Source organism: Mesorhizobium sp. WSM4828 (assembly GCF_055811175.1).
Map to the genome: position 1 here is coordinate 1 of NZ_JBVVQK010000011.1, position 112,894 is coordinate 112,894.

Consider the following 112,894-nt stretch of genomic DNA (forward strand, 5'->3'; position numbering starts at 1 on the left):
CGGACATATGGATGCAAGCGATCCGATCAGACCTGAGCCACACCTTGCAAGCAGGGGGCCGTCCACATATGGATCCTGGGGTCTGCGCGTCGCTTCGCTCCTTGCTTCGCCCCAGGATGACGACGGCGTATTGAGATCGGCAGCGTCAGACCACTAGTCCTCGATCGGTTCGGGCGGGTGCGCATCGCGGCCCTTGCCGAAGGTATAGCCAGTTTCCACCGCCCTGCGGCCGAACTTGCCGCGCAGCGTGTCGATAGCGCCTTCGGCCATGGCGCGCTTGCGTGACTGGACGTCGACCAGGTCGGGCGGGTCCGCCCTGTCATCGTCGGAGAGATCGCTGACGCCAATGCCGAGCAGCCGGTATTTCGTGCCATCCGCTTCCTTGTGCAGTAGCTCGAGCCCGGTCGAGAAAATGCGGTCGGCCAGCCGGGTCGGATCGCCGAGCTGGCGATTGCGCGTGCGGATCTTGAAATCCTGGGTCTTCAGCTTGAGGACGACGGTGCGTCCGGCAATGCCGGATTTTTTCAGCCGGGCCGAGACCTTTTCCGACAGCGCCCTCAGCACCGAAACCAGTTCGTCGACGGAGGCGATGTCGGTGTCGAAAGTGGTCTCCGCCGAGACGCTTTTCGCGTCCTGGTCGGGAACGACGCGACGGTCGTCCTCACCGCGCGAAAGCCGGTAGAGCCGGTCGCCCATCACGCCATAGCGGCGCATCAGGTCGCCGCGTTCCATGCGCTGCAGCTGGCCGATGGTGCGGATGCCGTCGCGCTCGAGCGTGGCGGCAAAGGCCTTGCCGACGCCCCAGATCAGCGTCACCGGCTGCTCGGCCAGGAAGCCGATCGCCTCGGCCTCGCCGATCACCGAAAATCCGCGCGGCTTGCGGAAGTCCGACGCCACCTTGGCCAGGAACTTGCAGTAGGACAGGCCTGCCGAAACGGTGATGCCGATTTCTTTTTCGACGCTGAGAGCGAAGCGCGCCAGCACCACCGCGGGCGGCAGGCCATGCAGGCGCTCGGTGCCGGCGAGGTCGAGAAAAGCCTCGTCGATCGAGAGCGGCTCGACCAGCGGCGTCAGTGCCTGCATCATGGCGCGCACCTCGCGGCCGACGCGGACGTATTTTTCCATGTCCGGCGGGATGACCACCGCTTCCGGGCAGGCTTCGAGCGCCTTGAACATTGGCATCGCCGAGCGCACGCCGTGGATGCGGGCGATGTAGCAGGCCGTGGAGACGACGCCACGCTTGCCGCCGCCGATGATCAACGGCCGATCCTTCAACGCCGGGTTGTCGCGCTTTTCGACCGCCGCGTAGAAGGCGTCGCAATCGACATGGGCAAGATGCAGCCGGTAGAGCTCCGGATGGCGGGCAAGCCGTGGACTGCCGCAGCGCTCGCAACGGCGTGCCTCGCTGCGCTGAAAACTCAGGCAGTCGCGGCAAAAACCGTGTTCGGGATTGTTGACAGGAGCCGCCATCGCTGCGAACATAAAGAGAACAAATGCAATGGTACGTCAGGACGGACGCCACGACAAGGCGGTGGGCCGGGAGAGAGCTCATGAATACGACCATAGCGCCGCTAGTGCCCGAGCTTTGGGCGGATTTCGAAGATCTTTTCGGTAAGCAAGGCGCCTGCTACGGCTGCTGGTGCACACATTTCCGGCTGTCGCCGGCAGCGCGCCGCGCGAGCAACCGGGAGCGGAACAAGGACCACATCAAAGCCCGGATCGAGGCCGGACCACCACCTGGCCTGCTGGCCTTCGAGGGCGGCCAGGCGGTCGGCTGGATGCAGATCGGCCCGCGCGCCGACGTGCCCGAGTGGAATAACCAGGGCAGGGGGTCGGCGCCGCTCGACCCCGCCGATGCCAGCGATCCAGGCGTCTGGGCGATCTCCTGCTTTTTTATCCGCGCCAAGGCACGCGGCAGGGGACTGTCGCACCGCCTGGTCGAAGGCGGCATCGACTTTGCACGGGAAAATGGCGCCCGGCTGATCGAGGCCTGCCCGATCGACCTGTCGAAGGATTCGCGCTCGATCGGGCTGTTCGTCGGCTCGTCGCGGGTCTTCGAAAAAGCCGGGTTCCAGCGATTGGTCGAGCGCAAGCCGGGCCGGCCGCTGGTGCGGCTGGTACTTTAGCAAGACAATTGCCTGGCGTACTGTCTTCGTCTTGCGGTTGTGATGGTATTTCCCTACCAGAAGCATGAAGCAATTTCGCCTTCCGAGATCAACGGAGAACAAACGTGAAGCGTGTTTTGGCACTTGTTTTCGCTCTCGCGCTCAGCGCGCCCGCCTTCGCCCAGACCGTTGACAATCAAGGCGCAAAACGGCTTTCCGACGATCTGGCGCACTATTTCGGCAAGAAGCCGTTCGACATTGGGTTCGTGAAAGTTTCAGTCGAGGGCAATGCCTACAAGATCGCTTTCGACTTCAAGCCGGTCACGGATTTGCTGGCAAAGCAGCAATCCTTCAAGTTGGACTCCACGCCTTACTTCGTTCTGGCGAAGCCGCGCAAAGATGGTCAGTGGGACGTTTCGGTGGACGTGTCTCCGAAGGGATCTGTTGATTTCGTCGGTCCGGAGGGGGCGCAGCACATCGACTTCTCCGTGTCGGACAACAAGTTCGCCGGTATCTATGACCCTGATCTAGCGGCCTTTGTGAACGCCTCGGGTTCCACTTCGGGCGTCACGATGAGTGTAAAAAGCCCGCTGCAGAATGTGGAAGTGTCTGCGGAAGGCGGCGCTGGCAGCATGAGCGCGACGAAATCAGCGAATGGCGGCATAGATTTTGCGTATTCACAGACAATGACCGCCTTTGCCGAAACCGTCAGACTGGACGATCCCAAGAGCGGTCTGAAATTCTCATACAATGTCAAGTCGCCGCACGCGGCGGTGGATGCGACGGGCAAGGGCATGCGGACAAAGCCGCTGCTCGATTTACTTGCCTTCGCCGTGGCCAACGAGGATGAGGCCAAGCTCAAGGCGAACCAAGCGGAGTTCAAGTCGCGTCTGCTCGCCGTATTACCGCTGTGGGAAAGAATAGACGGCACCTACAGCTTCAAGGATTTCGTGGTGGAGACCCAGCTCGGCAATTTCGGTGCGACACAGTTGAGCACGGCGGTCGGGATGGACGGTATCTTGCAGAACGGTCAGATAACCTATGCGATCAAGGCCGCCGGCCTGACGCTGCCGCAGCAGATGCTGCCCAGCTGGAGCGTCGCGTTGTTGCCGACGGATATCGACCTCAGTTTCGGCGGCGCCAACATCGATCTCGACAGCATAGCGAAAAAAGCCATCGAAACGCTTGATCTTAATAAAAATCCGCCGTTGCCGGGCGATTTCGGCGACCAGATTTCCGCTGATTTCCTGGCCAAGACCCCCAAGCTGGTCCTGGGGCACAGCACCGTGAAGAACGGCAATGTCGAAGTCGCGATGGAAGGTGAAATGACGTTCCCCGGCAAGAAGCCCGAGGCGAGCATAACCATCGATGTCGCGGGCTATGACAAGATCGTGGAGGCCCTGCAGACGGCGGCCAAGACCGAACCGGAAGCGGCACAGTATTTTCCGTTCGCACTCGCCGTCAAAGGGTTCGGCAAGGCACTGCCGGATGGTCGACTGGAATGGGTCGTCAACGCTAAGGCAGACGGTTCGGTCACGGTCAACGGCGCCATGCTGAAGCCGGCCGACCCCGTTGGGACGGACGACAGTGGGGATGAGGCAACGCCATAAAGCATCAGCACTGGCCCGTTGTCGGCGGCAAGTTCTTCGATCTGTCCGCTGTCTCGGGATCGCCGCTTATGTTGAATGCTCATGATTGTCGTCGCCGAGCGGCAGAGCGCGCAACGCCTTGCCCACTGCGGCGGGTGGCGTTCCGGTCTCCTCGGAAAAACGCATCAGCGTCGGCTCGTGGGCAAGGATGAACTGCAGCACGCCGGCCAGGAATCCCGGCTCGCCCGCCGCCTGGCGGATGGAATGGGCTTCGATGCCGGTGATCGCCAGGAAGCGGGGCAGAAGTTCCGGATCGGCGGCGACGAAGCCCAACGCCTTTACGGCAATGGTTTCCGCTTCCTCGCGCATTGACGCTGCGTTTGCCATCGCTACCTTCCTTCATGGGCGGAATCGTTCTGTTTTCGCAGTAGTGGCAAGTGTCGCCGGCAGCAAGCTCGCCGACCTGGAATCCGAACGCTTTTCGGGCAGCCGGTTTCCGTTTCGTCAATCATATTGCCGTATAGTGGGAACAGGTTTGGTGCGTGCCGACAAGGGGCGCATGACGGCACCCTTCGAGTGGAAGGCCAGCCGGGACGGGAAATCGATGCCTAAGAAGGTTATGATCGTCGAGGACAACGAGCTCAACATGAAGCTCTTTCGCGACCTCATCGAAGCGAGCGGCTACGAGACGGTGCGCACACGCAACGGCCTGGAAGCGCTGGATCTGGCGCGGAAGCACAGGCCGGACCTCATCCTGATGGACATCCAGCTGCCGGAGGTGTCGGGCCTCGAGGTCACCAAATGGCTGAAGGAGGACGACGATCTCCACGTCATCCCGGTCATCGCCGTCACCGCCTTCGCGATGAAGGGTGACGAGGAGCGCATCCGCCAGGGCGGCTGCGAGGCGTACATCTCCAAGCCGATCTCGGTGCCGCGTTTCATCGAGACCATCAAATCCTACCTGGGCGATGCCTGATGTATCTTTCCAGCCGAGCCGGAGCTTTGTGAAATGACCGCGCGGATCCTCGTCGTCGACGATATCCCAGCAAATGTCAGGCTGCTGGAGGTTCGGCTGCTCGCCGAATATTTCGAGGTTCTGACCGCCACCAACGGGCCGGATGCGATCGAGATCTGCGAGAACGGCAAGGTCGACGTCGTGCTGCTCGACGTGATGATGCCCGACATGGACGGGTTCGAGGTCTGCCGGCGGCTGAAGGGCGACCCGGCGACATCGCACATCCCGGTCGTGATGATCACCGCGCTCGACCAGGTTTCGGACCGGGTGCGCGGCCTCGAGGCCGGCGCCGACGATTTTTTGACCAAGCCGGTCAACGATCTGCAGTTGATGACGCGCGTCAAGAGTCTGGTCAGGCTGAAATCGCTCACCGACGAGCTGCGGCTGCGCGCCTCGACGACACGCAATATCGGCATCGAGGAGCTTTTGAGCCGCAACTTCGCCACCGATGATGCCGTGCCGAAGGTGCTGCTGGTCGACGAGCGCAAATCCTCGTTCGAGCGCATCCAGAAGATGCTGCGCGGCAGTGCCGATCTCGACGTCGCCAACGATCCGCACGCCGGCTTCTTCCAGGCCGCCGAGCTGCCCTATGAATGCGTGATGATCTCGACGGCCTTCGCCGATTTCGACCCGCTGAGGCTCTGCTCGCAATTGCGCTCGCTCGATCGCACCCGTTTCCTGCCGATCATCCTTCTGGCGGACGAGGGCGAGGAGGGGCGCATCATCCGCGGCCTCGAACTCGGCATCAACGACTATCTGATGCGGCCGATCGACCAGCAGGAGCTGACCGCGCGGCTGCGCACGCAGGTGCGCCGCAAGCGCTACAACGACCAGCTTCGCGCCAGCGTCACCCAGACCATCGAGATGGCGGTGACCGATGCCCTGACCGGCCTGCACAACCGCCGCTATCTCGACAGCCATCTGCAGACTCTGTTCGATCGCGCCGTGGCACGGCGCCGGCCGCTGTCGGTGATGATCACCGATCTGGACCGCTTCAAGAGCATCAACGATACGCATGGCCATGACGGCGGCGACGACGTGCTGCGCGAATTCGCGCGGCGTCTGCGCAAGAATGTTCGCGGCATCGATCTAGCCTGCCGCTTCGGTGGCGAGGAGTTCGTCGTGGTGATGCCGGACACGGACGGCGCGGTAGCCGAAAAGGTCGCCGAGCGCATTCGCGCCGAAATCGCCCAGCTGCCGTTTGCCGTCGGCACCGAAGGCAAGGCCGTCGAAGTCACCGTCAGCGTCGGCGTGTCGTCGGTGTTGAAAGGGGTGGACACGGTCGCGGCGCTGATGAAACGCGCCGACCTCGCGCTCTACGAGGCCAAGAGCGGCGGCCGCAATCGCGTCGTCGCCAAGGCGGCGTAGCACCACAGACGAATTAGCCAGTCAACCCGACAAGGTTACGAATTTACCTTAATCCAAGCGAGTTGGGAGGCTTGGTTAAGAAACTGTTGATTTTCATAAGTTGTTGCGCAAATGTGCAGCCCTTAGACGTAACCGGCACGAGGCTAGATCGCCGGTTCGACCCAAAGAATACCCCATGATGCTCAGGTCCGCCGCATCTCCTGGGTCCGTGGGGTCGGCCGGCCGGCGCTGGCACATAGTGGCCTCCTCGTACCGCTGCCAAACGCCGGCCGGCCCCCAATTTTCAAAACACATCAGGACTCTGCGTCAGCATCCAGAAAATGCTGGCTTTTTGTCGTGGCAGCTAGGCCATGCCTTGATCAGCACGCTGGGGGCGGTACGCATATGCCCGCAGCCGATTGACAGGGCCCAGTCTTCTATGCAGAAATTGGTTGGACCATTGAGCCATTTGGGACCCTTGGCATGACCGAATTCGGCCTTTCCCCCATACAGGCAACTGCTCGCGACGACGCGGTGCTCAAGGCGCTGGCCGGCTTTGTAATGCGGGAAGCTCTCGGACCCGGCCAGAGACTGCCGACCGAACGCATCCTTGCCGAGCGCCTCAAGGTGAGCCGCAACACCGTGCGCGAGGCGCTGACGCGCTGGGAAGGGCTCGGCCTGGTCGAACGGCGGCAAGGCAGCGGCACCTATCTCAAGGGAGTGGTCTCGCTGGACATGCTGCACATGCCGCTGACGCTGGCTGGCGGCAATGATTTCACCAGCCTGATGCAGACACTGGAAATCCGCCGGGCACTGGAAGCGGAGGCCGCCGCCCTTTGCGCCATCCGCGCGGACCAGGCCGAGATCGCCGAGATCGCGCGCAAGCTTGACATTATGGAGCAGGCCTTTCACACGCGCGCCGGCATGTCGGCGGAGGAAGACTGGGAATTCCATCAGTCGATCTATCGCACGTCCGGCAATCCGCTGTTCGAGCAGATCATAGCCGCCATGCACGAGCTGTTCCACCGTTTCTGGGAACATCCGCTCGGCGTGCGCGACTTCGGCCACGCCAGCTTTCCTTACCACCGCACCATCTACGAACGCATCGCCGCGCACGATCCTGAGGGGGCTCGGGCCGAGGCGCTCAAGCTGATCGCCACCGTCGAGGACGATCTGAAGCGCGGCGCGGCCAAACTCGAACTTTCAGGCCAGAAATGAGCGACCATTCCGCCGATTTCGAAAACGAGTATCTCGCCGAGGCGGCGACGCTTCTCGCCCATGACGCGCCTTTCCCCGGCGGCGCGGTGGTCCCGCCGATCTACCAGACTTCGCTCTTCACCTTCGCGAATTATGCCGAGATGGCCGACACATTCGCCGGCAGGCGACGCCAGCCGATCTATTCGCGCGGCGACAACCCGACGGTCATGGAGTTCGAGGCGCGTGTCGCCGCTCTCGAAGGGGCGGAGGCCGCGCGCGGCTTTTCCAGCGGCATGGCGGCGATTAGCGCCACGGTGCTTGCTTTCGTCGGTGCCGGCGAGCGGATGGTCGTCGTGCGCAATTGCTACGGCGACGCCTACCGGCTGTTCGAGCGGCTTCTGCCTCGGCTCAATATCAAGGTCGACTATGTTGACGGGTCCGATCCGGACGCGGTCGCCGCAGCACTTCCCGGCGCCAAACTGCTCTACCTGGAAAGCCCGACGTCGATGATGTTCGAGCTCCAGGACGTAACGCATCTGGCACGGCTGGCCAAAGAGCAGGGCATTATCACCTCGATCGACAATTCCTGGGCGACCCCGGTGTTCCAGAAGCCGATTTCGCACGGTGTCGACCTGGTGCTGCATTCGGCCTCGAAATATCTCGGCGGCCACAGCGATACCGTCGCCGGTGTGGTGGCCGGTTCGGCTGCCCATATCCGACACATCAACGAGCAGACCTATTCCTATCTCGGCGGCAAACTTTCGCCTTTCGAGGCTTGGCTGCTGCTGCGTGGCCTGCGCACATTGCCGCTGCGGTTGCCGCATCACATGAAGAGCGGGCTGACCATTGCCGAACGGCTGAAGGCGCATGGCCATGTCGAGCGGGTCAACCACCCGGCCTATTCCAACCATCCAGGCAAGGCGACGCTTGCCGGCTATGCCGGGCTGTTCTCGTTCGAAGTGACGGAAGACGTCGACATCCCGGCTTTCGTCGATGCGCTGAAACTCTTTCGAATCGGCGTCAGCTGGGGCGGCCATGAGAGCCTGGTCGTTCCGGCAAAGGCCTCGCTCGAGCAGACGCCGGGCCTGAATTCGATGGCGCGCTTCGGCGTCAGCCCGCGAACAATCCGCTTCAGTGTCGGATTGGAAAGTGTCGAAGACCTGTGGGCGGATGTTGCCCAGGCCTTCGACAGAGCAAAAAGATAAAGGAGCCGTTCAAAATGGGAGTGCTGAACATGAAAAAACTGAGCATCCTTCTTGGTGCCGTCGCGGGTCTGGCGATTTCCGCCGGCAGCGTGCTGGCCGATTCCACGGTCAAGATGGTCGAGGTCATTACCAGTCCGCCGCGTACCGAATTCCTCAAGAAGCAGATCGCCGAATTCGAGGCGGCCAATCCGGGTGTCAAGGTCGAGCTGGTATCGCTGCCCTGGGGACAGGCGTTCGAGAAGTTCCTCACCATGGTGCAGGCCGGCGACACGCCCGATATCGTCGAGATGCCGGAGCGCTGGATGGGTCTCTATGCGACCAACGGCCAGCTCGAGGATCTCGGGCCATACATGGCAAAATGGGACGATGCCAAAACGCTAGGCGAGCGTGCCAAGCAGTTCGGCTCGACGGTCGATAACAAGCAGTACATGATCCCTTACGGCTATTACCTGAACGCGCTGTTCTGGAACAAGAAGCTGTTCAAGGAGGCCGGCCTGGACGGCCCGCCGGCGACGCTCGATGAATTCGTCGAGGACTCCAAGAAGATCTCGGCGATACCGGGCAAATACGGCTACTGCCTGCGCGGCGGCCCGGGCGCCTTCAACGGCATGCATATGTTCATGAACATCGCCGCCGGCAAGGGGGGCTATTTCAACGAGGACGGCACCTCGACGATCAACGAGGAAGGCTCGGTCAAGGGCCTGCAGATGCTCGCCGACATGTACAAGAACGGCCTGGCGCCGAAAGATGCGGTGAGCTGGGGCTTTAACGAGACCGTCACCGGCTTCTATTCCGGCACCTGCGCCATGCTGAACCAGGATCCCGACGCGCTGCTCGGCATCGCCGACAAGATGAGCGCCGACGACTTCGCCGTGGCGCCGATGCCGGTCGGGCCGAGCGGCAAATCCTATCCGACGCTCGGTTATGCCGGCTGGGCGATGTTCGCCAATTCCCAGCACAAGGACGATGCCTGGAAGCTGATGGCGACGCTGTTGTCGCCCAAGGACAATCTGGAGTGGGCAAAGGAAGTCGGCGTCATTCCGATCCATAACGGCGCCGACCAGGACGCTCACTTCAGGACCGAGCAGTTCAAAGGCTGGTTCGAGGAACTGAACAACGGCGACAAATACGAGATGGTGACGCCGCCGACGCATCTGGAAAATCTCGGCAATTTCGTCGACCAGGTGGCGATCAAGAATTTTCAGGAAGTGCTGCTTGGCCAGAAGGCGGCCAAGGACGTGGCCGACGAATGGGCCAAGTTCCTGACCAAGGAACAGCAGGACTGGCTGGCCAAGAACAAGAAATAGCTTTTGTTCCTTTCCTTCTCCCCGCTTGCGGGGAGAAGGTGGCCCGATAGGGTCGGATGAGGGGCAGCGCTACGTTCTGCCGGGCTGGCTCCGCCCCTCATCTGCCTGCCGGCATCTTCTCCCCGTGAACGGGGAGAAGGGCGCTGTCGCCGTCGCTGCACCCGCCTGTCACCGTAGAGCCGCCTGCAACAGAGCTGTCCGTATGACCTATGCCGTGTCCGAAATACGATCCGCCGGCAGGCCGCGAAAGAAGCGGCTGTCCCATGCCGCGATCGAGCCCTGGCTCTATCTCAGCCCGGCGATCGTGCTGCTGGTCGTCGTGCTGCTGGTGCCGCTGGTCATCGGCATCGGCTACTCGTTCCGCAAATTCTCCGCTTTCAAATCCGAATATGTCGGGCTTGGGCAGTATCAGGCGATGCTGTCGGATACCGTGCTCGGGCAGGCGCTCGTCAACACGCTGTGGTGGACGGCAGCCAGCCTGTTCTTCCAATTTTTCCTTGGACTTGGCCTGGCGCTGCTGCTCGACACACCGTTCCGGGGCAGAAAGATCGTGCAGGCGGTGGTGTTCCTGCCCTGGGCGGTACCATCCTTCCTCTCGGGCCTGACCTGGGCCTGGCTGTTCAATCCGATCATCGGGCCGCTGCCGCATTGGCTCTATGCATTTGGACTGAAAGCCGAGCCAACCAACGTTCTCTCCGATCCCTCAACAGGCATGTGGGGACCGATCGTCGCCAATGTCTGGTTCGGCATTCCCTTTTTTGCCATTACGCTTTTGGCGGCGTTGAAGTCGATCCCGTCGGAACTGCATGAGGCGGCGGCGATCGACGGCGCCTCGCCGTGGCAGCGCTTCACCAAGGTGACGCTGCCGTTCCTGGCGCCGACCATCGTCATTACCGTCATGCTGCGCACCATATGGATCGCGACCTTCGCCGACCTGATCTTCGTCATGACCGAAGGCGGGCCTGCCGGTTCGACCGCAACGGTGCCGGTCTATATCTATGTCAGCGCGTTCAAGTCACTGGATAAGGGCTATGCCTCGGCGGTGGCGGTGCTGCTGCTTGTGCTGCTCATCGTCTATGCGATTGCGCTGATAGGCATCCGCCGCTCGCTGGTGAGGCACGTCTGATGATTGCCGGACGCTCCGTCTCCTCGCGCGTTGTCGGCGGCATCGGCCTTTACGGCGCCATCGGTGCCTATATGGCCTTCGCGCTGTTCCCGATCTTCTGGACGTTGAAGATCTCGGTCACGCCCGAGCGGCTGCTCTATTCCGAAGGCATCACTTTCTGGCCGTCGCAAACGACGCTGCAGAACTTCGTCACCGTGCTCGAAGCCACTGATTTTCCGCGCTACTTCCTGAACAGCGTTATCGTTTCGGTGTCGACGGCAGCCTTCGTAACGGTCATTGCCGCGCTGGCCGGCTATGCCATGTCGCGATTTTCCTTCCGCGGCAAGGCCACCCTGGCCATCCTGCTTCTGCTCACCCAGACTTTTCCGCTGGTGATGGTTATTCCGCCGATCTACCGCATCATGGGGCAGATCGGTCTCATCAACAGCCTGACCGGCCTCGTCATCATCTACACCGCCTTCAATACGGCCTTTGCGACCTTCCTGATGCAGTCCTTCTTCGACGGCATTCCGCGAGATCTGGAAGAGGCAGCCATGATCGACGGCTGCACGCGCCTGCAGGCGATGCGCAAGGTGATCGTGCCGCTGACGCTGCCCGGCATGGGGGCGACGCTCGGTTTCGTCTTTACCGCCGCGTGGAGCGAGTTGTTGTTTGCGCTGATGCTGATTTCCAGCGACGACCAGAAGACTTTCGCGGTCGGCCTGCTCACCTATATCGGCAAATTCGCGGTCGACTGGGGACAGATGATGGCTGCTTCCATCCTGGCGCTGATCCCGGTCTGCGTCTTCTTTGCCTTCCTGCAACGCTACCTCGTCACCGGCCTTACCGCCGGCGCCGTCAAGGGATAGATCGATGGCCTCCGTTACACTCGACAAAGTCCGCAAAGACTATGGAGCCGTGCGCGTTCTGCACGCTGTCGATCTCGAAATCGCCGACGGCGAGTTCGTCGTTCTGGTCGGCCCGTCCGGCTGTGGGAAATCGACCCTGCTGCGCATGATCGCCGGGTTGGAGGAGGTCTCCGACGGCGAAATCCATATTGGCGAGCGCCTGGTCAACGACATCGCGCCAAAGGATCGCGATATTGCCATGGTATTCCAGTCCTACGCGCTCTATCCGCACATGGATGTGTCGAAGAACATGGGTTTCAGCCTGATGCTGAGGAAGGCCGGCAAGCCGGCGATCGATGCAAGGGTGGACGGTGCCGCCAGGCGGCTCGGGCTCGATGCGCTTCTGCAGCGCCTGCCGCGGCAATTGTCCGGCGGCCAGCGTCAGCGCGTCGCCATGGGCCGTGCCATCGTGCGCGACCCGAAGGTCTTTCTCTTCGACGAGCCGCTTTCGAACCTCGACGCCAAGCTGCGCGTCCACATGCGTGCCGAGATCAAGGCGCTGCACCAGCAATTGAAGACCACTTCGGTCTATGTCACCCACGACCAGACCGAAGCCATGACAATGGCCGACCGCATCGTCGTCATGCATGACGGCCTCGTCCAGCAGGTCGGTGCGCCGCTCGATCTGTACGACCGGCCGGTCAACATGTTCGTCGCCGGGTTCATCGGCTCGCCCGGCATGAATTTTCTGCCTGCCGTGGTTGAAAAGGGCGCCAAGCCGGATGCCATCCTGGCCGACGGCCAGAAGCTGAGGCTGCCGGACGGCATGCCGCTAAGGGATGGCGATGCGATCACCGTCGGCTTGCGGCCCGAGCATATCCGGCTCGCCGACAATGGCGCGCTGAAAGGCGAGGTGGGCGTGGTGGAGCCGCTCGGCCTGTCGACCCAGTTCTATGCCAGGCTTGCCGGCCAGCAGGTCTGCGTCTTCGCCATGGGCCGCGCGAGCGTGAAGCCGGGTGAGGCCGTGCGCCTGTCGGCTGATCCGGCATCGCTGCATCTGTTCGATCCGGCAAGCGGCGGTCGCATCGGCTAGTCCTGCATCCCCGAAACGAAAAACGCCGCCCGGAAGGCGGCGTTTCGGTACTGCGAGAGAAAACCCGATTACTTGATCTTGGTTTCCTTGAACTCGACGTGCTTCTTGGCGACCGGATCGTATTTGCGGAACGACAGCTTGTCCGTCTTGGTGCGGCTGTTCTTGCTGGTCACGTAGAAGAAACCGGTGTCGGCGGTCGACAGAAGCTTGATCTTGATGTTTGCGGCTTTGGCCATGATGTTCGTCCGTTAATGTTCGTGGAGTTTTGGCCGCTGGAGCACGGGGAAACACCCGGACGCGGGAAACTTGCCGCGACACATAAAGAACGCGCCCGGAAAGTCAACCCCAGCTACGACAGCCTGTTTAGGCGCCGTCGGCGAAGCCGCCAATCTCCCTCCTTGTGGGGGAGATGCCCGGCAGGGAAGAGGGGGGCGACGTAGAGTGCCGACCTCTATAGTCTTCGAGCTTGGGAGTTTCTCAACATTCCGGGAGAAGTGACGATGCCGCACACGCCATTGCCTCCGCAACACCGCGCAAACGCCAAGCGGCCACAGGTGACGAAGTAAGGACGAAGCGTCTGCAACAGGATGGCTGGATTATCCTGCGCTTCTGGAACGACGATATCATTCGCGATATTGGCAATGTCTGCCAGCACATCGTCATCGAGGCTGGTCTGGCTGGCGCATCGTAAATCCTTTACCGACCTGCGCCACGCATAGGCCGGACATCACGGCAAGGCTGGCGGGACAGCGCCCCCCTCTGTCCTGCCGGACATCTCCCCCACTTGGGGGGAGATTGGCCGTCGCCTCGGATTTCGCCAATCACCAGCGTCGCGAGGGAGCGTTGTCGACGGGGCTGCCGATTTCCCTGGAAAAACGGGGAGAAAGGAGCTGACCGCAACGCTCATGCGTCCGCTGTGGCCAGCTCAACCTTGTTCCAGTCCCCCGTCGTGTTCCACCAGCGGTTCGGATTGGCGCGGTCGTCGAGGCCCTTGGAGCGGCTGGCAAGCAGTGGCTGAATGCGGATCACCGACTCCTGATAGCTGTGAAGCTGGTAAATCGCTTCGACGACGCGAGCGGCGAGCTTCTGGTCGTCAGGCAGTTCGAACGACACTTCGACAGTCCCTGGTCGCCTGCGCAATTCCGCCTCGGCGCCGGCGGCGGCACCTTCAAGTGGCCGGTAGCGTTCGATGCCGTCCGCCGACTGAAAGGCATTGCTGTCATATTTGCCCATTCTGAGCGGCGCGATCGCGACCACCGCCTCCATGATGCGGTCGATGTCGGCTGCCGGTGCCTGAAAGGTCACCAGCAGCAGCAATTCCATCCGCAGCGATTTCGTTTCAAAGCCACTATCGATCATCCGAGGTCTCCCTGCTTATGCACTTTGGGGGAGCATATACTCGAGCCCTCCTGACATGGTTGTGTCAGGAGTTGGTCAGCAGTGGGAGCGATGTCGGCAGCTGGGCCGACTCAGAGGATTTTGCGGAGCAGCCTGGTGCCGACCAGCACGATATAGCAGGCGAAGAACAGGCCGAGCGCCCAACCGAAGCCCGACGGCCCGAAAGCGTCCATGCCGATGCCGATTGCCTGCGGGCCAAGCACCATGCCGACGCCGTAGCAAAGCACGAAGGCGGCGTTGGCGGAGGCCAGTTCATGGCCGGAAAGCTGCGAGCCAAGATGCGCCAGACCGATTGTGTACATGGCAGCGACCACACCGCCCCAGACGAACAGAAGCGCTGCCATCAAATGCCAGTTCTGCGCGAAGAACGGCATGAAGACCGTGCCGGCAAGTCCGACGGTGGCACAGGCCATCAGCAGATAGCGGCGGTCGCTGACGCGATCGCTGATCATGCCGATAGGGATCTGCAACAGCACGTTGCCAAGCCCGATCATGGTGAGCAAAAGGGCGGCGTCCGCCTCTGAGTAGCCGATGCGGTTACCGTAGACCGGGAACAGGGCAAAGCCGCCGGTCTCGACCGCGCCGAACACCAACACGGCCGCGGTGGCCGTCGGCACCAGCCAGATATAACGTAGAAAATTGCTGGTTTCGCCGTCCGAGACGATCGTCGGGCTCTCGTTGCGTGCCGCCAAGACCGGTATGGCAGCGAGCGTAACCAAGGCGATGGTAACGCCGAAGGGGAGGAAGCCACTGCTGCCGAGATGGGCGAACAGCCAAGGCCCGGCGGCAAAGCCGAGAGATAGCACGGTGGCATAGATGCCGAGGACCAGTCCGCGCCGGTGTGGCGGCGCCGAGGTGCTGATCCAGAATTCCGACAGGATGAACAGCACCGTCAGCGCGATATGCAGCAGCACGCGCAACGGAAACCACATCCAGAAGGCTGGTGCGAAATGGAAACCGACAAAGGCCAGTGCCCCGGCGGCGATCATGGCAAGCATCGTCCAGGCGACCCCGAACCGCATGGCGAGCGGGGTGGCGAGCGGCGCGCCGGCGATCGAGGCGAGGCCCGCGACCGCGGTGTTGAGACCGATCATCGACGCGGAATGGCCACGCGTCTCCAGGATCACGCTGAGCAGTGGCATGCCAAGTCCGATGGCGATACCGACGACGCTGATCGACGAGATCGCTGCGACCATCGGCAGCCAGTGTACGCGTTCCTCGACCTCTCGCTGGGTATCCACTGTCATGAAATGCCTGGCTGCTCTAGAGAATTTCGCGGACGAAGCGATTGCGGACAAGCCGGTAGAACGGCACCGGACCGCCGGGGCTCAGCAGCGGATCCCGGGCGAGCCGCTTTTCCAGCTCCTCCAGGACCGTGCGCGTGATGTCTGGAATATCGGCTTGCCTGGCCTTGGCCAATGGCAACCAAACGACGTCTTCCAGCTCATCGGTCGGACCGCCATCCGGCAGTTGCACCGCGACATCGTCGCGCCATGCCGCGAGAAAGCGCGTATCGAAGCGGCGCACCCGGTTGGGCGGGGTGATGGCGCGTGCGACGAAGCGCAGCGCTTGCAGTGATGGGATGACGCCGTGCTCGACAAAGCCCTGCCAGTCGCTCTTGGCGGTCGCGAAGGTGCCTTTTTGGCCGATCAGCAAGCCGGCCTCCTCATAGGTTTCCCGGATTGCCGACAGGGCAATGGCGCGGGCACGGGCCGGGCTGGTGCGGCCGATGCCAGCGGTCAATCTCGCTTCTTCCTCTGGATGAAGTGCGGTGGCTGTCGGGATGCGGCTGTCGGCTGGGTCTGTGCGGCCGCCGGGAAACACGAATTTTCCCGGCATGAAGGCATGACCGGCGTGGCGCCGGCCCATCAGCACCAGGAACTCGTCGCTCTTGCGGTCGAGCAGGATCAGCGTCGCGGCGTCACGCGGGCGTATAGGCTTGGCATCGAGCGCGATCCGCTCAACCTTGTCGACTTCCGCCTTGGTCATAACGTCCATGCGCTCGACCTAGCGGAATCTTCTCCGATGCGAAAGTGGCGTCCAGCCATGCCGATTTGCGCCAGCCTCGGTTTCAAGCCTCGGGATGCGACTCGATCAGATCTTCTTCACCGCCAAAGCCGTGCATATAAAACGCCCATTGCAGGCCGATGACAGCGCCCTTGACCGGCTGCAGCAGGACGACGGCGAGAATGATGGTCAATGGCACCCAGATGGCGATGTGCTGCCAGGTAGACAGCGTCGAGGTCGCCTCGACACCCATGAAAGCACCGAGCACGATGTGGCCGACAATGACAACCACGAGATAGGCCGGCAGGTCGTCGGCGCGATGGTGGTGGAGCTCCTCGCCGCAACGATCGCATTTGTCGACGGTCTTGACGAAGGCGCGAAACAGCTTGCCCTCGCCGCAATGCGGGCAGCGGCCGAGCATGCCGCGCTTCATTGCCGTCCATAGCGGCCGGGCGGTCCGACCCGAGTGATGTTCGCCGCCAAAAACCCGTTCTTCCACCTGCAGTTCTGTTGGCATTACCGTCTCCTGCCGCGCGTGCCTGGGCGCGATTGCGACGCCCGGGCGCGGCCTTTGGCCTTGTGGAACGACCGTTTGGAGCCGGGCAGCGGCTTTGGCTCGGTCAGCATCTCGAAACGCATCGCGCCGGCCATCGGCGCCACCTCGATCAGGCGAACTTCGACGCGATCAGCAAGCTGATAGCCCTTGCCTGTGCGTTCTCCGAAAAGCGATCGAGCAGTTTCGTCGTATATATAGTAGTCGCCGCCCAGGGTTGAAACCGGAATGAAGCCATCCGCGCCATACTGCGGCAATTGGACAAACAGGCCCGATTTGGTCACGCCCGAAATGCGGGCGTCGAAACGGTCGTCGATGCGCTCGGCGAGATAGGCGGCGATCAGCCGGTCGACCGTGTCGCGCTCGGCGGCCATCGCGCGCCGCTCGGTCGCGGAAATCAGTGCCGAGACCTCTTCCAGCCGCTCCGCCTCGTCCTGCGTCAGGCCCCCCGGACCAAGGCCGAGTGCGGCAATCAGCCCGCGATGCACGATCAGGTCGGCATATCTGCGGATCGGCGAGGTGAAATGCGCATAGCGCTTAAGATTGAGGCCGAAATGGCCGATATTGGCGGGCGAATATTCGGCCTGGCTCTGCGAGCGCAGCACCACTTCGTTGACCAGCCCCTCATTGTCGGCGCCGCGCACGCGAGCGAGGATGCCGTTGAACTGGTTCGGCCGCATCTGCGCGCCGCGCGCCAGCGACAGGCCGAGCGTCTGCAGGAATTCACGCAGCGATTCCTGCTTGGCGAGAGAGGGCGCATCGTGGATGCGGTAGACCAGCGCCTGACGCTTCGCCTCGAGTGTCTCGGCGGCGGCGACGTTGGCCTGGATCATGAACTCTTCGATCAGCTTGTGCGCGTCGAGCCGCTTCGGCACGACGACCTTGTCGACGGTGCCGTCCTGCTTGAGCAGGATCTTGCGCTCCGGCAGATCGAGCTCGAGCGGCTGGCGCGTGTCGCGGCCGCGCTTCAGGATCGCGTAGGCGTCCCATAGCGGCTTCAGCACCGCATCGAGGATCGGGCCAGTCGTGTCGTCCGGTGCACCGTCGATCGCCGCTTGCGCCTGCTGATAGGCGAGTTTCGCCGCAGACTTCATCATGACGCGATGGAACGAGTGTCTGAGTTTGTGGCCATCGGCCGAGAAAGTCATACGCACCGCTATCGCCGGACGATCCTGGCCCTCGCGCAGTGAACAGAGGTCGTTCGAGATGCGCTCCGGCAGCATCGGCACGACGCGGTCGGGGAAATAGACCGAATTGCCGCGCTTTAGCGCTTCGCGATCGAGCGCCGTGCCGTAACGCACGTATGCAGCGACATCAGCAATGGCGACGGTGACAACCACGCCACCGGCGTTCTTCTCGTCGGTGTCGGGAATGGCGAACACCGCGTCGTCATGATCCTTGGCGTCGGCCGGATCGATGGTGAGCAGCGGCAGCTCGCGCCAATCCTCGCGGCCGGCAAGCGTCGCCGGCTTGACCGCCTCCGCCTCGGCGATGACGTCGGCCGGGAAAATATGCGGAATGTCGTGTGCATGGATGGCGATCATCGAGACCGCCTTTTCGCTGGTCAGCGACCCCAACACCGCCAGAACCTTGGCTCGCGGCAGCCCGTAGCGCGAGGCCCGCGCCGGCTCGACCTCGACCAGGTCGCCGTTCTTGGCGCCGTTCTGGAATTCCTTGTCGACGACCAGCTCCGGCTGGCGCCTTTCAACCGGCTCGATGCGGAACGTGCCGTCCTTCAGCACACGGAAAACGCCGAGAACCGCATCGGTGCGCTTCTCGAATATCTTCATCACCCGGCCGGTATAGGCCGGGCCTGCCGGATCGTCGGTCGGAAAGGTCTTGGCCAGCACCCGGTCGCCGATGCCCGGCGTCGGGCCATTGCCGCCGCGCGACACGCGGATCGCTATGACCGGAGGTTCGCCATTGCCGATCGCTTCGGTCGGGTGCGCCAGCAGCACACCGTCGGCGTCACGACCGAAGATGTCGAGCACCGCGACGTGGGGCAGGGCGCCGACACGGGCAAGCCGCTTGCGCTCCTTGGTCAGCAGGCCTTCATCCTGCAGGTCGCGCAAGACGTCCTTCAGCCAGATACGGTCTTCGCCGCGCAGCGCAAACGCCTTGGCGATGTCGCGTTTTCCGGCGCGGTCCGGATTTTCGGCGATGTAACGCAGTATCTCGTCACGCGAAGGCCGGTAATTATCCCTGACCTTGGCGCGGGTATCGGCGGTGCGCAGATCGCCGTGGCTTCTTCCGGAGATTTTGCGCGCCAACCCGTCCTATCCCTTTTTCCTGGCCGCCGGTTTCTTGGCCACAGCCGGTTTCTTGGCAGGCGCGGCCGCTTTGCGGAAGGGCTTCCTGGCGCCATTGCCGCCCTTGGCTTCCTTTTCCGCAATGAGCGCAACCGCATCCTCGATCGTCACCGATTGCGGATCCTTGCCCTTCGGCAGTGTCGCATTGACCTTGCCGAAATTCACATAAGGCCCGTATTTGCCGTCGCGCACGACGATCTTGCCGCCGCCGGCAGGATGCTCGCCAAGTTCCTTGAGCGCAGCGGCGGTGCCGCCATTGCGGCCGCCTTTGCCCTTCAATTGCTTCTCGGCGATCACCGAGACGGCGCGATTGAGGCCGATCGAGAACACGTCCTCGATGCTGTCGAGATTGGCGTAGGTGCCGTCATGCAGCACGAACGGCCCGTAGCGCCCCAGCCCGGCCGAAATCATCTTGCCGGATTCCGGATGCTTGCCGACGTCGCGCGGCAGCGACAACAGGGCGAGCGCCTTTTCATGATCGATCGAATCGACAGTCCAGCCCTTGGGCAGGCTGGAGCGCTTGGCATCCTTGCCGTCGCCGCGCTGGATATAGGGGCCGAACCGGCCATTGCGCAGCGTGATCTCCTCGGCGGTATAGGGGTCCTTGCCGAGCACTTTGGTGCCGTCTTCGCCATTGCCGTTCTCGCCATTGGGATTGGCGGCGTCGCCGAGCTGGCGGGTGAAGGAGCATTCGGGATAGTTCGAGCAGCCAACGAAGGCGCCGAACTTGCCGAGCTTCAGCGACAGGTTGCCGGTGCCGCATTTCGGACAGATGCGCGGGTTCGAACCGTCTTCGCGCGCCGGAAACACCAGCGGCGCCAGTTCCTCGTTCAATGCATCGAGGACGTCGGTGACCCGCAGCTCCTTGATGTCGGCGACGGCGCCGGAAAAATCCTTCCAGAAATCGCGTAGCACGTCCTTCCAGGCGAGCTTGCCGTCGGAGATTTCGTCGAGTTTCTCCTCGAGCGAAGCGGTGAAGTCGTACTCGACATAACGCTCGAAGAAGCTTTCGAGGAAGGCTGACAATAGCCGGCCCTTGGCCTGTGGCACCAGCTTGCGCTTGTCGATGGTGACGTAATCGCGATCCTCGAGCGTCTTCAGGATCGCCGTATAGGTCGACGGCCGGCCGATGCCCAGCTCTTCCAGCTTCTTGATCAGCGAAGCTTCCGAATAACGCGGCGGCGGCTCGGTGGTGTGCTGGGTAGCGTTGATCGCCTCGCGTGTGAGCTGCTCGCCGGCACGGACCTCGGGCAGGCGGCGGCTTTCCTCGTCTTCCGAATCTTCTTCCTTCTGCTCGATGTAGGCGGCAAGGAAGCCGTCGAAGCGAACAACCGAGCCGACAGCACGAAGCTCGGCGGTGCGCGGGCCGTTGATGGCCTCGATCTCGACCGTGGTGCGCTCGATCTCGGCCGGCTGCATCTGGCTGGCGATGGCGCGTTTCCAGATCATCTCGTAAAGCCGCGCCTGGTCGGCGTCGAGATACTGCCTGACGGAAGCCGGCGTGCGCATGAAATCGGTCGGACGGATCGCTTCGTGCGCCTCCTGGGCGTTCTTGGCCTTGGCGGAATAGTAGCGCGGCTTTTCAGGCAGGTATTTGGCACCGAATTCCTTGGCGATCGCATCGCGTGCGGCAGAGATCGCCTCCGGTGCCATCTGCACGCCATCGGTTCGCATATAGGTGATCAGGCCGGTGGTCTCGCCGCCGATCTCCATGCCCTCATAGAGCCGCTGCGCCACCTGCATGGTGCGGTTGGCCGAAAAGCCGAGACCCGATGAGGCTGCCTGCTGCAGCGTCGAGGTGGTGAAGGGCGGCCCGGGATTGCGCTTGGTCGGCTTGGCTTCGACCGACGCCGCCTTGAAGCTGGCGCCTTCCAGCATCGCCTTGATGTCGTCGGCCTGCGCCTTGTTGGAAATGTCGAGCTTTTGCAGCTTCTTGCGCTCGAAGGCGGTCAGCCGCGCCTCGAAATTTTCCTTGCGCGGCGTACCGAGAATGGCAGCGACCTGCCAGTATTCCTCGCGGATGAAGCGCTCGATCTCGGATTCGCGGTCGCAGACCAGACGCAGCGCCACCGACTGGACGCGGCCGGCGGAGCGGGCGCCGGGCAGCTTGCGCCACAGCACGGGCGACAGCGTGAAGCCGACCAGATAGTCGAGCGCGCGGCGGGCGAGATAGGCATCGACCAGCGGCGCATCGATCTGGCGCGGATTGGCCATCGCCTCCAGCACGGACGCCTTGGTGATGGCGTTGAAGACGACGCGGCTGACCGGCTTGTCCTTCAACGCGCGCTTTTGCTTCAACACTTCCAGGACATGCCAGGAGATCGCTTCGCCCTCGCGGTCCGGATCGGTGGCGAGGATCAGCCCGTCGGCGTCCTTGACCGCCTTGGCGATATCGGCGAGACGCTTTCCAGACGCGGTGTCGACGGCCCAGGACATGGCAAAGTCTTCATCCGGACGCACCGAGCCATCCTTGGCCGGCAGATCGCGGACATGGCCAAACGAGGCCAGAACCTTGTAGTTCTTGCCGAGGTATTTGTTGATTGTCTTCGCCTTGGCCGGCGATTCGACGACGACGACGTCCATACGGTCTCATATCAGTTGTGATGCGGCAGAAGAATTCCGCTGCGCGCGACGAAATCTCGTTCAATGTGTCGCTCACATGGCCGCGCTTTTGCATCCGGTCAAGGCCAAGCAGTCAAAATGCGGCCCTGTACCGAATGCGCAACCCAACGGCGCGCCATGCGATTTCCGCAATCCTGGACAAGGGAAATGGGCAGCCTATCGCTGGACAAACCCGGCAATTGATCCTGGAGAACGGGACAAACTCTCCCGCGGATATAAGAGAAACATCGAGCACGCGCCAGCCCTGCTTGAACAGATGCTGTGAAGGGCGTGATCGGTAGCCCGGCATTTTGCTCGGACAGTCGCAAGGAATTGCCGTGCCGAAAAGCTGGCCGCCGGGGCGGTTGGGTCGAGTTCCCAGCGACCAGCCGTGTTACCGCCTGTTACAGCGGATCAGAAGCTCAAGGCTTAGTCGGCCTTGGCGATATGCCAGACGCCGCCGACACCCTCGCCGGTGACGTCCCCGGCCTTCTTGTCCTTGATGAACGTGTAGAGCGGCTTACCTTCGTAGGCCCACATCCTGGTGCCGTCGGTGCGGTCGACGATCGTCCACTCGCCCTCGGCCTTGGCGTTGGCGTCAGCCTTCAGCGGCGGCCAATTGGCGGCGCATTTGTCGTAGCAGTTCGACTTGCCCGCCTCGTCCTTGTCGTAGGTGTAGAGCGTCATGCCGCTGGCGTCGGTGTAGATCTTGGTGCCGCCGACTTCTGCTTCCTTCCACGCCTCGGCGGCCAAGGACGCCGTGGTGCCGAGCAAAAGCGCGATCATGCCAATTGCGATCGTTTTCATGGACTTCTCCCTGGATCATTCGAAAAGCGCGCGGAACAACGCAGCTTCGTTTGATCAACGCTGCCTGGCCGCCCTTTCTTCCCGAGTTGTTTTCCATCGATCCAGGCGAGGGGCGACGACTTGCTATCCAATGTGATGGGGCCACGCGATGGTGATTGGCGGACGGCCGTTGTCGTAGCTATATGGCTGCGCAGTCATCGGGAGACGGAAATGGCATTGGACGTCGGCTATGTCAGCGCGATCGGGGCGGGAGCAATTTCGTTCCTGTCACCCTGCGTGCTGCCGCTGGTGCCGCCTTACCTGTGCTATATGGCCGGCGTGTCGGTCGACGATTTCCGCGGCGAGGCCGGCATTACGGCAAAGGCCGGTGCACGCGGCGCGCTGGTTAATTCCTCCATCGCCTTCGTGCTCGGCTTTTCGACCGTCTTCGTCGCGCTCGGCGCCGGCGCCTCGACCATCGGCCATCTGCTGCGAGTCTGGCAGGAGCCGCTGGCAATGGCGGCTGGCGTGCTGATCATCCTGATGGGGCTGAATTTCCTCGGCGTACTGCGCATCCCGCTGCTTTCACGCGAGGCGCGCTTCCAGTCACAAGGCAAGCCGGCCAGCCTGATCGCCGCTTATGTCATGGGCTTGGCCTTCGCCTTTGGCTGGACGCCCTGTATCGGCCCGGTGCTGGGGCCGATCCTGACGCTTGCCGGCGGCCGCGAGACGGTGGGCGAGGGCGCGCTGCTGCTTGCCGCCTATTCGCTCGGCCTCGGTATTCCCTTCCTCGTTGCGGCGCTGTTTTCAGGCGCCTTCATGCGCTTTCTCGGGAAATTCCGCGTCCATCTCGGCCGCGTCGAAAAAGCCATCGGTGCGCTGTTGGTGGTCGCCGGCGTGTTTTTCCTGACCGGCGGCGTGCAGACCGTGTCATACTGGCTGCTCGAGAATTTTCCGGTGCTGGGGCAATTGGGATAGGTTGCCGCCCGGCCGAAGCGCGAGGCCGTAGCTGCGGCGCGAGGCACAGTAGCTACGTGGTCCGTTCAACCTTCGAAATAGTCCGGCTGGTCGATATCGGCGATGAGCCCGGGTCCGCTCGGCGCCCACCCCAGCAACGCGCGAGTCCGTTCGCTCGAGGTCGGGACATCCATCGCCGCGAACATCGCGAACCAGCCAAAATGATCGGCGGCTTCTTCCCCGGACTTGGCGATGACCGGCACGTTCAGGCGACGGCCGATCACGCCGGCGATGTCCTTGAACGGCACGCCTTCTTCGGCGATCGCGTGATATCGCCCGCCACCGGCTCCATGCTCGAGCGCAAGCCGGTAGACGCGGGCGGCATCGAACCGATGCACGGCAGGCCAGCGATTGAGCCCTCCGCCGACATAGGCCGACACCCCCTTCATCCGAGCAAGGTCGATGAGAATAGGAACAAAGGCGTGATCGCCCTGGCCATGGACCGACGGAGGAAGGCGAACAACCGACGCGCGCACCCCGTGTGCCGCCAGCGCGGCGGCTGTCGCTTCGGAGGCGCGGGGATACGAGGCGGAAGCGGGAACAGGCGCATCTTCTTCGGTCGCGATACGGCCCCGGGCCTGGAGCGCGGTTCCGGAGGTGACGAGCAGGGGCCGCTCGGAGCCTTTGAGTGCTCCGCCCATCGCCTCGATGGCGCGCCGGTCCATTTCGCAGTTTTGCGCGAATTTCGAGAAGTCATGGTTGAAGCCGGTATGGATTACCGCGTCGGCGGCTGCCGCGCCCCTGCGCAGGCTTTCGAGGTCTTCGAGGTCACCTCGATGCACCTCGGCTCCGGTGGCTGCAAGCGACTTGGCCGACGCCTGAGAGCGGGCGAGGCCGAGCACACGATGGCCGGCGCCGATGAGTTCTTGAACGACGGCAGAACCGACGAATCCGGTCGCGCCGGTAACGAAAACACGCATCACGACTTCTCCCTGTTCATTTCTGACCGCGACCATGCTCGCGGCCCAGTTGTGTCGTGATAGGCGCTTGAGAAAATACGATCTATGCGGTAAAGTCCGTATTATCTTCGCAATCGTCCGGAATGACCCGTGGATCCCCTTTCAGATGTGCTCTCGCTGCTGAACCCGCGAAACTATATGTCGGCCGGTTTCGATGCTGGTGGTGAATGGTCGATCCAGTTCCCCGACCAGCAGCAAAGCATCAAGACCGGAGCGGTGGTCTCCGGCCGGTGCTGGCTATCTGTGGAGGGCGTTGCCGACGCAGTGCGCCTTGAGACGGGAGACTGCTTCCTGCTGCCGAGTGGACGGCCTTTCCGCCTTGCAAGCGACATGAGCTTGACGCCTGTTGAAGCCGTCAAGATTTTTCCGCCTGCGCGAGCCGGCGGTGTCGTGACCCACAATGGCGGTGGTGATTTCTTTCTGGTCAGCAGCCGCTTCGCGCTTGGCGGTAATCATGCCGGCATCCTGTTGCGGATGCTGCCAGCTATTGTGCATATCCGCAAAGAGTCGGACCAGTCGGCGCTGCGCTGGTCGGTGGAGCGGATGATGCAGGAGCTGCGCGAGCCGCAGCCGGGCGGCTTTCTGGTGATCCAGCACCTCGCCCACATGATGCTGGTTCAGGCGCTGCGGCTGCATCTTTCGGAAGGATTGAAAGGTGGCGTCGGCTGGCTCTTTGCCCTCGCGGACAAACAGATCGGCACGGCGATCAGCGCCATGCATGACAATCCGGCGCATGGCTGGACGTTACAGGAACTGGCGGAACGGACCGGCATGTCGCGATCGACCTTTGCGCTCAGATTCAAGGAGACGGTCGGCGCGTCGCCGATGGACTATTTGACGCGCTGGCGAATGCTGCTGGCCGGCGACCGGCTGACGAATTCCAGCGATCCCGTCGCCGTCATCGCGCTGTCGCTCGGCTACGAATCCGAAAGCGCCTTCAGCACAGCCTTCAAGCGGGTCATGAACTGTTCGCCACGGCAATACGGCCGTGGCCGAGCCCCCAGCTTCGCATCACGCAACGAGGCGGAAGCCGCCTGAGCCGATCGGCTTGAGCGTGTCGCGGGTTGGAGGTTCTACCGTCTCACCGGAATTTAACCGCATTGGTGCAGCATGCCGCCGGTGCTACTAACGCTTCGATTCCAGACCCCTTTCAACGGTTGCTGTCCCCATGAGCCAGAGATCCTGCCTGTCCATCATCCTCGCCGCTGGCGAAGGCACGCGCATGAAGAGTGCAGTGCCGAAAGTACTGCACACAATCGCCGGCCTGCCAATGGTTGCCCATGTCGTCAAGGCGGCCGAAGCCGCCGGCAGCGGCGATCTGGCGCTGGTGATCGGCCATGGCGCCGATGAGATGCGCAAGGCCGCACTCAAGTTTGCGCCCAAGGTCGACGTTTTCGTCCAGGAAAAACGTCTCGGCACCGCGCACGCCGTGCTTGCCGCACGCGCAGCAATATCAAAGGGTTATGACGACATCTTGGTGATGTTTGGCGACACGCCGTTGATCGATCCGGAAGCGCTCGCGGCGGCGCGGCTGAAGCTGGCCGAAGGTGCGGCCGTCGTCGTGGTCGGCTTCCGTACAGAGAATCCTTCGGGCTACGGCCGGCTTATCGAAAAGGCCGGCAAGCTCGTGGCCATCCGCGAGGAGAAGGACTGCTCGGACGAGGAGAAGAAAATCACCTTCTGCAATGGCGGGCTGATGGCGGTCGCTGGCAGGCACGCCCTGAAGCTGCTCGATCAAGTAGACAGCAAGAACGCCAAGGGCGAGTATTATCTCACCGACATCGTCGAGATCGCCGCTGCGCAGGGACTTGATGTCGTAGCCACCGAAGCCAGTTTCGAGAACGCGCTCGGCATCAACAACCGTGCCGAGCTTGCCCAGGCGGAAGGTATCTGGCAGACGCGCCGGCGGCGCGAGGCGATGCTTTCTGGCGTTACGCTGATTGCGCCCGAAACCGTGTTCTTCTCGCACGATACCGAGATCGGCGCCGACACGATTGTCGAACCCAATGTCTGGTTCGGGCCGGGCGTAAAAATCGCCACGGGCGCCAAGATCCATGCCTTCAGCCATATCGAAGGCGCCACCATTGCGTCGAACTGCGATGTCGGCCCGTTCGCGCGGCTGCGGCCCGGGGCCGATCTGAGAACCAAGGCCAAGGTCGGCAATTTTTGCGAGGTAAAGCAGGCGATCGTCGAGGAGGGCGCCAAGGTCAACCATCTGACGTATATCGGCGATGCTCGCATCGGCGCCGGTGCCAATATCGGCGCCGGCACCATCACCTGCAACTATGACGGCTATTCGAAATTCTTCACCGATATCGGCGAAGGCGCCTTCATCGGCTCAAACTCCTCGCTGGTGGCGCCGGTGTCGATCGGCAAGGGCGGCTACATCGCCTCGGGCAGCGTCATCACCGAGAGCGTACCCGACGATGCGCTGGCCTTCGGCCGTGCCCGCCAGCGGACGCTGCCCGGCAAGGGCAAGGCGTTGCGCGAGCGTTTTTCTTCGGCCGCGGCGGCCCGCAAAAAAGGGTAGACTAACGAAACTCGGCGACAAGCTGGATTTCGCCAACGATTGCATCGTTGAAGGCCGACAAGTCTTCGGCCGGGATCCAGTATTCCAGATGCGCCCGGCTACCGGCATGCTGGACGCTGTAACGGTCCAGAAAGCTGCGACGCACCTCGAAACGCGTCACGTAACCTGATCCGCTCGCGGGCACATTCCAGTCTCGGGCGATCTGGGTGGCATAGGCCTCGCTGGTGACTGGATAGAAGATCGGCTGATCGGCAAGTCGAGGAGGAAAGGCGCGCATCCCTGTCTTCTGGATCAACTCCAGTTCGCGGGGCCCAACCGGGCGCCAAAGCGTCACCGTGTCAATTCGTTCGTTCATAGCCGCATCATGTCTTTGACTGATTTCTTGAGCCGTTGAGCCGAGGTAGGATACATAAGCGGAGAAACTGAGCAATTGCAGTAACCGGATTGCAAGTGCGCCCTGTCATGGTGCATCTGTGCAGGATAGTCCGGCTGATACCGGACGAAATGGAATGTGATTTTTCGCGACAGCCCGGCAGTCTCTAAATAGCGCCGGGTTTGAGGTCGGAATCGGGGGCAAGCGCCATGTGCGGTATCGTTGGAATTATCGGTAACTCGCCGGTCGCGCCGCTTATCGTCGATGCGCTGAAAAGGCTCGAATATCGCGGCTATGACTCGGCCGGCGTCGCCACGATCAAGCACGGCAGGCTTGACCGCCGCCGCGCCGAGGGCAAGCTGGTCAATCTCGAGCGCCGGCTGAAGGACGAACCACTCGACGGCATGATCGGCATCGGCCACACGCGCTGGGCCACGCATGGCGTTCCGAACGAGAGCAATGCGCATCCGCATTTTTCTGACGGCGTCGCCATCGTCCATAACGGCATCATCGAGAATTTCGCCGAATTGCGCGACGAGCTGATGCGCGACGGCTACAGCTTCACGTCGCAGACCGATACCGAAGTCGTCGCTCATCTGGTGGCGCGCGAACTGGCCAAGGGGCTGAAGCCGGTTGAGGCGGCGCACAAGGCGCTGAAGCGGCTGGAAGGCGCCTTTGCGCTCGCCATCATGTTCAAGGGCGACGAGGATCTGATCGTCGGCGCCCGCAACGGCCCACCGCTCGCGGTCGGTCATGGCGATGGCCAGATGTTCCTTGGCTCCGACGCCATTGCGCTTGCCCCTTTCACCAATTCGATCACCTATCTGGAAGACGGCGACTGGGCGGTGGTGCGCCGCAACGAGGTCGATATCTTCGACATGGGCGGCAACAAGGTCGACCGCAAACGCCAACAGTCGCTCAGCACGAGCTTCATGGTCGACAAAGGCAACCGCCGCCATTTCATGGAAAAGGAAATCCATGAGCAGCCGGAAGTGATCTCGCACACGCTGGCGCATTATGTTGATTTCGTCGGCGGCGTCTCGAAGCCGCTCGACCTGCCGTTCGATTTCGCCAAGATCGACCGGCTGGCGATCTCGGCCTGCGGCACCGCTTATCTCGCCGGGCTGATCAGCAAATACTGGTTCGAGCGCTATGCGCGGCTGCCGGTCGACATCGATGTCGCTTCGGAGTTCCGCTACCGCGAGATGCCGCTGTCGAAGAACGATGCCGCTTTCTTCATCTCGCAATCGGGTGAGACCGCCGACACGCTGGCGTCGCTGCGCTACTGCCGCAAGGCTGGCATGAAGATCGGCGCGGTCGTCAATGTGCGCGAATCGACCATGGCGCGCGAATCCGACGTCATCCTGCCGACATTGGCCGGCCCGGAGATCGGCGTCGCCTCGACCAAGGCGTTCACCTGCCAGCTTTCCGTGCTAGCCTCACTGGCGGTGCGGGCCGGCGTGGCGCGCGGAACGATTTCGCATGAGCAGGAGAAAACGCTGATACGCGAGCTGTCGGAAGCGCCGCGTTATGCGAACCAGGTGCTAAAGCTCGACGGTCAGATCGAAAAGATCGCGCGCGACCTCTCGCACTACAAAAACGTGCTTTATCTCGGCCGTGACACCAATTTTCCGCTGGCCATGGAAGGCGCGCTGAAGCTCAAGGAAATTTCCTATATCCACGCCGAAGGCTATGCCGCCGGCGAGTTGAAGCACGGCCCGATCGCGCTGATCGACGAGAACATGCCTGTCATCGTCATCGCCCCGCATGACCGCATCTTCGAAAAGACCGTGTCGAACATGCAGGAGGTGGCGGCACGCGGCGGCAAGATCATCCTGATCACCGACAGCAAGGGCGCCGCACACGCTACGGTGAAGACGATGGAGACGATCGTTTTGCCGGACGTGCCGGAAATCATCTCGCCGATCATCTACGCGCTGCCGATCCAGATGCTCGCCTACTTCACCGCCGTGTTCATGGGCACGGATGTCGACCAGCCTCGCAACCTGGCGAAATCGGTAACGGTGGAATAGGTCTCGTTTAAAAACTTCGCCATTCCAAAGCGCCTTCGGGTTCAGTAGTGTCGCGCTGCAAACACACGCTGCGGTGAACCATGTCGGATGCTCTCAAGACCTCAGGCATGACCCGGCTGAGAAACTATTTCCTGACCGGCTTCGTCGTTTGCGCGCCGCTCGCGATCACCGCCTACATTGCCTGGTCGCTGATCGGCTGGGTCGATTCCTGGGTGAAACCCTACATTCCAGTGCGCTACAATCCCGACACCTACTTGCCGTTTCCAGTGCCGGGTTTTGGGCTGATCGTTGCCCTGATCCTCATCACCTTCATCGGCTTTATGACCGCCAATATCGTTGGCCGCGCCATCGTCAATTTCGGCGAGCGCCTGCTTGGCCGCATGCCGCTGGTGCGCGGCATCTACCGTTCGCTGAAGCAGATTTTCGAGACCGTGCTGTCGAACAAGGGCGACATGTTCCGCCAGGTCGGGTTGGTCGAATATCCGCGCAAGGGGGTCTGGTCGCTGGTTTTCGTCGCCAGCGAGAAGGAAACCGAGATCAACCAGAAGCTCGACCGGGAAGGCGATCCGCTGATTGCCGTGTTCATGCCCTGTACGCCCAACCCGACGACGGGCTTTCTGATGTATGTGCCGAAATCCGACATTGTGCTGCTCGACATGACAATCGAGGACGGAGCCAAGCTGATCGTGTCGGCCGGCCTGGTGGCGCCGGCCGTCAAAATGGTGACGGTGAACGGCGAGCAGATCCACGGCGCGCTTGCCAATCCTCCGCTTGGCACGATGCCTCAGCCGGCACGGAGCAGCCGCACGGCCTCGTCACGGCCGAACAGATAGAGCAACAGGCGCAGCGCCGTGCCGCGTTCGGACTGCAGTTCCGGATCGCGCGACAGGATCAGCCGCGCATCGTCGCGAGCGGCCTCGAGCAGGTCGGCATGCGCCTCGATGCGCGCCACCTGGAAGCCCGGCGTGCCGGACTGGCGGGTGCCGAGCAACTCGCCTTCGCCGCGCAGCTTCAGATCCTCTTCGGCGATACGGAAGCCGTCCTCGGTCTCGCGCATCACCGACAGACGGCGTTTTGCCGTCTCGCCGAGCGGATCCTTGTAGAGCAGCACGCAGGATGAAGGCTTGTCGCCGCGCCCGACCCGGCCGCGCAATTGATGCAGTTGGGCGAGGCCAAAACGTTCGGCATGCTCGATGACCATGATCGTCGCATCCGGCACATCGACGCCGACCTCGATGACGGTGGTGGCGATCAGGATACGGGTGTCGCCCTGCTTGAAGGCGCGCATCGCCGCGTCTTTGTCGGCGCCTTTCATGCGGCCGTGCACCAGGCCGATGCGGTCGCCGAACAGCGGCTTCAGCGAGGCAAAACGGTCCTCGGCCGACATCAGGTTGATCTCCTCGGATTCCTCGACCAGCGGACAGATCCAGTAGATTTTCTGGCCATCGGCGACGGCGTCGAGCATGCGGCCGATCAGTTCGTCGAGCCGTTCAAGCGGCAAGGTGACGGTGCGGATCGGCTGGCGGCCGGCCGGCTTTTCCGTCAGCTTCGACACATCCATGTCGCCGAATGCAGTTAGCACCAGCGTCCGCGGTATCGGCGTTGCCGTCATCACCAGCATGTCGGGCGCATCGCCCTTGGCCGTGATCGCAAGGCGCTGGTGGACGCCGAAACGGTGCTGCTCGTCGACGACGGCGAGCACGAGGTCATGGAACGTCACCGTTTCCTGGAACAGCGCATGGGTGCCGACGATGATGTCGATGTCACCATTGGCCAGCCCGGTCAGCGTGTCGGCGCGCTCGCGGCCCTTTTCGCGGCCGGTGAGGACGGCGACGCGCAAGCCGGACCGTTCCGCCAATGGCGCAATCGTTGCGAGATGCTGGCGTGCCAGGATTTCGGTCGGCGCCATCAATGCCGCCTGGCCGCCGGCCTCGACGGCACGCGCCATGGCAAGCAGCGCGACCACCGTCTTGCCGGAGCCGACATCGCCCTGCAAAAGGCGCAGCATGCGTTCGGGGTCACCGAGATCGGCGTTGATTTCGGCAAGCGCCATTTCCTGCGACATGGTCAGCGAATAGGGGAGTGCCACGCGCAGTTGTTCGACTATGCGGCCGTCGCCGACGAGTGGCCGGCCAGATAATCGGCGGACCTTGGCCCGCACCAGCGCCAGCGATACCTGGCCGGCCAAGAACTCGTCATAGGCAAGGCGTCGCCACGCTGCGCCGTCGACAGAGACGTCGATCGGGTCGGCAGGATTGTGGATGCGGTTGAGCGCATCGCCGAAAGCAGGAAAGGCGTGGCGGCGCCGGAACTCGCCGTCCTGCCATTCGGGCAGGACCGGCAGGCGGGCCAGCGCCTGGCCGACGGCCCGGCGCAGCACCTTGCCCGAGAGCCCGGCGGTCAGCGGATAGACCGGCTCCACCAGCGGCAAGTTTTCCGCGTCGCTAGCAAGGGCGATATGGTCGGGGTGAACCATGGTCGGGCGGCCGTTGAACCATTCCATGCGGCCTGAGACGACGACATGCTCGCCTACGGGCATTGCTTTTTCGAGATAGGCAGCATGGGCATGGAAGAAGGTGAGCGCGATCTCGCCGGTGTCGTCATGGGCGTAGACCCGGTACGGGACCGACCTGTTGCCGCGTGGCGGCGGCTGGTGGCGGTCAATGCGTACGTCGAGCGTAACGATGGCGCCCTCGGCCGAACCGGCGATGCCCGGGCGGTTGCGGCGGTCGATGACAGTATGCGGCAGCACGAACAAGAGGTCGCCGGCGCGCGCGGCCCGGTCGCCGAGGTCGGCTGCTACGACTTTTTCGATCAGGGCGCCAACTTTTGGCCCGACGCCGACAAGCGAGGTGATCGGGACAAACAGCGGATCGAGGAGGGAGGGACGCATGATGTCAGCTTATGTTGCGGCGACTGTAGCGCAAGGCTGACACCGCCTTCTATCCACGCTATATGCGCCGCCTGGGCAAGGATGTTGGAAGATGACCGGAACGAAACGATCAAGCGAGGGCCTCGATGCCCGCCGCCGCAAGCTTCTGTTTCGTTCGTGGCACCGCGGCATGCGCGAGATGGACCTTATACTCGGCAGCTTCGCCGACGCCGAGATCGGTGCCTTGACCGGCGACGAAATCGGCCAATATGAGAGGCTCCTCGACATTCCCGACACCGAATTCCTGCCTCTCGTCACCGGCGAACGCCCGGTTCCGGCGGATGTCGACTGTGCCGTCCTGCAAAAAATCCTGGCTTCGCGCCGGGAGATGACCTTCTGAACAACGTGTAGCCATGAGCCTTATCCCTACGATCGGTCTGCCGAAAGGCCGCGCCGGCCAGTTCATCGTCGATGGCGTCGCCGACGGCTACGAAGCCTTTGCGCTGGTGCAGGCTGCGCATGAGATCGCCCCTGACAAGCCGGTGCTGTTCGTGGCCCGCGACGGCCAGCGTTTGCCGGCGATCGTCGAGGCGCTTGCCTTTGCCGCGCCGGGCCTGCCTGTGCTGGAATTGCCGGCCTGGGACTGCCTGCCTTACGACCGCGTCTCGCCCGGCGCCGACGCCGCCGCAAAGCGGCTCGACTCGCTGGCAGCGATGATCGCGCTGGCGAAGAAGCCTCACCGCGCCGTCATTCTCACCACCGCGAATGCCTTGCTTCAACGCATTCCGCCGGCGGAACTCGTCGAGGCGCAGACCTTTCACGCCAAGCCCGGCAACCAGATCGACATGAACGCGCTGGTGTCACGGCTTGAGACTTCCGGCTTCGAGCGAGTGCCGACGGTGCGCGGCATCGGCGAATTTGCGGTGCGCGGTGGTATTCTCGATCTGTTCGCGCCCGGCTGGGCGGAGGCGCTGCGCCTCGATTTCTTCGGCGATACGCTGGAATCGATCCGTGTCTTCGATACCGCAACACAGCGCACGACCGGCCAGCGCAAGTCGATGGCGCTACAGGCAATGAGCGAGGTGGCGCTGACGCCGGAAACCATCAGCCGCTTCCGCCGCGCCTACATCGAAGCCTTTGGCGCGCCCTCGCGCGACGATGGGCTCTATGGGGCAGTCAGCGAGGGCAGGCGGTTTGCCGGCATGGAGCACTGGCTGCCGTTCTTCTATGAGCGGCTGGAAACCGTGTTCGACTATCTGCCTGATGCGCCCGTGGTGTTCGACCATCTGGCACATGAGGCACTGGCCGAGCGCCATGCGCTGATCCTCGATCATTACGAGGCGCGCAAAAAGCAGGCCGACGGCGCCTTGAAGGATGCCGTGCCCTACAAGCCGGTGCCGCCGGATTTGCTTTATCTGTCGCCCGAGAACCTGATTGCCTCGCTTGGCCCGCGCGAAGCGATAGACTTCACCTCCTTCGACGCGCCCGATGCCGGTGCGAAAAAGGTGTTCCATGCCGGCTCGCGCCATGGTCGCAGCTTCGTCGAGGAACGCGCCGACCCTAACGCCAACGTCTTCGACGTCGTCGTAAAACACATTTCCGACGAGCGCGCTGCAGGCCGCCGTGTCATCGTCGCCGGCTGGACTGAAGGTTCGCTCGACCGGCTCGGCCAGATCCTGGCCGAGCATCACCTTGGCAACCTGAAACCGGTGGCGACGCTTGCCGAAGCCGGAAAGCTTGAGCCAGGGCAGGCGGGACTGGCCGTGCTGCCGCTCGAATCCGGCTTCGAGACGGAGAAACTGGTCGTCGTCGCCGAGCAGGACATTCTCGGCGACCGGCTGATCCGGCGCTCGAAGCGCAAGAAGCGTGCGTCCGACTTCATCGCCGAGGCTTCGGCATTGTCCTCAGGCGATATCGTCGTCCATGCCGACCATGGCATTGGCCGCTTCATCGGGCTGCGCACCATCGAGGCGGTCGGTGCGCCGCACGATTGCCTCGAAATCCACTATGCCGGCGACGATCGGCTGTTCTTGCCGGTGGAAAACATCGAGCTGCTGTCGCGCTATGGCTCGGATTCAGCCGAGGCGACGCTCGACAAGCTTGGCGGCGGCGCCTGGCAATCGCGCAAGGCACGGCTGAAGAAACGCCTGCTCGACATGGCCGGGCAGCTGATTCGCATCGCCGCTGAGCGGCAAATGCGGGCTGCACCGGCGCTGGTGCCGGCGGACGGCCTCTATGGCGAGTTTGCAGCGCGTTTCCCCTATGAGGAAACCGATGACCAGCAAACGGCGATTGATTCGGTCATGGATGATCTGGGCGCCGGAAAGCCGATGGACCGGCTGATCTGCGGCGATGTCGGCTTCGGCAAGACCGAAGTCGCGCTTCGTGCCGCCTTCATCGCGGCGATGGAAGGCTTTCAAGTCGCGGTGGTGGTGCCGACGACATTGTTGTCGCGCCAGCATTTCAAGACCTTCTCGCAGCGCTTCTCCGGCCTGCCGATCCGCGTCGCCCAGGCCTCGCGGCTGGTCGGCGCCAAGGAACTGGCCGAGACCAAGAAGGGCGTCGCCGAAGGCCAAGTCGACATCGTCATCGGCACGCACGCACTGCTCGGCTCCGCGATCTCGTTCAAGAATCTCGGCCTGCTGATCATCGACGAGGAGCAGCATTTCGGCGTCAAGCACAAGGAGCGGCTGAAGGATCTCAAGACCGACGTCCACGTTCTGACGCTGTCGGCGACGCCGATCCCGCGAACGCTGCAGCTTGCCTTGACCGGGGTGCGTGAGCTGTCGCTGATCGCCACGCCGCCGGTCGATCGCATGGCGGTGCGTACCTTCATCTCCCCCTTCGATCCGCTGGTCATCCGCGAGACGCTGCTGCGCGAGCGCTACCGTGGCGGCCATTCCTTCTATGTCGTACCGCGCATCAGCGATCTCGCGGAAATCCATGATTTCCTGCGCGAATCCGTGCCTGAGCTGAAGGTGGCGGTGGCCCATGGCCAGATGCCGCCCGGCGAACTCGACGACATCATGAACGCCTTCTATGACGGCCAGTACGATGTGCTTTTGTCGACCACAATCGTCGAATCCGGCCTCGATATACCGACCGCCAATACGCTGATCGTGCACCGCGCCGATATGTTCGGACTGTCGCAGCTTTACCAGCTGCGCGGGCGCGTCGGCCGTTCGAAGGTGCGCGCCTATGCGCTGTTCACGCTGCCGGCCAACCGCAAGCTCACCGATACGGCCGAGCGTCGACTGAAAGTGCTGCAATCGCTCGATACGCTCGGCGCCGGTTTCCAGCTGGCCAGCCACGACCTCGATATCCGCGGCGCCGGCAATCTGCTTGGCGAAGAGCAGTCGGGCCACATCAAGGAGGTCGGCTTCGAACTTTACCAGCAGATGCTGGAGGAGGCAGTGGCCGAGGTGAAGGATTCCGGCGAGGTGCAGGACGGCGGCTGGTCGCCGCAGATCGCCGTCGGCACGGCGGTGATGATCCCGGAAAGCTATGTCCCGGACCTGCAGCTCAGGTTGGCGCTCTATCGCCGCCTTGGCGATCTCGAAAATACGGAAGAGATTGATGCTTTTGGCGCCGAGCTGATCGACCGGTTTGGGCCGCTTCCGGAAGAGGTAAAGCATCTGTTGAAGATCGTCTTCATCAAGGCGCTTTGCCGTAAGGCCAACGTTGAGAAGCTCGATGCCGGGCCGAAAGGCGTCGTCATCCATTTCCGCAAGCGGGAATTCCCCAATCCGGTCGGGCTGGTCAAGCTCATCGGCGAACAGGGCTCGCTGGCCAAGATCCGACCCGACCAGAGCGTCGTCTTCAGCCGTGACTGGGCGACGCCCGAAAAGCGGCTGGCAGGCTCAGCGGTTGTCATGACGCAGCTGGCGCGGCTGGTGGAGAAGGCGGCGTAGCCGGGTGTCGCTGGTGCTCTGGACAACAACCGCGCTGGCACTTTCGCCGCCGGCCGTCATTCGCCAGCGCTGAGATTCCGGTCTAGAATAGGAAATCGGCTTCGTGTATGGAGCCGCGACCCCACATGGGGCGGATTGGCGGGCGATGGCGTCCGCCTGAAAGAGCGTTGGGTGCTTCGATGACGAAATGGTCGCCGAATTCGTGGAGAGCTAAGCCGATCCAGCAGGTTCCTGCCTATCCGGACCTTGTCGCGCTGAGGAACACGGAAACCCAGCTCGCTACCTTTCCGCCGTTGGTTTTTGCAGGTGAGGCACGCAAGCTGAAGAAGCAGCTTGCAGCCGTCGCTGCCGGTGACGCATTCCTTCTTCAGGGCGGCGATTGCGCCGAGAGCTTCGCCGAGCATGGCGCCGACAATATCCGCGACTTCTTCCGCGTCTTCCTGCAGATGTCGGTGGTGCTGACCTTCGCCGGCGCTCAGCCGGTGGTGAAGGTCGGCCGTGTCGCCGGCCAGTTCGCCAAGCCGCGCTCGTCCGACAATGAGACCAAGGGCGGTGTGACGTTGCCCAGCTATCGCGGCGACATCATCAATGGCATCGAGTTCGATGCCAAATCACGCATTCCCGATCCTGCAAGGCAGGAGATGGCGTACCGCCAGTCGGCGGCGACGCTCAACCTTTTGCGTGCCTTCGCCCAGGGTGGCTACGCCAGCCTGGAGAACGTACATCAATGGATGCTTGGCTTCGTCTCCGACAGCCCGCAGGGCGAGAAATACGAGTCGCTCGCCAACCGCATCACCGAGACGATGGACTTCATGAAGGCCGTCGGCATTACCTCGGAGACCAATTACGCGCTGCGCGAGACCGATTTCTATACCAGCCATGAGGCGCTTCTGCTCGGCTACGAAGAGGCGCTGACCCGCGTCGATTCGACTTCGGGCGACTGGTACGCCACCTCCGGCCACATGATCTGGATCGGCGATCGCACGCGCCAACCCGACCATGCGCATGTTGAATATTGCCGCGGCATCAAGAACCCGCTCGGTCTGAAATGCGGGCCGTCGCTGACGCCGGACGGCCTGTTGCAGCTCATCGACCTGCTCAATCCGGAGAACGAGCCCGGCCGGCTGACGCTTATAGCCCGCTTCGGCTCGGACAAGGTCGCTGACCACCTGCCGAAGCTGGTGCGTGCGGTGCAGAAGGAAGGCCGCAGCGTGGTGTGGTCGTCGGATCCGATGCATGGCAACACCATCGAGGCCGCCGGCTACAAGACACGGCCATTCGACCGCATCCTGAAGGAGGTGCAGACCTTCTTCGAGGTGCATCGCGCCGAAGGCACGCATCCCGGCGGCATCCATGTCGAGATGACGGGCAAAAACGTCACCGAATGCACCGGTGGTGCCCGCGCCATCACCGCCGAAGAACTGCAGGATCGCTACCACACCCATTGCGATCCGCGCCTCAACGCCGACCAGGCGATCGAGTTGGCGTTCCTGGTGTCCGATCTGCTCAAGAAGAGCCATCCGGTCCAGCACAAGCAGGCCGTCAACGGCTGATACGATCTGAACTTTGATGTCATTGAAGAAGCGCCGGGCGAAAACCGGCGCTTTTTGTATTCAATCCCGCCGGTGTCGCATTTGCTCGTGCCTAACGCGCACAAAACTGGAATCCTGCCAAGCGATGGCAATTGTATCGGGAGGCCGACATGGCTGACAGTCACACGGGATCATGCTTGTGCGGGGCAGTGCGGTTCCAGACACGAGGACCGCTGCGCGGTGTCATCTACTGCCATTGCTCGCAGTGCCGGAAGCAGAGCGGGCATTTCTATGCGGCGACCAATGTTGCCGACCGCGACATCATAATCACCGGCGCGGAGGGCATCACCTGGTACGAGGCTTCTTCGTTCGCCAGGCGCGGCTTCTGCAAGCGATGCGGCTCTCTGCTGTTCTGGAAGCCGAGCGACGATGGCTATGTTTCGGTCATGGCAGGCCTGTTCGACGCGCCAACCGGGCTCCAAGGAGAATGCCATATCTTCGTCGGCGACAAGGGCGACTATTACGCCCTCGATGACGGGCTGCCGCAGTTCGAGAAGTCGACGCCGTCGATCAAGGTGGCAGGCGACTGATTTTTGAAGAGGTCGCCTTATTCCCTTGGTCCAGCCATTGCGCTAATCCCCTGCCGGTGATTCCGAAGGGTTTTGGCATGCAGCGGCTGATCGACGCTTTTTACAATTCGGTGCGGGCGTTTCGCAAACTGGCCTCCAGCGAGGAGGCCTTCCAGCTGGAGCTGACGCTGCTTGTGCTTGCCGTGCCGCTCGGCTGGTTCCTTTCGGAATCGTGGCGCGGCTATGCGCTGCTGATCGGCGCCGTGCTGCTTATGATCATGATCGAGGTGCTGAACACCGGCATCGAGGCGGCATGCGACGCGTTCAGCCGTGAATTCAACATCGATATCCAACTGGCCAAGGATTGCGGTTCGCTGGCAGTGCTGATTTCGGTGGTGATCGCTGCCGGCGTCTGGGGCGTCGCCGTCATCGAGCGGATCCTCGGGGTACCGATCTGACCTATCAGGCACTACATTCCGTCACTGCATTTCTCGTTTTGACCAGGACCTTTTCCGAAAACCGGTACCACTTCTCGGGCTCATGGTCTGAGGAAACCGATATGGCCGATACCGCCGGATTTCTGCTGCTCGAACGTGAGGGCCTGCCGGACGATCTGCGCTGGCTGGTGGAAAAATATCCGCGCGAGGTCTGGCAGGCGCATGCCAACATCCACGGCATGGCCAATATGTGGCTGCAGCGGCACGACATGTTCCGCGAGCTTGGCGGCATGCTCACCAATGGTATCGGCGATTATCGAGAAGGTAGGCTGAACGCGCCGGAATTCGCGCGCTGGTTCGCGCCGCGCCTCAACCATTTCCTCGGCAATCTCGACGGCCACCACAATGTCGAGGACCATCATTATTTCCCGGTCTTCGCCAGGGCCGAGACCCGTCTGAAGCGCGGTTTCGAGATTCTCGATGCCGATCACCATACAATCCATGAGGGATTGGAGCGCAATGCCCAGGCGGCAAATGCCTTCATCCGCACGCTTCAGGAGAGCGAAGACAAACAGCGTTTCGCCGCCGATGCCTATGCTGACGAGAACAGCCGGCTGATCGCCATGTTAACCCGGCATCTTGCCGACGAGGAAGACCTGATCATTCCGCTGATCCTCGAGAAGGGTGATCGCGCGCTCGGCATTGATTGACGATCAGCTTCCCTTGTGGAGTTCCTTCTTGGCGACGATATGGGCGGCGAGCCAGCCGAGGATGGCCACAACGAGGCCGATTGCCAGAGCGATCAGCAACCGCTCGTGGCGGGCCAGCGCCTGGCCGACGATGTGCTCCGCGCCCAGCCCGAAGACATAACCGACAGTGCAGAACAGTGCCGCCCAGACTACCGACGAGATGGCGTTGAGGATGATGAAGCGCGCCGCGGCGATGCCCGACAGCCCGGCAGCGATTCCGCCGACCAGTCGCAGGCCATAGATGTAGCGGTTCGACAGCACGAAAATGTTGGGATGAGAGGTGACAAGGCGGTAGGCGTGGCTGAAGCCCGGCCGGGCTCGGAGCCTGATCACGAATTTATGATCGGCGAAGCTCCGTCCCAAGATGAAGAAGAACGTGTCGCCACCGAAGGCGCCGAGCGCGGCGGCGAGAAACGCCTGCCACGGGACGAAGACATGCTGATGTGCGAAAAAACCGCCAAGAATTGCGGCGCTTTCGCCCTCGGCGACGCAGCCCAGAAAAACCGCGACCAATCCATATTGCTCAATGAGACGATGGATGACTTCCGTCATGAAGACGTTCGCTGCTTCGACAGAATGTCGTCGATGCGCTTCACCTGCTCGGTCAGCCGGGCGATCTCGTCTCTCATGCCGATGATCTGGCTGTGGCGCAGTTCATCGAGCTTCTCGTGTAACGCCATAATCTCGATCTCGGCCTTGAGATTAACCTCATAGTCGTGGGCGGCGTCGATTCGATCGCGCTCCGTCTGGCGGTTCTGCGCCATCATGATCACTGGCGCTTGCAGGGCGGCGACCATGGAAAGCACGAGATTGAGGAAGATGAAGGGATAGGGATCGAAGGCAGCGCGCGACAAGAGCCAGACATTGCCTGCCGTCCACAGGATCAGGAAGCCAATGAATGCCAGGATGAAGGACCACGAGCCGCCGATCCGGGCGATGGTGTCGGCCAGGCGATCTCCAAACGTCTGGTGAAAGGCGACGGCCTTGTTGGTGTCCTTGGAGATCGTGGTGCGCTCGAGCGTAGATTGCAGCACCCGGCTTTCGAGCGCGCTGAGGCCGTCCGGCTTTCGCTTCAGCCAGCGGCTTGCCAGATCCTCGATCGTTTTGTTCATCGTCACCTCCGTCGTCAGCGATAGAGGTAGAAGCTGCCGGTTCAAACGGGAAGTGGTAGATTGACGCGATGGGGCAGGAAACAATGGTGGATTTTCGGAAAATTCGCGCCCGTGCAGCGAAACGCAAAGGCGGTGAGGCAGCGCTGACGTCGCTGCTGGGTCCTATGCCTGACAATGCCGCGGTGGCAAGCATTACCGACGACCGCATCCTGTCGACCATGGCCGAGCGGGTCTTTGCCGCCGGCTTTGTCTGGCGCGTCATCGAGCAGAAATGGCCGGGTTTCGAGGAAGCATTTCTTGGCTTCGAACCGAAGCGGCTGCTGTTCCAGCCTGACGATTTCTGGCACGATCTCACGGCTGACAAGCGCATCGTGCGCAATCCGCAGAAGATCAAGTCCGTACGCGACAACGCAGCCTTCGTCGAGCGCGTGTCGAAGGAGCATGGCAGCTTCGGCAAGTTCCTCGCCAATTGGCCGGCGGATGACCAGGTCGGATTGATGGCCTATCTCGGCACGCACGGCAGCCGGCTCGGCGGCAATACTGGCCAGTATTTTCTGCGCTGGCTGGAGTGGGACGCCTTCATCGTCTCGGCCGACATGGCGGCAGCGCTGCGCGACGCCGGGCTCGACATTGCGCAGAGCCCAACGTCGAAGAAGGATCTGGGCAGGATCCAGGCGCAGATCAACGCCTGGGCGGCGGAAACCGGGCTGCCGCGCCGACACATTTCGCGCATTCTGGCAATGTCGATCGGCGAGAACCATCCGCCGGAAGCCTTGCGCGAATATATGGGCGAATAGGATCGACTGTTTGGTCCAAACGAACGCCATTGCCCGACGAATTTTGCCGCGCTAAACCCACGGGCATGACAGACAAGACCGCTCCAGACATATTGCGCATCGCCGTCGCCCAGCTCAATCCGACGGTCGGCGACGTCGCCGGCAATCTTGCCAAGGCACGCGAGGCGAGGGCGGATGCCGCCCGCCAAGGCGCCGACCTCGTGCTGTTTACCGAGCTTTTCCTTTCCGGCTATCCGCCTGAGGATCTGGTGCTGAAGCCCGCCTTCCTGAAGGCCTGCGAGCGGGCGGCGGAGGATTTCGCCGGCGATACCGCCGACGGCGGCCCGGGTTTCATTATCGGCACGCCGTTGAAGCGCAAGACCGGCACCCACAATTCGATCATCTTTGCCGATGGCGGCAAGATCCTTGCCGAACGCTACAAGCTCGATCTGCCGAATTACGGTGAGTTCGACGAGAAGCGCGTCTTCCAGGCCGGCCCCGAGATCCAGGGGCCGGTCAATTTCCGCGGCGTGCGCGTGGGAGTGCCGATCTGCGAAGATATCTGGGGCGAGGTTGCCGTCTGCGAGACGCTGGCCGAAAGCGGCGCGGAAATCCTGCTGGTCCCGAACGGCTCGCCCTATTATCGCGGCAAGGTCGATGTCCGCCACCAGATCGTCATCCGTCAGGTCATCGAATGCGGACTGCCGATTATCTATGCCAACCAGCTTGGCGGCCAGGACGAGTTGGTCTTCGATGGCGCATCGTTTGCCATAGGCGCTGACAAGACGCTGGCCTTCCAGATGAGCCAGTTCGAGGAGACGGTCAACGTCACCACCTGGAAGCGAAAGAATGACATCTGGGTCTGCTCTGACGGACCGATGTCGAAAATCCCTGAAAAGGAAGAGGCCGACTATCGCGCCTGCATGTTGGGCCTGCGCGACTACGTCAACAAGAACGGCTTCAAGAATGTTGTGCTTGGCCTTTCCGGCGGCATCGATTCGGCGATCTGCGCGGCACTTGCCGTCGATGCGCTCGGCGAGGAACGGCTGCGCGCCGTGATGATGCCTTACCGCTACACTTCTAAGGACTCGCTGAAGGATGCCGAGGACTGCGCCCGCGCGCTCGGCTGCCGCTACGATATCGTGCCGATTTTCGAGCCGGTCGAAGGTTTCCTGCACGCGCTGACGCAGCTTTTCGAAGGCACCAAGGAAGGCATTACCGAGGAGAACCTGCAGAGCCGTGCACGCGGCACTGTCCTGATGGCAATTTCCAATAAGTTCGGCTCGATGGTCGTCACCACCGGCAACAAGAGCGAGATGTCGGTCGGCTACGCTACGCTCTACGGCGACATGAATGGCGGCTTCAATCCGATCAAGGATCTTTACAAGATGCAGGTCTATGCGTTGTCGCGCTGGCGCAACGCGCATGTGCCGCCGGGCGCACTCGGTCCGTCCGGCGAGGTAATCCCGAACAATATCATCGACAAGGCGCCCTCGGCAGAGCTCCGTGAGAACCAGACCGACCAGGATTCGCTGCCGCCCTATCCAGTGCTCGATGACATATTGGAGTGTCTGGTCGAGAACGAGATGGGCGTCGATGAGATCATTGCCCGCGGCCATGACCGGGCGACGGTGGCCCGCGTCGAGCACCTGCTTTACGTCGCCGAATACAAGCGCCGGCAGGCGGCACCCGGCGTGAAGATCACCAGGAAGAACTTTGGCCGCGACCGCCGCTATCCCATCACCAACCGGTTCAGGGATGGCGGGTAAGCGATTGGCCTGCGTAACGGTTTAGCCATGGCCAACTTTGAAATCAGCTTCGACCTATCGCGGATCGACTTCCGGGCGACATCCGACATGTTGAAGGCGAGCTATTGGGGCAGTGGCCGCAGCGACGAATTGCATCGCCGCGCCTTTTCCAACTCGCTTTGCGTCGGCGCCTATGTCACCGGCAATCAGGTCGGCTTCGGCCGGGCAATCACCGACCGTACGGTATTTGCCTATCTCGCCGACATCATTGTCTGGCCTGGGAATCGCGGGCAAGGCATCGGAACCCGGCTTGTCCAGGCGCTTATCGGTCATCCGGATTGCAAGACTGTCACGCATTGGAGCCTGTCGACCAACGACGCACACTCCATGTACGAGAAGCTCGGCTTCAGGCCTTCCACGGACGGCCGCTATATGCGCCTCGACCGTATCCCGGCAATTTGAACAGAGGCCTCACACAACCGGCTGTTGTTGCAAAATCGCCGCACTGGTTGGACCAGATGCGCTTTCGGCTATCTACTGACTTGGCGCGGCGTTGAGGCGTCTCTATAAACGCCTCTCCGCGATTCCCCTTCAGGAGGAACCGAATGCCAGGATTTGACATCGTTATGCGAGGCCGCGAAGCCTAGGTCTTGGTCAGTGCGCCGCGAGATAGCCTCGCGGCAAGGCTGAACCAAGGCAGGTATTTCGCCGCTGCCGGTCGCCGCCCCTCTACAGGGCCGCCAAATACGCCGAACCTCCGCATCTCCGGGCGCCAAACGGCGCCAACGCGGTTTTTTCAATTTCTACTTTCGTGGGATCGGGCTCGTTTGCGCCCGAATGACATCATGGCTCGTTTTCGAATAGATTTGCGCGCGGGCGCCTTCCGCAGCGTTCTTGGCTTCACGCTCAGCCATTGGCGGCGTCAGCCGTGGCGGCTTGCCGGCATTATGGGCACGTTCCTGCTGTCGACCTTGGCCGACGTGCTGACGCCGCTCTATTCCGGCCGGCTGGTCGATGCCGTCGCCAGCAGTGCTGCGGCCGACGATGTTGCGTGGAACGCGGCGACAGCTGCCTTTTCGATGCTGGTGGCCCTGGCGCTCACCGGTGTCGTGCTGCGCAATCTCGCCTTCATGGCCATTGTCGAGCTGACGTTGAAGATGATGGCGGATATCGCCGCCGACGCCTTCCACCGCGTCCAGCGCTTCTCCACCGACTGGCACGCCAACAGCTTCGCCGGATCGACGGTGCGCAAGATAACGCGCGGCATGTGGGCGCTCGACCTGCTCAACGACACGATCCTGATCGCGCTGCTGCCATCGGTCGTCATGCTCGTCGGCTCGACGCTGCTGCTCGGCTGGTTCTGGCCGCTTATGGGTGCTGTCGTCGCCACCGGTTCGGTTCTGTTCATCGCGGTGACGACGATGCTGTCGCTTGGCTATGTCGCGCCCGCGGCAAGGCTTGCCAATGCGTGGGACACACGGCTTGGCGGCTCGCTGGCCGATGCGGTGAGCTGCAATGCCGTGGTCAAGGGTTTTGGCGCCGAGGAACGCGAGGAGACACGGCTTGCCGAGGTCGTCGCCAAATGGCGCGGCCGCACGCGGCGCACCTGGGTGCGCGGCACCGTCAATGGCACCACGCAAGGCACGATGCTGCTGCTTTTGAGAGCAGCGGTCATCGGATTCTCCCTGCTGTTGTGGTCGTGGGGACAGGCGAGCGCCGGCGACATCGCCTTCGTGCTGACCTCATTCTTCGTGCTGCAAGGCTATCTGCGCGACATCGGCACGCATATCCGCAATCTGCAGCGCTCGATCAACGACATGGAGGAACTGGTCGACTTCCAGTCCGAACCGCTCGGCATCGAGGATCGGCCCGGCGCCAAACCGATCCGGATCACCGATGGCCGTATCACCTTCGACAATGTCACGTTCCATTATGGCAGCCACCGCTTGCCGCTCTATCGCAACTTTTCGGTGGATATCGCGCCGGGCGACCGTGTTGGGCTGGTTGGCCATTCGGGCTCCGGCAAAACGACGTTCGTCAAGCTGATCCAGCGCCTCTATGACGTGACTGCCGGAAATATCCTGATCGACGATCAGGACATTGCCGATGTCGCGCAGGCGTCGCTGCGCGCACAGATCGCAATCGTCCAGCAGGAGCCGATCCTGTTCCACCGGTCGCTGGCCGAAAACATCGCCTATGCCCGGCCGGCCGCCACGCAGGCCGAGATCGAGCACGCGGCGCGGTTGGCCAGCGCGCATGACTTCATCGCCAATTTGCCGAAAGGCTATGGCACGCTGGTCGGCGAGCGTGGCGTAAAGCTATCGGGTGGTGAGCGTCAGCGGGTCGCAATCGCACGCGCCTTCCTTGCCGATGCGCGCATTCTCATCCTCGACGAGGCAACGTCGAGCCTCGATTCGGAATCGGAGGTGCTGATCCAGCAGGCGATGGAGCGCTTGATGGTCGGCCGCACGACGCTGGTCATTGCCCACCGGCTGTCGACGGTGCGGGCGCTGGACAGGCTTTTGGTGTTCGATCGCGGCCGCATCGTGGAAGAGGGCTCGCATGACCAGCTAATCCGGCTGCAAGGCGGCATCTACCGCCGGCTGTTCGAACGCCAGGCGCTTGAACTGACCAAAGGCATGGTGATCTGACGGTTGCGGTGCCGCGCGTCATGATAGGCGTGCGGCGCTGCAGTCTTTTCTTCGCCTTTGTCATGTTCTATGTCTGCCGCCGAGCGCGGGGGCGCGTCTTGTCAACAGCAAAACCATCCGGTACGCCCCGCTCATGACAGTTACCGTCCGTTTCGCCCCGTCACCGACCGGCCGCATCCATATCGGCAATGCGCGCACCGCTTTGTTCAATTGGCTGTTCGCCATCAAGAACAAAGGCCGCTTTATCCAGCGCTTCGACGACACCGACGTCGCCCGTTCGACGCAGGAATTTTCCGACGCCATCCTTTACGACCTGCATTGGTTGGGCATCTTCCCCGATGCCACGGAGTATCAGTCGCGGCGCGTCGAAATCTACGATGCCGCACTGGAGAGGCTGAAGGAGGCCCGCCTCGTCTATGCGTGCTATGAGACGCCTGAAGAGCTCGACCTGAGGCGCAAGGTGCGCCGCACGCGTGGCCTGCCGCCAGTCTATGGCCGCGAGGCGCTGACGCTGGCACCCGAGCAGGTCGCAGAATATGAGGCCGATGGTCGGCGGCCGCACTGGCGCTTTCTGCTGCCCAACTTCAGCAGCGATCCGCTGCAGCCGGAGCGCACCGAAATCCACTGGAACGACCTGGTGCGCGGCGAGGAGACCGTCGACCTCGCCTCGCTTTCAGATCCGGTTCTGCGGCGCGAGGATGGCACCTACCTCTATACATTGCCTTCGGTTGTCGACGACATCGAGATGGGCGTCAGCCATGTCATTCGTGGCGACGACCACGTCACCAATACCGGCGTCCAGATAGCCCTGTTCCGGGCGCTTGGCGTGGAGCCGCCGGTGTTCGGCCACCACAATCTTCTGACAACAGCATCGGGCGAGGGGCTTTCGAAGCGCACCGGCGCGCTGTCCATCCAGAGCCTGCGCGAGAGCGGCATCGAGCCAATGGCGGTCGCTTCGCTGGCGGTGCTCGTCGGTACCTCGGAAAACGTCGTGGCGGTGCCGACGATGGCTGAACTTGCCGAGCGCTTCGATCCGGCGGCAACATCGAAATCCGCCGCCAAATTCGATCCGGACGAGCTCTTCGTGCTCAACCGCACGCTGCTGCACCACATGCCGTTTTCCGAGGCGCGCGACCGGCTGATCGTGCTCGGCATCTCCGGCGAGCAGGCCGAGCCTTTCTGGCTGGCGGTGCGCGGCAATCTCGACAGGCTGGCCGATGCGGCGATCTGGTGGCGTACGCTTCGAGACGGTCCAGAGGAGCCGGCGGAGTTTTCCGAAGAGGACCGCGACTTTCTTCGCCAGGCATTCGAGTTGCTGCCGGAAGAGCCTTGGAACGGCACGGTCTGGAAGGACTGGACCGGCAAGATCCGAGCGGCGAGCGGCCGTAAGGGCAAGGCCCTGTTCATGCCGCTCAGGCTGGCGCTTACGGGACAGCCTTCGGGTCCGGAACTTGCAGATCTGTTGCCGCTGCTGGGTCGGGAAGGAACGTTGGCCCGACGACCCTGACCTTGCGCTGCTCAGGCGGCGGCAACGATGTCGGCGAGGGCACAGGTATGGCGGCAAGCCGTCTGATCGCCTCGCGGTCTTGGCCGCCCTCCGAATTGGCCAAGGTCTCCGGGTCGGCGCCCGCATCAGGCCTGGCAACCGGCAGCGGAATGAACGGAGTGGCCCCCACGTTCGCTTCGGATTGTTCCGGGCTGGGCGGGGGCGGGTTGCCGGCGATGATTTCGAAATTCTGCGCGGCGTTGCAGCCGCAGGCCGGCGGCCGCGGCATGTCGGACTGCTTGTAGAAGTAGGCGGTCGGCAGTTCGATATAAGGCCTGCCGGTCACCGAAGACGTCATGGATGCCGAATCGCCGTTCATGCTGCGCGTGTAGAAAACCTGCATCTCGGTGCCGGGGCAGCTCGATTCGCAATTCTTCTGATCGCGCTCGAAATCGCCCAGCGAGGCAGCATTCGACATCGGGAAGAAATAGCCGTCGCAGGTCCGCACGCACATAGTGCGGAATTCGCCTCGCGGCTGGCCCAACTCATCGGCGTTGTTGAGCACGGTGCGGATGTTGCGCGGCTGACTTAGTTCTTCAGCCTGGTCGGGCTCTTCGGGCTGGCTGCCCAAAAGCTGGTCGAGCAGGTTTCGGTTGCCGTTTTCACGGCCGGCTTCACGGACCGGCGCGGGCGTCCGCGCCGCCGCATCATCGCGGCAGCCATTGGCATCAAGCAAGGTCAATATGCGCGCCCGATCGCGTCGCGAACCACCGCCGGCAAGATCGGCGCGCTTGGCCTGCAGGGCGTCGAGATTGGCTGCCATGCGATTGATGGTGGCGTCGAGTGCTGCGCATGTGTTGGCGTTGCGGCGAGACAGCGAAAAGCCGCAGCCGGCGCTGCTGGACCGGCTGACGGCCTTTGAAATCTGCTGGCGCTGCCGGACGATCGCGTCGTCATATTTCCTGAGCAAGGCCGGTTTGCCGCCGCCACCACGAGAAGTGGCGGCAAGATCGGCTTCAAGCTGGCGGCAGAGGCGCGGAGCGGCCTGCGCCTGAGTGACGGCAATGCCGCACAGTAGCAGGGCGCCGAGCAGCGCGGCGGCCCGCGTCAGCTTCCAACTTGCGCCCGTCATCCCTCCGAAACTCCGCCTGCCTATCGTTCAGAAAGCTACCGCGCTTGGGGTTAACCGTTTGTTTAGCATACCGCTGATTCCGGCTTCAGCCCAAATCGGCGATAGCTTGCGCCTGTGCGCAGCTTCGACCACGACCATGCTGTCATATTTACCACGCCCCACGACGTATTCGGACAGAGCCAGAACCGCGACATCCTGGCGTTGCACGAAAAAGGCGTATTCGCCCAGAAGAATGCCTGGATTCAGTAATGCCCGGAGGCTTGGCATGACCGCGATTACCCGTCGAGCCGCACTGCAGTTTGGTCTTTTGTGCCTGGCGATGCCGCTCGCCATGGCGCAGGAAAAGCCCGTCATGCCGGACTGGGGCACCAAATTGGTCGAAGCTGCCCGTGAGCAGATCGGCGTCACCACGCTCTACGATCCGACCTATACACGCTTGGCCTATCCGGGCGGGGACGTTGAGCCCAAGCGGGGTGTGTGCACGGATGTCGTGATCCGTGCCTATCGCCGCGCCTTCGATGTCGATCTGCAAGAATTGGTGCATGAGGATATGCGGGCCAATTTTGCCGCCTATCCGAAGGCTTGGGGCCTGAAAGCGCCCGACCGCAACATCGACCACCGCCGTGTGCCCAATCTTGCGGTCTATTTCGAGCGGCGCGGTGCTGCCTTGCCCGTCAGCCAAGACCCCGCCGACTATCGACCTGGGGATCTCGTCGCCCAGATGCTGCCCGGCAACCTGTCACATATTGCCATCGTGTCGTCCAATCGCTCCACTTTGGTGCCGACAAGAAGGCTGGTCATTCACAATATCGGCGGCGGCGCCAGGGAAGAGGACACTTTGTTTGCCTTCAGGCAGACAGGGCATTTCCGGTTCAAGCCAGTCTGAGAAGGCCCATGGCTAGCCCAGTTCGACGATTGCCTGCGCCTTATGCGCGGCTTCGACCACGGCCAGCGCGGTCATGTTGACGACGCCGCGCGACGTGACCGACGGCGTCAATATGTGCGCCGGGCTGTCTGTGCCGAGCAGGATCGGGCCGACATGCAACGCGTCCATCATCGTGCGCAGCGCGGTCAGCGTGATGTTCGCCGAATCGAGATTGGGAAACACCAGCAGATTGGCTTCGCCTTTCAGCCGCGAATGCGGATAGACGCGCTGGCGCAGCTGTTCCGATAGTGCCGAGTCGGCATGCATCTCGCCGTCGCATTGCAGGTCGGGCGCGATGCGCGCCAGTATCGCTGCCGCCTGCCGCATCTTCATGGCACTTGGCGAATCGCGGGAGCCGAAATCCGAATGCGACAGCAGCGCTGCCTTGGGCTCGATGCCGAAACGCTGGATCTCCTCGGCTGCTAGGACGGTCATCTCAGCAATCTCCTCCGCGGTCGGATCGACGGAGACATGGGTGTCGGTGAGGAAAATGATGCCGCGCTGCGAGATCAGCATGGAAAGCGTCGACAGGTCGCGATCCCTAATGCCGGCGCGCGGCCCGATGATCAGCGTGACGTTGCGCAAATGGCGCTCGAAACGGCCTTCGAGGCCGCAGACCATGGCGTCGGCGTCGCCGCGCTTCAAGGCAAGGGCCGCGATCACCGTATTGTCGGTGCGCACCATGGTGCGCGCCGCTTCCGTCGTCACCCCACGGCGGCCGGCAAGCTCGATCAAAAGGTCGACATAATGGCGGTAACGCGGATCGTCTTCCGGGTTGATCAAGCCGAAATCGACGCCCGGCTTGATGCGCAGCCCATAGCGTTTCAGCCGCACCTCGATGACATGCGGGCGGCCGATCAGGATCGGTTCGGCAATGCCTTCCTCGAGCACGACCTGCGCTGCGCGAAGCACGCGCTCGTCCTCGCCGTCGGCGTAGATGACGCGCTTGGCGCTTGACGTCTTGGCCATCGAGAATACCGGCTTCATGACCAGGCCGGAGCGGAAGACGAAGCGGTTCAGCTTGTCGATGTAGGCGGCGAAATCGGTGATCGGCCGGGTCGCGACGCCGGTCTCGCAGGCTGCCTTGGCGACAGCAGGGGCGATGCGCAGGATCAGCCGCGGATCGAAAGGCGAGGGGATCAGGAACTCCGGACCGAAGATCGGCGTCTCGCCGGAATAGGCACGCGCGGCAACGTCGGATGGCTCCTCACGGGCAAGCGCCGCAATCGCTCGCACGGCGGCCATTTTCATCTCTTCGTTGATAGCGCTCGCACCGCAATCCAGGGCGCCACGGAAGATGTAAGGAAAACAGAGTACGTTATTGACTTGATTGGGGAAATCGGAGCGACCGGTGCAGATCATCGCGTCGGGCCGTGCTGCCCGTGCCGCTTCCGGCATGATCTCGGGATTGGGATTGGCCAGCGCCAGGATCAGCGGCTTGGGTGCCATGTGTTGGAGCAATTCCGGTTTCAGCACGCCCGCGGCGGACAGGCCGAGAAACACGTCGGCGCCGGGCAGAACGTCGGCCAGCGTGCGCGCATCGGTCTCCTTCACATAGGGGTCTTTCCAGCGGTCCATCTCCTCGACGCGGCCCTTATGGGCGACGCCGAACCGGTCGGTGACCCAGATGTTTTCGACCCGCGCGCCGAGCGAGACCAGAAGGTTGAGGCACGCAAGAGCGGCAGCGCCGGCGCCTGACGTGACGATCTTGATGTCGGAGATGGACTTGCCGGCGAATTCCAGCCCATTGAGCACAGCGGCGGCGACGATGATGGCGGTACCGTGCTGGTCGTCATGGAAGACCGGTATGCCCATGCGGGCTTTCAACTGCTCCTCGACTTCGAAGCATTCGGGCGCCTTGATATCTTCCAGGTTGATGCCGCCGAAGGTTGGTTCCAGGGCCGAGATCGTCTCGACCATGCGCTCGATGCCCGGTGCGTCGATCTCGATGTCGAAGACATCGATGCCGGCGAACTTCTTGAACAGCACCGCCTTGCCTTCCATCACCGGCTTGGAGGCGAGCGGACCGATATTGCCAAGGCCCAGCACCGCCGAACCGTTGGTGACAACGCCGACCAGATTGGCGCGGGCTGTATAGTCGGCGGCGGTTGCCGGGTCGTCGCGGATTTCAAGGCAGGGCGCGGCGACCCCCGGCGAATAGGCAAGCGCCAGGTCGCGCTGATTGCCGAGCGGCTTCGTCGCCTGGATTTCAAGCTTTCCGGGACGGGGGTGCTTATGGAAATAGAGCGCTGCTTCGTCGAGGTCGGATCGGGCCGCCTTCTTGCTTTCGCCTGTCATGACGGCCGCCTCCTCAGTTCAGTCCGTTTGGTGTTTTGAGTCTCTTAGCATGCAGCCGAGGCTTTTCGAGAGGTGATATGTCGCAAGCGCGAGCTTACCGCTTTGCGCTATGCCGTCGGACCTGCGAGTCGTTGAAATGTGGGACGGCAGGCGGGGGGTGCCGCGGCGAGCTATGCCGCCGTCCTGTTCCAAAGCGGGCACTACTTTCCCGTCGAAAGGCGGCTCCGCAGGGCTTGCACATCTTCTCGGCAAAGGGGCGCGCTCTCGTCTGACAGGAAGAACAAAGCCTCGGAGACACCATCGTCCGCAAAGTTGAAGTCGTCGCTCATTATCAGTGCATCGGCGATGTAGGCAGCCGCTTGGACCGGCAGGATGCCGTCCGCCAGCCGACTAAGCAGTACGTCCACATGTTGACGATTAACGATCGTATCTGGTCCGTCAGTGATGATGACATGCCCCACGCAGCCAGGCGTAGTCGAGGCGGTCGCGCACTCGGTCACTTCGGTTTCGATCTCCTGCCAAAGTTCGTCGGCTGGTTTCTCACCGGTGAGGAAGGATATGAGGGACGAATGTTGCATTGCGACCTTGTGCTCCACCACTAGAACGCGCTGACGTAGAGACCGCCGTCCACCGGTATGTTCTGCCCGGTCAGGTAACCGGCATGAACCGAGCACAGGAAGGCACAGATCTGGCCGAATTCCTCGGGCGTGCCGAGTCGCTTGGCCGGAACATTGGCCGCGGCCTTGGCCTTGCGCGCGGCAGCGGCGGCCGGATCTTCGGGCGTGCCGGCCTCGTGCGGGCCGCGCAGCCGGTCGGTATCGAGTTTTCCCGGCAGCATGTTGTTGATCGTTACATTGCGGTCGATCACAGTCCGCGCGACGCCGGCCAGGAACGAAGTGAGGCCGGCGCGGGCGCCGGACGACAGGTCGAGGCCGGGGATAGGCACATAGACCGACAGCGAGGTGATGTTGACGATGCGGCCGAAGCCGCGCGCCGCCATGCCGTCGATTACCGCCTGAACCAGCTCGACAGGGGTCACCATGTTCTGGGTGACGCCTTCGAGGATCTTTGCCCGGTCGAGCGCGCGGAAATCGCGAAACGGCGGACCGCCATTGTTGTTGACGAGGATGTCGGGATCGGGGCAGGCGGCAAGCAGCGCCTTCTGGACGTCGGGGTTGGATACGTCGCCGACAATCTCGGTCACCTTGACGCCGAATTTCTCGCGCAGCTCGGCGGCGGTTTTGGCCAGCACGTCGGCGTTGCGGCCGTTGACGACAAGATCGCAGCCTGCCTCCGCCAGCGCCATGGCGCAGCCGCGCCCCAAGCCTTTGCTCGAAGCGCAGACGATGGCCTTCTTGCCGCGAATGCCGAGATCCATGGTGATTTTCTCCTCTGATTGCCGCGGCAACCTATCCGGATGGCTGGACCAATCGCAACCGTCATACGGTTGTTGCATGAATCGGGGCATAGCCTCACCGAAAGCAACGGTGACAAATAATGTCCGGCGCAGAGCCCCGCACTTTCCGCAGCATGTTCATCTCCGACGTCCATCTCGGATCGAAGGCGGCGAAGGCCGAGTTCCTGATCGATTTCCTGCGCCATCACGATGCCGATATCATCTATCTCGTCGGCGACATCGTCGACGGCTGGCGCTTGAGACGGAGCTGGCATTGGCCGCAGAGCCACAATGACGTCGTCCAGAAGTTGCTGCGCAAGGCGCGCAAGGGCGCCAACATCACCTACATCGCCGGCAATCACGACGAGTTCGCGCGCCAATTCCAGGGCGTTCATTTCGGCGGCATTGTCGTGGCCGACCGCGCCATCCATGAGACCGCCGATGGCAAACGCTTTCTTGTCATCCATGGTGACCAGTTCGACACCGTCGTCCACAATGCGCGCTGGCTCGCCTATCTCGGCGACTATGCCTATGACGCGGCGATGCTGGTCAACCGCGTCATCACGCGCCTGCGCCAGGTGCTCGGCCTGCCTTACTGGTCGTTCTCGTCCTGGGCCAAAGTCAAAGTCAAGAAGGCGGTGAATTTCATCGGCTCGTTCCAGACCGTGCTGACCGAGGAGGCGCGCCGCTCGCATGTCGACGGCGTGATCTGCGGGCATATCCACCATGCCGCGATCGAAAGCTATGAGGATGTGCAATACATCAACACCGGCGATTGGGTGGAGAGCTGCACGGCGGTGGTCGAGCATTTTGACGGCCGGATGGAGATCTTGCACTGGGCGCATGTCCTGCCGGAGACTCCGGTCGGCAGCGAGGTGCTCGTGCCGATCGACATCAAGGGCAGGGCAGTCCAGGCGGCTTGACCAGACCCGGCTTCATCTCGCCTCAATCGGTTAGTCCAGCGGTTTCATCGACTTTTTGGCCGTGTTAAGCAGCGACAGGTGTGGCGAGCCGACCCGGCTGAATGCCGTGCCGACGGATCGCCTGTCAATGTCCTCGCTGCCGCCGCTTTCACCCGAACAGCTCGTCAAGCCACGCCATTTCGAACTGCGCATGAGCTTGATCTTCTTCACGCTTTTCGTGCCGCTCGGGACGCATGTGCCGTATTTCCCGCTGTGGCTGCAGGCGAAGGGGTTCCATGCCGAGCAGATAGCCGTGATCCTCGCCGCGCCGATGTTCCTGCGCGTGGCGACGACGCCTTTTCTTACCGCTCTGGCAGACAAAGCGAGCGACCGCGCCAATGTCTATGTTGCGCTGGTCGCCGCATCGTTGATCCTGTCCGCCGGCTACTTCCTCCCGCCGACCTACGCAATGGTACTTGCCGTATCCCTGGCGCTGACGGTCGTCTGGACGCCGCATTCGCCGATTGCCGATTCGCTCGCCCTTTCAGGTGTCCGCCGCTTCGGCTCGAATTACGCAAGCATGCGCAAATGGGGCTCGATCTCATATCTCTGCGCCAATCTCGCCGGCGGTTTCATCCTCTCGGCAAGCGGTGCCGAGGCTGTCCCGGTGATTATCTTCGCGGCGCTGTGTGCCGCGCTGGCCGCCGGACTGATCGCGCCGCGCCTCGGCCGTCCGCGCCGCGCCTCGCCGCTTTCGGCCGCCGATATGCAGCAATCGGCACCGAAACTCCTCAACCGGTACTTCCTCTATTTTTCGACGGGCGTCGGGGTCATCACCGCCAGCCACGCATTTCTCTACGGCTTCGTGTCGATCTACTGGAAGTCGATCGGCATCAGCGATTCGGTTGTCGGGCTGCTGTGGGGGTGGGGCGTCGTCGCCGAGATATGCATGTTTGTCGTCTTCACCCGAGCTTTCGCCTCCTTCTCGGTCGTGTCGATCATGCTGATTGCCGGGACAGGCGCTATCGTGCGCTGGATCGCGTTCCCTCTGATCTGGCCGCTTGGGCTTGGCGTTGGCGGGTTTTTCGCGATCCAGACACTGCACGCCGTTTCGGTGGCGCTGGTGCTGATCGGCCTGCAAAAGATGATCGGTGAGACAATCGCGGAAGAACGCACTGGGGCGGCGCAGGGCATCGCCTATTTCTCCAACGGCTTCTTCATGGCCGTGGCGACGCTCATTTCCGGTCCTCTTTACGACCGCTTCGGCGCGAATGGCTTCTTTGCGATGATCCCCATCGCCCTGACGGGCCTGGCGCTGATCGGGCTTGCGGCGCGTTCAGCCCCACAGCGCCGGCTCGGGCGGTGACACCAGCGAACCTTGGTAGACGAGACCGAGAACGCGGTCGCGGGCCAACAGCAACGGACCATCGAGATCGACGAAATCGGCACCCTGCGCCAACAGCACGGCCGGCGCCATCGCAAGCGATGTGCCGACCATGCAGCCGACCATGACGCCAAGACCCAGTTCGCGGGCGCGGTCGCGAAGCACGAGTGCTGCGGTCAGGCCACCCGATTTGTCGAGCTTGATGTTGATGGCGTCGTAGAGGCCGACAAGCGCGTCGAGGTCCTTCGCCTCGTGCACGCTTTCGTCGGCGCAGATCGGCACCGGATGCGCGATGTGGCGAAGAATACCGTCATGTCCCGCCGGCAGCGGCTGTTCGATCAAGGCGATACCGTGCTCGGCGGCAAAGGCGAGGTTTGCGACGATATTGCCGTCAGTCCAGCCCTCATTGGCGTCGAGAATGATTCGGCTGTCGGGTGCTGCCGCCGTCACTGCACGGATGCGGGCGATGTCGTTGTCGCCGCCGATCTTGACCTTGAGCAACGGGCGCTGGGCGTTGGCGCGGGCTTGCGCCGCCATCGCTTCCGGCTCGGCGAGCGACAATGTGTACGCCGTCTCGAGTGATCGTAACGGAACGGTTCGTATCGTATGCGCCACCGGTGTTCCGCTGATCTTCGCTTCCAGGTCCCAGAGCGCGCAGTCGATGGCGTTGCGTGCCGCACCGGCAGGCATGGCATCGAGCAGGGCGATGCGGCTGATGCCGTGCGCGATCTCGCTGCGCATCGCTTCGATCGCGTCGCGCACACCCTCCATGGTCTCGCCATAGCGCTTGTAAGGGACGCATTCGCCGCGCCCTGTATGGCCATTTTCGCTGACGGCGCAGGAAATCACCTCAGCTTCGGTCTTCGAGCCGCGCGAAATGGTGAATGTCCCGGCGATAGGAAAGCGCTCGGCCTCGACCGAAATGACACGCGCCATATTTTTCTGCTCCGGCTGTGCAACAAGGAGGATGTCGGCAAATCGACAGGTCGGCCCCGTCAGGCTAAACAGGACGCCATGTTGACCATCCGCAAACGCGACGCAAGCGGCCCTGCCAAGGAGCCCGACCACCAGCCGCGCATCGCGATCGGCGAGGAGGGCGGTGTTCTCGGCTGCGTTTTCTCGGGAACCTGGACGACACGCACAGTGGCGCTGGTCGACGCCGAGATGCGCAAGATCGAGAAGCGCGGCGGTTTCAAGACGCTGGCGCTAGACCTTTCACAAATCGAGAAGATGGACACTGCCGGGGCCTGGCTGATCGACCGCCTGGTCAGCAGCTTCGAAAAGAAGGGCGTCGAGATCACGACGCAGGGGCAAAGCGAGATCGCCTCGATCCTGCTTGGCGCCGTCGGTGATGCGGTTCGACGGGAGCCCGAATCAGGTCCGGCAAAGCCGCCCAACTTCATCATTCGCGGGCTCGAGGCGGTTGGCCGGCGTGTTTATGAGATGCGCGACGATTTCCTGGCCGCAATGAACATCCTCGGCGCCACGATACGCGGCTCGCAGATGAAGCTTGGCCGCGGCCATGGCGTCAATATGGCGGCGATCTTCAACCAGATCGATCGCATGGGCGTCGGCGCCATACCAGTGGTGGTGCTGATGTCGGCTATCGTTGGCGCAATCGTTGCCCAGCAAGGCGCCTATCAGCTCAGCTATTTCGGCGCCGACATCTTCGTCGTCGACCTGGTCGGCGTGCTGATCCTGCGCGAGCTCGGCGTGCTGATGACGGCGATCATGATCGCCGGCCGCTCCGGTAGCGCGATCACCGCCGAGATCGGCTCGATGAAGATGCGCGAGGAGGTCGATGCGCTGAAGGTCATTGGCCTCAATCCCATCGGCGTGCTGGTGTTTCCGCGGTTGGTCGCGCTGGTGATCGCACTGCCTTGCCTGACGATCATCGCCAACTTTGCCGCGCTGGGCGGCGGCATTCTGGCTGCGTGGCTCTACTCCGACATTGCACCGGCGGCGTTCATCGACCGGTTGCGTGTCGCCATCGATCTCAGCACCATCTTTGCCGGCCTGATCAAGGCGCCGTTCATGGCCATGATCATCGGCATAATTGCCTCGGTCGAGGGCATGAAGGTTGGCGGCAGCGCCGAATCACTTGGCCAGCATGTGACCGCCTCAGTGGTGAAGTCGATCTTCGTGGTCATTATCCTCGACGGGCTTTTCGCCATGTTCTATGCAGCGATCGAGTTCTGACATGGCGCTGCCGGGCACAAACACGACCAAGGTGGCCGAGAAAGCCAAAGAAGACGAGATCGTGCTGTCGGCGCACGACATCACGGTGTCGTTCGCCGACCAGGTCGTTCTCGACAAATTGACGCTCGATATCTGGCGCGGGGAGATTCTCGGCTTCGTCGGTGCCTCGGGTGCGGGCAAATCTGTTCTCTTGCGCACCATCCTTGGCTTGACGCGCAAGCAATCGGGAACAATCAAACTGTTCGGCGTCGACGTCGAGAAGGCAACTGAAAGGGAGCGCCTTCGCATCGACATGCGGCTTGGCGTGCTGTTCCAGCATGGCGCCCTTTTTTCGGCGCTGACGGTCCTCGAAAATGTCCAGGTGCCGATGCGCGAATATCTCGATTTGCCGAAGAAGCTGATGGACGAACTTGCCATGCTCAAGGTCGAGCTGGTCGGATTGCCTCCGGATGCGGCGCAGAAATTCCCCTCTGAGCTCTCCGGCGGCATGATCAAGCGTGCCGCCTTGGCGCGCGCCCTGGCGCTCGATCCAGATATCGTTTTCCTCGACGAGCCGACGTCCGGGCTCGATCCGATCAGTGCGGCTGAGTTCGACGAATTGGTCGTCAAGCTGCGCGATACGATGGATTTGACCGTGTATATGGTCACGCACGACCTCGACACGCTGTTTACGGCGTGCGACCGCGTGGCGGTGCTTGGCAACAAGAAAGTGCTGGTCGAGGGCACGATCGACGACATGCTCAGGAGCGAGGAACCCTGGGTAAAATCCTATTTCCGCGGAAAACGCGCCCGGCAACTTGATCTTGCGACGCGCGCATAGCCATAAGTGAGCGATGGAAACCAGGGCCAACTACGTCATTGTCGGCATTTTCACGCTGGCCGCGATCCTCGCGGCTTTCGCTTTCGTCTATTGGACGGCGGCAATCGGCGAAAAGGGTGAGACGACGGTGCTGCGCGTGCGCATTCCAGGCTCCGCTTCGGGGCTTGGCCGTGGCAGCTTCGTGCTGTTCAATGGCGTTAAAGTCGGCGACGTGCGTCGTGTCTATATCGACGTCGACAATCCGACCGCTGCTATCGCCGACACCGAAATAGATCGGAATACGCCTATCACCAAGTCGACTCAGGCCGATATCGGGCTTGCCGGCCTCACCGGCCAGGCCAATATCGAGCTCAAGGGCGCCGATCCCAAGGAGCCAAAACTCCTCGACGAGGCGGAAAAGGAAGGCCGTGTCGCCGAGATCGTTGCCAACCCGTCGGCGGTCACCAACCTGCTGCAGACGGCGCAGAACATCTTCACCCGTGCCGACAAGGTCCTTTCGGAGCTCGAAGGCTTCACCAAGGATGTTCGCGGTCCGCTGACGCAGACCGTCGCCAATGTCCAGACGTTTTCCGATGCACTGGCCAGGAATGCGGACGGCGTCGACAAGTTCCTGGCCAGCGTCAGCTCGCTGGCGGACGAACTGAAGGGTGTTTCGGGCAAGCTCGACGGCACCCTGAAGGCGGCGGAAGGGCTACTCAACGCCGTCGACAAGGACCAGATCAAGAGCATCGTCGCCAACGTCGACACGGTCACTGCCAACCTCAAGGAAACCAGCAAGCAGTTCGACACCGTCATCAAGAACGTCGACACCGCGGTCGGCTCGATCAACGACTTCGCCCAGAAGACGCAAGGCACGCTGGCCAAGGTCGACGGCGTTCTCGACGGCATCGATCCGGCTGAGGTTCGCACCGCGCTGGCCAATATCCAGAAGGCCAGCGAAAATGCCAACGAGGCTGCCGCCGACATTGCCAAGGTGACCAACAAGTTCGCCAACCGAGCCGACGACATCGATGAAACCATCAAAGACGCGCACCAGCTCGCAGGACGCCTCAACGATGCCTCGGTGCGAGTCGACGGCATCCTTGCCAAGGTCGACAAACTGCTCGGCTCCGGCCAGGCCGACGGCGTCATGGCCGACGCCCGGGCGACGCTGAAATCGTTCAAGCAGGTCGCCGATACGCTGAACGCCCGTCTCGGTACCATCACCGACAATCTGGCGCGATTCTCGGGACAGGGGCTGCAAAACGTCGAAGCGCTGGTCCAGGACAGCCGTCGTTCGATCAACCGCATCGAAGAGGCGGTAACCGATCTCAGCCGCAACCCACAGCGGATCCTGTCCGGCGGCGAGGGCGAGGTCCGGCAGTTCGACGGCAGGGTGCGCCGTTGACTTCGATCCCCGACCACAGCAAGAACATAGCTTGCAGATGCGCGTTGTTTCCACGATCCGGGGGGGATCGCGTTTGAAGTCGATCAGCTCAGGCAGCATCACATCGGGTGGGTCTAAGGTTTGGGCGGTGTTGCTGGCGCTTTCGCTAGCAAGCTGTGCGGCCTTGCCGGGCGGCGGACCGGCGCCGCTGGATACGTTCGAGCTTTCGGCGCCGTCGCTGGAAGCGCGTGCCCGCAGCCGTCGCCAGATACTCATCGCCCAGCCGTCGGCGCTCAAGGCGCTGGATAGCCAGAACATCGTCATCAAGCCATCGCCGCGATCGATCCAGTATCTCAAGGGCGCGCAATGGGCCGACCGGCTGCCCATGATCGTACAGGCGCGGCTGGCAGAGACGTTCCAGCGCTCGGGCAGCTTCACCGGCGTCGGCAAGCCAGGCGAGGGGCTGGCGATCGACTATCAGGTGATCGTCGAGATCCGCTCGTTCGAAGTGCGTGTCGATGGCGGCCAACATGCCGAGGTCGAGCTGTTCGTGCGCCTGTTGAACGACCGCAACGGTGAAGTGCGCGCTTCGAAGACGTTTAGCGCCATCGCGCCCGTTTCGGGCGGCGGCAACCAGGCCTATGTCGGCGCGCTCGACGCCGCGTTCGGCGATGCGGCCGGGCAAATCGTCCGCTGGACCGATACGGTGATCTGACGCGGCCGGAACTGCCGGGCGCAGCTAGGATCAAACTCAATCATCTGACTGCCGCCAATGGCCGAGATGGGCGGTAAGTTTCCGTTCGGCTCATCTGCCAGGACGAGCACGTTGCGCCAAAAGAAGGCGAAGGCGTTGTGCGTCGGCTAGCGAGCTTCGTAACAGTTGCTCAACCGGACACGACAAGTGCCGACGGTCCAACTGATCGCTGATGGTTAATACGTCCTGGCCATGCTAAAATTTGACGCCCCCGACGTGGCCAAATCGGGGAATTGCGACCAGGTTACGACGCGGGAGGTCGATGGACAAACCACGAACAGACCACAGGGAGGAAGCAATGTTTCGGACACTAACTCATCTTGCATTCTTGACAGCGTCGATTGTTGCCCTGCCATCTTACGCGGCCATGGCCGACGACACACAGATTGCGCGCGGCGAATATCTGGCTACGATTGCCGGCTGCAGCGACTGCCACACACCCGGTTACTTCTTCGGGAAGCCGGACATGTCGCGCTTTCTTGGCGGTTCAGATGTGGGCTTCGAGATTCCTGGTCTTGGTGTCTTTGTCGCCCGCAATATCACGCCTGACAAGGAGACCGGTATCGGAAGCTGGACCCCGGAGCAGATCGTCACCGCGATCCAGACCGGCGAACGGCCGGACGGCCGCATGCTGGCGCCGATCATGCCTTGGCGCGATTTTGCGCATCTCACCGCGGATGACGCCATGGCGATCGCGGCATTCCTCCAAAGTGTGAAGCCGGTCAGCCATCAGGTTCCCGGCCCGTTCAAACCCGGGGAAACGGTGTCGGCTTTCATGATGCGGATTATGCCGCCGGGGGAAGCCGCAGCCGCTGCAACGAAGTAGGGCGGCTTTGATCGGAACGAGATTTCTCGCCGAATAGTGGGTGAATGTACCGCCTTGGAGATGGTGAGGCCGATATCGGAACGGCAGAAATGGGTCGAACTCGGTCGTTCAGAGTGTTTGGTTTTTGACCCTAGAGCATTCTGCCCAATGGTGTTACTTGGCACCGCAGAAATGCGGCTAAACAACAGATAGAGCAGGATGCCTCGTTCATTTGAACGCATCCTGGGCTGTCGCTTCATGTGTTGATAGGATGAAGATCGGCACGGCGCGAAAAAGGCGGGAAATTCCCGCCTTTTTCATGCTCCATTGTCGCCTGATCAATGCAGGCGGCCGCTGGCGTGGGCCAGCATGGTGTAGACCTTGCCGGTATCCGAGGTCAGGTAGGTCTGCGCCATGATGTTGTCGCGGTCGTTGCGCGACACGTCCTTGAGCAGCTTTTCGAAATCGTCGCAGTAACGATCGACAGCTGCGCGGAACTCCGCCTCCGACTGATATTTGCGGCGGATTTCGTCGAACGTCTGCTGGCCCTTCAGCGTGTAAAGTCGGCGCGTGAAGACGTCGCGCTCGCCGCGCCGGTAGCGGTTCCACAGCTCGATCGAGGCATCGTGATCGATGGCGCGTGCGATATCGACCGAGAGCGAGTTCAGCGATTCCACGACATGAAGCGGCGAACGCGCGGCGGGAGCCGGGCGCGGCGCTTCGGCGGGCGCTGCCGGCTTGGCGTCGTCTTCGCGCGATGCACCGGTCAGGAGGTCACGCACCCAACCGCCCTGCGGCGTGCGGCCGTTGGGGTCGCGCTGGCGCGGCGCTTGGTCTGCGGGACGTTCGAGGTCGAGCGTACCGCGCAGCGCCGTCTCGCCCGCAGGTGCCTGCGGTGCACGGCGCTGTTCGGGAGCCGGAGCCGGGCGACGTGGCGGTTCGGCGGCGCGTGCGGCAGGCGCTTGCGGCGCCGGACGCAGGTTGCGCTGTTCCGAACTGTCGGTGCCGCGCCCAGATTTGGCAACGATTTCAGAAAGCTCCTTCAGCGCGTTGATCTGCTCGGAAACGGCACGGCGGATAGCCGTGGTGGATTCCTTTGCCTCTTCCGGCATCTCGATGACGCCCTTCTTGAGCTCGGCGCGGGTGAGGTCGAGCTCGCTCTTGATCGAGCCGGCGGTACGCCGCATCTCCTCGGTCGCATCGGCAAATCGCTTGGTGGCCGAATCGACTACTTCGGAAATCGCGGTACGGATCTTGTCGGCGGATTCCAGCGTCTTGCCTTCGGCGTTCTGCAGTGTCTGTCCGACCAGATTCTCGAACGAGCGCATGACCCTTTCGAGATCTTCCGATTTCTTGACAAGGCCGACGGCGAGGTCCTCCAGCGACGATTGCCTTTCGAGCGTGTGCTCGAGATTGCTCTGGGCCGAGCTCAACAGGTCCGAGGCACTGGAAAGCAACCGGCTGTGCTCGTCGAACTTGGTGGCGATTGAAGCAACCTCGCGCAAGGTCGACGACGACAGCTCGGTGAGCCGCGTCGTGTTCGAATCGACCAGGCGCGCCGAACTGGCGAAGGTCTGCGCGGTCTTTTCCGTGGTCGCGGCGAAGCTTTGCGTGCTGCCGGTCAGGCGTTCGTCGACCTGGCCGAGATTGGTCGCGGCCTGCTCGATCAACTGACCGAGCTGCGAGCTGGAGGTGGTCATGCGGCCGATGAGGTCGGCAACGCTGTCGGCAAGCGTCGAGCGCGCACCTTCGACGGCCGACAGGGTTTCGGCCGTACGGCTGGCGAGGGCGTCGACGAGGGCAGCGTTTTGAGTGCGCAGCTTCTCGGTCGCACGTTCGGTGACCTCTTCCATGCTCTTTTGCAGCTCGGAGCCGCCCTGGGCGAAGCGCTCGACCAGAGGCCGTGCCGTCTCGTCCAGGATTTTCGATATTTCGGCCGAACGTGCCGCAAGCATCGTACTGAGCTCGCGAGTATTGGCACCGATGGTCTTTGCAGCGTCGTTGGTGCTCTGGCCGATATGCTGGCCGACCGCGGTGAAGGTTTCGGCGATCGTGTTGGCACGCGAGACCAGCTGCGCCTCGGCATTCGAAACCTGTTCGTTGAGCTTTTGGCCCATTGTCTCGGCGGAGTAGGCGAGGCGGTTCTCGACGCTGGCGACCTGCTCCTCGACGCGGGCGGCTGTAACAGCAGCACTCGATGCCAGGCGTTCGTCGGCACCGGCAAGCACCTGCTCGATTTCACGGGCATGGACGGCGAGTTCCTGGCCAGTCTGCCTGGCGCGTTCGGCAACCCGTTGCTCGGTGCTGGTGAAGGCGCCGACAATGGTGTCGGCGTGTTCGCCGATGGCGGTGCTGCTGTCGGCAATGCGGGACACCAGACGATGATCCGCCTCCTCGAAGATGCGGCCGATCTCGGACGCACGGGCCGAAAGTGCCTCGGAGCCTTCGGCAATGCGGGAAATAAGTTGTTGGTCGGCGGCATCGAAAATGCGACCCAGATCCGAGGCGCGTGCCGCGAGCGCTTCGGCGGATTCGCCGATGCGCACGCCCAGCCGCTCGTCGGCTGTTTCGAAATTGCGCAGGATGTCGCCGGCACGTGCGGCCAGCGACTGGGCCGTTTCGATGGCGCGAGAGACCAGCCTGTGGTCCGCCGCGTCGAAGGTGCCGGCAATCTCACTTGCTCTGGCTGCCAGCTGATCGGCCGTCTCCTGGGCACGCGCGAGCAAGGTGTTCGACGTGTCGTCGACGCGGGCAATCAGTGCGCTCGACGTATCCTCGGCGCGGGCGGCGAGGCGACGATCCGCCTCTTCAAAGGTGCGGGCGATGTCCTCCGCCCTGGCGAGCAGGGCCGCCGAGGTCTGCTCGGCGCGCTCGGCGATCTTGCGGTCGGCATCGCTGAATGCGGCGCCCGCCTGCTCATGCAGTGCGCTGGTGACTTCCATGACTTTTTCGCGCAGCGCCCCGGCGACGAAGACCGCGCTTCTTTCGAGCACACTGCGAACGTTGTCGACACCCGTCGACAGCGCCCGCTCCATGGTGCTGGCGCGCTCCTCGATGACGCCTGTCTGCCGGCTGAACACCTGCTCGATCTTTTCTACGTCGGCAGCGATTGCATCGGAGATGTCGGTGCTCCTGGCGGCGATCTGGTCGATATGGCCGGACAGCGAACGGTCGACATCCTTGCGCGTTTCGGCGAGCCTGGAGAGATCGTCCTGCAATGCGCGGGTCAGCATGTCGCGGCCCTCGCTCAGCTTGCCGACATGACCGGCGACGATCTCGTCGACCTCGCTGCGGCTCATTGCAAGCCTTTCCAGATCGGCTTCCAACGCGCGCCTGAGGATGTCGCGGCCTTCCGCCAGTTTCTCGACCTGGCCGGCAACCAGCCCATCGATGCTCGAGCGGCTTTCGGCCAGCTTGGCGAGATCGTCCTCGAGCGCCTTCGACAGCGTCGAGCGGTCCTGGACAAGCTTCTCTGCGTGGGTTGCGACAAGGTTGTTGACATTGCCGAGATCGGCTTCCAGGGCACGCGAAAACTGTGCGCGATTGTCGGTCAATAGCTGCGACTGGTCGGCGATGGCGCCCCTGATCGTGCTGAGATCGGCCTCCAAGGCCCGCTTGAGGATGTCGCGGCCTTCGGCCAGTTTCTCGACCTGGCCGGAAACCAGTCCGTCGATGCTCGAGCGGCTTTCGGCCAGCTTGGCAAGGTCGTCTTCGAGCGCCTTGGTCAAGGTTGAGCGATCTTCCGCCAGTTTCTCGGACTGCCCCGCAATAACATCCTTGATGGTGTTGAGATCGGCCTCCAAAGCGCGCTTGAGAATGTCACGGCCTTCGGCCAGTTTCTCGACTTGGCCGGAAACCAGTCCGTCGATGCTCGAGCGGCTCTCGGCCAGCTTGGCAAGATCGTCTTCCAGCGCGCGCTTGAGGATGTCGCGACCCTCGGCCAGCTTCTCGACCTGGCCGGAGACCAGCCCGTCGATGCTCGACCGGCTCTCTGCCAGCCTGGCGAGATCGTCCTCGAGCGCCTTCGAAAGGGCCGAACGGTCCTCGGCGAGCTTGTTCATATGATCGGAGACGACGCCCCGCACGGCCTCGAGATCGGTCTCCAGTGCCCGCGACAGCTGACCGCGATCCTCCGCCAGCTTCTCGGATTGACTGGCGATGACGCCCTTGACGGTGCTCAGATCGGCTTCGAGCGCGCGCTTGAGGATGTCGCGGCCTTCGGCCAGCTTTTCGACCTGTCCGGCAACCATCACATCGATGCTCGAGCGGCTTTCGGCCAATTTGACGAGATCGTCTTCGAGCGCCTTTGAAAGGGTCGAACGGTCCTCTGTGAGCTTGTTCATGTGATCGGAGACAACGCCCCGCACAGTCTCCAGGTCGCTCTCCAGTGCCCGTGACAACTGGCCACGGTCTTCCGCCAGCTTTTCAGACTGGCTGGCGATGACGCCCTTGATCGCGTTCAGGTCCGATTCAAGCGCGCGCTTGAGGATGTCGCGGCCTTCGGCCAGCTTCTCGACCTGGCCGGCAACCAGCCCATCGATGCTCGACCGGCTTTCGGCCAGCTTGGCAAGATCGTCTTCAAGCGTCTTCGAAAGCAGGCTGCGGTCATCGGCGAGCCTGCCAGAATGATCGGCGATCAGGCTCCTGATGTCGGACAGGTCGTTATCGAGCGACTGGGAAAGGCCGCTGCGGTCTTGCGCCAATTTCGCCGAATGCGCCTCGATGAGGCCATTGATGCCGGCGATGTCGGCTTCCAGCGCACTGGCGAGTATGGCGCGGCCCTCGGCGATCTTTTCGACTTGACCGGCGACTAGGCCGTCGATGCCGGCGCGACTCTCTGCCAGCTTGCCGAGGTCGGCCTCCAGCGCGCGCGAAAGGATGCTGCGGCCTTCGGCGAGCTTGCCGACGTGCCCGGCAACCATTTCATCAATCATCGTACGAGCTTGCACGAGTTTTCCAGAGTCTTCGTTCAAGGCCTGGGCAAGCCTGTTGCGACCCTCTTCAAGGCTTTCGAGATGGCTGCCCAGCGAAGCGTCGATCGCTGCGCGCGATTCGTTGACCTTGCGCAGATCCTCCTCAAGGGCGCGCGAGATAAGGCTGCGGCCTTCGGCAAGCTTCTGCACCTGGTTGGCCACCGCTGCGTCGATTTCGGCGCGACCCTCGGCGAACTTCGCCAGATCGGCCTGCATTGCCGCCGCCATCCGGTCGCGGCTTTCGGAAAGCTTGTGGCTGTGGTTTTCGACGGCTTCCTCGATGCCGGCGCGAGCCTCGGCAAGCCGCTGGATGTCCGTATCGAACGAACGCGATACGACATGGCGTGCCGCCTCCATGCGCCCGGCGAAATCGCCGGCGCGGGCCTCAAGCATCGTCGAGGTCGATGAAATGATGTCGGCCATGTCGGCGCCGATCTGGGTCTTGCCCTGATCAATCATCGCCGACAGCGTCTCCTTGCTGTCCTGGAAGGTGTGGGCGATTTCGCGCGCGCGCTCGACCAGCGTCTCGTTGATCTGGCGTGCGCGAGCCTCCAGCGCGGCGTTGAGCTTCTGCGTACCGGTGTCGAGCGCCTCGGCGCGGGTCTGGAACTCGCTGATAAGCGCCTGGCCACGTTCGGCAAGCGTCCGCTCGATGCCGTTGAGGCTGGCTTCGAATTCGGAATTAAGTGTGCGGGCGGCACCGCCGAGCAGCGACACCATGCCGCTCGTGCGGTCGTCGAGCAGGTCGGTCAGCGACCGCGTCAGGCCATCGGTGGTGTCCGTCAGCTTGGCGATGCGGGTGTCGAGCAGGCTGGCGAAGGCCTCGCCCGACGTCGACAGCCGATCGGTGATCGATTCGAGCCGGCCTTCCACCGAATCGAAGATCGACATCGAGCTTCCGTTGATCCTGTCGATCAGCGTGTCGCCGGATTCGTTGATCGTCATCGACAGCTTGGTCGAGGCGTTGAGAATGCTGTCGCGAATGATATCGCTGGCGGCGTTGATCTCGTCTTTCAGCGTCTCATGGGCGCCGGTGATCGAGGCGCGCACGCGCTCGGCATGGGTGACGACCGCTTCGCGCTCGCTGCCCAGCCCGTCGACCAGCGAGCGGATGCGCGACTCGTTCTCCGAATAGGAGCGCTCGATCTGGTTCACCTCGCTGTGAACCAGCGTTTCAAGCTCGACAGCACGCGCAAGCGTGCGTTCGATGCCTTCGCCCATGGCCGCCACCTCGCGGCGAACCGCTTGGCCGATCATCATGACGCGATCCTGGGCAAGATTTTCCGGCTCGGCCAGACGGAAGGCCACCTCGGTCATCGACTGCGCGGCAAGGCGCATCTCCTGAGCGCGGCGAATCATCACTGCGAATGCCCAGAACAGGATGACGGGCACGATTGCCGCAACCGCCAGGCCGATCAGCTCGGGACGGGCGAAAAACTGATCGAAGGTGCGGATGTTCCAGATGCCAGGTCCGAACAACAGGTTCGCAAGGCCACCAGCGCCGGCGATCCAGGCCAGCGAAACGAAAGCCACGACCCAATAGATCGTGTTCGAGGCGCGCCGATTGAGGGTGTGCAGGAGCGTCTTATAGTCTTTTTGACGATCGTCGTTGGCCGGCGAGAAAGCTGCCGGCTGCGAGCCATTGCGCGTTGCGACAGGACGCAACTCAGCCGGCTTGGCTTTTGGCGCGGGATTTGCGTTCTGGCTTTGATTGGCGACAGGTGCCGCGTTCTGGGTCTGGTCCGGGGCCGGCGGTTCGTTCTGGCTGCGACCTTCGCGTGCCAGCTCTTCGGCGGCTTGCGATATTTGCGCTTCCAGATCTTCCATGGATGCCGCCATGTCGAAGTCGCCGCCGGCATCGCCGCTCAGATCGATATCAAGTGCCTTTTCGAGTTCCCTGGCTACGTCGCTGTCGAGCGTTCTTGTCGTCGTTGGTTTCTTCGCCATGCCTTCGCTACCCTGTACAAGCTGCGGCGGGACTTATGGTTCTGCTTATTGATTCTGCCTAGCGTGTCCCGCGCAGGAGGCTGAAAATGGACCTGTCGTATCGTAATGACACAGCCGGGTAAAGAAAACATGCATTCCGGCCGATACGTAAAACTTTAAATATAAGGTTAACACAGCCGTGATTCCGGCGCCGTTATCGCGACATTTTTCCGGGCCAATCATTAACCCGTTGTCCACCGGATACGCCTAGTTTTTGCGGCGGTCGAAGAACGGAGTCTCAAAGTGATACGTGGCGAAAACGGCATTGCCTTCTCGATGCCAGGCGGCGACGTGTCGGGGACAGCCGGGGCGCGGCCGATCGACCTGGCGCATCTTGCGCGCCAGACGATGGGCGATCGGAGCCTCGAGCAGGAGGTGCTGGCTCTATTCGTGCAGCAGGCGCTGTCGGTGCGCGACAAGATCGTCGATGCGGATGTTAGGCAGCGGCTGTTATTGGCACACGGGCTCAAAGGCTCGGCGCGCGGGGTCGGCGCCTTTGCCATTGCCGATTGCGCCAGCGCGATCGAATGCCGGCCCGAAGACGCCAGCACGCTGAAGCGGCTTGGCTCGCTGATCGAAGAAGTGCGGGATTTCGTCGCCGCCATCAGCCGATAGGACTTATCTCCAAAACGCCACGCAGCGGCGCTTTCGCGCCGCAGTTGACTTGTCCGCCAGAGTGATTATGTCGGCTCAGACTCCCTTCAGGTGACAAATGACCAAGCTGACCTTCATCGCCCATGACGGCACGCATTTTGACGTGGATGCCGAAAACGGCTCGACCGTCATGGAAAATGCGATCCGCAATGCGGTGCCGGGAATAGAAGCGGAATGCGGCGGCGCCTGCGCCTGCGCGACCTGCCATGTTTATGTCGACGAAGCCTGGACGGCGGAGGTCGGCGAGCCGGAAGCCATGGAAGAGGACATGCTGGATTTCGCCTACGAGGTCCAGCCGAATTCGCGGCTGTCATGCCAGATCAAGGTGCGCGACGCCCTCGACGGGCTGATCGTGCGCGTGCCGGCCCGCCAGGGCTGAAGCCGATTTTTGCCGCTGCCGCTTGGCAGCGGGCCAATGGTCATGCAGTGTCGCGCGTTTTCCCATAAAGGCGCATCCTTCATGACCGCTATCACCAAGACAGACGTACTCATTGTCGGGGCAGGGCCTGTCGGCCTTTTTGCCGTATTCGAGCTCGGCCTCTTCGACATGAAGTGCCATCTGATCGACATACTCGACCGGCCCGGCGGGCAATGCGCCGAACTCTACCCGGAAAAGCCGATCTACGACATTCCGGGCTGGCCCTCGATCTCGGCGCAAGGTCTGGTCGACAAGCTGCTTGAGCAGATCGCGCCGTTCAAGCCCGAATTCACCTATAACCGCATGGTTTCGAGCCTGGAAAGACTGGAGGACGGCAGCTTCCGCGTCACTTCCGACGAAAACGAGGTGTTCGAAGCCAAAATTGTTGTGATCGCCGCCGGCGGCGGCTCTTTCCAGCCGAAGCGGCCGCCGATTCCGGGCATCGAACCCTATGAAGGCAAGAGCGTGTTCTACTCGGTGCGCCGGATGGAGGACTTTCGCGGCCATGACCTCGTCATCGTCGGCGGCGGCGATTCGGCGCTCGACTGGACGCTGAATCTGCAGCCGGTAGCCAAGAGCGTGACACTGGTGCACCGGCGGCCCGAATTCCGTGCAGCGCCCGACAGCGTCAACAAGATGTATGCCATGCAGGAGATGAAGCAGCTGGAATTCCAGGTCGGACAGGTGACCGGCCTGACCGGTGCCGACGGCCAGCTCGCCTCCGCCATCATCAGGGGGCCGGAGGGCGATATCGAAGTGCCGTGTACGCGGATGCTGCCATTCTTCGGCCTGACGATGAAGCTCGGCCCAATCGCCGAATGGGGCCTCAACCTTTACGAGAACCTGATCCCGGTCGACACCGAAAAATTCCAGACGTCGGTGCCCGGTATCTTCGCCGTCGGCGACATCAACTGGTACCCCGGCAAGCTGAAGCTGATCCTGTCGGGCTTCCACGAGGTCGCCTTGATGGCGCAGGCAGCCAAGCGCATCGTCAGCCCCGGCGAGCGCATCGTGTTCCAGTATACGACCTCGTCGACCAGTCTGCAGAAGAAGCTCGGCGTGGTCGGCTGAACCTCGCCATATTTTCGTCAGGCCGGTCTACTCCGCCAGGGCGGGGGCCACAGCCTCTGCATGGCCGCGCAGCGTTTTTTCCGGCATCAGCCTGAGCGTGATGAGCGACAACAGCAAGATCGCGGCCGCGGCAAGAAAGATCATCACGAACGGCATTGCCGAGGCGACATGGCCTGCCGGCTGCGTGCCTTCGCTGGCCAGCGGCAGGCCGTAGCCAAGGGCGACGGCACCAAGCATGGCGACGCCAAGCGCGCTGCCCAGCGAGCGCAGGAAGGTGAGCACGCCGGTCGCCACGCCAAGGTGCATGCGATCGACGGCGTTCTGGACCGAGACGGTGGCAACCGGAAAGGTCGTGCCTGTGCCCAGCCCTATGCAGGTCGTCAGCACCTCGACGACCAATAGTGAGGCATGCCCGGCGACCAGGCTGAGCACGCCGAGGCACAGAATCGAGAAAACAGTTCCGATCATGGCAATGCGCTTATAGTGGAAAAAGCGCGGGATCATTCGCGCGCTGAATGTCGCACCGGCCACCGTGCCGAGCATCAGCCCAAGCAATGCGGTGCCCGATTCGCTGACCGACAGGCCGACGACCGATTGCAGGTAGACCGGCAGATAGACCGACAAGCCGACATTGGCGGCCTGCAGCAGGAACATCGACAGCGTGCCGGCGAGAACGATCGGATTGCCGAGCACTTCGAGCGAGATCAGCGGTTCGGCCGCGCGCATCAGCCGCAGCGCGAACGCGCTCCAGAACACCGCCGAGCAGGCGAGCAGTCCAAAGATTTCAGGCGACAGCCACGGATACTCGCTGCCGCCCCAATTCAAGGCAAGTAGCAGCAGCGAGGTGGCCGCGACCAGAAGCAGCGCGCCGAGGCCGTCGATGCGGTGATGTTTTGCGGCGATCGGCAGCTTCTTGAGCGGGTTGTTGATGATCGCCATCGCCAGTAGGCCGAGCGGAATGTTGATCCAGAAGATCAGCGACCAATGCAGATGTTCGGCGAAGGTGCCGCCGAGCAGCGGCCCGGCGATGCTGGCGACGGCCCAGGTGCCCGAGATCCAGGCGGCGTAGCGGGCCCGCTCGCGCGGCGGCACGAGGTCGCCGATCACCGTCTGCGTCAGGGCGAACAGACCGCCGCCTCCAGCGCCCTGGATCGCCCGGCCGACAACCAGGACCAGCATGTTGGGCGCCGTGGCGCTAACCAGCGACCCGGCGAGAAAGATCAGGATTGCAGCATAGACGGTCGGCCGGCGACCATAAATGTCGGAGATCTTGCCGTAGAGCGGCGCCACGGCGGTCGCGGTCAGAAGATAGCCGGTCACGATCCATGGCAGATATTCGGCGTGCCCGAGCAGACGTGCCATCGTCGGCATCGCCGGCGCGACGATGGTCTGGTCGAGCGCCGCCAGCAGCATCGACAAAAGCACGCCGCCGATGATGGCGTTTTTTTCGGTTTCGGTCAGCGGCGCGCTGGTTTCCACCATCGCTTGCTTGTCGACAGCCTGGTCCATATCTGTTCATCCATTATGCCTGCGTGCACTTCCGCGACGGGCTGGGAAGCATCCAGTACGCCGATTGGCGTTTGCCGGAGGCTGATCCCTGCGAACCTGGCATATGTCGTTCGCTATAGGCCGATTTCGACAGCGGCTCGAAAGTTTTCCGAAGCTGGCACTATGTTTCGGCAAAATTGGCTTTGTCCAACGACGCGGAGATCAGCCGGGTGCGAGCCGGCCGTTCTCAATGCGCTCGATGCGATAGTGCAGAAGCCGCAGGATGCGGCTTTGGAAATTGACGCTTTCCACACGATCGAAGCGCATCTGCTCCTGGTCGTGCTTGGCGAGCATGGCCGCCGTGATTTTCGCGGCCTTGGCTTTGGCCAGTTCGCAGGTGTTTTCCGGGTAGCTCGCCTTCAAGGCGTCTTCGAGTTCGCGGCCATGGTTTTTGGCAATCTCGACGTGGCGTTCCTCATGGCGCTTGATGTCGGCGGACAACGTATCCCAGAACAGCCTGACGCCGGCATCGGCTTTGCGCGGGCGGCGCCACTCGGGAAGGATCACCTTGACCTTGACGGTGACGACAGCGTCGGCAATCCAGCACGAGCCCGGCTTTTGCGCATAGCTGACGCGGGTGGTGAACGCCATCTGGGTGGCGCCCGGATGCCGCGACCCGGTGCTTCTCACCTGAGGCCCGAGTTTCGACAGCTGGGTCTCGATGTCGTCGAGCGTCCTGCCGCCGATCGGGAAATAACTATATGTCTTGACGAGAGTTGCGGCGCCGGCCGGGAATGCGGTCAGAGCGAGCATCAGGGCGCAGAGGAGGGATCGTTTCATCGTGTTGCCTCTTTGCCCACCTTGCTTTACCGCCGTCTCCGGCGCAACGGAATTGATCCCTAGCCACGCCGCGGGATCGAACATGGTTGATGGGCAATGATGACAGGGCGATGGCAGTTGGCGCACGGACGCCATCTCGACCTTGGCGGCAAGGCCGTGGTTGTCGGCATCCTCAACATCACGCCGGACAGTTTTTCGGACGGCGGCCTGTTCGACGCCCCGGAAAAAGCGGTGGCCCAGGCGCGCCGCATGGTGGAGGAGGGCGCCTCCGTCATCGACATCGGCGGAGAATCGACACGTCCCGGGGCGTCTGCGGTCTCCGCAAAGGAAGAGCAGGCCCGCATATTGCCGGTCATCGAGGCGCTCGCGACGTCTGGCGGAACGCTGATCTCGGTCGATACCTATCGCGAGGACACGGCCCGGCTTGCCGTCCAAGCCGGCGCACATATCGTCAATGACGTCTGGGGCCTGCAGCGCGAACCGGGCATTGCCCGCGTCGCGGCCGAAACCGGCGCCGGCCTTGTCGCCATGCACACGGGTCGGGACCGGCAGAAACTGCCCGACGTGATTGCCGATCAGCTCTTCTTCCTCAGGAAGTCACTGGAAATCGCGCGGCGGAGCGGTGTTGCCGACGATCATATCGTGCTCGATCCGGGCTTCGGCTTCGCCAAGGAGACGGCAGCGGAAAATCTTGACCTGATGGCACGGTTTTCCGAACTTCATGCGCTGGGTTTTCCACTGATGGCCGGCACATCGCGAAAGCGCTTTATCGGCACCGTCACCGGCCGCGACGCAGCCGCAAGAGGTGCCGGGACCGCGGCCACCAGCGTCATCCTGAGGCTCAAAGGCGCGCATCTCTTTCGCGTCCACGATGTCGCAATCAACGTGGACGCGTTGGCCATCGCCGATGCTATGCTGGCACGTGAGATCGGGGAAAGCTGAGCCATGTATGTCATCCGCATGAAGAACTGCGCCTTCTTTGCCCGGCACGGTGTGCTCGACGAAGAAGAGACGCTCGGCCAGCGCTTTTATGTCGATGCGGCGCTCACGGTGGATCCCGGGCGAGCGCTGGTCGAGGATTCCATCGAGGACACCGTCAATTACGGCATCGCTTTTGCTGTCATCGAGAAGATCATTACCGGCGAACGGCGCTTTCTGATCGAAGCGCTGGCGCTCGAAGTGGCGAGGGCGCTGACGGCGCGGTTTCCGCAGATCAAAAAGGCCGAGATTACCGTGCGCAAGCCGAACGCCCCGGTGCCGGGTGTGCTCGATCATGTCGAGGTGACCGTTGTCTGGCCAGAATAGTAACAACAACAACACCGTCTATCTCAGCCTTGGCGGCAATCTCGGTGATCCGGCGAAGTCGATGGCTGCGGCACTGGGCATTCTGGATGCCAACGAGAGCACGCGCGTCGTTGCCGTTTCGTCGCTCTACCGCACGCCGCCCTGGGGCAAGCTCGATCAGCCGGATTTCCTCAACGCGGCGGCCGAAATCTCGACCGCGCTCGCGCCGCGGGCTTTGCTCGACCTTTGCCTCGACGCCGAGCGAAAACTGAAGCGGGTGCGCGAGGAACGCTGGGGTCCGCGCCTGATCGATATCGACATTCTGGTGTTCGGCGACCGCATCATCCACGAGACCGGACTGGAGGTGCCGCATCCGCGCATGCTGGAGCGCGCCTTCGTGCTGGCACCGCTGGCAGAAATTGCGCCGGAGCTTGTGGTCGACGGCAAGAGCGTGTCGGAGCGGCTAGCCGCCGTCGACACATCGGGCATTGAACGGCTGCCGTCGGGCCGCGATTGGTGGAAGGCTTGACGCTGCCGCCATCGATGGCCGAAGTCAGCCGGAAAACCCACCTCCGTCGAGGAACATTTGTTCGTCCGGTGTCGTCTCGCGGCCAAGCATCCTGTTTCGATGCGGAAAGCGGCCGAAGCGCTGGATGATGTCGCGATGCTCGATCGCATATTTCAGATAGGTCGGGGCTTTGGCGGCGGTAAGCTCCACCGATTTGAGCTGATCGGCGAGGTCCTCCGAATGCTCATAGGGCAGATAGAGAAAAACGCGGAGCTCTTCGTCGAGCGCCAAATCATGGCCGGCAGCGATCGCCTTCCCGGCGAAATACCGCGCCAGCGGGTCGGTGGCGTACATGTGGCCGGTGCTGCGAAAGCAGTTTCGCGGAAACTGGTCGAGCAAGATCATCAGTGCCAGCGACCCTTCGACGTGTTCGGACCAGCCGTCGCATTCGCGGCGGGCGGCGGCGAAGTGCAGATCGAAAAACCGGGTGCGGAAGTCGGTATCAAAGGCGTCGTTCTTCTCGAACCACGCGTCCTCCCCCGCGTCGCGCCAGAATCCAGTGACGGAGACAGCGCGCTCGTCCAGTTCGTTCATCATTCGCGTCTTCCCAATGTTCAATCGGCCGCCTCGGATTTCTGCAGCACGCCGGCGGTCTCCTCGTTGAGCGCCTGGCCCGCGCGCCGTGGCGTGCTGAGCGGCGTCGGGATGGGCGTGCCGATATTGCCTTTGAGGAAGCGCCGCCCGGCGCGGATGCCTTCAGCCTGTTGAAGTTCGAAACGGGCAGCATCGCGGCGGCGGACGTCCTCGACTACCTCGGCGACCTCTTCCGGGTCGACGCCGAGGGCTTCCAGGGTCGAGCCGCCGAAGACGAGCGCCGATTCGAACGTCTCGCGGAGCTGATAATCGACGCCGGCACGAATGAGCTGCAACGCCGTGCCGCGGTCGAAGGCGCGCGCCAGCACCGTCAGCAGGGGAAACTCCGCCTTGATCAGTTCCGCGATGCGCACGGCGGCATCGGGCTTGTCGACGCAGATCAGCACGGCGCGTGCGCGCCCGGCTCCCGCGGCACGCAGGATGTCCAGCCGCGTGCCATCGCCATAATAGACCTTGAAGCCGAAATCGGCCGCCGCCTGGATCATCTCGACCTCATTGTCGATGATCGACACATCAATCCCGCGCAACAAAAGCGGCTGGCTTGCGATCTGGCCGAACCGGCCAAAGCCGATGATCAGCACGCTGCCGGTCAGGCCCTCGGCGACATCGACGCCTTCAAGCGACTGCTCGTCGCGCGGTGTTAGATACCGCAGGGCTATGATTGCCAACGGCGTCAGCACCATGGAAATGATGACGATGGCGGTCAGCATCGCATTGGCCTGGCTATCGATGATCCCGACCGCTGCCGCTGCGGAATAGAGGACGAAGGCGAATTCGCCGCCTTGCGCCATGAAGACCGCGCGCTCGAGCCCTTCCCGGTGACCGGTTTTGAGGACGCGGGCGACGATATAAATGCCGATCGCCTTCATCGCCATGTAGGCGACGACATAAATGGCAATGAGCTGCCAGTTGACGACGACCACATGCAGGTCGAGCGACATGCCGACGGCGAGGAAGAACAGCCCGAGCAGAATGCCGCGGAACGGTTCGATGTCGGCCTCCAGCTGGTGGCGGAAGGTCGATTCCGACAAAAGCACACCGGCCAGGAAGGCGCCCATCGCCATCGACAGGCCGGAAAGCTGCATGGCAAGCGCTGACCCGAGAACGACCAGGAGGGCGGCGGCGGTCATCACCTCACGGGCGCGCGCATCCGCCAGGATACGGAAGAACGGATTGAGCAGATAGCGTCCTGCAAGCACCAGCCCGACGATCGCGGCAAGGCCGATGCCGACCTCCGTCAACCGATCCGACAGGCTCATATCGGCGCCGCCCGGCGCGAGGAAGGCGATCAGCGCCAGCAATGGCACGATGGCCAGGTCTTCCAAGAGCAGGATCGAGACGATGCGCTGGCCCTTGGGCGTGGCCAGTTCGCCGCGTTCTTCCAGCAATTGCATGACGATTGCCGTCGAGGTGAGCACGAAACCGGCGCCGGCGACGAAGGATTGCGCGATAGGAAAACCTCCCGCCAGCCCGACGCCGGTCAGCAGGACCGCGCAGACGCCGACCTGCAGCGCGCCAAGCCCGAAAATCTCGCGGCGCATGCCCCATAGCCGTGACGGCTGCATCTCCAGCCCGATGATGAACAGGAACATGACGACGCCGAGTTCGGCGACATGAAGGATGGCTTCCGATTCGGAAAAGATGCGCAGCCCGAACGGGCCGATCACTACGCCGGCCGTCAAATAGCCGAGGATGGAGCCAAGTCCGATGCGCCTGAAGATCGGTACCGCAACGACGCCGGCGGCAAGCAGCGCCACCACCTGGATCAGATCGCTGTTCGATGCCTCTGCCGCCATGCCTGCCATTCCGCTCTCTTGCAACAAGCGGCCAAGATAGGGGCTTCGGGGCGGATCGAACAGTGCGAATGCGGCGCATTGTGAAGGCGATATTGCAGGCGCACTGTACAGGATAATGGAGTGCCTGGCGTTGCTTGTTTCAGCGATCCGGCGCTAAGGACGCCCGGCTTCGGCCAGTGGAGGGCGAGCGACGATCAAGTCGCGGCCCTTTTTTGAGGAGATGACTGACATGAAGAAGTTCTTGCTGGTTGCCGTTGGCATCGCAGCGCTTGCCGGTTCTGCCTGTTCGAAGGCACCCGAGTGCACGACCGAGATGCTGACCAAGAAGGCACAGGATATGACTGTGGCACTTCAGGCTGCGATTATCAAGGATCCAGCCAAGGCAGCCGACCTCGGGGCCAAGGTCCAAGCGGTCACAACCCAATATCAGGGCGGCACGACAGCGGCCGAGGCCTGCAAGGCCTATGACGAGGTGATTGCCGCGATCAAGGGCTGAGCGCTAATTGCAAATCAAAAGAGGGCGGCGCCGTTTGGCCGCCGCCTTTCTCACGCTGAAAGTCAGTTCGGAGTTATGGAGCCGACCTCGACTGCATCGATCCGCTTCAGCTTCATGCCGATGACCGGGACCAGCTGCTGGTCGACGCGCACGGCAACGGTCACCGTCATCGAATTGTCGTCGGGTACAAGCGCCTGCATAACGCCGCGCAACTGATTGCGGTTGATGGTGAAAACCACCTTGTGCGCATCGACGACATTGCCGCCGATAATGTCGAGGCCGGAGCCGGCGGCCCCGCCCATAAAGCTGCCTTTGTACCCCTGCCGGCCCTTGTGTTCGATCGTTGCCGACATCTGCTGGGTGAACATGCCTACCCGGCAGCCGCCGTCGAGCGACATGCCGACCTTGCCGTCAGGCGTCGAGCCGATGAAGCTGCAGGTGAATTTCGTGCCCTTGTATTTGCCGGCAACGATTTCCCCGGGGCCGACCCATTTGCCTTCGACCGATCGAAAGAACTGCTTGTCCGGTTCCGCCGCCGAGGTCTTTCCGGCAATGCCGACGGTTGCGACAAGCGCGAGCGCCACGGGCAGCCCGCTGGACAGAATAACGCTTTTCATCGACGACACCCGGCAACAAAGAGACTGGTTTGGACGCTTCCGACCATGGACAAGATTGGTTAATGCTTTGTCACCCCAAGGCAATAGTCACGTTCCGGAAGCGGATGTTTCTTTTTCTTTCTTTGCTGCAAAGGAGGTCAGCGCGGAGAGGAAATCGCCCAATCCGGGCCGCTTGACAGCGTAAAAGGGCAGGGGCCTTGCCGTTTCCATCGCTGCAATGCCGATGCGCGCAGTCATCATGCCGTTGACGACGCCTTCGCCGAGCTTGGCCGAGAGCCGGGCGGCAAGGCCATGGCCGACGATCTGCTGGACGAAACTGTCGCCGACGGCGATCGATCCGGTGACCGCGAGATGAGCCAGAACGCTGCGCGCCAGGCGAAAAAAGCCAAGCGTGCCGGGGCGGCCGCCATAAAGTTCCGCCAGGCGGCGAATCAGCCGGCCGGCTTCGAACACGACATAAGCGACGTCGACCAGCGCGCGGGGGCTGACAGCGGTCACCAGGGAGACGCGCTTCGCCGCTTCGAGAATCATCACCCTGGCGCGGGCATCGAGCGGCCCGAGGATCTCGGTCTCGGCCAGCCGCACCAGATTGCCGCCGTCGATGATCTCGCCGCGCAATTCGGCCAGCGAGCGCCTGCCAGCCGCGGTTTCGGGCTTGGCCGCGACAAATGCCGACAACTCGTCGACCACGGCGCGGGCCGTCTTCGAATCGTCACGGGCAATCGCATCGAGCGCCCGCTTCTGCAACTTTTCGACCTCGGCAAGGCGGGCAATCGCCATAAACTCGCGCACGAGGATGAGCAGAAGCGCCAGGATGGCGATCGTGGCCATACCGGCGGCCAGCCAGCCCAGCCACTCGGCGCGCTCGAACAGGTCGCGAATCAGCTGGTCGGTCCAGAGGCCGACGGCGAGCGAAACCAGAACGCCCAGCGCGCCGAAGAACAGGCTGCCAAGCAGCGAACGTTTTCGCGGCGCAATCGCCGGCGGCGGTTCGGCAGCGACGATATCAGGCTCGTCGAACACGTCGGTCTCCGCCGGTGTGACCACGGCAAGATCCGCCTTCACGGTACGCGGCTTTCGCGCCGGCGCGGCCTCGGACGCAGCACGGCGAGCCGTCGGATCTTCCTTCTGCTGGGGCTCCGGCTCGATGCGAAAGGCCGCCGGTCTGCGGGGCGCACTCATGCGAGATGATCTCCAATCAGGAACTGCAGCGCGCGGTCGAGCCTGATATGTGGCAGCGAGAGCGTGACGCCCTCGGCGGTGCGCTCGAGTTTCGGCGGGCGAAAGCGCACGAAGCGGATCGCGGGGTCGTCATTATTCTGCCGGCGGGCCGATTCGGAAACGTCGAACACCGCATCAATTTTCTCCGGCAAGTCCCCGGGAAATATGGCTGTTTCGGTCTTTCCGTCAAAGGTTTCGCCATTGATTTTTTCGTCACGCAATGGCGTGCCGATAATGACCGGCAAAGTCTCGCGGCCCTGCTTGACCGTGCCTTCACGGGTCGCGCGCATGGCCGCCATGGCGACGACGTCGACGTCGGCGCCGGTGAAATTCGCCCGCGCCACGGCGCGGTCGGCAAGCCGCCGCACGATCGCCTGCAGGCGGTCGTGGCTTTCGTGGTGCAGATGGTCGGCCTTGGTCGCGGCCACCAATATGCGGTCGATGCGCCTCGAAAACAGGTCGGTCAGGAAGTTGCCCCGGCCGGGCCGGAAACAGGACAGGATTTCGGTGACTGCACGTTCCAGATCGGCCATCGCGCCGGGGCCGGCATTCAATGCCTGCAATGCGTCGATGAGCACGATCTGCCGGTCGAGACGCGTGATGTGTTCGCGAAAGAACGGTTTGACGACATGGGTCTTGTAAGCCTCGTAGCGCCGCTCCATCATAGCCTGCAGCGATCCCGAGCGGGCGCGTCGGCCGCCCGGATTCGGCAGTGGCGCGAAGGTGAGAGCTGGCGAGCCTTCAAGATCGCCGGGCATCAGGAAGCGGCCGGGCGGCAAGGTCGAAAGCGCCCGATCGTCGAGCTTGCAGGCCTTGAGATAGGCGGCGAAACTCTCGGCGAGACGGCGCGCCGTCATTTCGTCGGCATCGGCGCTGGGGTCGACCGGATTGGAGAGCGTCCGCCATTCCCTCGAAAGATCGACACGCACCGGCAACACGGCCATCTCGAAGGCCTCACGCGAAAAATCGGCGTAGGACTTGCCGAGCAGTGGCAGGTCGAGCAGCCATTCGCCGGGATAGTCGACGATGTCGACCGACAATTTGCCGGCGGAAAACATGCGGCTCCAGCCAGAGGCCGATTCGTATTCGATGGTGAGCCTCAGCTCGGAAATCGCACGCGTCGAATCCGGCCAGACGCGATCGTCGACAAGAGCCGCGATGTGATCCTCGTATTGAAAGCGTGGTACGGCGTCGTCCGGCTGCTCTTCCAGAAAAGCGCGGGCGATGCGCCCCGATTTTTGTGCCTCAAACAGCGGCAAGCGTCCGCCATGCACCAGATTGTGCACAAGGGCCGAGATGAACACCGTCTTCCCGGCGCGGGACAGCCCGGTCACGCCAAGACGCAGCGACGGAGCGAAAAGCCCGGCAGCGCGGCCTGACAACGTATCCAAGGCAATCTTCGCCTCGTCGGTGAAAGTCGTCAGCGATGATGCCAAAATCTGTTCTCGCGGGCCGGTCAGGACCCGATATAGGCTTTGATGCGCGGCTTTGAAATGGCCTCAGATATCGGCAAGCGTCAGGAAGGCTTCGAGATAGCCGGCGCCCGGCGCAGCCGCGGCAAGACTGCCGTTGAACCGCACCACCGCAAGTGCGGAGGTCGGGAAGCCGTGATTCAGCATGGCCCGCGCGGTCTCCTCGCCGTCGCCTGAGAGCGCTATGGCGAGATCCTCAATCATCGGATTGTGGCCGATGACGAGCAGGGCATCCAGCCCGCCATTCTGCCGGATGGCAGCGAGGTACGCGGCGGCATCGTCGTTGTAGAGCGTGTCAAGGAACAGCACCCGGCCCGTATCCGCATGGCCAGCCAAGCTTTCCAGCGTCTGGCGGGCGCGCCTGGCGCTTGAGCAAAGCGTGAAGCCCGGTGCGTATTTGCGGGAACGCATCAGCACGCCCATCGCTTCGGCATCGGCGAAGCCGGATGCATCGAGCGGGCGGTCGAAGTCAGCCACGCCAGGCAGCGCCCAGCCGGCCTTCGCATGCCTCAGCAGGTAAAGTCTGGTCACCGGATCCCCGTTGTGCCGGGCACCGAACCCGTCAACACGCCGCAGGATTTGCCATCAGAAGAGCTCGGTGCGCAATGGCAAGCGCCCCTCAAGCATAGCGAATCATGTACGGATTCGGTCGTATTCTTTGCAAAAAGGGCATCGCAGATGCTGGTTTGTCCGGGACTAACAATTGCGTGAAACTGTCGTCGATTGACCTTGTGCAGCTTTCGGTCCGCGAATATATAGGCGCCAAATTTGGGGTTTGTTGGGTGAGTCGAATGAACGATATCGTTACCGCCGATTACGTACCCTCCGAAGACGAGCCGTTCATGAACGAGCGGCAGAAATCCTACTTTCGCATGAAGCTCGTCACCTGGAAGAACGACATCTTGCGCGAAGCGCGCGAAACTCTCGAAATCCTGCAGCAGGAAAACGCCAACCACCCCGACCTCGCCGATCGCGCTTCCTCGGAAACCGACCGCGCCATCGAACTTCGCGCCCGCGATCGCCAGCGAAAACTTATCTCGAAGATCGATTCCGCCCTCCAGCGCCTTGACGAAGGCACTTACGGTTATTGCGAGGAGACGGGCGAGCCGATCGCGCTGAAGCGGCTCGACGCGCGCCCGATCGCGACCTTGTCGATCGAGGCACAGGAGCGCCATGAGCGGCGCGAGAAGGTCTACCGCGACGACTGAGTCGCCGGGAAAAACAGCGGCATCGGTAAAGCGTTCAAAATGGCCGGTTTTCCGGCCATTTTCATTGGCCGTTCGCTATCGGCCTATCTTTTCTGATTGGACAACTCGCCGAGGAGCTTCGTCATCTCGTCGTCGAGAGAGGGCGATGCCTTCGCCACCGGCTTGCTCGGCGTTTGGCTGAAGCGTGGCTCGTCGAGGGAAACTTCCAGCTCCTTCATCAGCGCATCGTCAATCGACTCATGCTGTGCCGGCGGCTCGTATCTTGCCGGGGAGTCCTGTCTTACCGGCGGCTGCGCATGCCGCGAGGCATTGGCGTTGACGGATCCATAACTTGGCAAGGGTGTGACGTTCGATGCCGGTTTCGGCGCCGGCGCCGGCATTGTTACCGGCATCGTCGCCGTCTGGCGGGCTCGGACAGGGGTTGCGGCCACGCTTGCCGGCTGCGGCGGCGCTTGCCTCGCCGGCGCGGCTGTGGTCTGAGCTGGCCTTGCTGCCGGCTGGTGGCCGTTGTCTCCGGTCAATGCCGGGCGGCGCAGCGCCGAGAGCCTGATGTCGCGCTCGACGACGACGTCGGTCGGACCACCGATCAAGAGCAGGTGCTCGATATCGTCGCGGCGCACCAGCACCAGCCGCCGGTGACTGTCGACCGCTGTGGCATCCATGACAGCCAGCCGCGTCTTGCGGTTCCTGCCGCCGGCGACGAATGTTCCGAATGTCAGACTGCGGACCAGCCTGATGATAACAAGAATGATGAGCAGAAGGACAAGTACTGCAAACGTCCATAGGATTGCTGCGGCATAACCAGGACCCGCCACGCCATCCAGCCATTGCAGCATTGGTTCCCCCAAAATCAGCTTTCGAAGAGAGGCGACACTAGACTGTTGCGGCAGGCCACCGCAAGTTGCCTTTCACGCTTCGTGAACAGCTTGAAACGCTGGGAGCCGAACGGCGTCATTTTTAGCGGACATCTGCAGCCGGGCCTTTTCCCGACCCTGAGAATATGATTCAACCGACACCGGTATTCACGAGCAGGGGGCACATGGCCAAGGAAGCGCGCGGCGATTTCTATCCGGTACCTATCGTCGACCAGAACACGCGACCGGGAGCGGTCACCCGGCTCATCGTTTTCATCGTCGTCCTGACAGGGGCAGCGATCGTCTTCGGCCTTTTCCGCGAGCGACTTGGCGATCCATTCCTGCTCGGCATGCTTGGCGTGCTGGCGATGATCGGCGTCGGCTTTCTATTCGCCACTGCGATCGGCTTCGTGCACATCACGCCGCGCTCGACAAGCGACGAACTGTCGAAAGCTTTCGTCGATTCGATGTCGCAAGGTCTCCTGGTCACCGACACCAAAGGCCGTATCATCTACGCCAACCGCACCTATGCCGATATGACGGGTGCCGAGTCGGCCGCCGACCTCAAGACCGTCGAAGGTTTGCTTTCAGACGTTCCCGAGGCCTCGGTGACCATATACCGGCTGGCGTCAGGCCTGCGGGACGGCCAGCCGGGCGACGGCGAGTTTCGGCTCGCGCAGTCCATTCGGCCAGGCGCCGAACCGGGCGCGCGCTGGTACCGCGTCCGGGCCCGCGCGTTCAGCGTTCCCGGCCAGCGGCTGCCCGTGCTTGCCTGGCAGCTTGCCGATATCTCGCAGGAACGGGCCGAGCAGGAGCGGTTCTTTCTCGACCTGCAAAAGGCCATCGACCACCTCGACCATGCGCCGGCCGGGTTCTTTTCCGCCGACCAGGAAGGCCGCGTCACCTATATCAACGCGACCCTTGCGGAGTGGCTTGGCATCGACCTGGCCAGCTTCACCCCCGGCGCCATCACGCTGCCGGAGATCGTCGCCGGCGACGGCATGGCGCTGGTCCGTTCGGTCAAGGCCGACGCGGGTACCACGCGCAATGCCGTTATTGACCTCGATCTGACGACGATGACCGGCGAGGCGCTGCCGGTGCGCTTCATGCATCGTGTCTCGGCCAGCCGAGAGGGCCTCAACGGCCCGACTCGCACCATCGTGCTCAACCGGACGCAAGGCGAGGACGCTTCGGCCGACCTCCGCGCATCGGAAATACGCTTCACGCGGTTCTTCAACTCAACGCCGATGGCGATAGCCGGCGTCGACCATGCCGGCCGCATCCTGCGCACCAATGCGCCGTTCCTGTCGCTGTTTTCCTCGGTCGTCGACCGCGACGCGGTCGATCGGCGTGTGCGACTGGATACGGCGATCCACGAGCGAGACCGGCCGGCTTTCGCCGCGGCGTTCGAAAAGGCACGCCAGCAACAGGCTGACATCGAGCCGATCGATACGGTGCTGCCCGGCAATGAGGAGCGCCACATACGCTTCTACGTCAATGCGGTCGCAGACGGTACCGGTGGCGAGGGCGCCGAGGAATCGGCCATCGTCTATGCCGTGGAGACCACTGAGCAAAAGGCCCTCGAGGGCCAGATGGCGCAGAGCCAGAAGATGCAGGCGGTCGGCCAGCTCGCCGGCGGCATCGCGCATGATTTCAACAATGTGCTGACCGCCATCATCATGGCCTCGGACCTGCTGTTGACCAATCACCGGCCGTCCGATCCGTCATTCCCGGACATCATGAACATCAAGCAGAATGCCAACCGGGCGGCCTCGCTGGTGCGGCAGTTGCTGGCCTTCTCGCGCAAGCAGACCCTGCGGCCGGAGGTGCTCAACCTGACCGACGTGCTCGCCGATCTCAGGATGCTGCTTGCCCGGCTGGTCGGCAACGACATCAAGCTCAAGATCGACCATGGCCGCGACCTGTGGCCGGTCAGGGTCGATATCGGGCAGTTCGAGCAAGTGGTGGTCAATCTGGCGGTCAATGCGCGCGATGCGATGCCGGCCGGCGGCGACCTCACCGTACGCACCCGCAACGTCAGCGCCGGAGAGTGCAAGACCTTTTCCTACCGCGAACTTACTCCGGCCGACTATGTGCTGGTCGAGGTCGAGGACAGCGGCAGCGGCATCGCGCCTGATGTGCTGAAAAAGATCTTCGAGCCCTTCTTCACGACAAAGGAGGTTGGCAAGGGAACCGGCCTCGGCCTGTCCATGGTCTATGGCATCATCAAGCAGACAGGCGGCTTCATCTTCTGCGATTCCGAAGTCGGCAAGGGATCCGTGTTCCGCATCTTCCTGCCGCGGCACATTGCGGAGGCAAGGAAGGCGGGCGAGGCTGGGGAAGTGCCGGCCGCCCCTGCCAAGATCGCCGACTCAGCCAAGGATCTGTCGGGCTCGGCCACGGTGCTGCTGGTCGAGGACGAGGACGCCGTGCGCATGGGCGGCATGCGGGCGCTGAAATCGCGCGGCTACACCGTCCACGAGGCGTCGTCGGGCGTCGAGGCGCTTGAAGTCTACGAAGCGCTCGGGGGCAAGGTCGACGTCGTGGTGTCGGACGTGGTGATGCCGGAAATGGACGGCCCGACGCTGCTTGGCGAATTGCGCAAACGGCAGCCCGACATCAAGTTTATCTTCGTGTCCGGCTATGCCGAAGACGCGTTCGCCAAGAACTTGCCGGCAGACGCGCATTTCGGCTTCTTGCCGAAGCCGTTTTCGCTCAAGCAGTTGGCCACCATCGTAAAGGACATGCTGGAATCCTGACCCTTCCAATGCTCTGCTTGCGCAATGTCGCGAGGCTGCCATGATTGCAGGCGAAACGGGCGACGGGTTTTGGAAAGCTGCCGTGACGCCACACAACGAGGCAAGCAAGGGCGACTACGCAAGCACGGTGCTGCTGCCGGGCGATCCGCAGCGCGCTGAATGGATGGCGCAGACCTTTCTGGAAGCGCCGCGCTGCGTCAACCGCCGCCGCGGCGCGCTCGGCTTTACCGGGTTGTTTCGCGGCAAACCTGTCAGCATCCAGTCCACCGGCATCGGCGTCCCGTCGTTCCTGGTCTATGTGCATGAGCTGCTGGACTCTTATGGTGCGAAAACGTTGATCCGCACTGGTACGTGCGGTGGCCTGACCGCCGAGATGGCGCTGCGCAGCCTGGTGATCGCACAATCGGTGCGCGGCGAAAATGCCGAGAGCGGCCAGGTTTTTGGGCTCTATCGTGCCGATGCCGGCCCCGATCCTGCATTGTTGGCCCAGGCGTTGGCCCGGGCTGCTGAACTCGGCATCGACTATCGGGCCGGGCTGACGATCTGCAGCGACATTTTCTATCATCCGCAGGGGCGCGAACGCTTTGCCGAAGCGCAGGCCCAGGGCGCGCTCGCCGTGGATATGGAAACCAGCGCGCTCTACCGCATTGCGGCCGATTTCGGTGCCCGGGCGCTGTCGATCCTGACCGTCGTCGATAACGTGGCAACCGGCGAGCAAACCGACTATTCCGAACGCCAGGGGCTTTTCACCGATATGACCCGGCTGGCGCTCGATCTGGCGGCGGAGAGCTAGGCGGCTTTCCGCTTCGGGGGGAAACCTCGCCAGGTGCCGTACTTTTTTCAACGCTTCGTGCAGGTCGAGGCGGTAAAGGCGCCGTCTGGCTGCTTCATGATGATGTCGAAGGACGGGGTGGTTCCGCTTTCCAGCGTCGCTTGCGTAAGCGAGATCGAGTTGCCGCCACTGGTGTAGCCGCCCAGCGGACCTAGCCAGGTGATCACGCCGTCTGCATCCATCTGGTAATTGTAGCTCTGCGGCGGGATCCCGAAGCTCACCGGACCGCTATAGACGTTTCCCTTGATGGTGATGTCGCCGAGGCTGAGGAACATGCCAAGCAGATAGACTTCGCAATGATAGGAGCCGTCCGGCAACTTGCCGTCGCTGAAGCCGGCGCGCGCTACGATCGTCGTCGCCAGCAGAAGAATGGCGGTGAAAATGCAAGAAGTTCTAAAGGCCATGGCGTCGCTCGCTTAAGGGTTCGAGCTTGCCTCATTTCGCTCCGGCGCTGCAATCCTCGCCAGCGCTCATATGATGCTGCTCAAAATTCGGGCATTGGTCTATATGTGAGTAAAACTTAGGCTGATATGGATGATCCTTTCTCGTTTCGAACATAGCAGGCGAGGTTCATCTCCTGCGGCTAATACATTAACCGACTGACAGAGCTGGGAAATCTCAAATCCCCCGACCTTGCTCCGGTGATTGGCACAGCCGTTGCATGGTCTGTTCCGATGCAGTTAACCAGCTTGGGAGTTTAAAAGTATGAGGGGCAGTTTCTCGACAATAGCAAAAATGTTTTCGGCCGGTGTGGTCACCGCCGGCCTGCTGATGAGCGTTCCCGCCAAGGCGGCCGACGACACGATCAAGGTCGGCATCCTCCATTCGCTGTCGGGAACCATGGCGATCTCGGAGACGACGCTGAAGGACGCCATGCTGATGCTCATCGAAGAGCAGAATGCCAAGGGTGGCCTGCTCGGCAAGAAGCTCGAGGCGGTGGTCGTCGATCCGGCTTCGAACTGGCCGCTGTTCGCCGAAAAGGCGCGCGAGCTGATCTCGAAGGACAAGGTCGCGGCGGTGTTTGGCTGCTGGACCTCGGTGTCGCGCAAGTCGGTACTGCCGGTGTTCAGCGAACTCGACAACATCCTGTTCTACCCGGTCCAGTATGAGGGCGAGGAAAGCGAGCGCAACGTGTTCTACACCGGTGCGGCGCCGAACCAGCAGGCCATTCCGGCCGTCGATTATCTGATGAGCGAGGATGGCGGTTCGGTAAAGCGCTGGGTGCTCGAAGGCACCGACTACGTCTACCCGCGCACCACCAACAAGATCCTCGAGGCTTATCTGAAAGCAAAGGGCGTTGCTGCGGAAGACATCATGGTCAACTACACGCCGTTCGGCTTTTCCGACTGGCAGACCGAAGTCTCGGCGATCAAGAAGTTCGGCTCGGCCGGCAAGAAGACCGCTGTCGTCTCGACCGTCAACGGCGACGCCAACGTGCCGTTCTACAAGGAGCTCGGCAACCAGGGCATCAAGGCCGAGGACATTCCGGTCATGGCCTTCTCGGTCGGCGAGGAAGAGCTTGCCGGTCTCGACACCGCGCCGCTGGTCGGCCATCTCGCCGCCTGGAACTATTTCGAAAGCATCGATACGCCCGAGAACAAGAAGTTCATCGCCGACTGGCACAAGTTCATCAAGAACGACAAGCGCACCACCAACGACCCAATGGAAGCCCACTATATCGGCTTCAACATGTGGGTGAAGGCGGTCGAGAAGGCCGGTACCACCGATCCGGACAAGGTCATCGACGCCATGGTCGGCGTCTCGGTGCCGAACCTGACCGGCGGTTATTCGACCATGATGCCGAACCATCATATCACCAAGCCGGTGCTGATCGGCGAGATCCAGGCCGACGGCCAGTTCGAGACCGTCTCGCAGACGCCGGGCCTGGTGATGGGCGACGAGTGGTCCGACTATCTGCCTGACTCCAAGGACCTGATCTCCGATTGGCGCGCGCCTCTGTCTTGCGGCAACTTCAACGTTGCCACCGGCAAATGCGGCGGCAAGGGAACCAACTGATCCTCCCGGTCTGTCCTCCCAGACCCGCAAGCCTCCGGGCAGGCTCCTCCTCCAGCCTGCCCGGAGGCGACATTCAACCTTCAACAGCCACCAGAAACCAATGATCTTGATCCGCGCGATTGGCCTGATGCTGCTGCTCCTCCTGGGGACGCTGTCGCCGTCGAACGCCAGCGAAGCCGATCTGCGCGCTGTCATCGCCAAATTCGCCACCGCTGCCAATTTTCCGGCGATCGAAGCCGTGGTGCGCGAGCTTGCGGCATCCGGCGATCCAGCCGTAGAACGGCCGCTTGCCGCGCTTGCGGAGGGCAGCCTTTACGTCCGCAAGGCCGATTCACTGGTCTTTGTCGGCAAGGAGAGCGGCGGCGGCATCGAGCTGCTCGATGCATTCACCGGCGAAAAATCGGGCGAAGCTGCCAAGGCCGACATCACCAAGATCAAGGTCAACAATACGCTGCGCCGCGTTATCCGCGACGCGCTGGGCACGCTGACGCTTGGCTCCAAGGATCCGGCCGTACGCATTGCCGCCGCCGACACAATGTTCAAGACGCCGGACGCGGCGAACATCGAGCCGCTCGACACCGCGATCGCCAATGAGAGCGTGGCAAGCGTCAAGGCGCTGCTCGAACAGGCACGCGCCGCCTCGGTTCTCGTTTCAGACAGGCCGGAGGCCGACAAACTGGCGGCTATCGCGCTTATCGGCGCGCGCGGCGACCGCGATGCGGTGTCGCTGCTCACTTCGGTGGAGGCCAATTCCGAAGGTGCGGTGAAGGACGCGGCGACGGCGGCGATCGCCAACATCAATTCGACGCTGGCGCTGTGGGATGCCGGCCAGAATATCTGGTACGGCATATCGCTCGGATCGGTGCTGCTGCTGGCGGCGATCGGCCTGGCCATCACCTTCGGCGTCATGGGCGTCATCAACATGGCGCATGGCGAGATGGTCATGCTCGGCGCCTATACGACCTTCGTCGTGCAGGAGGTGATCCGCAATTCCTTTCCCGGCCTGTTCGACTGGTCGCTGGTCATTGCCCTGCCGCTGGCCTTCCTGGTAGCGGCGCTCGTCGGCCTTATCATCGAGCGCGGGCTGATCCGCTTCCTCTACGGCCGGCCGCTCGAAACCCTGCTGGCGACCTGGGGTGTTTCGCTGATCCTGCAGCAGGCCGTACGCACCATCTTCGGGCCGACCAACCAGGAGGTCGGCAACCCGTCATGGATGTCCGGCTCGTTCAATATCGGCCAGCTTGCCGTGACATGGAACCGGCTCTGGATCCTGGTATTCGCGCTCGGCGTGTTCGCGGTGCTGCTCTACGTGATGAAACGCACGCCCTGGGGGCTGCAGATGCGTGCCGTCACCGCCAATCGCCGCATGGCCGCCTCGATGGGTATCAGGACGCCTTGGGTCGATGCGCTAACATTTGCACTCGGCTCCGGCATTGCCGGCATCGCCGGTGTCGCGCTCAGCCAGATCGACAACGTCTCGCCCAATCTCGGCCGCGGCTACATCATCGACAGCTTCATGGTCGTCGTCTTCGGCGGTGTCGGCAATCTTTGGGGCACGCTGGTCGGCGCCTTTTCGCTCGGCATCGTCAACAAGTTCCTCGAACCTTATGCGGGAGCGGTGCTCGGCAAGATCGTCGTCCTGGTCCTGATCATCCTGTTCATCCAGAAACGCCCGCGCGGTCTGTTCGCGCTCAAGGGCAGGTCGGTGGAAGCATGATCACGGGACGCTTCTTTGCCGCCGGCGCCGACCGCCGCGTCGCCATCACCATCTTCATCCTGCTGGCGGTTGCCATCATCGTGCCGCTGCTCAATCTTGCGGTCTCGCCGACAAGTGCGTTTTACGTGCCGTCCTATATCGTCGCGCTCACCGGCAAATACCTCTGCTACGCGCTGCTCGCCTTGGCGCTCGATCTCGTCTGGGGCTATTGCGGCATCCTCTCGCTCGGCCATGGCGCTTTCTTTGCGCTCGGCGGCTATGCGATGGGCATGTATCTGATGCGCCAGATCGGCTCGCGCGGCGTCTACGGCAATCCGCTGCTGCCGGATTTCATGGTGTTCCTGAATTACAAGGAATTGCCATGGTTCTGGTATGGTTTCGACCATTTCTGGTTCGCGGCGGTCATGGTGCTTGCGGTGCCCGGCTTGCTCGCCTTCGTCTTCGGCTGGTTCGCCTTCCGCAGCCGCGTTACCGGCGTCTATCTGTCGATCATCACCCAGGCGATGACCTATGCGCTGCTGCTTGCCTTTTTCCGCAACGACATGGGTTTCGGCGGCAATAACGGCCTGACCGATTTCAAGGACATTTTAGGCTTCAACGTGCAGGCCGACATGACGCGCTCGGCGCTGTTCGCGGCCAGCGCCATCATGCTGGCGCTCGCCGTCTTCGTCACCTGGGCAATCGTCGGATCCAAGTACGGCAAGCTTTTGATGGCGGTGCGCGATGCCGAGAGCCGCACACGCTTCCTCGGCTGGCGGGCGGAGAACGTCAAACTGTTCGCCTTCACCGTGTCGGCGGTGATGGCCGGCATCGCCGGTGCGCTTTACGTGCCGCAGGTCGGCATCATCAACCCTGGCGAATTCGAGCCGTCCAATTCGATCGAGGTGGTGGTGTGGGCGGCCGTCGGCGGGCGCGGCACCATCGTCGGACCGATCATCGGCGCGCTTCTGGTCAATGCCGGTAAATCCTGTTTCACCGGCGTGCTGCCGGAATTCTGGCTGTTTGCGCTGGGCGGACTATTTGTCGCCGTCACGCTGTTCCTGCCCAAGGGCATCATCGGCATGTGGGATTCCTGGCGGGGCAACGCCAAGGCGCTGCGGGCGGCCTCCGTCGCCGAGGAAGCTGGCATCGATCCCGATGCGCCGGTGCCGCCGAAAACCGACCGCTCGGCGGCGAGAAGGCCGGGCGACTGGTCGGCCTCCGGCGCCGAACCGCAGCCGGCGGAGTGATGGCCTGATGTCGAAGAGCAACACCATCCTCTATCTCGACGGCGTGTCGGTTTCCTTCGACGGGTTTCGCGCCATCAACAACCTTTCGATGGTGCTCGACAAAGGCGAGATGCGGGCGATCATCGGCCCCAATGGCGCCGGAAAGACGACGATGATGGACATCGTCACCGGCAAGACGCGGCCCGATGCTGGCGAGGTTTTCTTCAACGGTGAGGTCGACTTGACCAAACACGACGAGGCCGAAATCGCCATGATGGGCATCGGCCGTAAATTCCAGAAGCCGACCGTCTTCGAAAGCCACACGATCGAGGACAATCTGATGCTGGCGCTGAAAGGCCCGCGCTCGATCTTCCCGGCACTGTTCCATCGTCGCTCGGCCGCGGACGTGCGGCACGCCGACGACATTCTCGGGATCATCCGGCTTGGCGACAAGCGTGACGAGCTCGCCGCCAATCTGAGCCACGGCCAAAAGCAATGGCTCGAGATCGGCATGCTTCTGGCGCAGGATCCGAAGCTGCTGCTGGTCGACGAACCGGTTGCCGGCATGACCGACGCCGAGACCGAGGAAACCGCGCGGCTGCTCAGGGACATCGCGCGCGACCATTCGGTCATCGTCGTCGAGCACGACATGCATTTCGTGCGCGAGCTCGGCGTCAAGGTTACCTGCCTGCACGAAGGCTCGGTGCTTTCCGAGGGCAGCCTCGACTTCGTTTCGGCCGACGAACGTGTCGTCGAAGTCTATCTGGGGAGATAAGCATGGTCTGGCGCGTTCCGTTCCATCATTTCGACCTTTCGTTCTTCACGCGTTGGAGAAAGCGCTGACCATGCTTGAAGTCTCCAATGCCACGCTGCACTACGGCGCTGCCCAAGCGCTGCGCGGCGTCTCGCTGAAGGCCGGCGCCGGCAAGATCACCTGCGTGCTCGGCCGCAACGGCGTCGGCAAGACCAGTTTGATGAGATCGATCGTCGGCCATCATCGGCTGACGAGCGGAAGCGTTGCCTTCGAGGGGAAGGCGCTCGACCGGAGCGCGGCGTATGATCGCGCCCGGTCGGGCATCGCATTCGTGCCGCAGGGCAGGGAGATATTTCCGCTGCTTACGGTGCGGGAAAACCTCGAATCGGGTTTTGCGCCGTTGAAGCGCTCCGATCGCAACATTCCCGGTCACGTCTTCGAATTGTTTCCGGTGCTGAAGCAGATGCTCGCGCGCCGTGGCGGTGACCTTTCCGGCGGCCAGCAGCAGCAGCTTGCCATCGGCAGGGCGCTGGTGATGCGGCCGAAACTGCTGGTGCTCGACGAGCCGACCGAAGGCATCCAGCCGTCGATCATCAAGGATATCGGCCGCGCCGTCCGCTATCTGCGCGACCAGGCCGGTATCGCCGTGCTTTTGGTCGAACAATATCTCGATTTCTGCCGGGAATTGGCCGACGAGGTCAACATCATGGACCGCGGCCAGATCGTCCATACCGGCCCCGCCGAGGATCTCGACCGTGCGGACGTCCGCAAATTCCTGACTGTCTGAATTCTTATTGATTCCATTACTTTGCAACTCTGGCGCGCTGCAGATTGCGTGCTAGATTTTGCTTGGCCTTGGTGAGTCGGCCGCTTTCCGTACCAGTTTCAACTTGGCAGATCAGGGGAAGGCGCGGCCCGCGTCGGCACGCTTGCGCGCAAGCCGTTCCCTTCCAGCGATCTGTTGTCGTCCAACATTTCGGGTGCTTGGGAGCCAGGGCCAGTCGATGGAGCGCTATGTCGAGGACTACCAGAAACGACGGCTCACGGAGCGCGTCGACATCCTAACAGCCATCAACATTCTGAAATCGCAGGGGTATGAACACGACGAACTCATCGCGGAGATCACCAAGGTCTTCTATGTCGATCTCGATGCTTTCAATGAGATCGTCAGGGTTGATCGGCGTCCGGACGAACGCGCCGCATAGCCGGTAGTTTCGGACCCTGCCAGGCGGACCACCGACAGCGAGGCGTCAGCCGGCGACCCGCTTCATCAGCGCGATGGCGCCGAATGGAGCGCGGACCTTGCCCTCTGTGATGAAGTAGACGAACACATCGCGTGGCTTGACCGGCGCGTCGGTTGAAGGATCGGCGCGCGGCAGATCGGCCGGCACCTTGCCTTCCGCCCAAGTCTTGGCGCGGGCCGCCCATTCGTCGAGCGCCTTTCGCGTGTAGCAATCGGGATTATCGTCGCTGCCGGTCTGCAGCCGCGCATAGATGAAATCGCCAGTAGCGTCGGCAATCCCCGGATATTTGGCGTGGTCGGCATAGACGATGGCGGCCTTGTGCTTTCGCGCCAAGGCGGCGAATTCCGGCACGATGAAGCTGTCGTTGCGCACCTCGATCGCGTGGCGCAGCGCAACGCCGTCCTGCTTTTCCGGCAACAGCTTGAGGAAGGCCTCGAAGTCGTCCGGGTCGAATCTCTTGGTCGGCGCGAACTGCCACAGAATCGGCCCGAGCTTGTCGCCAAGTGCCGCGACGCCCGACCCGAGGAAGCGCATAATCGATTCCCCGGCCTCGCCAAGCACGCGGCGGTTGGTGACGAAGCGGTTGCCCTTCAGCGAATAGACGAAACCATCCGGCGCCTCGTTCGCCCATTTGACGAAGGTCGGTTCCTTGAAGCTCGAATAATAGGTGCCGTTGACCTCGATAGTGGGCACCTGCCGGCTGGCATAATGCAGTTGCTTGGCCTTCGACAATTTGTCCGGGTAGAAGGACGTGTCCCACGGCTCGAAGGTCCAGCCGCCCATGCCGGCGCGGATTGTTCCTGATTGAGTCATAGTCGTCCTCCCGGTTTTCAGAAAAGGATCACGCGATGGTGGTCGTCTCGATGGCTTTCGCCATGTCGACGACCGTCCATCCTGGCCGATATGGATTGGGCCGGCGACCCGTTTCGCGAAAGCCGTAGGCCTTATACAACGAAACGTTCCGTTCCATTCTGGAATTGGTGTAGAGTCGGATTTCAGGCAAGCTCCACAGGCGCGTCTGTCGCTCGGCCCCGTCGAGCAGCCCGATCCCGAAACCCTTGCCCTGAAAGGCGGGCGCAACGGCGACGCTGAAGATCATTGTATGGTCCGCATGTCGTTCGAGAACGATCAGGCCGGCCGTCTGTCCATCCTGCTCCGAAAGCCAGACCTCGCCGCGGTGGATGCGCGGCGCATAATCCTCGGTGACGGGGATCGGCGGCGCTCCGAACAGGGCAGTGTAGGGCGCGTAGGCGTCGGTGGTGAGCGAGATCACCGTGGGGAGATCATCGGCCCGAGCGGCTCTCATGATCAAAACTGGCCCGCGCCGGCAGCGGCCGCAATCACGTTGTCCATGCCCGCCGCTATCGCGGCGACGGCATTGCAGCTGGCGTCGCCCAAGCCGTGGCGCTCAGCGAGCCAGTGCGCGTCATTGTAGGAGAGCCAGACCTTGCCTTGCTCGTCCTCCCAGGCCAGTGCCTTGACCGGCAGATCGATGCCGGCAAGCTGCCGGTCCTGCATCAGCGGCGTGCCGCCTTTCGGATTGCCGAAAATCAGGAGCTGGGTTGGACGCAGTGATGCTTCGACGCTGCGCGCGCCGCCGGCGTGATCGATGCGGGCGAAGACCAGCAATCCAGCACGTTCCACAGTCTCGACCAGGCGATCGATCGTTTCGGCCACGCCGAAACGGCTTTGGACCGTGATGAGACCGTTCTTTGCCATCACTCCGCCGCTTCGCGCTTGCCTCCGGGGCGCCGCTCCAGCAATTCCCTCAGGAACTGCCCGGTATAGCTGCGCTTTTCGCGAACGATGTCCTCAGGCGTGCCGGACGCCACCAGCTCGCCGCCGCCGTCACCACCTTCGGGGCCAAGATCGAGAACCCAGTCAGCAGTCTTGATCACCTCTAGATTGTGCTCGATGACGACGACCGTGTTGCCCTGGTCGACCAGCTCGTGCAGCACTTCAAGCAGCTTGGCGACGTCGTGGAAATGCAGGCCGGTGGTTGGCTCATCGAGAATGTAGAGCGTCTTGCCCGTCGCCTTGCGCGACAGTTCCTTGGCGAGCTTGATGCGCTGCGCCTCGCCGCCCGACAAAGTCGTTGCCTGCTGGCCAACATGGATGTAGCCGAGGCCGACCCGCTTGAGCGTCTCCAGCTTGTCGCGCACGCCGGGCACGGCGGCGAAGAAATCGACGCCTTCCTCGACCGTCATGTCGAGAACGTCGGCGATCGACTTGCCCTTGAACAGGACGTCCAGTGTCTCGCGGTTGTAACGCTTGCCGTGGCAGACGTCGCAGGTGACGTAGACGTCGGGCAGGAAGTGCATCTCGATCTTGATGACGCCGTCGCCCTGGCAGGCCTCGCAGCGGCCGCCCTTGACGTTGAACGAGAAGCGGCCCGGCTGGTAGCCGCGCGCCTTGGCCTCCGGCAGGCCGGCAAACCAGTCGCGGATCGGCGTGAAGGCGCCGGTATAGGTGGCAGGGTTGGAGCGCGGGGTGCGCCCGATCGGCGACTGGTCGATGTCGATGACCTTGTCGAGGAATTCCAGCCCCTCGATGCGGTCGTGCTCGGCCGGATGCTCGCGCGAGCCCATGATGCGGCGCGACGCCGCCTTGAACAGGGTCTCGATCAGGAAGGTCGACTTGCCGCCGCCGGACACGCCGGTGACGGCGGTAAACGTGCCGAGCGGGATTTCGGCGGTGACGTTCTTTAGATTGTTGCCGCGCGCGCCGACGACCTTCAGCCGGCGGTTCTTCTTGGCCTCGCGCCGAACGGCTGGCGTCGCCACTTCGAGCTCGCCCGACAGATACTTGCCGGTGATCGAAGCGGGCGTCGCCATGATCTGCTGCGGCGTGCCCTGGGCGATGATGTGGCCGCCATGAATGCCGGCAGCCGGGCCGATATCGACGACATAGTCGGCGTGCAGGATGGCGTCCTCGTCGTGCTCGACGACGATGACCGTGTTGCCGATGTCGCGCAGATGCTTCAGCGTATCGAGCAGGCGGGCATTGTCGCGCTGGTGCAGACCGATCGACGGCTCGTCCAGCACGTAAAGTACGCCGGTCAGGCCGGAGCCGATCTGCGAGGCAAGACGGATGCGCTGGCTCTCGCCGCCTGAAAGCGTGCCGGAGTTGCGCGACAGCGTCAGATAGTCGAGACCGACATCGTTGAGGAAGCGCAGCCGCTCGCGGATTTCCTTGAGCACGCGCACCGCAATCTCGTTCTGCTTGTCGTTGAGCGAAGCGGGCAGATCGGTGAACCACTGGTCGGCCTTGCGGATCGACAGCTCGGTGACCTCGCCAATGTGCTTGCCGGCGATCTTGACCGCGAGCGCCTCGGGCTTCAGCCGATAGCCGCGGCAGGCCGGGCAGGGCGTGGCCGACATGAAGCGCTCGATCTCCTCGCGCATCCAGGCGGATTCGGTTTCCTTCCAGCGGCGCTCGAGGTTGGGGATGACGCCCTCGAAGGTTTTCGTCGTCTTGTAGGAGCGCAGGCCGTCATCGTAGTGGAAGGTGATTTCGCGCTCGCCGGTGCCGTGCAGGACGGCTTGCTTTGCCTCGTCGCTCAAATCCTTGAACTTGTCGCCGAGCTTGAAGCCATAGGCAACGCCCAGCGCTTCCAGCGTTTGCGCATAATAGGGCGAGGTCGACTTCGCCCACGGGCTGACGGCGCCCGCGCGCAGCGAGACATTCTCGTCGGGCACGACCAGGCTGGCATCGATGGCGCGCTGGCTGCCGAGCCCGTCGCAGGTCGGGCAGGCGCCGAACGGATTGTTGAAGGAGAACAGCCTGGGCTCGATCTCGGGAATGGTGAAACCGGATACCGGGCAGGCGAACTTTTCCGAGAACAGCATGCGTTCATGTGTCTCGTTCTTCGATTTGTTGACCGAATCCTCGCCGGTCTGGCTGGCGCCAAGCGGCCTGTCGGCAAATTCCGCTACCGCCAGTCCGTCGGCCAGCTTCAGCGCGGTCTCGATGGAATCGGCGAGCCGCGTCGCGAGATCGCCGCGCACCACGATGCGGTCGACGACAACGTCGATGTCATGCTTGTACTTCTTGTCCAGCGCCGGCACGTCGGCGATCTCGTAGAAGACGCCATCGACCTTGACGCGCTGAAACCCCTTCTTCTGCAGCTCCAGCAGTTCCTTGCGGTACTCGCCTTTGCGGCCGCGCACCATCGGCGCCAGGATGAACAGCCGGGTGCCTTCCTCGACCGCAAGCACCCGGTCGACCATCTGCGAGACCGTCTGGCTCTCGATCGGCAAGCCGGTGGCCGGTGAATAGGGTACGCCGACGCGGGCGAACAAAAGCCGCATATAGTCATAGATCTCGGTGACGGTGCCGACCGTCGAACGTGGGTTCTTCGAGGTGGTCTTCTGCTCGATGGAGATCGCTGGCGACAGGCCGTCGATCTGGTCGACGTCCGGCTTCTGCATCATTTCGAGGAATTGCCGTGCATAGGCCGACAGGCTCTCGACATAGCGGCGCTGGCCCTCGGCGTAGATGGTGTCGAAGGCAAGCGACGACTTGCCAGACCCCGACAGGCCGGTCATGACGATCAGGCTGTCACGCGGCAGGTCGAGATCGACATTCTTCAGATTGTGTTCGCGTGCCCCGCGAATAGAGAGATATTTATGGTCGGCCATCGCCGGTCGCCGCCTCAGAATCTGGAATTCGTGGGATGGGCGGGTTTTCCCGACCATCCCCTATGTAGGCAATTTCGCCGCCTTTTCGAGAGACGCCACAACTCTCGACTAAAGCGTTTAACCGCCTTTCGCGCGAACGGGCAAGCGGAAAGAACAAAGGCCGAACACGCTCCTGACAAAAGCTGCCCGTACAGCCGGCTTCACAAAGCGTCTCGCGATCACATTTTTCGGTAACCGGCTATTCAAGGTTGACGTCCCTGCGTCACGGGGGCAGACTCCAGACGTCAACGAAGCCGGCCGTCTTTCGATGGCCTCGCGGCCTGGGGCTAGCCTGCGAGACGCCGCGGGTTATGCGATGAGCGCTTCGACGACAGTCGCAACGAACAGAAGGAGAGCAGAGGCATGACTCCACCGGATAGTTCCTTGAGGCTCCACGTGTCGCTGGAGCCGCGGCAGGTATAAGTGACCAGGTCAGGCGTTTTGCGCTACCTGCCAACGTTGACTTGCCGATCCCCACAACAATCAGAGACTGCTAGTCGGATCGTCGGCTGAACGCCGCGAAGCATCCGAAATGAAAAGCCGGCATGAAACTCCCGGCAATTTGGATTTCAGATCCAAGAAGCCCCGTCAGCTGCACAAGCAATGGCGGGGCTGTTCGTTTGAAGCGCACATTTGTGGTGCATACCAGGCGAGCTTACCGGCTGGGGGGCCTGATCCCGCCGGTAGCGACATCGATGGTTATGCTACCGGAAATCCGAACGTCGGTATCGCCGATCTTGAACGTGCCGTTGCCGCTGCTGGGAAGCGCCTCGTCGGGCTCGGGCTGCGGGGCTGGCCCCGCGATGCGATAATCGCTGGTCACACCGGGCAGGGCGCCCTTTTGCGAGGACGTCGAATTATCTTGGGCAAGTGCCGCGCCGACCAACATGTTCGTGCCCACAATGGCGGCAATGGCAAGGCATAGGCTGGATGAACGGCTGGCGGTCATCACCTGACTATAGTGCGGCGATAGCGCCGAAGCCAGACCGGCGGCGCTGAAAGTTGCCAGCCCTCATGTCGCTCAGTTCGGTTCGAAGGTGCTTCATGCGGCCTGCTTGCGAGTGTCGAAAACATGGTCGACGAGGCCCCAATCCTTGGCCTCCTGCGCAGTCATGAAAAAGTCGCGGTCGAGCGTGCGTTCCACTTCTTCGTAGGTGCGGCCGCAATGGTGGGCGTAAAGATCGGTCATGCGCCGCTTGGTGCGAAGGATGCCCTCGGCATGGCGCTGGATATCGGAGGCTTGGCCCTGGAAGCCGCCGAGAGGCTGGTGCAGCACGATGCTGGTGTTGGGTAGCGCGATGCGCCGCCCCGGTGTGCCGGCCATCAAAAGGAACGAGGCCATCGAGGCGGCGAAACCCATACAAACGGTGGAGACCGGGCAGCTGATATACTGCATCGTATCGTAGATGGCGAAACCGCTGGTCACCACGCCGCCCGGCGAGTTGATGTAGAGCGAGACCTCCTTGTCGGGGTTGTCGGATTCCAGCGACAGAAGCTGGGCGCAGACCAGCGCCGAGGTGCCATCATCGATCGGCCCGTTGATGAAGACGATGCGCTCGCGTAGCAGCCGCGAAAATATGTCGAAGGCACGTTCGCCGCGGCTCGACTGCTCGATCACCATCGGCACCAAATTGGCAAGGCCGCTCATTATTTTTCTCCGTAGGCTGATCGGGTTCAGGCCGCGCGCAGAAGGAGGCGCGGGGTGTTTGCGGCGATCTGCTTGTGCTTGAGAGTGCGCGCTTCAAACGAAAGCCGGCAACCGGCGCATGCTATCGCGATCTCCGGCACTGCTGCCCGAGCAAAACCATCATGGACGATGCGCAGATGCGTGCCGCCGGAAACGGTGCGGTCGAGCGTAAAGGTGACGATGCTGTCCACTGGGCTGTCGTTCATTGGGCTGTCCAGGGGGCTGCCGGGCGGCACCTGCGTATCGCCGGGCGCCGGCCGCTCCCGCCAGGAGTAGCGCAGCAGCCGTCCGGGATCCGCGTCGAGGATTTCGCACTCGATCGGCGCATTCGGCGCTTTAAAGGCAAAGCGGTTGCCGATTTCGGGCTTGATGTCGTTCGGCATCATCCAGGCCGCGAGCAGATCCGGCACCGTCAGCGCCCTCCACACTTTTTCCGGCGGCTCGGGCAGTTCGCACTCGAACTCGATCTTGTCTACGGCCATTTCCGCGCGTTCTTTGCCTCGGCTGGTCATTGGTCCATGTCCTTCAACACCGTCTTGAGCCTTTCGATGCGCTCTGGCCAGAACGCACGGTAGCGTTCGATCCAGCCGAGCAGCGGCGCAAGCCCCTTCGGATCGACGCGGTAATAGGCGTTGCGGCCGGCCCGCCGCTCGACGACGAGGCCGGCGCCGCGCAGCACGGCGAGATGCTGCGATACCGCCGGCTGCGATACCGGCATGCCAGTGCGCAGTTCCGACACCGTCATCTCGCCGTCGGCGAGCCGCTCATAGACGGCGCGACGCGTTGGATCGGCCAGTGCCCGAAAAATCTCTGCTTCGATCATTCCGAAAGCATAAGTCTATACTTATCGGTTTGGCAAGCCGCTTTTTAAGACAGGCGGTGTTTTTACGACGGGCGCGATTTTACAAAGGCGTCGGAAGCCAGCGTCTCACCATGTCTGGAGATCCGCTAAACGTCGCCTCGAAAACGGGTGACGCGAGCACGGCATGGATATGAAGCAGTTCGGAGCCGACGTTCCGGAAGCCATGTTGCCTGAGCGCGGCAACAACAAGCGACTGTCCGGCAGTCAAGACGAGATGCTCATCATCGATCCACATCTCGGCCCTGCCGGCGATGACGGTAAGCACTTCCTCGACCGGGTGCCAATGTGTCGGGGCGCCAACCGTGGGTTCGACCCATTGTTCAAATATGCAAAGTTGAGTTGCGCCGTTGCAGGCCGAGACATGCATGCGGGTCTTTACTCCCGCCCGCCATTCTTCTTGCGGCTGATCGTCATGCTCGACCATCTTCATTGAGTTCGCCTCGATCTCAGGGTTCGTGGAAATTCGACGCCAGGACACTACTTGTTACTGACATCTATTGACAGTGCAGGGCCTTTAACTTAGAACGAATAGAGAACAAAAACCTTGTGGGAAAAGGCAGCCACAGCAGGCAGGGATTATCCATAGCCTGTAAGGTGCAGCGACAAAAATTTGGTTTCGGATGAGCGCGGAGAAGTGTCATGGCGGGTAGCGTCAACAAGGTCATTCTGGTGGGCAACCTCGGGGCGGACCCTGAAATCCGCCGCCTGAATTCGGGTGACCCGGTCGTCAACATCCGCATCGCAACGTCGGAAAGCTGGCGCGACAAGACATCCGGAGAGCGCAAGGAAAAGACCGAGTGGCACAATGTCGTGATCTTCAACGACCAGATCGCCAAGGTGGCCGAGCAGTATCTGAAGAAGGGCATGAAGGTCTATGTCGAGGGCCAGCTGCAGACGCGCAAATGGCAAGACCAGACCGGCAATGACCGCTATACGACCGAAATCGTGTTGCAGAAATTCCGCGGCGAGCTGCAGATGCTCGATGCGCGCGGCGAGGGCGGCGGCCAGGTCGGCAACTATGCTGGTGGTGGTGCGAGCCGCGGTTCCGATTTCGGCCAGTCCGGCCCGGGCGAAAGTTTCAATCGCGGTGGCGCCAACAAGGGTGGCGGCGGTGGTTCGTCGCGCGAGCTGGACGACGAAATTCCGTTCTGATTTCTCGGGGCAGACTGCCCTTGCGGCGAAAAGCGCCGGCATCTTGGCCACGAAATGGCGTCCCGAAAATCTGTCTTGGATTTTCGGGACGTTGTGCGTTTGAGCGGTGAAAGGACGTATCAGTTGAAAGCAAGGGTCAAATGGGTCGAGGAGCGCACTTTCATTGGCGAGTCCGCCAGTGGGCACAAGCTGGTGCTAGGCACTGCGTTTGGGCCGGAGGGCAAGACACCGGGGCCGAGCCCAATGGAACTGGTGCTGATCGGCACCGGCGGCTGCTCGGCCTATGACGTGGTCCATATCCTGGAAAAGGGGCGCGAGGCAGTTGAAGATTGTGTGGTCGAACTCGATGCCGACCGTGCAGAAGCCGATCCCAAGGTGTTCACCCGCATCCACATGCATTTTGTCGTCAAGGGCCGGGCGCTGTCACACGACAAGGTGAAGCGGGCAATCGGGCTTTCGATCGAGAAATACTGCTCGGCCTCGGCAATGATGGCCAAGACTGCCGAGATTACCCACGACTTCGAAGTCATTGAAACGACGGCGACGTAGGGCAGCTCCTAAGTCGCCATCAGCGCCTTGATGCCGTCGGCGACGAACTGTACGGCGAGCGCCGCCAGGATGACGCCGAGCAGCCGCGTCAGGATCGAACGGCCGGTTTGCCCGAGGATACGGTCGATGCGCTCTGACAGCACGAACACGAGGTAGGTGATGGCGAGGCAGATGGCGATGATGCCGACAAGGGCTGTCTGCGCGCCCAAACCCTGAAACGAGCTTGAGAGCAGGACGGTCGCCGAAATCGCGCCGGGACCGGCAATAAGCGGGATCGCCAGCGGAAAGGCGGCGATGTTGTGGATCATGTCCCTGGTGATGGCGACGTCGCCGATCTTCTCCTTGCGGTCCTGCCGGCGCTCGAACACCATTTCGAAGGCGATGAAGAACAGCAGAAAGCCGCCGGCGACGCGGAAGGCCGGCAGGGTGATGCCGAAGACTGACAGGATCGACGCGCCGGCGATTGCGAACAACGCCACCACCAGGAAGGCGATGACCGAGGCGCGCACGGAGACCTGGTTGCGTTCCTCGCGGTTCATGCCGCGGGTCACGGCGAGGAAGAGCGGCGCCAGGCCGGGCGGATCGATCGTCACAAGTATGGTGACGAAGGCGTTGAACAGGCTGTCGAAGCTCGGCATGCTGACCCTCCCCGCCGGCAATGCCGGATATCGGGATTGGTAGAGCAAAGCGGAGCCAGTGGAAACCGTGCGGATCACGGGCTCGCGGCGCGCCGCGCCAGGAACTCGACTTCGAGACGCCAGGTGGCGCCGTCGTCCTGTGAGCGTTCGCCCAGCCAGCGGAACGAATTTTCGGTGATGCGCGAAAAGCTCCAGCGCACAGCAGATCCGGTGCCGTCTGCGCCTTGCTGGATAATGGTGTCGCCCTCGGCACGGCCGAGCTGGCGGCTGTAGTACTGGCTGCGCGGATCGCTCCAGAAGATGTGCCAGGCGTCGACGTCGGGGTCGTAGACGCGCAAAGTCGTGCCATAAAAGGTCCATTTGCCGAGCGACGGCGAGGCGCCGGCGTCACGGGCGGGCAGGATCCATACGTCCTGGATCGCGCGGCCTTCGAGCACCCAGCCGAAATGCACCTCGCCGCGCCCGGTCGGCACCTGGCCGTCCTCGAGATGGCGCGTGGCGTCGAACGTCCAGGCGCCGACGAAGCGGCCGTAAAGGTTCAGTTTCTCGGCAAGGGCCGGTACGGGTCCATCGCTGTGCAGGGCCTTGGCAAAGGAATTGGACATGGCTTCGCTCTCATCTTGTCAGGAGACCGGCAAGCATAGAGGCCGACAGGGGTTCTGCGCTTGGGAAAAATTGCTATATTTCGGCGATGGCGACGAGCGCGCACAGGCTGGCGTCGGGCCGAGGCTGGCAGGTGTCGGATGTTATCTGCACCGCCAGCGCCGCCGACAGGCCATTCGAGGAGGAGCATCGGGATTTCTGCATTGCCGCCGTAACCAGCGGCACCTTCCGCTATCGTGCGCGCCAGGGCACGGCGATGCTGGCGCCGGGCGCGCTCCTGCTCGGCAATCCCGGCACATGCTATGAATGCGGGCATGAGCATGGCGCTGGCGACCGCTGCCTCTCCTTCCATTTCGGACCGGCCTATATGGAGCGGATCGTCGCCGACGTGCCGGGCGCGAAGACGCTCGATTTCGGCAGGCCACGCCTGCCGCCCTTGCCGGCGCTGGTGCCGCTGCTCGCCGACGCGGAGGCGGCGCGCGAGATGGCCGACACCGGCGCGTTCGAGGAACTCGCCCTGCGCATTGCTGGTGCAGCGGTGACAGCGGCTTACGGCGCCACGGAAGGACAAAGCGCGCCGAGCCGTCGTGACCAGAAGCGTGTTGCCGAAGCGGTGCGGCGCATCGAACTCGATGCCGACCGGCCGATCTCGCTTGCCGAACTCGCCGACGAGACCGCTACCAGCCCCTACCATTTCCTGCGCACCTTCCGGCACGTCGCCGGCATGACGCCCTACCAGTTCCTGCTGAGAGCGCGGCTGCACAGGGCAGCCGTGCGGCTGCGGACCTCGGATCAGACGATTTCGGCGATCGCCTTTGCAGCGGGATTCAACGATCTATCAACCTTCAATCGTCGTTTCCGGCGGCTGATGGGCGAGGCGCCAGGTACTTATCGCGCCCGCCGGCGATGCCCGTGAAAGGGTGCCACGGCCATATCGTCGCAATTGGTTTATCCTTTTGAATTTGCCGCTAAAAACCACACTGGAAAACTGCCGCGATTGTTGGAGTTTCGGGCCGGCTTCCTATATAAGCACCAAGTGATTCCTGATTAGATTGTGATCCGATTTGACCGACCAAAAGACACCGCGCGGCGCCGACGGCGGCCCCACCGGCATCGAGCCGATATCCATCATTGAGGAGATGCAGCGCTCCTATCTCGATTACGCCATGAGCGTGATCGTCAGCCGTGCGCTGCCGGACGTGCGCGACGGCCTCAAACCGGTGCATCGCCGCATCCTCTACGCCGCCTATGAGAGCGGCTATCACTGGAACCGCAAATATGTGAAATCGGCACGCCCGGTCGCCGACGTGATGGGTAAATACCATCCGCACGGCGACGCCTCGATCTACGACGCTTTGGTGCGCATGGCACAGGATTGGTCGCTGCGCGTGCCGCTGATCGACGGGCAGGGCAATTTCGGCTCGATCGACGGCGATCCGCCGGCGGCGATGCGCTACACGGAATCGCGGCTGACCAAGGTCGCGCACGAGTTGCTGGAAGACATCGACAAGGACACCGTCGATTTCCAGGACACTTACGATGCGTCGGGCAGCGAACCGAAAGTCCTGCCGGCGCGCTTTCCGAACCTGTTGGTCAACGGCTCCGGCGGTATCGCCGTCGGCATGGCCACCAACATCCCGCCGCACAATCTGGGCGAGGTCTGCAACGGCGCCATTGCCCTCATCGACAATCCGGCGATCGACCTTCCGGCACTGATGGAGATCATTCCGGGGCCAGATTTCCCGACCGGCGGCATCGTGCTTGGCCGTTCCGGCATCTACAGCGCCTATTCGACCGGCCGCGGCTCCATCGTCATGCGCGGCCGCGTCAACGTCGAGGCGCGCGGCAACGACCGTGAATCGATCGTCATCACCGAGGTTCCCTATCAGGTGAACAAGGCGTCGATGATCGAGAAGATGGCCGAACTGGTGCGCGACAAGCGCATCGAAGGCATTTCCGACATTCGCGACGAGAGCGACCGCCAGGGCTACCGCGTCGTCATCGAACTGAAGCGCGACGCGGTCGCCGATGTCATCCTCAACCAGCTCTACCGCTTCACGCCGCTGCAGACGTCGTTCGGCGCCAACATGGTGGCGCTGAACGGCGGCAAGCCGGAATTGCTGACGCTGACCGACATGCTGAAGGCGTTCGTCGCCTTCCGTGAAGAGGTGATCAGCCGGCGCACGAAATTCCTGCTGCGCAAGGCGCGCGACCGTGCCCATGTGCTGGTCGGCCTTGCCATCGCCGTTGCCAACATCGATGAAGTCATCAAGCTGATCCGCACGGCGCCGGACCCGCAGACGGCGCGCGAGCAGTTGATGGAGCGTCGCTGGCCTTCGGGCGACGTGGAATCGCTGATTCTGTTGATCGACGATCCGCGCCATCGCATCAACGAGGACGGAACCTACAATCTCTCTGAGGAGCAGGCCCGCGCCATCCTCGAACTGCGCCTGCAGCGCCTGACCGCGCTCGGCCGCGACGAGATCGCCGACGAGCTGAATACGATCGGCGACGAGATCAAGGATTACCTGGACATCCTGTCGTCCCGCGCCCGCATCCAGCAGATCGTCAAGGACGAACTCATCGCCGTGCGCGACGAATTCGGCACGCCGCGCCGCACCGAGCTCGCCGAGGGCGGGGCGGACATGGAAGACGAGGATCTGATCCAGCGCGAGGACATGGTCGTCACGGTCAGCCATTCCGGCTACATCAAGCGCGTACCGTTGTCGCTCTACCGGGCGCAGCGCCGCGGCGGCAAGGGCCGCTCCGGCATGTCGACCAAGGAAGAGGATTTCGTCACCCGGCTGTTCGTCGCCAACACGCACACGCCGGTGCTGTTCTTCTCCTCGCGCGGCATCGTCTACAAGGAAAAGGTCTGGCGCCTGCCGATCGGCAACCCGCAATCGCGCGGCAAGGCGTTGATCAATATGCTGCCGCTCGAACAGGGCGAGCGCATAACCACCATCATGCCGCTGCCGGAGGACGAGACGAGTTGGGGCGAGCTCGACGTCATGTTTGCCACCACGCGCGGCACCGTGCGCCGCAACAAGCTTTCGGACTTCGTCCAGGTCAACCGCAACGGCAAGATTGCCATGAAGCTGGACGAGGAAGGCGACGAGATCCTCGGCGTCGAGACCTGCACCGACAACGACGACGTGCTTTTGACGGCAAGTTCCGGCCAGTGCATCCGCTTTCCGGTCAGCGACGTACGCGTCTTCCAGAGCCGCAATTCGGTCGGCGTGCGCGGCATTGCGATGGCCGATGGCGACCGGGTGATCTCGATGGCGGTGATCGAGCATGTCGATGCGCCGCCGGCCGAGCGTGCCGCCTACCTTAAGCGGGTGGTGGCCGAACGCCGGCTCGCTGCCGACATCGCGGCCGGCGAGGAGGAAGAAATCCAGCTCACCAATGAAGAGGTCGGCGAAGAGGCGGAGCTTTCCGACGAGCGCTATGAATTCCTCAAGGCGCATGAGCAGTTCGTGCTGACGGTGACGGAATATGGCTACGGCAAGCGTTCGTCGTCCTACGATTTCCGCCTGACCGGTCGCGGCGGCAAGGGTATCCGCGCCACCGATGTCTCGAAAACGGCCGAAATCGGCCGTCTGGTGGCGACCTTCCCGGTCGGCAATGACGATCAGATCATGCTGGTTTCGGATGGCGGCACCGTTATCCGCGTCCCGGTGAACGGCATTCGTTTCGCCAGCCGCGCCACCAAGGGCGTTACCATTTTCAATACCGCAGAGGGCGAGAAGGTCGTTTCGGTGGAGCGAATTTCAGAACCGCAAGCGGATGAAGAGATCGAAGAGAGTGTCGATGCCGAAGGTGGGGAGCCTGATACTACCGTCGAGTGAGTTTGCCACGACGGCGCCAGCCCTGTGGGCCGGCGTTGTCAAGAAACCCGGGCAATCTAGAAGTGGCGATAAGGCTTGCGGTTGCCGAAGCCTTCGAACCGCTTGGTATTGGCCTTGGCGCGGACGCGCTGTGCTTCCTGATGCAACCCGAATACGGTAGCGATCAGCATGGCGACGGTCATTGCGGTGGCGAGCATGTAGATCAGCATGTGCGTGTTCTCCTGCGCCTAACAACGATTAGATGGGTGTTTGGTTTCATCTTCTGCAGCTGCGACTTAGTGAACCCTGCGTGAAGCCGTTGTGAGCGGCACATTCATCTGTCGTTCACGTCGCCAAAACGTTCATGGGGCGGGCCTGCCTATCGGATTTGCCTTTAGGGGAGAGGCTCGCTAGAAGCACCTGCCATGACCGAACGCATCGCCCTTTATGCCGGCTCTTTCGACCCGCTGACCAACGGCCATCTCGACGTGCTGAAGGCGTCGCTGGCCGTGGCGGATACCATCTATGCGGCGATCGGCATCCATCCCGGCAAGAAGCCGCTGTTTTCCTTCGAGGAACGGGTCGATCTGATCGAAACGGCCGCGAAGGCGGAATTCGGCAGCGACGGTGCGCGTATCAAAGTAGTCGCCTTCGACGGGCTGGTCATCGACGCGGCCAGGAAGCATGGCGCCTCGATCATAATCCGCGGCCTGCGCGACGGCACCGATCTCGACTATGAGATGCAGATGGCCGGCATGAACGAGACCATGGCGCCGCAGCTGCAAACGGTTTTCCTGCCCGCCAGCCCCTCGGTGCGCACCATTACCGCCACACTTGTGCGCCAAATAGCTTCGATGGGAGGCGACATCCGCCCCTTCGTGCCGGCGGCCGTGGCCGGCGCGCTCACCGCCAAATTCGCGAAATAAATGCATGTCGCCCAAAAGTGGAACCCGGCTTTGGGTAACGACATGCATGAACGAAGATAGTCGGAGAAAGATCCCATGCAGCTGAAAAAGCTTGCCTTCTTGCTTGCCGTGCTTGCCGGTCTTGTGACCGCATCCGTGTCGGCGTTTGCCGCCGATCCGGAAAACACCATAATCGTAACGCTGAAGGACGGCGACGTGACCATCGCGCTGAGGCCCGACCTTGCGCCGAAGCACGTCGCGCAGATCAAAAAGCTGGTGCGCCAGGGCGCCTACGACAACGTCGCCTTTCACCGCGTCATCGACGGCTTCATGGCGCAGACCGGCGACGTCAAGTTCGGCAACATGAAGAGCGGCTTCAATGCCGACGCCGTCGGCACCGGCGGCTCCGATCTTCCCGACCTGCCGGCCGAATTCTCCAGCACCGAGCACTACCAGCGCGGCGTGGTCGGCATGGCCCGCTCCGACGATCCGAATTCCGCCAATTCGCAATTCTTCATCATGTTCGCGCCGGCACCGCCGCTCGACGGCCAGTACACCATCGTCGGCAATGTCGTCAGCGGCATGGAGCTGGTGGACCACATCAAGAAAGGCGAAGCGGCGCAGAACGGGACGGTGACCGACCCCGATCGCATGATCAAGGTGCGCATCGCCGCCGACGGCAAGTAACCCCAAGTTTCAAAAGGATATTTCTGACATGGCCGAAATCAAGGACCGCGAGAACGCGCTTATCATGGATACGACCAAAGGCAAGGTCGTCATCGAATTGTTTCCAGATCTGGCGCCCGGCCATGTGGGCCGTATCAAGGAGCTGGCGCGCGAAGGCGCCTATGACGGCGTGGTCTTCCACCGCGTCATCGACGGCTTCATGGCGCAGACCGGCGACGTCAAGTTTGGCAATTCCAACAAGCCGTCTTTCGCGCCGTCGCGCGCCGGCACTGGCGGTTCCGACAAACCCGATCTGAAGGCAGAGTTCTCCAATGCCAACCATGGCCGCGGCACCTGCTCGATGGCCCGCTCGCAGAACCCGAACTCGGCCAATTCGCAGTTCTTCATCTGCTTCGACGATGCCGCTTTCCTCAACCGCCAATACACGGTATGGGGCCAGGTCATCGAAGGCATGGACAATGTCGACAAGATCAAGCGCGGCGAACCGGTGCAGGATCCCGACAAGATCGTGTCGCTCAAGGTCGCGGCCGACGTGAAATGACCGGCCGGGTTGTCGCGGCCATCGCATTTGTGCTCGTCGCGGCGGCCACTCCGGCGCTGGCGACGGAATCGATCGTCTGCAGCGCCGACGGCGGCGCGGCATCGATCGATGTTTTGATGGGACACACGGCCGTCATTGCGGTGGCGCGTGTGTGGCTGGATGCCGGCGGCAAGACATGGACCACGGACGGCCAGCCGGGTTCAACGAAAGTCATCGTCGGACAGGCATTCGAAGACGACGACCGTATGCTGATCGATCTCACTGATGAGGGCCTCAGCTCGATCATCGCCAGATTGCGGCTGGTCAAGGCCAGTGAGCAGTCCAGTTTCGCGATGGGCGGTACGCTGAGCATAGACGGTGTCGGCGCTTGGGCGGTGACCTGCCCGGAACCTTGAGGCGGGGATTTCTTGCGCGTCGATCTTTTCGATTTCGATCTGCCGGACGAGCGCATCGCGCTTCGCCCAGCCGAGCCGCGCGACAGCGCCAGGATGCTGGTGGTCAGGCCGGGTGAGGGGCTCGAGGACCGGACGGTGCGCGACCTGCCGTCCCTGCTCAAGGCCGGTGATGTGCTGGTCTTCAACGACACCAAAGTTATTCCGGCGCAGCTGAAGGGCATCAGGCGGCGCGGCGAGGCGGCGGCGCAGGTCGAAGCCACGCTGCATATGCGGACGGCGCCCGACCGCTGGCTCGCCTTCATGCGCCCGGGCAAGCGCGTCACCGCCGGCGATCGCATCCATTTCGGTCATGACGCCAATTCCTGCTTTCTCGGCCAGCTCGACGCGACCGTGATCGAGAAGGGGGAAGGTGGCGAGGTGCTGCTCGGCTTCGACCTGTCAGGTCCGTTCCTCGACGAAGCGCTGCACGCCGTCGGGCATATCCCGCTGCCGCCCTATATCGCCTCCAAGCGTGACGACGACGAACGCGACCGCCGTGATTACCAGACCATTTATGCCAGGGAGGAGGGCGCCGTGGCCGCGCCGACGGCAGGGCTGCATTTCACGCCGGAGCTGTTTGCGACGCTCGACGCCAAGGGCATCGAGCGCCGTTTCGTCACGCTGCATGTCGGCGCCGGCACGTTTTTGCCGGTGAAAGCGGATGACACCGCCAACCACAAGATGCACGCCGAAACCGGCTCGGTCAGCCCGGAAACCGCCGAGGCGCTGAATGCTGCGAAAGCAAGAGGAAGGCGCATTATCGCTGTCGGCACGACATCGCTGCGCTTGTTAGAGAGCGCGGCTGGCGATGACGGCAGGCTGGCCGCGTGGTCGGGCCCGACCGACATCTTCATCACGCCCGGCTACCGCTTCAAGACCGCCGATATGCTGATGACCAATTTCCATCTGCCGCGTTCGACGCTGTTCATGCTTGTTTCGGCCTTCTGCGGTTTGCAGACGATGCGCGCCGCCTATGGGCATGCGATCGAGAACCGCTACAGGTTCTATTCCTATGGAGACGCAAGTCTTCTGTTCAGGGAGGATAATGATGGACGATGACCTGGAAACCTTCGACCGCGAAGCCTTGATCGCCGAGGTCAGGAAACTGCGCGCCGGCATCCGCCAACACCGCGACGCCACCGGCCATGATCTGTGCTGGCATCATCCCGACCTGTGGTCGCTTTTGCCCGAAAAGACGGAGCCGGCGATTGCCGTGCCGCCGTGGCCAAAATTCATGCGCGGCTGCATCCGCTACCGGCAATCACTCGACAAGCAGGCTCCAGATGCGCCGGTATTCGACAAGGAGTTCGATGGCCAGGGAATTCAATGACTGCCGCATTCACCTTTAACGTGCTGGCGACCGACGGCAGGGCGCGGCGTGGCGCAATCACCATGCCGCGCGGGGAAATCCGCACGCCCGCCTTCATGCCGGTCGGCACGGGCGGCACGGTGAAGGCCATGTATATGGATCAGGTGCGCGGCGTCGGCTCGGACATCATCCTCGGCAATACCTACCACCTGATGCTGAGACCCGGCGCAGAGCGCGTGGCGCGGCTCGGCGGCCTGCATGAATTCGCCCGCTGGCCGTATCCGATCTTGACCGACAGCGGCGGCTTCCAGGTGATGTCGCTGTCGAAGCTGCGGAAACTGACCGAGATCGGCGTGACCTTTCGCTCGCATATCGACGGCGGCGCCTACGAGATGTCGCCGGAGCGTTCCATCGAAATCCAGGGGTTGCTCGATTCCGACATCCAGATGCAGCTCGACGAATGCACGGCGCTGCCGGCCAAGCAGAACGAGATCGAGCGTGCCATGGAGTTGTCGCTGCGCTGGGCCGAGCGTTGCAAGACGGCATTCGGCGAGCAGCCCGGCAAGGCGATGTTCGGCATTGTGCAAGGCGGCGACGTGCCGGATCTGCGGTTGCGCTCGGCGCAGGCGCTGAAGGCAATGGAGCTGAAGGGCTATGCGATCGGCGGGCTGGCCGTCGGCGAGCCGCAAGCGGTGATGCTGGAGATGCTCGACATCACTTGCCCGGAGCTGCCGGCTGACCGGCCGCGCTACCTGATGGGTGTCGGCACGCCGGACGATATCTTGAAGTCGGTGGCGCGCGGTATCGACATGTTCGACTGCGTGATGCCGACGCGGGCAGGGCGGCATGGCCTTGCCTATACACGGCGCGGCAAGGTCAATCTGCGCAACGCTCGCCATGCCGACGATCCGCGCCCGCTCGATGAGGAAAGCGACTGCCCGGCCGCACGCGACTATTCGCGGGCCTATTTGCACCATCTGGTGCGCTCGCAGGAGTCGCTTGGCGCCATGCTGCTGACTTGGAACAATCTGTCCTATTACCAGCAGCTGATGCAGGACATCCGTGCCGCGATCGTGGCGCAGACCTTCGAGGCGCGCGCGGCGGAGATATCAGAGGGCTGGGCGCGGGGCGATATTCCGGCCGTCTAGCGCGTCCCTGCGATTGACGGACTGCCTGCCCGGGAGCAGAGTTCCGCTGCGGGGATCAGCCATGACCGTTACATACGACTTTGCCGGCAAGACGGCGATCGTTACCGGTGGCTCAAGGGGCATCGGCAGGGCCGTGGCCACGCAGTTGGTAAGGTCGGGAGCCGACGTCTGGATATGGGACGCCGATCCTGCGCCGAATGATGAAACCCGCAGCCAGACCGTCGACGTGACCAAGGCGCAGGACATAAGCAATGCCCTCGGCGAAGTCGTCGCCAGTACGGGCCAAATCGATATTCTCGTCAACAATGCGGGCTATCTTGGTCCTTACCTTGGCTTCGAGGCCTTCGATCCGGCCGAATGGCGCATCATCGGGGTCAATCTCGTCGGGACGTTCGAGGTCACGCACCAGGTATTGCCGGTCATGCGCAAGACCGGCCGCGGCCGCATCGTCAACATGGGATCGCTCGCCGGCAAGGAAGGATTGCCGAACCTAGCGGCCTATTCGGCGGCGAGCGCAGGCATCATTGCCTTCACCAAAGCCTTGTCGCGTGAGGTCTGCGACACCGACATTCGCGTCAACTGCGTCGCGCCCGGACCGA

The 112,894-nt window shown here is 62.6% G+C and carries 108 protein-coding genes (1 of these 108 cut by a window edge); 64 read left to right on the forward strand and 44 right to left on the reverse strand.

Translation table 11 applies throughout. From position 1 onward, the window contains the following. Positions 1-153: 153 nt before the first annotated feature. Positions 154-1,482: a DNA polymerase IV gene (locus tag AC0L2X_RS14550; RefSeq protein ID WP_473559660.1), complete on the reverse strand. Its 1,329-nt coding sequence runs from the start codon at positions 1,480-1,482 to the stop codon at positions 154-156. Between the two features lie 68 nt (positions 1,483-1,550). Here AC0L2X_RS14550 and AC0L2X_RS14555 point away from each other — a divergent pair, with 68 nt between their 5' ends. After that, positions 1,551-2,126, forward strand: a complete 576-nt coding sequence (locus AC0L2X_RS14555) for a GNAT family N-acetyltransferase (RefSeq protein WP_473559662.1) — start codon at positions 1,551-1,553, stop codon at positions 2,124-2,126. Positions 2,127-2,230: 104 nt separating this feature from the next. Then, positions 2,231-3,715 (forward strand): hypothetical protein, encoded by a 1,485-nt coding sequence (locus AC0L2X_RS14560; protein ID WP_473559663.1) that lies wholly within the window; start codon positions 2,231-2,233, stop codon positions 3,713-3,715. Positions 3,716-3,781: 66 nt separating this feature from the next. On the opposite strand, the gene AC0L2X_RS14565 is transcribed toward AC0L2X_RS14560, so the two are convergent. Next, the gene (locus AC0L2X_RS14565; protein ID WP_473559665.1) at positions 3,782-4,081 is read right to left on the reverse strand and encodes a DUF3572 domain-containing protein; all 300 of its coding nucleotides are present in this window, start codon (positions 4,079-4,081) and stop codon (positions 3,782-3,784) included. Between the two features lie 172 nt (positions 4,082-4,253). On the opposite strand from AC0L2X_RS14565, the gene AC0L2X_RS14570 reads away from it, so the two are divergent. From AC0L2X_RS14570 to AC0L2X_RS14605, 8 genes are all read left to right on the forward strand, one after another. Then, complete coding sequence (locus AC0L2X_RS14570; RefSeq protein WP_473559806.1) at positions 4,254-4,670, forward strand: response regulator; 417 nt, start codon at positions 4,254-4,256, stop codon at positions 4,668-4,670. A gap of 33 nt (positions 4,671-4,703) precedes the next feature. Further along, positions 4,704-6,077, forward strand: coding sequence for a PleD family two-component system response regulator (locus AC0L2X_RS14575; protein ID WP_473559666.1), 1,374 nt, complete (start codon positions 4,704-4,706; stop codon positions 6,075-6,077). A gap of 462 nt (positions 6,078-6,539) precedes the next feature. Then, positions 6,540-7,274 (forward strand): FadR/GntR family transcriptional regulator, encoded by a 735-nt coding sequence (locus tag AC0L2X_RS14580; protein WP_473559667.1) that lies wholly within the window; start codon positions 6,540-6,542, stop codon positions 7,272-7,274. Further along, entirely contained in the window at positions 7,271-8,458 is a 1,188-nt protein-coding gene (locus AC0L2X_RS14585) for a PLP-dependent transferase (RefSeq protein WP_473559669.1), read from the forward strand. The genes AC0L2X_RS14580 and AC0L2X_RS14585 overlap by 4 nt, the downstream gene beginning before the upstream one ends. A gap of 29 nt (positions 8,459-8,487) precedes the next feature. Beyond that, a complete protein-coding gene (locus AC0L2X_RS14590) occupies positions 8,488-9,765 on the forward strand; it encodes an ABC transporter substrate-binding protein (protein ID WP_031212851.1) in 1,278 nt (425 codons plus the stop codon). Positions 9,766-9,967: 202 nt separating this feature from the next. After that, a complete protein-coding gene (locus AC0L2X_RS14595) occupies positions 9,968-10,891 on the forward strand; it encodes a carbohydrate ABC transporter permease (RefSeq protein WP_473559671.1) in 924 nt (307 codons plus the stop codon). Next, on the forward strand, positions 10,891-11,739 hold the full coding sequence (locus AC0L2X_RS14600; protein WP_473559673.1) for a carbohydrate ABC transporter permease: 849 nt from the start codon (positions 10,891-10,893) through the stop codon (positions 11,737-11,739). Before AC0L2X_RS14595 ends, AC0L2X_RS14600 begins: the two co-directional genes overlap by 1 nt. A 4-nt stretch (positions 11,740-11,743) precedes the next feature. Then, positions 11,744-12,811, forward strand: coding sequence for an ABC transporter ATP-binding protein (locus AC0L2X_RS14605; protein WP_473559675.1), 1,068 nt, complete (start codon positions 11,744-11,746; stop codon positions 12,809-12,811). A gap of 68 nt (positions 12,812-12,879) precedes the next feature. Here AC0L2X_RS14605 and rpmG read toward each other — a convergent pair whose 3' ends face one another. Further along, positions 12,880-13,047 (reverse strand): 50S ribosomal protein L33, encoded by a 168-nt coding sequence (gene rpmG / locus AC0L2X_RS14610; protein WP_006201775.1) that lies wholly within the window; start codon positions 13,045-13,047, stop codon positions 12,880-12,882. Positions 13,048-13,277: 230 nt separating this feature from the next. Here rpmG and AC0L2X_RS14615 point away from each other — a divergent pair, with 230 nt between their 5' ends. After that, positions 13,278-13,502, forward strand: coding sequence for a DUF559 domain-containing protein (locus AC0L2X_RS14615; protein ID WP_473559677.1), 225 nt, complete (start codon positions 13,278-13,280; stop codon positions 13,500-13,502). Positions 13,503-13,714: 212 nt separating this feature from the next. Here AC0L2X_RS14615 and AC0L2X_RS14620 read toward each other — a convergent pair whose 3' ends face one another. From AC0L2X_RS14620 to topA, 6 genes are all read right to left on the reverse strand, one after another. Continuing rightward, entirely contained in the window at positions 13,715-14,170 is a 456-nt protein-coding gene (locus tag AC0L2X_RS14620; protein ID WP_473559679.1) for a YqfO family protein, read from the reverse strand. A gap of 110 nt (positions 14,171-14,280) precedes the next feature. Then, positions 14,281-15,456: an MFS transporter gene (locus AC0L2X_RS14625; RefSeq protein WP_352667885.1), complete on the reverse strand. Its 1,176-nt coding sequence runs from the start codon at positions 15,454-15,456 to the stop codon at positions 14,281-14,283. 16 nt (positions 15,457-15,472) lie between these two features. Further along, positions 15,473-16,207 (reverse strand): NUDIX hydrolase, encoded by a 735-nt coding sequence (locus AC0L2X_RS14630; RefSeq protein ID WP_473559680.1) that lies wholly within the window; start codon positions 16,205-16,207, stop codon positions 15,473-15,475. 73 nt (positions 16,208-16,280) lie between these two features. Further along, a complete protein-coding gene (locus AC0L2X_RS14635; protein ID WP_352667881.1) occupies positions 16,281-16,733 on the reverse strand; it encodes a DUF983 domain-containing protein in 453 nt (150 codons plus the stop codon). Then, positions 16,733-19,039: a ribonuclease R gene (gene rnr, locus AC0L2X_RS14640; RefSeq protein ID WP_473559681.1), complete on the reverse strand. Its 2,307-nt coding sequence runs from the start codon at positions 19,037-19,039 to the stop codon at positions 16,733-16,735. Before rnr ends, AC0L2X_RS14635 begins: the two co-directional genes overlap by 1 nt. A gap of 6 nt (positions 19,040-19,045) precedes the next feature. Next, positions 19,046-21,661, reverse strand: a complete 2,616-nt coding sequence (gene topA / locus AC0L2X_RS14645; protein ID WP_473559682.1) for a type I DNA topoisomerase — start codon at positions 21,659-21,661, stop codon at positions 19,046-19,048. A 76-nt stretch (positions 21,662-21,737) separates the two neighbouring features. Here topA and AC0L2X_RS14650 point away from each other — a divergent pair, with 76 nt between their 5' ends. Beyond that, positions 21,738-21,965 carry a hypothetical protein gene (locus AC0L2X_RS14650; protein WP_473559684.1) on the forward strand — a complete coding sequence of 76 codons (228 nt, stop codon included), beginning with the start codon at positions 21,738-21,740 and terminating at the stop codon, positions 21,963-21,965. Positions 21,966-22,108: 143 nt separating this feature from the next. On the opposite strand, the gene AC0L2X_RS14655 is transcribed toward AC0L2X_RS14650, so the two are convergent. Further along, complete coding sequence (locus AC0L2X_RS14655) at positions 22,109-22,486, reverse strand: COG4315 family predicted lipoprotein (RefSeq protein WP_473559686.1); 378 nt, start codon at positions 22,484-22,486, stop codon at positions 22,109-22,111. Between the two features lie 210 nt (positions 22,487-22,696). Between AC0L2X_RS14655 and AC0L2X_RS14660 the strand changes: the two genes are divergently transcribed. Continuing rightward, complete coding sequence (locus AC0L2X_RS14660; RefSeq protein WP_352493140.1) at positions 22,697-23,443, forward strand: cytochrome c biogenesis CcdA family protein; 747 nt, start codon at positions 22,697-22,699, stop codon at positions 23,441-23,443. Between the two features lie 65 nt (positions 23,444-23,508). Here the strand turns inward: AC0L2X_RS14660 and AC0L2X_RS14665 are convergent, their stop codons facing one another. After that, a complete protein-coding gene (locus AC0L2X_RS14665; protein ID WP_473559807.1) occupies positions 23,509-24,402 on the reverse strand; it encodes an SDR family oxidoreductase in 894 nt (297 codons plus the stop codon). Between the two features lie 129 nt (positions 24,403-24,531). On the opposite strand from AC0L2X_RS14665, the gene AC0L2X_RS14670 reads away from it, so the two are divergent. Together AC0L2X_RS14670 and glmU are read left to right on the forward strand one after the other, a co-directional pair. Beyond that, positions 24,532-25,479, forward strand: coding sequence for an AraC family transcriptional regulator (locus AC0L2X_RS14670; protein WP_473559687.1), 948 nt, complete (start codon positions 24,532-24,534; stop codon positions 25,477-25,479). 130 nt (positions 25,480-25,609) lie between these two features. Beyond that, positions 25,610-26,971, forward strand: coding sequence for a bifunctional UDP-N-acetylglucosamine diphosphorylase/glucosamine-1-phosphate N-acetyltransferase GlmU (glmU, locus tag AC0L2X_RS14675; RefSeq protein WP_473559689.1), 1,362 nt, complete (start codon positions 25,610-25,612; stop codon positions 26,969-26,971). A 1-nt stretch (position 26,972) separates the two neighbouring features. Here the strand turns inward: glmU and AC0L2X_RS14680 are convergent, their stop codons facing one another. Beyond that, on the reverse strand, positions 26,973-27,326 hold the full coding sequence (locus AC0L2X_RS14680; RefSeq protein ID WP_473559691.1) for an ADP-ribosylation/crystallin J1: 354 nt from the start codon (positions 27,324-27,326) through the stop codon (positions 26,973-26,975). A 227-nt stretch (positions 27,327-27,553) separates the two neighbouring features. On the opposite strand from AC0L2X_RS14680, the gene glmS reads away from it, so the two are divergent. Together glmS and AC0L2X_RS14690 are read left to right on the forward strand one after the other, a co-directional pair. After that, a complete protein-coding gene (gene glmS / locus AC0L2X_RS14685; RefSeq protein ID WP_352565329.1) occupies positions 27,554-29,377 on the forward strand; it encodes a glutamine--fructose-6-phosphate transaminase (isomerizing) in 1,824 nt (607 codons plus the stop codon). An 80-nt stretch (positions 29,378-29,457) separates the two neighbouring features. Further along, positions 29,458-30,210: a DUF502 domain-containing protein gene (locus AC0L2X_RS14690; protein WP_352491637.1), complete on the forward strand. Its 753-nt coding sequence runs from the start codon at positions 29,458-29,460 to the stop codon at positions 30,208-30,210. Here the strand turns inward: AC0L2X_RS14690 and recG are convergent. Beyond that, positions 30,162-32,270: an ATP-dependent DNA helicase RecG gene (gene recG / locus AC0L2X_RS14695; protein WP_473559693.1), complete on the reverse strand. Its 2,109-nt coding sequence runs from the start codon at positions 32,268-32,270 to the stop codon at positions 30,162-30,164. The genes AC0L2X_RS14690 and recG overlap by 49 nt on opposite strands. A 91-nt stretch (positions 32,271-32,361) precedes the next feature. On the opposite strand from recG, the gene AC0L2X_RS14700 reads away from it, so the two are divergent. The 6 genes from AC0L2X_RS14700 to AC0L2X_RS14725 all read left to right on the forward strand — a co-directional run bounded on the left by AC0L2X_RS14700 (position 32,362) and on the right by AC0L2X_RS14725 (position 39,408). Continuing rightward, on the forward strand, positions 32,362-32,649 hold the full coding sequence (locus AC0L2X_RS14700; RefSeq protein WP_473559695.1) for an FAD assembly factor SdhE: 288 nt from the start codon (positions 32,362-32,364) through the stop codon (positions 32,647-32,649). 13 nt (positions 32,650-32,662) lie between these two features. Further along, positions 32,663-36,160 carry a transcription-repair coupling factor gene (gene mfd, locus AC0L2X_RS14705; RefSeq protein WP_473599946.1) on the forward strand — a complete coding sequence of 1,166 codons (3,498 nt, stop codon included), beginning with the start codon at positions 32,663-32,665 and terminating at the stop codon, positions 36,158-36,160. 179 nt (positions 36,161-36,339) lie between these two features. Continuing rightward, entirely contained in the window at positions 36,340-37,713 is a 1,374-nt protein-coding gene (locus AC0L2X_RS14710; RefSeq protein ID WP_473559698.1) for a class II 3-deoxy-7-phosphoheptulonate synthase, read from the forward strand. A gap of 149 nt (positions 37,714-37,862) precedes the next feature. Then, entirely contained in the window at positions 37,863-38,282 is a 420-nt protein-coding gene (locus tag AC0L2X_RS14715) for a GFA family protein (protein WP_473559699.1), read from the forward strand. Positions 38,283-38,359: 77 nt separating this feature from the next. Then, the gene (locus AC0L2X_RS14720) at positions 38,360-38,719 is read left to right on the forward strand and encodes a diacylglycerol kinase (RefSeq protein WP_473559701.1); all 360 of its coding nucleotides are present in this window, start codon (positions 38,360-38,362) and stop codon (positions 38,717-38,719) included. Between the two features lie 101 nt (positions 38,720-38,820). Next, positions 38,821-39,408, forward strand: a complete 588-nt coding sequence (locus AC0L2X_RS14725; RefSeq protein ID WP_473559703.1) for a hemerythrin domain-containing protein — start codon at positions 38,821-38,823, stop codon at positions 39,406-39,408. A gap of 3 nt (positions 39,409-39,411) precedes the next feature. Here the strand turns inward: AC0L2X_RS14725 and AC0L2X_RS14730 are convergent, their stop codons facing one another. Together AC0L2X_RS14730 and AC0L2X_RS14735 are read right to left on the reverse strand one after the other, a co-directional pair. After that, positions 39,412-39,999 carry a DedA family protein gene (locus AC0L2X_RS14730; RefSeq protein ID WP_376704302.1) on the reverse strand — a complete coding sequence of 196 codons (588 nt, stop codon included), beginning with the start codon at positions 39,997-39,999 and terminating at the stop codon, positions 39,412-39,414. Continuing rightward, positions 39,996-40,559, reverse strand: coding sequence for a DUF1003 domain-containing protein (locus tag AC0L2X_RS14735; RefSeq protein ID WP_473559705.1), 564 nt, complete (start codon positions 40,557-40,559; stop codon positions 39,996-39,998). Before AC0L2X_RS14735 ends, AC0L2X_RS14730 begins: the two co-directional genes overlap by 4 nt. 83 nt (positions 40,560-40,642) lie before the next feature. Between AC0L2X_RS14735 and AC0L2X_RS14740 the strand changes: the two genes are divergently transcribed. The 5 genes from AC0L2X_RS14740 to gltX all read left to right on the forward strand — a co-directional run bounded on the left by AC0L2X_RS14740 (position 40,643) and on the right by gltX (position 47,241). Next, entirely contained in the window at positions 40,643-41,356 is a 714-nt protein-coding gene (locus tag AC0L2X_RS14740; RefSeq protein WP_473559707.1) for a DNA-3-methyladenine glycosylase I, read from the forward strand. Between the two features lie 65 nt (positions 41,357-41,421). Beyond that, positions 41,422-43,104 (forward strand): NAD+ synthase, encoded by a 1,683-nt coding sequence (locus AC0L2X_RS14745; RefSeq protein WP_473559709.1) that lies wholly within the window; start codon positions 41,422-41,424, stop codon positions 43,102-43,104. 27 nt (positions 43,105-43,131) lie between these two features. Further along, on the forward strand, positions 43,132-43,545 hold the full coding sequence (locus tag AC0L2X_RS14750; protein WP_473559711.1) for a GNAT family N-acetyltransferase: 414 nt from the start codon (positions 43,132-43,134) through the stop codon (positions 43,543-43,545). Positions 43,546-43,928: 383 nt separating this feature from the next. Next, positions 43,929-45,734 (forward strand): ABC transporter ATP-binding protein, encoded by a 1,806-nt coding sequence (locus tag AC0L2X_RS14755; protein ID WP_473559712.1) that lies wholly within the window; start codon positions 43,929-43,931, stop codon positions 45,732-45,734. 133 nt (positions 45,735-45,867) lie between these two features. Continuing rightward, on the forward strand, positions 45,868-47,241 hold the full coding sequence (gene gltX / locus AC0L2X_RS14760) for a glutamate--tRNA ligase (protein ID WP_473559714.1): 1,374 nt from the start codon (positions 45,868-45,870) through the stop codon (positions 47,239-47,241). Here the strand turns inward: gltX and AC0L2X_RS14765 are convergent. Beyond that, positions 47,159-48,352: a DUF2865 domain-containing protein gene (locus AC0L2X_RS14765; protein ID WP_473559716.1), complete on the reverse strand. Its 1,194-nt coding sequence runs from the start codon at positions 48,350-48,352 to the stop codon at positions 47,159-47,161. The genes gltX and AC0L2X_RS14765 overlap by 83 nt on opposite strands. A 27-nt stretch (positions 48,353-48,379) precedes the next feature. Beyond that, positions 48,380-48,619: a hypothetical protein gene (locus tag AC0L2X_RS14770; RefSeq protein WP_352491621.1), complete on the reverse strand. Its 240-nt coding sequence runs from the start codon at positions 48,617-48,619 to the stop codon at positions 48,380-48,382. On the opposite strand from AC0L2X_RS14770, the gene AC0L2X_RS14775 reads away from it, so the two are divergent. Beyond that, positions 48,618-49,238 (forward strand): DUF1287 domain-containing protein, encoded by a 621-nt coding sequence (locus AC0L2X_RS14775; RefSeq protein ID WP_473559718.1) that lies wholly within the window; start codon positions 48,618-48,620, stop codon positions 49,236-49,238. The genes AC0L2X_RS14770 and AC0L2X_RS14775 overlap by 2 nt on opposite strands. Positions 49,239-49,250: 12 nt before the next feature. Here AC0L2X_RS14775 and AC0L2X_RS14780 read toward each other — a convergent pair whose 3' ends face one another. From AC0L2X_RS14780 to AC0L2X_RS14790, 3 genes are all read right to left on the reverse strand, one after another. Continuing rightward, complete coding sequence (locus tag AC0L2X_RS14780; RefSeq protein WP_473559720.1) at positions 49,251-51,575, reverse strand: NADP-dependent malic enzyme; 2,325 nt, start codon at positions 51,573-51,575, stop codon at positions 49,251-49,253. Positions 51,576-51,775: 200 nt separating this feature from the next. Continuing rightward, the gene (locus AC0L2X_RS14785) at positions 51,776-52,153 is read right to left on the reverse strand and encodes a hypothetical protein (protein WP_473559722.1); all 378 of its coding nucleotides are present in this window, start codon (positions 52,151-52,153) and stop codon (positions 51,776-51,778) included. A 20-nt stretch (positions 52,154-52,173) separates the two neighbouring features. Next, on the reverse strand, positions 52,174-52,953 hold the full coding sequence (locus tag AC0L2X_RS14790; protein WP_473559724.1) for an SDR family oxidoreductase: 780 nt from the start codon (positions 52,951-52,953) through the stop codon (positions 52,174-52,176). Between the two features lie 119 nt (positions 52,954-53,072). On the opposite strand from AC0L2X_RS14790, the gene AC0L2X_RS14795 reads away from it, so the two are divergent. Further along, positions 53,073-53,894 (forward strand): UDP-2,3-diacylglucosamine diphosphatase, encoded by an 822-nt coding sequence (locus tag AC0L2X_RS14795; RefSeq protein WP_473559725.1) that lies wholly within the window; start codon positions 53,073-53,075, stop codon positions 53,892-53,894. Between the two features lie 127 nt (positions 53,895-54,021). Beyond that, positions 54,022-55,239, forward strand: coding sequence for an MFS transporter (locus AC0L2X_RS14800; protein WP_473559727.1), 1,218 nt, complete (start codon positions 54,022-54,024; stop codon positions 55,237-55,239). Here AC0L2X_RS14800 and dgcA read toward each other — a convergent pair. Then, complete coding sequence (gene dgcA, locus AC0L2X_RS14805; RefSeq protein WP_473559729.1) at positions 55,210-56,193, reverse strand: N-acetyl-D-Glu racemase DgcA; 984 nt, start codon at positions 56,191-56,193, stop codon at positions 55,210-55,212. The two genes, AC0L2X_RS14800 and dgcA, sit on opposite strands and share 30 nt — an antisense overlap. A 78-nt stretch (positions 56,194-56,271) precedes the next feature. Between dgcA and AC0L2X_RS14810 the strand changes: the two genes are divergently transcribed. From AC0L2X_RS14810 to AC0L2X_RS14830, 5 genes are all read left to right on the forward strand, one after another. Next, positions 56,272-57,456, forward strand: coding sequence for an ABC transporter permease (locus tag AC0L2X_RS14810; protein WP_473559730.1), 1,185 nt, complete (start codon positions 56,272-56,274; stop codon positions 57,454-57,456). Position 57,457: 1 nt separating this feature from the next. Beyond that, on the forward strand, positions 57,458-58,276 hold the full coding sequence (locus AC0L2X_RS14815; RefSeq protein WP_292660913.1) for an ABC transporter ATP-binding protein: 819 nt from the start codon (positions 57,458-57,460) through the stop codon (positions 58,274-58,276). A gap of 13 nt (positions 58,277-58,289) precedes the next feature. Beyond that, positions 58,290-59,663: an MlaD family protein gene (locus AC0L2X_RS14820; RefSeq protein ID WP_473559733.1), complete on the forward strand. Its 1,374-nt coding sequence runs from the start codon at positions 58,290-58,292 to the stop codon at positions 59,661-59,663. Positions 59,664-59,700: 37 nt separating this feature from the next. Continuing rightward, positions 59,701-60,357, forward strand: a complete 657-nt coding sequence (locus AC0L2X_RS14825) for an ABC-type transport auxiliary lipoprotein family protein (RefSeq protein WP_473559735.1) — start codon at positions 59,701-59,703, stop codon at positions 60,355-60,357. A 337-nt stretch (positions 60,358-60,694) separates the two neighbouring features. Then, the gene (locus AC0L2X_RS14830; RefSeq protein ID WP_473559737.1) at positions 60,695-61,222 is read left to right on the forward strand and encodes a c-type cytochrome; all 528 of its coding nucleotides are present in this window, start codon (positions 60,695-60,697) and stop codon (positions 61,220-61,222) included. Between the two features lie 317 nt (positions 61,223-61,539). Here AC0L2X_RS14830 and AC0L2X_RS14835 read toward each other — a convergent pair whose 3' ends face one another. After that, positions 61,540-68,121, reverse strand: a complete 6,582-nt coding sequence (locus AC0L2X_RS14835) for an apolipoprotein A-IV repeat region-like domain-containing protein (RefSeq protein WP_352491610.1) — start codon at positions 68,119-68,121, stop codon at positions 61,540-61,542. 285 nt (positions 68,122-68,406) lie between these two features. On the opposite strand from AC0L2X_RS14835, the gene AC0L2X_RS14840 reads away from it, so the two are divergent. From AC0L2X_RS14840 to AC0L2X_RS14850, 3 genes are all read left to right on the forward strand, one after another. After that, positions 68,407-68,775 (forward strand): Hpt domain-containing protein, encoded by a 369-nt coding sequence (locus AC0L2X_RS14840; protein ID WP_292660938.1) that lies wholly within the window; start codon positions 68,407-68,409, stop codon positions 68,773-68,775. Positions 68,776-68,872: 97 nt separating this feature from the next. After that, positions 68,873-69,193: a 2Fe-2S iron-sulfur cluster-binding protein gene (locus AC0L2X_RS14845; RefSeq protein WP_352491609.1), complete on the forward strand. Its 321-nt coding sequence runs from the start codon at positions 68,873-68,875 to the stop codon at positions 69,191-69,193. Between the two features lie 81 nt (positions 69,194-69,274). Next, on the forward strand, positions 69,275-70,303 hold the full coding sequence (locus tag AC0L2X_RS14850; RefSeq protein WP_352491608.1) for an NAD(P)/FAD-dependent oxidoreductase: 1,029 nt from the start codon (positions 69,275-69,277) through the stop codon (positions 70,301-70,303). 27 nt (positions 70,304-70,330) lie between these two features. Here AC0L2X_RS14850 and AC0L2X_RS14855 read toward each other — a convergent pair whose 3' ends face one another. After that, entirely contained in the window at positions 70,331-71,812 is a 1,482-nt protein-coding gene (locus tag AC0L2X_RS14855; RefSeq protein ID WP_352491607.1) for an MDR family MFS transporter, read from the reverse strand. Positions 71,813-72,013: 201 nt separating this feature from the next. After that, positions 72,014-72,631: a DUF922 domain-containing Zn-dependent protease gene (locus tag AC0L2X_RS14860; protein ID WP_352491606.1), complete on the reverse strand. Its 618-nt coding sequence runs from the start codon at positions 72,629-72,631 to the stop codon at positions 72,014-72,016. 96 nt (positions 72,632-72,727) lie between these two features. On the opposite strand from AC0L2X_RS14860, the gene folP reads away from it, so the two are divergent. From folP to folK, 3 genes are read left to right on the forward strand one after another with little or no spacing between them, the layout of a single operon-like run. Beyond that, on the forward strand, positions 72,728-73,573 hold the full coding sequence (gene folP, locus AC0L2X_RS14865) for a dihydropteroate synthase (protein ID WP_352565337.1): 846 nt from the start codon (positions 72,728-72,730) through the stop codon (positions 73,571-73,573). A 3-nt stretch (positions 73,574-73,576) separates the two neighbouring features. Beyond that, positions 73,577-73,936, forward strand: coding sequence for a dihydroneopterin aldolase (gene folB / locus AC0L2X_RS14870; protein ID WP_023674838.1), 360 nt, complete (start codon positions 73,577-73,579; stop codon positions 73,934-73,936). Further along, the gene (gene folK / locus AC0L2X_RS14875) at positions 73,920-74,444 is read left to right on the forward strand and encodes a 2-amino-4-hydroxy-6-hydroxymethyldihydropteridine diphosphokinase (protein ID WP_473559741.1); all 525 of its coding nucleotides are present in this window, start codon (positions 73,920-73,922) and stop codon (positions 74,442-74,444) included. Before folB ends, folK begins: the two co-directional genes overlap by 17 nt. A gap of 24 nt (positions 74,445-74,468) precedes the next feature. Here the strand turns inward: folK and AC0L2X_RS14880 are convergent, their stop codons facing one another. Both AC0L2X_RS14880 and AC0L2X_RS14885 read right to left on the reverse strand, forming a co-directional pair. Next, a complete protein-coding gene (locus tag AC0L2X_RS14880; RefSeq protein WP_352491641.1) occupies positions 74,469-75,017 on the reverse strand; it encodes a DUF924 family protein in 549 nt (182 codons plus the stop codon). 20 nt (positions 75,018-75,037) lie between these two features. Further along, entirely contained in the window at positions 75,038-76,873 is a 1,836-nt protein-coding gene (locus tag AC0L2X_RS14885) for a monovalent cation:proton antiporter-2 (CPA2) family protein (RefSeq protein ID WP_473559810.1), read from the reverse strand. A gap of 229 nt (positions 76,874-77,102) precedes the next feature. Between AC0L2X_RS14885 and AC0L2X_RS14890 the strand changes: the two genes are divergently transcribed. After that, positions 77,103-77,369 (forward strand): hypothetical protein, encoded by a 267-nt coding sequence (locus AC0L2X_RS14890; RefSeq protein ID WP_473559742.1) that lies wholly within the window; start codon positions 77,103-77,105, stop codon positions 77,367-77,369. A gap of 62 nt (positions 77,370-77,431) precedes the next feature. On the opposite strand, the gene AC0L2X_RS14895 is transcribed toward AC0L2X_RS14890, so the two are convergent. From AC0L2X_RS14895 to AC0L2X_RS14910, 4 genes are all read right to left on the reverse strand, one after another. Then, complete coding sequence (locus AC0L2X_RS14895) at positions 77,432-77,986, reverse strand: hypothetical protein (RefSeq protein ID WP_023674843.1); 555 nt, start codon at positions 77,984-77,986, stop codon at positions 77,432-77,434. Between the two features lie 87 nt (positions 77,987-78,073). Further along, positions 78,074-79,168: a YcjF family protein gene (locus AC0L2X_RS14900; RefSeq protein ID WP_473559744.1), complete on the reverse strand. Its 1,095-nt coding sequence runs from the start codon at positions 79,166-79,168 to the stop codon at positions 78,074-78,076. Then, complete coding sequence (locus AC0L2X_RS14905; RefSeq protein ID WP_473559746.1) at positions 79,165-80,643, reverse strand: YcjX family GTP-binding protein; 1,479 nt, start codon at positions 80,641-80,643, stop codon at positions 79,165-79,167. The genes AC0L2X_RS14900 and AC0L2X_RS14905 overlap by 4 nt, the downstream gene beginning before the upstream one ends. Before the next feature lie 63 nt (positions 80,644-80,706). Beyond that, positions 80,707-81,210, reverse strand: a complete 504-nt coding sequence (locus AC0L2X_RS14910) for a SixA phosphatase family protein (protein WP_352491600.1) — start codon at positions 81,208-81,210, stop codon at positions 80,707-80,709. A gap of 260 nt (positions 81,211-81,470) precedes the next feature. Between AC0L2X_RS14910 and dksA the strand changes: the two genes are divergently transcribed. Then, positions 81,471-81,887, forward strand: coding sequence for an RNA polymerase-binding protein DksA (gene dksA, locus AC0L2X_RS14915; protein ID WP_023674847.1), 417 nt, complete (start codon positions 81,471-81,473; stop codon positions 81,885-81,887). Positions 81,888-81,970: 83 nt separating this feature from the next. Here dksA and AC0L2X_RS14920 read toward each other — a convergent pair whose 3' ends face one another. Further along, on the reverse strand, positions 81,971-82,723 hold the full coding sequence (locus AC0L2X_RS14920; RefSeq protein ID WP_473559748.1) for a hypothetical protein: 753 nt from the start codon (positions 82,721-82,723) through the stop codon (positions 81,971-81,973). 203 nt (positions 82,724-82,926) lie between these two features. Here AC0L2X_RS14920 and cckA point away from each other — a divergent pair, with 203 nt between their 5' ends. Further along, positions 82,927-85,500, forward strand: coding sequence for a cell cycle histidine kinase CckA (gene cckA, locus AC0L2X_RS14925; protein ID WP_473559750.1), 2,574 nt, complete (start codon positions 82,927-82,929; stop codon positions 85,498-85,500). A gap of 82 nt (positions 85,501-85,582) precedes the next feature. Then, positions 85,583-86,293: a purine-nucleoside phosphorylase gene (locus tag AC0L2X_RS14930; protein WP_352491597.1), complete on the forward strand. Its 711-nt coding sequence runs from the start codon at positions 85,583-85,585 to the stop codon at positions 86,291-86,293. A 47-nt stretch (positions 86,294-86,340) separates the two neighbouring features. Here AC0L2X_RS14930 and AC0L2X_RS14935 read toward each other — a convergent pair whose 3' ends face one another. After that, on the reverse strand, positions 86,341-86,736 hold the full coding sequence (locus tag AC0L2X_RS14935) for a hypothetical protein (protein ID WP_473559752.1): 396 nt from the start codon (positions 86,734-86,736) through the stop codon (positions 86,341-86,343). Positions 86,737-87,037: 301 nt separating this feature from the next. Here AC0L2X_RS14935 and urtA point away from each other — a divergent pair, with 301 nt between their 5' ends. The 6 genes from urtA (at position 87,038) to AC0L2X_RS14965 (ending at position 93,232) form a co-directional block, all read left to right on the forward strand. Beyond that, complete coding sequence (gene urtA, locus AC0L2X_RS14940; protein WP_473559754.1) at positions 87,038-88,348, forward strand: urea ABC transporter substrate-binding protein; 1,311 nt, start codon at positions 87,038-87,040, stop codon at positions 88,346-88,348. A 100-nt stretch (positions 88,349-88,448) separates the two neighbouring features. Continuing rightward, a complete protein-coding gene (gene urtB, locus AC0L2X_RS14945) occupies positions 88,449-90,065 on the forward strand; it encodes an urea ABC transporter permease subunit UrtB (RefSeq protein ID WP_473559756.1) in 1,617 nt (538 codons plus the stop codon). Next, complete coding sequence (gene urtC / locus AC0L2X_RS14950) at positions 90,062-91,294, forward strand: urea ABC transporter permease subunit UrtC (RefSeq protein ID WP_473559757.1); 1,233 nt, start codon at positions 90,062-90,064, stop codon at positions 91,292-91,294. The genes urtB and urtC overlap by 4 nt, the downstream gene beginning before the upstream one ends. Before the next feature lie 7 nt (positions 91,295-91,301). Continuing rightward, positions 91,302-92,048 carry an urea ABC transporter ATP-binding protein UrtD gene (urtD, locus tag AC0L2X_RS14955; protein ID WP_473599947.1) on the forward strand — a complete coding sequence of 249 codons (747 nt, stop codon included), beginning with the start codon at positions 91,302-91,304 and terminating at the stop codon, positions 92,046-92,048. Positions 92,049-92,118: 70 nt separating this feature from the next. Further along, on the forward strand, positions 92,119-92,814 hold the full coding sequence (urtE, locus tag AC0L2X_RS14960; protein WP_352491592.1) for an urea ABC transporter ATP-binding subunit UrtE: 696 nt from the start codon (positions 92,119-92,121) through the stop codon (positions 92,812-92,814). A gap of 217 nt (positions 92,815-93,031) precedes the next feature. After that, positions 93,032-93,232, forward strand: a complete 201-nt coding sequence (locus tag AC0L2X_RS14965; protein ID WP_352491591.1) for a hypothetical protein — start codon at positions 93,032-93,034, stop codon at positions 93,230-93,232. 45 nt (positions 93,233-93,277) lie between these two features. Here AC0L2X_RS14965 and AC0L2X_RS14970 read toward each other — a convergent pair whose 3' ends face one another. From AC0L2X_RS14970 to AC0L2X_RS15010, 9 genes are all read right to left on the reverse strand, one after another. Then, a complete protein-coding gene (locus AC0L2X_RS14970; protein WP_473559761.1) occupies positions 93,278-94,084 on the reverse strand; it encodes a DUF72 domain-containing protein in 807 nt (268 codons plus the stop codon). A 28-nt stretch (positions 94,085-94,112) separates the two neighbouring features. Next, positions 94,113-94,583 (reverse strand): GNAT family N-acetyltransferase, encoded by a 471-nt coding sequence (locus tag AC0L2X_RS14975; protein WP_473559763.1) that lies wholly within the window; start codon positions 94,581-94,583, stop codon positions 94,113-94,115. Continuing rightward, on the reverse strand, positions 94,580-94,990 hold the full coding sequence (locus AC0L2X_RS14980) for a DUF302 domain-containing protein (RefSeq protein ID WP_473559765.1): 411 nt from the start codon (positions 94,988-94,990) through the stop codon (positions 94,580-94,582). Before AC0L2X_RS14980 ends, AC0L2X_RS14975 begins: the two co-directional genes overlap by 4 nt. Then, positions 94,990-97,911: an excinuclease ABC subunit UvrA gene (uvrA, locus tag AC0L2X_RS14985; RefSeq protein WP_473559766.1), complete on the reverse strand. Its 2,922-nt coding sequence runs from the start codon at positions 97,909-97,911 to the stop codon at positions 94,990-94,992. The genes AC0L2X_RS14980 and uvrA overlap by 1 nt, the downstream gene beginning before the upstream one ends. Positions 97,912-98,605: 694 nt before the next feature. Then, the gene (locus AC0L2X_RS14990; protein WP_352491586.1) at positions 98,606-98,899 is read right to left on the reverse strand and encodes a hypothetical protein; all 294 of its coding nucleotides are present in this window, start codon (positions 98,897-98,899) and stop codon (positions 98,606-98,608) included. 93 nt (positions 98,900-98,992) lie between these two features. Then, positions 98,993-99,598, reverse strand: a complete 606-nt coding sequence (locus tag AC0L2X_RS14995; protein WP_254817374.1) for an ATP-dependent Clp protease proteolytic subunit — start codon at positions 99,596-99,598, stop codon at positions 98,993-98,995. 26 nt (positions 99,599-99,624) lie between these two features. Then, positions 99,625-100,149, reverse strand: coding sequence for an SRPBCC family protein (locus AC0L2X_RS15000; protein WP_473559768.1), 525 nt, complete (start codon positions 100,147-100,149; stop codon positions 99,625-99,627). After that, positions 100,146-100,460, reverse strand: coding sequence for an ArsR/SmtB family transcription factor (locus tag AC0L2X_RS15005; RefSeq protein ID WP_352491584.1), 315 nt, complete (start codon positions 100,458-100,460; stop codon positions 100,146-100,148). Before AC0L2X_RS15005 ends, AC0L2X_RS15000 begins: the two co-directional genes overlap by 4 nt. Positions 100,461-100,539: 79 nt before the next feature. After that, positions 100,540-100,929: a cupin domain-containing protein gene (locus AC0L2X_RS15010; protein WP_473559771.1), complete on the reverse strand. Its 390-nt coding sequence runs from the start codon at positions 100,927-100,929 to the stop codon at positions 100,540-100,542. A gap of 209 nt (positions 100,930-101,138) precedes the next feature. On the opposite strand from AC0L2X_RS15010, the gene AC0L2X_RS15015 reads away from it, so the two are divergent. Together AC0L2X_RS15015 and AC0L2X_RS15020 are read left to right on the forward strand one after the other, a co-directional pair. Further along, complete coding sequence (locus AC0L2X_RS15015; RefSeq protein WP_352448761.1) at positions 101,139-101,651, forward strand: single-stranded DNA-binding protein; 513 nt, start codon at positions 101,139-101,141, stop codon at positions 101,649-101,651. 123 nt (positions 101,652-101,774) lie between these two features. Beyond that, positions 101,775-102,200, forward strand: coding sequence for an OsmC family protein (locus tag AC0L2X_RS15020; RefSeq protein WP_473559773.1), 426 nt, complete (start codon positions 101,775-101,777; stop codon positions 102,198-102,200). Between the two features lie 8 nt (positions 102,201-102,208). On the opposite strand, the gene AC0L2X_RS15025 is transcribed toward AC0L2X_RS15020, so the two are convergent. Continuing rightward, positions 102,209-102,838 (reverse strand): MarC family protein, encoded by a 630-nt coding sequence (locus tag AC0L2X_RS15025; protein WP_473559775.1) that lies wholly within the window; start codon positions 102,836-102,838, stop codon positions 102,209-102,211. 74 nt (positions 102,839-102,912) lie between these two features. After that, a complete protein-coding gene (locus AC0L2X_RS15030) occupies positions 102,913-103,443 on the reverse strand; it encodes a hypothetical protein (RefSeq protein WP_473559777.1) in 531 nt (176 codons plus the stop codon). 86 nt (positions 103,444-103,529) lie between these two features. Here AC0L2X_RS15030 and AC0L2X_RS15035 point away from each other — a divergent pair, with 86 nt between their 5' ends. Both AC0L2X_RS15035 and gyrA read left to right on the forward strand, forming a co-directional pair. Next, complete coding sequence (locus tag AC0L2X_RS15035; RefSeq protein WP_473559779.1) at positions 103,530-104,357, forward strand: helix-turn-helix transcriptional regulator; 828 nt, start codon at positions 103,530-103,532, stop codon at positions 104,355-104,357. Positions 104,358-104,505: 148 nt separating this feature from the next. Further along, on the forward strand, positions 104,506-107,292 hold the full coding sequence (gene gyrA, locus AC0L2X_RS15040; protein ID WP_473559781.1) for a DNA gyrase subunit A: 2,787 nt from the start codon (positions 104,506-104,508) through the stop codon (positions 107,290-107,292). 56 nt (positions 107,293-107,348) lie between these two features. Here the strand turns inward: gyrA and AC0L2X_RS15045 are convergent, their stop codons facing one another. Next, a complete protein-coding gene (locus AC0L2X_RS15045; protein ID WP_254817366.1) occupies positions 107,349-107,501 on the reverse strand; it encodes a hypothetical protein in 153 nt (50 codons plus the stop codon). 195 nt (positions 107,502-107,696) lie between these two features. Here AC0L2X_RS15045 and coaD point away from each other — a divergent pair, with 195 nt between their 5' ends. The 8 genes from coaD to AC0L2X_RS15085 all read left to right on the forward strand — a co-directional run. Continuing rightward, complete coding sequence (gene coaD, locus AC0L2X_RS15050; protein WP_352491576.1) at positions 107,697-108,197, forward strand: pantetheine-phosphate adenylyltransferase; 501 nt, start codon at positions 107,697-107,699, stop codon at positions 108,195-108,197. A gap of 75 nt (positions 108,198-108,272) precedes the next feature. Beyond that, positions 108,273-108,863: a peptidylprolyl isomerase gene (locus AC0L2X_RS15055; RefSeq protein ID WP_473559783.1), complete on the forward strand. Its 591-nt coding sequence runs from the start codon at positions 108,273-108,275 to the stop codon at positions 108,861-108,863. A gap of 28 nt (positions 108,864-108,891) precedes the next feature. Continuing rightward, a complete protein-coding gene (locus AC0L2X_RS15060) occupies positions 108,892-109,404 on the forward strand; it encodes a peptidylprolyl isomerase (RefSeq protein WP_254817363.1) in 513 nt (170 codons plus the stop codon). Beyond that, entirely contained in the window at positions 109,401-109,799 is a 399-nt protein-coding gene (locus tag AC0L2X_RS15065; protein WP_473559784.1) for a hypothetical protein, read from the forward strand. Before AC0L2X_RS15060 ends, AC0L2X_RS15065 begins: the two co-directional genes overlap by 4 nt. Before the next feature lie 12 nt (positions 109,800-109,811). Next, entirely contained in the window at positions 109,812-110,897 is a 1,086-nt protein-coding gene (queA, locus tag AC0L2X_RS15070) for a tRNA preQ1(34) S-adenosylmethionine ribosyltransferase-isomerase QueA (protein ID WP_473559786.1), read from the forward strand. Further along, on the forward strand, positions 110,887-111,168 hold the full coding sequence (locus tag AC0L2X_RS15075; protein WP_352491572.1) for a hypothetical protein: 282 nt from the start codon (positions 110,887-110,889) through the stop codon (positions 111,166-111,168). Before queA ends, AC0L2X_RS15075 begins: the two co-directional genes overlap by 11 nt. Continuing rightward, positions 111,165-112,295, forward strand: a complete 1,131-nt coding sequence (gene tgt, locus AC0L2X_RS15080; RefSeq protein WP_352491571.1) for a tRNA guanosine(34) transglycosylase Tgt — start codon at positions 111,165-111,167, stop codon at positions 112,293-112,295. Before AC0L2X_RS15075 ends, tgt begins: the two co-directional genes overlap by 4 nt. 61 nt (positions 112,296-112,356) lie before the next feature. After that, on the forward strand, positions 112,357-112,894 hold the 5' portion of the coding sequence (locus AC0L2X_RS15085) for an SDR family NAD(P)-dependent oxidoreductase (protein ID WP_473559788.1). Its footprint extends 185 nt past the window's final position; 538 of the gene's 723 nt are visible here — the first part of the coding sequence; it begins with the start codon at positions 112,357-112,359; the stop codon falls past the right edge of the window.

Coding starts and splice junctions, on each gene's coding strand:
- AC0L2X_RS14710 (WP_473559698.1), top strand. CDS start 36,340: ATGACGAAATGGTCGCCGAATTCGTGGAGAGCTAAGCCGATCCAGCAG.
- gltX (WP_473559714.1), top strand. CDS start 45,868: ATGACAGTTACCGTCCGTTTCGCCCCGTCACCGACCGGCCGCATCCAT.
- AC0L2X_RS14635 (WP_352667881.1), bottom strand. CDS start 16,733: ATGCCAACAGAACTGCAGGTGGAAGAACGGGTTTTTGGCGGCGAACAT.
- AC0L2X_RS14820 (WP_473559733.1), top strand. CDS start 58,290: ATGGAAACCAGGGCCAACTACGTCATTGTCGGCATTTTCACGCTGGCC.
- coaD (WP_352491576.1), top strand. CDS start 107,697: ATGACCGAACGCATCGCCCTTTATGCCGGCTCTTTCGACCCGCTGACC.
- AC0L2X_RS14650 (WP_473559684.1), top strand. CDS start 21,738: ATGGCCGCGCTTTTGCATCCGGTCAAGGCCAAGCAGTCAAAATGCGGC.
- urtB (WP_473559756.1), top strand. CDS start 88,449: ATGATCTTGATCCGCGCGATTGGCCTGATGCTGCTGCTCCTCCTGGGG.
- AC0L2X_RS15025 (WP_473559775.1), bottom strand. CDS start 102,838: ATGCCGAGCTTCGACAGCCTGTTCAACGCCTTCGTCACCATACTTGTG.
- dgcA (WP_473559729.1), bottom strand. CDS start 56,193: ATGGCGCGTGTCATTTCGGTCGAGGCCGAGCGCTTTCCTATCGCCGGG.
- AC0L2X_RS15055 (WP_473559783.1), top strand. CDS start 108,273: ATGCAGCTGAAAAAGCTTGCCTTCTTGCTTGCCGTGCTTGCCGGTCTT.
- AC0L2X_RS14780 (WP_473559720.1), bottom strand. CDS start 51,575: ATGACAGGCGAAAGCAAGAAGGCGGCCCGATCCGACCTCGACGAAGCA.
- AC0L2X_RS14565 (WP_473559665.1), bottom strand. CDS start 4,081: ATGGCAAACGCAGCGTCAATGCGCGAGGAAGCGGAAACCATTGCCGTA.
- AC0L2X_RS14810 (WP_473559730.1), top strand. CDS start 56,272: ATGTTGACCATCCGCAAACGCGACGCAAGCGGCCCTGCCAAGGAGCCC.
- AC0L2X_RS14620 (WP_473559679.1), bottom strand. CDS start 14,170: ATGATCGATAGTGGCTTTGAAACGAAATCGCTGCGGATGGAATTGCTG.
- AC0L2X_RS15065 (WP_473559784.1), top strand. CDS start 109,401: ATGACCGGCCGGGTTGTCGCGGCCATCGCATTTGTGCTCGTCGCGGCG.
- AC0L2X_RS14860 (WP_352491606.1), bottom strand. CDS start 72,631: ATGAAACGATCCCTCCTCTGCGCCCTGATGCTCGCTCTGACCGCATTC.
- AC0L2X_RS15060 (WP_254817363.1), top strand. CDS start 108,892: ATGGCCGAAATCAAGGACCGCGAGAACGCGCTTATCATGGATACGACC.
- AC0L2X_RS15035 (WP_473559779.1), top strand. CDS start 103,530: ATGGCGACGAGCGCGCACAGGCTGGCGTCGGGCCGAGGCTGGCAGGTG.
- AC0L2X_RS14775 (WP_473559718.1), top strand. CDS start 48,618: ATGACCGCGATTACCCGTCGAGCCGCACTGCAGTTTGGTCTTTTGTGC.
- AC0L2X_RS15000 (WP_473559768.1), bottom strand. CDS start 100,149: ATGACCAGCCGAGGCAAAGAACGCGCGGAAATGGCCGTAGACAAGATC.
- AC0L2X_RS14730 (WP_376704302.1), bottom strand. CDS start 39,999: ATGACGGAAGTCATCCATCGTCTCATTGAGCAATATGGATTGGTCGCG.
- AC0L2X_RS14735 (WP_473559705.1), bottom strand. CDS start 40,559: ATGAACAAAACGATCGAGGATCTGGCAAGCCGCTGGCTGAAGCGAAAG.
- AC0L2X_RS14800 (WP_473559727.1), top strand. CDS start 54,022: ATGTCCTCGCTGCCGCCGCTTTCACCCGAACAGCTCGTCAAGCCACGC.
- AC0L2X_RS14595 (WP_473559671.1), top strand. CDS start 9,968: ATGACCTATGCCGTGTCCGAAATACGATCCGCCGGCAGGCCGCGAAAG.
- AC0L2X_RS14850 (WP_352491608.1), top strand. CDS start 69,275: ATGACCGCTATCACCAAGACAGACGTACTCATTGTCGGGGCAGGGCCT.
- glmU (WP_473559689.1), top strand. CDS start 25,610: ATGAGCCAGAGATCCTGCCTGTCCATCATCCTCGCCGCTGGCGAAGGC.
- AC0L2X_RS15045 (WP_254817366.1), bottom strand. CDS start 107,501: ATGCTGATCTACATGCTCGCCACCGCAATGACCGTCGCCATGCTGATC.
- AC0L2X_RS14580 (WP_473559667.1), top strand. CDS start 6,540: ATGACCGAATTCGGCCTTTCCCCCATACAGGCAACTGCTCGCGACGAC.
- AC0L2X_RS14890 (WP_473559742.1), top strand. CDS start 77,103: ATGAAGAAGTTCTTGCTGGTTGCCGTTGGCATCGCAGCGCTTGCCGGT.
- AC0L2X_RS14980 (WP_473559765.1), bottom strand. CDS start 94,990: ATGGCAAAGAACGGTCTCATCACGGTCCAAAGCCGTTTCGGCGTGGCC.
- AC0L2X_RS15015 (WP_352448761.1), top strand. CDS start 101,139: ATGGCGGGTAGCGTCAACAAGGTCATTCTGGTGGGCAACCTCGGGGCG.
- AC0L2X_RS14715 (WP_473559699.1), top strand. CDS start 37,863: ATGGCTGACAGTCACACGGGATCATGCTTGTGCGGGGCAGTGCGGTTC.
- urtD (WP_473599947.1), top strand. CDS start 91,302: ATGTCGAAGAGCAACACCATCCTCTATCTCGACGGCGTGTCGGTTTCC.
- folP (WP_352565337.1), top strand. CDS start 72,728: ATGATGACAGGGCGATGGCAGTTGGCGCACGGACGCCATCTCGACCTT.
- AC0L2X_RS14895 (WP_023674843.1), bottom strand. CDS start 77,986: ATGAAAAGCGTTATTCTGTCCAGCGGGCTGCCCGTGGCGCTCGCGCTT.
- AC0L2X_RS14785 (WP_473559722.1), bottom strand. CDS start 52,153: ATGCAACATTCGTCCCTCATATCCTTCCTCACCGGTGAGAAACCAGCC.
- AC0L2X_RS14815 (WP_292660913.1), top strand. CDS start 57,458: ATGGCGCTGCCGGGCACAAACACGACCAAGGTGGCCGAGAAAGCCAAA.
- AC0L2X_RS14965 (WP_352491591.1), top strand. CDS start 93,032: ATGGAGCGCTATGTCGAGGACTACCAGAAACGACGGCTCACGGAGCGC.
- AC0L2X_RS14750 (WP_473559711.1), top strand. CDS start 43,132: ATGGCCAACTTTGAAATCAGCTTCGACCTATCGCGGATCGACTTCCGG.
- AC0L2X_RS14920 (WP_473559748.1), bottom strand. CDS start 82,723: ATGCTGCAATGGCTGGATGGCGTGGCGGGTCCTGGTTATGCCGCAGCA.
- AC0L2X_RS15010 (WP_473559771.1), bottom strand. CDS start 100,929: ATGAAGATGGTCGAGCATGACGATCAGCCGCAAGAAGAATGGCGGGCG.
- AC0L2X_RS14795 (WP_473559725.1), top strand. CDS start 53,073: ATGTCCGGCGCAGAGCCCCGCACTTTCCGCAGCATGTTCATCTCCGAC.
- AC0L2X_RS14550 (WP_473559660.1), bottom strand. CDS start 1,482: ATGTTCGCAGCGATGGCGGCTCCTGTCAACAATCCCGAACACGGTTTT.
- AC0L2X_RS14600 (WP_473559673.1), top strand. CDS start 10,891: ATGATTGCCGGACGCTCCGTCTCCTCGCGCGTTGTCGGCGGCATCGGC.
- AC0L2X_RS14555 (WP_473559662.1), top strand. CDS start 1,551: ATGAATACGACCATAGCGCCGCTAGTGCCCGAGCTTTGGGCGGATTTC.
- AC0L2X_RS14970 (WP_473559761.1), bottom strand. CDS start 94,084: ATGACTCAATCAGGAACAATCCGCGCCGGCATGGGCGGCTGGACCTTC.
- AC0L2X_RS14900 (WP_473559744.1), bottom strand. CDS start 79,168: ATGAGTGCGCCCCGCAGACCGGCGGCCTTTCGCATCGAGCCGGAGCCC.
- AC0L2X_RS14665 (WP_473559807.1), bottom strand. CDS start 24,402: ATGCGTGTTTTCGTTACCGGCGCGACCGGATTCGTCGGTTCTGCCGTC.
- AC0L2X_RS14630 (WP_473559680.1), bottom strand. CDS start 16,207: ATGGACGTTATGACCAAGGCGGAAGTCGACAAGGTTGAGCGGATCGCG.
- AC0L2X_RS14720 (WP_473559701.1), top strand. CDS start 38,360: ATGCAGCGGCTGATCGACGCTTTTTACAATTCGGTGCGGGCGTTTCGC.
- AC0L2X_RS14700 (WP_473559695.1), top strand. CDS start 32,362: ATGACCGGAACGAAACGATCAAGCGAGGGCCTCGATGCCCGCCGCCGC.
- AC0L2X_RS14880 (WP_352491641.1), bottom strand. CDS start 75,017: ATGAACGAACTGGACGAGCGCGCTGTCTCCGTCACTGGATTCTGGCGC.
- recG (WP_473559693.1), bottom strand. CDS start 32,270: ATGCGTCCCTCCCTCCTCGATCCGCTGTTTGTCCCGATCACCTCGCTT.
- AC0L2X_RS14885 (WP_473559810.1), bottom strand. CDS start 76,873: ATGGCGGCAGAGGCATCGAACAGCGATCTGATCCAGGTGGTGGCGCTG.
- tgt (WP_352491571.1), top strand. CDS start 111,165: ATGACTGCCGCATTCACCTTTAACGTGCTGGCGACCGACGGCAGGGCG.
- AC0L2X_RS14585 (WP_473559669.1), top strand. CDS start 7,271: ATGAGCGACCATTCCGCCGATTTCGAAAACGAGTATCTCGCCGAGGCG.
- AC0L2X_RS14830 (WP_473559737.1), top strand. CDS start 60,695: ATGTTTCGGACACTAACTCATCTTGCATTCTTGACAGCGTCGATTGTT.
- AC0L2X_RS14825 (WP_473559735.1), top strand. CDS start 59,701: ATGCGCGTTGTTTCCACGATCCGGGGGGGATCGCGTTTGAAGTCGATC.
- urtA (WP_473559754.1), top strand. CDS start 87,038: ATGAGGGGCAGTTTCTCGACAATAGCAAAAATGTTTTCGGCCGGTGTG.
- AC0L2X_RS14725 (WP_473559703.1), top strand. CDS start 38,821: ATGGCCGATACCGCCGGATTTCTGCTGCTCGAACGTGAGGGCCTGCCG.
- AC0L2X_RS14855 (WP_352491607.1), bottom strand. CDS start 71,812: ATGGACCAGGCTGTCGACAAGCAAGCGATGGTGGAAACCAGCGCGCCG.
- dksA (WP_023674847.1), top strand. CDS start 81,471: ATGAACGATATCGTTACCGCCGATTACGTACCCTCCGAAGACGAGCCG.
- AC0L2X_RS14575 (WP_473559666.1), top strand. CDS start 4,704: ATGACCGCGCGGATCCTCGTCGTCGACGATATCCCAGCAAATGTCAGG.
- AC0L2X_RS14690 (WP_352491637.1), top strand. CDS start 29,458: ATGTCGGATGCTCTCAAGACCTCAGGCATGACCCGGCTGAGAAACTAT.
- AC0L2X_RS14845 (WP_352491609.1), top strand. CDS start 68,873: ATGACCAAGCTGACCTTCATCGCCCATGACGGCACGCATTTTGACGTG.
- glmS (WP_352565329.1), top strand. CDS start 27,554: ATGTGCGGTATCGTTGGAATTATCGGTAACTCGCCGGTCGCGCCGCTT.
- AC0L2X_RS15075 (WP_352491572.1), top strand. CDS start 110,887: ATGGACGATGACCTGGAAACCTTCGACCGCGAAGCCTTGATCGCCGAG.
- AC0L2X_RS14745 (WP_473559709.1), top strand. CDS start 41,422: ATGACAGACAAGACCGCTCCAGACATATTGCGCATCGCCGTCGCCCAG.
- AC0L2X_RS14790 (WP_473559724.1), bottom strand. CDS start 52,953: ATGGATCTCGGCATTCGCGGCAAGAAGGCCATCGTCTGCGCTTCGAGC.
- urtE (WP_352491592.1), top strand. CDS start 92,119: ATGCTTGAAGTCTCCAATGCCACGCTGCACTACGGCGCTGCCCAAGCG.
- AC0L2X_RS14570 (WP_473559806.1), top strand. CDS start 4,254: ATGACGGCACCCTTCGAGTGGAAGGCCAGCCGGGACGGGAAATCGATG.
- AC0L2X_RS14770 (WP_352491621.1), bottom strand. CDS start 48,619: ATGCCAAGCCTCCGGGCATTACTGAATCCAGGCATTCTTCTGGGCGAA.
- AC0L2X_RS14755 (WP_473559712.1), top strand. CDS start 43,929: ATGGCTCGTTTTCGAATAGATTTGCGCGCGGGCGCCTTCCGCAGCGTT.
- AC0L2X_RS14625 (WP_352667885.1), bottom strand. CDS start 15,456: ATGACAGTGGATACCCAGCGAGAGGTCGAGGAACGCGTACACTGGCTG.
- AC0L2X_RS15005 (WP_352491584.1), bottom strand. CDS start 100,460: ATGATCGAAGCAGAGATTTTTCGGGCACTGGCCGATCCAACGCGTCGC.
- AC0L2X_RS14765 (WP_473559716.1), bottom strand. CDS start 48,352: ATGACGGGCGCAAGTTGGAAGCTGACGCGGGCCGCCGCGCTGCTCGGC.
- AC0L2X_RS14680 (WP_473559691.1), bottom strand. CDS start 27,326: ATGAACGAACGAATTGACACGGTGACGCTTTGGCGCCCGGTTGGGCCC.
- cckA (WP_473559750.1), top strand. CDS start 82,927: ATGGCCAAGGAAGCGCGCGGCGATTTCTATCCGGTACCTATCGTCGAC.
- AC0L2X_RS14740 (WP_473559707.1), top strand. CDS start 40,643: ATGGTGGATTTTCGGAAAATTCGCGCCCGTGCAGCGAAACGCAAAGGC.
- AC0L2X_RS14935 (WP_473559752.1), bottom strand. CDS start 86,736: ATGGCCTTTAGAACTTCTTGCATTTTCACCGCCATTCTTCTGCTGGCG.
- mfd (WP_473599946.1), top strand. CDS start 32,663: ATGAGCCTTATCCCTACGATCGGTCTGCCGAAAGGCCGCGCCGGCCAG.
- AC0L2X_RS14590 (WP_031212851.1), top strand. CDS start 8,488: ATGAAAAAACTGAGCATCCTTCTTGGTGCCGTCGCGGGTCTGGCGATT.
- AC0L2X_RS14660 (WP_352493140.1), top strand. CDS start 22,697: ATGGCATTGGACGTCGGCTATGTCAGCGCGATCGGGGCGGGAGCAATT.
- uvrA (WP_473559766.1), bottom strand. CDS start 97,911: ATGGCCGACCATAAATATCTCTCTATTCGCGGGGCACGCGAACACAAT.
- AC0L2X_RS14835 (WP_352491610.1), bottom strand. CDS start 68,121: ATGGCGAAGAAACCAACGACGACAAGAACGCTCGACAGCGACGTAGCC.
- urtC (WP_473559757.1), top strand. CDS start 90,062: ATGATCACGGGACGCTTCTTTGCCGCCGGCGCCGACCGCCGCGTCGCC.
- topA (WP_473559682.1), bottom strand. CDS start 21,661: ATGGACGTCGTCGTCGTCGAATCGCCGGCCAAGGCGAAGACAATCAAC.
- AC0L2X_RS14655 (WP_473559686.1), bottom strand. CDS start 22,486: ATGAAAACGATCGCAATTGGCATGATCGCGCTTTTGCTCGGCACCACG.
- rpmG (WP_006201775.1), bottom strand. CDS start 13,047: ATGGCCAAAGCCGCAAACATCAAGATCAAGCTTCTGTCGACCGCCGAC.
- AC0L2X_RS14995 (WP_254817374.1), bottom strand. CDS start 99,598: ATGAGCGGCCTTGCCAATTTGGTGCCGATGGTGATCGAGCAGTCGAGC.
- AC0L2X_RS14990 (WP_352491586.1), bottom strand. CDS start 98,899: ATGACCGCCAGCCGTTCATCCAGCCTATGCCTTGCCATTGCCGCCATT.
- folB (WP_023674838.1), top strand. CDS start 73,577: ATGTATGTCATCCGCATGAAGAACTGCGCCTTCTTTGCCCGGCACGGT.
- AC0L2X_RS14605 (WP_473559675.1), top strand. CDS start 11,744: ATGGCCTCCGTTACACTCGACAAAGTCCGCAAAGACTATGGAGCCGTG.
- AC0L2X_RS15030 (WP_473559777.1), bottom strand. CDS start 103,443: ATGTCCAATTCCTTTGCCAAGGCCCTGCACAGCGATGGACCCGTACCG.